Source organism: Microbacterium sp. SORGH_AS_0428, from assembly GCF_031453615.1.
GTDB lineage: Bacteria > Actinomycetota > Actinomycetes > Actinomycetales > Microbacteriaceae > Microbacterium.
Map to the genome: position 1 here is coordinate 1,602,767 of NZ_JAVIZT010000001.1, position 111,671 is coordinate 1,714,437.

The 111,671-nt window shown below is 70.3% G+C and carries 110 protein-coding genes (2 of these 110 running past the window's edge); 63 read left to right on the forward strand and 47 right to left on the reverse strand.

Annotation, left to right across the window (positions count from 1 at the left end; all coding sequences use genetic code 11):
* Positions 1 to 695 carry the 3' portion of an ABC transporter permease gene (locus QE374_RS07550; RefSeq protein WP_309733597.1) on the forward strand. It extends 130 nt beyond the left edge of the window, so the window shows 695 of its 825 coding nt (coding positions 131-825); its start codon lies off the left edge, out of view; its stop codon occupies positions 693 to 695.
* 1 nt (position 696) lies between these two features.
* Here QE374_RS07550 and QE374_RS07555 read toward each other — a convergent pair whose 3' ends face one another.
* Positions 697 to 3,522, reverse strand: a complete 2,826-nt coding sequence (locus tag QE374_RS07555) for a transcriptional regulator (RefSeq protein ID WP_309733599.1) — start codon at positions 3,520 to 3,522, stop codon at positions 697 to 699.
* Between the two features lie 236 nt (positions 3,523 to 3,758).
* A complete protein-coding gene (locus QE374_RS07560; protein ID WP_309733601.1) occupies positions 3,759 to 4,538 on the reverse strand; it encodes an alpha/beta fold hydrolase in 780 nt (259 codons plus the stop codon).
* A 60-nt stretch (positions 4,539 to 4,598) separates the two neighbouring features.
* On the opposite strand from QE374_RS07560, the gene QE374_RS07565 reads away from it, so the two are divergent.
* Positions 4,599 to 5,891: a condensation domain-containing protein gene (locus tag QE374_RS07565; RefSeq protein WP_309733603.1), complete on the forward strand. Its 1,293-nt coding sequence runs from the start codon at positions 4,599 to 4,601 to the stop codon at positions 5,889 to 5,891.
* Between the two features lie 7 nt (positions 5,892 to 5,898).
* Here the strand turns inward: QE374_RS07565 and QE374_RS07570 are convergent, their stop codons facing one another.
* On the reverse strand, positions 5,899 to 6,201 hold the full coding sequence (locus QE374_RS07570) for an antibiotic biosynthesis monooxygenase (RefSeq protein ID WP_309733605.1): 303 nt from the start codon (positions 6,199 to 6,201) through the stop codon (positions 5,899 to 5,901).
* Positions 6,202 to 6,327: 126 nt separating this feature from the next.
* Between QE374_RS07570 and QE374_RS07575 the strand changes: the two genes are divergently transcribed.
* A complete protein-coding gene (locus QE374_RS07575; RefSeq protein WP_309733607.1) occupies positions 6,328 to 7,785 on the forward strand; it encodes a peptide MFS transporter in 1,458 nt (485 codons plus the stop codon).
* 4 nt (positions 7,786 to 7,789) lie between these two features.
* Here QE374_RS07575 and QE374_RS07580 read toward each other — a convergent pair whose 3' ends face one another.
* Genes QE374_RS07580 through QE374_RS07595 form a run of 4 tightly spaced genes read right to left on the reverse strand, consistent with a single transcriptional unit; the run spans position 7,790 to position 11,172 of the window.
* Positions 7,790 to 8,560, reverse strand: coding sequence for an IclR family transcriptional regulator C-terminal domain-containing protein (locus QE374_RS07580; protein WP_309733609.1), 771 nt, complete (start codon positions 8,558 to 8,560; stop codon positions 7,790 to 7,792).
* 22 nt (positions 8,561 to 8,582) lie between these two features.
* The gene (locus QE374_RS07585) at positions 8,583 to 9,758 is read right to left on the reverse strand and encodes a thiolase family protein (protein ID WP_309733611.1); all 1,176 of its coding nucleotides are present in this window, start codon (positions 9,756 to 9,758) and stop codon (positions 8,583 to 8,585) included.
* Complete coding sequence (locus QE374_RS07590) at positions 9,755 to 10,432, reverse strand: 3-oxoacid CoA-transferase subunit B (RefSeq protein WP_309733613.1); 678 nt, start codon at positions 10,430 to 10,432, stop codon at positions 9,755 to 9,757. The genes QE374_RS07585 and QE374_RS07590 overlap by 4 nt, the downstream gene beginning before the upstream one ends.
* Positions 10,429 to 11,172, reverse strand: a complete 744-nt coding sequence (locus QE374_RS07595; RefSeq protein WP_309733615.1) for a 3-oxoacid CoA-transferase subunit A — start codon at positions 11,170 to 11,172, stop codon at positions 10,429 to 10,431. The genes QE374_RS07590 and QE374_RS07595 overlap by 4 nt, the downstream gene beginning before the upstream one ends.
* A 224-nt stretch (positions 11,173 to 11,396) precedes the next feature.
* On the opposite strand from QE374_RS07595, the gene QE374_RS07600 reads away from it, so the two are divergent.
* The 4 genes from QE374_RS07600 to QE374_RS07615 all read left to right on the forward strand — a co-directional run bounded on the left by QE374_RS07600 (position 11,397) and on the right by QE374_RS07615 (position 14,239).
* Complete coding sequence (locus QE374_RS07600; protein WP_309733617.1) at positions 11,397 to 12,230, forward strand: alpha/beta hydrolase; 834 nt, start codon at positions 11,397 to 11,399, stop codon at positions 12,228 to 12,230.
* Positions 12,223 to 12,792, forward strand: a complete 570-nt coding sequence (locus QE374_RS07605; RefSeq protein WP_309733619.1) for a TetR-like C-terminal domain-containing protein — start codon at positions 12,223 to 12,225, stop codon at positions 12,790 to 12,792. The genes QE374_RS07600 and QE374_RS07605 overlap by 8 nt, the downstream gene beginning before the upstream one ends.
* The gene (locus QE374_RS07610) at positions 12,789 to 13,193 is read left to right on the forward strand and encodes a DUF4260 family protein (protein ID WP_309733621.1); all 405 of its coding nucleotides are present in this window, start codon (positions 12,789 to 12,791) and stop codon (positions 13,191 to 13,193) included. The genes QE374_RS07605 and QE374_RS07610 overlap by 4 nt, the downstream gene beginning before the upstream one ends.
* Positions 13,194 to 13,306: 113 nt before the next feature.
* Positions 13,307 to 14,239 (forward strand): alpha/beta hydrolase, encoded by a 933-nt coding sequence (locus tag QE374_RS07615; protein ID WP_309733623.1) that lies wholly within the window; start codon positions 13,307 to 13,309, stop codon positions 14,237 to 14,239.
* A 58-nt stretch (positions 14,240 to 14,297) separates the two neighbouring features.
* Here the strand turns inward: QE374_RS07615 and QE374_RS07620 are convergent, their stop codons facing one another.
* A complete protein-coding gene (locus QE374_RS07620; RefSeq protein WP_309733625.1) occupies positions 14,298 to 16,196 on the reverse strand; it encodes an alpha/beta fold hydrolase in 1,899 nt (632 codons plus the stop codon).
* Positions 16,197 to 16,444: 248 nt separating this feature from the next.
* Here QE374_RS07620 and QE374_RS07625 point away from each other — a divergent pair, with 248 nt between their 5' ends.
* Together QE374_RS07625 and QE374_RS07630 are read left to right on the forward strand one after the other, a co-directional pair.
* Positions 16,445 to 17,101, forward strand: coding sequence for a CatA-like O-acetyltransferase (locus QE374_RS07625; protein WP_309733628.1), 657 nt, complete (start codon positions 16,445 to 16,447; stop codon positions 17,099 to 17,101).
* 32 nt (positions 17,102 to 17,133) lie between these two features.
* Positions 17,134 to 18,102 (forward strand): helix-turn-helix domain-containing protein, encoded by a 969-nt coding sequence (locus QE374_RS07630; RefSeq protein WP_309733630.1) that lies wholly within the window; start codon positions 17,134 to 17,136, stop codon positions 18,100 to 18,102.
* On the opposite strand, the gene pcaC is transcribed toward QE374_RS07630, so the two are convergent.
* The 6 genes from pcaC to QE374_RS07660 form a co-directional block, all read right to left on the reverse strand.
* A complete protein-coding gene (gene pcaC / locus QE374_RS07635; protein WP_309733632.1) occupies positions 18,103 to 18,501 on the reverse strand; it encodes a 4-carboxymuconolactone decarboxylase in 399 nt (132 codons plus the stop codon).
* Entirely contained in the window at positions 18,498 to 19,277 is a 780-nt protein-coding gene (locus QE374_RS07640) for an alpha/beta fold hydrolase (RefSeq protein WP_309733634.1), read from the reverse strand. Before QE374_RS07640 ends, pcaC begins: the two co-directional genes overlap by 4 nt.
* Complete coding sequence (locus QE374_RS07645) at positions 19,274 to 20,713, reverse strand: lyase family protein (protein ID WP_309733635.1); 1,440 nt, start codon at positions 20,711 to 20,713, stop codon at positions 19,274 to 19,276. The genes QE374_RS07640 and QE374_RS07645 overlap by 4 nt, the downstream gene beginning before the upstream one ends.
* Entirely contained in the window at positions 20,703 to 21,260 is a 558-nt protein-coding gene (gene pcaG, locus QE374_RS07650; protein WP_309733637.1) for a protocatechuate 3,4-dioxygenase subunit alpha, read from the reverse strand. Before pcaG ends, QE374_RS07645 begins: the two co-directional genes overlap by 11 nt.
* Position 21,261: 1 nt before the next feature.
* Positions 21,262 to 22,080, reverse strand: coding sequence for a protocatechuate 3,4-dioxygenase subunit beta (gene pcaH / locus QE374_RS07655; RefSeq protein WP_309733639.1), 819 nt, complete (start codon positions 22,078 to 22,080; stop codon positions 21,262 to 21,264).
* Positions 22,081 to 22,161: 81 nt separating this feature from the next.
* Positions 22,162 to 22,923 carry an IclR family transcriptional regulator gene (locus QE374_RS07660; RefSeq protein ID WP_309733641.1) on the reverse strand — a complete coding sequence of 254 codons (762 nt, stop codon included), beginning with the start codon at positions 22,921 to 22,923 and terminating at the stop codon, positions 22,162 to 22,164.
* 195 nt (positions 22,924 to 23,118) lie between these two features.
* Between QE374_RS07660 and QE374_RS07665 the strand changes: the two genes are divergently transcribed.
* The 4 genes from QE374_RS07665 (at position 23,119) to QE374_RS07680 (ending at position 27,091) form a co-directional block, all read left to right on the forward strand.
* Positions 23,119 to 23,871 carry an IclR family transcriptional regulator gene (locus QE374_RS07665; protein ID WP_309733642.1) on the forward strand — a complete coding sequence of 251 codons (753 nt, stop codon included), beginning with the start codon at positions 23,119 to 23,121 and terminating at the stop codon, positions 23,869 to 23,871.
* A 253-nt stretch (positions 23,872 to 24,124) separates the two neighbouring features.
* Entirely contained in the window at positions 24,125 to 25,309 is a 1,185-nt protein-coding gene (locus tag QE374_RS07670) for a 4-hydroxybenzoate 3-monooxygenase (RefSeq protein WP_309733644.1), read from the forward strand.
* A 186-nt stretch (positions 25,310 to 25,495) separates the two neighbouring features.
* Positions 25,496 to 26,719, forward strand: a complete 1,224-nt coding sequence (locus QE374_RS07675; RefSeq protein ID WP_309733645.1) for an MFS transporter — start codon at positions 25,496 to 25,498, stop codon at positions 26,717 to 26,719.
* A 33-nt stretch (positions 26,720 to 26,752) separates the two neighbouring features.
* Positions 26,753 to 27,091, forward strand: a complete 339-nt coding sequence (locus QE374_RS07680) for an SH3 domain-containing protein (protein WP_309733647.1) — start codon at positions 26,753 to 26,755, stop codon at positions 27,089 to 27,091.
* A gap of 141 nt (positions 27,092 to 27,232) precedes the next feature.
* Here QE374_RS07680 and QE374_RS07685 read toward each other — a convergent pair whose 3' ends face one another.
* Complete coding sequence (locus QE374_RS07685) at positions 27,233 to 27,691, reverse strand: MarR family winged helix-turn-helix transcriptional regulator (RefSeq protein WP_309733649.1); 459 nt, start codon at positions 27,689 to 27,691, stop codon at positions 27,233 to 27,235.
* Positions 27,692 to 27,780: 89 nt separating this feature from the next.
* Here QE374_RS07685 and QE374_RS07690 point away from each other — a divergent pair, with 89 nt between their 5' ends.
* The 8 genes from QE374_RS07690 to QE374_RS07725 all read left to right on the forward strand — a co-directional run bounded on the left by QE374_RS07690 (position 27,781) and on the right by QE374_RS07725 (position 36,079).
* Positions 27,781 to 28,707 carry an SDR family NAD(P)-dependent oxidoreductase gene (locus tag QE374_RS07690; RefSeq protein ID WP_309733651.1) on the forward strand — a complete coding sequence of 309 codons (927 nt, stop codon included), beginning with the start codon at positions 27,781 to 27,783 and terminating at the stop codon, positions 28,705 to 28,707.
* Between the two features lie 61 nt (positions 28,708 to 28,768).
* Positions 28,769 to 29,656: an amidohydrolase family protein gene (locus QE374_RS07695; protein ID WP_309733654.1), complete on the forward strand. Its 888-nt coding sequence runs from the start codon at positions 28,769 to 28,771 to the stop codon at positions 29,654 to 29,656.
* A 3-nt stretch (positions 29,657 to 29,659) separates the two neighbouring features.
* Entirely contained in the window at positions 29,660 to 30,853 is a 1,194-nt protein-coding gene (locus QE374_RS07700) for an acyl-CoA dehydrogenase family protein (protein ID WP_309733656.1), read from the forward strand.
* A gap of 23 nt (positions 30,854 to 30,876) precedes the next feature.
* Complete coding sequence (locus QE374_RS07705) at positions 30,877 to 31,329, forward strand: MaoC family dehydratase (protein WP_309733659.1); 453 nt, start codon at positions 30,877 to 30,879, stop codon at positions 31,327 to 31,329.
* A 50-nt stretch (positions 31,330 to 31,379) separates the two neighbouring features.
* Complete coding sequence (gene menE / locus QE374_RS07710; protein WP_309733661.1) at positions 31,380 to 32,912, forward strand: o-succinylbenzoate--CoA ligase; 1,533 nt, start codon at positions 31,380 to 31,382, stop codon at positions 32,910 to 32,912.
* 2 nt (positions 32,913 to 32,914) lie between these two features.
* A complete protein-coding gene (locus QE374_RS07715; protein WP_309733663.1) occupies positions 32,915 to 33,832 on the forward strand; it encodes an alpha/beta hydrolase in 918 nt (305 codons plus the stop codon).
* A gap of 36 nt (positions 33,833 to 33,868) precedes the next feature.
* Positions 33,869 to 34,921, forward strand: a complete 1,053-nt coding sequence (locus tag QE374_RS07720; protein WP_309733665.1) for a hypothetical protein — start codon at positions 33,869 to 33,871, stop codon at positions 34,919 to 34,921.
* Positions 34,922 to 34,960: 39 nt separating this feature from the next.
* Entirely contained in the window at positions 34,961 to 36,079 is a 1,119-nt protein-coding gene (locus QE374_RS07725) for a DUF4232 domain-containing protein (RefSeq protein WP_309733667.1), read from the forward strand.
* A 10-nt stretch (positions 36,080 to 36,089) separates the two neighbouring features.
* Here QE374_RS07725 and QE374_RS07730 read toward each other — a convergent pair whose 3' ends face one another.
* The 8 genes from QE374_RS07730 to QE374_RS07765 form a co-directional block, all read right to left on the reverse strand.
* A complete protein-coding gene (locus tag QE374_RS07730) occupies positions 36,090 to 36,455 on the reverse strand; it encodes a hypothetical protein (protein ID WP_309733669.1) in 366 nt (121 codons plus the stop codon).
* Between the two features lie 44 nt (positions 36,456 to 36,499).
* A complete protein-coding gene (locus QE374_RS07735; protein ID WP_309733670.1) occupies positions 36,500 to 36,883 on the reverse strand; it encodes a hypothetical protein in 384 nt (127 codons plus the stop codon).
* A 1,205-nt stretch (positions 36,884 to 38,088) separates the two neighbouring features.
* On the reverse strand, positions 38,089 to 38,925 hold the full coding sequence (locus tag QE374_RS07740; protein WP_309733672.1) for a PaaX family transcriptional regulator C-terminal domain-containing protein: 837 nt from the start codon (positions 38,923 to 38,925) through the stop codon (positions 38,089 to 38,091).
* Positions 38,926 to 38,932: 7 nt separating this feature from the next.
* Positions 38,933 to 39,733: an ABC transporter ATP-binding protein gene (locus tag QE374_RS07745; RefSeq protein ID WP_274287032.1), complete on the reverse strand. Its 801-nt coding sequence runs from the start codon at positions 39,731 to 39,733 to the stop codon at positions 38,933 to 38,935.
* Entirely contained in the window at positions 39,726 to 40,550 is an 825-nt protein-coding gene (locus QE374_RS07750) for an ABC transporter permease (protein ID WP_309733675.1), read from the reverse strand. The genes QE374_RS07745 and QE374_RS07750 overlap by 8 nt, the downstream gene beginning before the upstream one ends.
* On the reverse strand, positions 40,547 to 41,386 hold the full coding sequence (locus QE374_RS07755) for an ABC transporter permease (protein ID WP_309733677.1): 840 nt from the start codon (positions 41,384 to 41,386) through the stop codon (positions 40,547 to 40,549). The genes QE374_RS07750 and QE374_RS07755 overlap by 4 nt, the downstream gene beginning before the upstream one ends.
* 59 nt (positions 41,387 to 41,445) lie before the next feature.
* A complete protein-coding gene (locus QE374_RS07760; protein ID WP_309733678.1) occupies positions 41,446 to 42,432 on the reverse strand; it encodes an ABC transporter substrate-binding protein in 987 nt (328 codons plus the stop codon).
* Between the two features lie 207 nt (positions 42,433 to 42,639).
* Positions 42,640 to 43,548 carry an oxidoreductase gene (locus QE374_RS07765; protein ID WP_309733680.1) on the reverse strand — a complete coding sequence of 303 codons (909 nt, stop codon included), beginning with the start codon at positions 43,546 to 43,548 and terminating at the stop codon, positions 42,640 to 42,642.
* Between the two features lie 24 nt (positions 43,549 to 43,572).
* On the opposite strand from QE374_RS07765, the gene QE374_RS07770 reads away from it, so the two are divergent.
* From QE374_RS07770 to QE374_RS07850, 17 genes are all read left to right on the forward strand, one after another.
* Positions 43,573 to 44,457 (forward strand): MurR/RpiR family transcriptional regulator, encoded by an 885-nt coding sequence (locus QE374_RS07770; protein ID WP_309733682.1) that lies wholly within the window; start codon positions 43,573 to 43,575, stop codon positions 44,455 to 44,457.
* On the forward strand, positions 44,457 to 45,317 hold the full coding sequence (locus tag QE374_RS07775; protein WP_309733684.1) for an EamA family transporter: 861 nt from the start codon (positions 44,457 to 44,459) through the stop codon (positions 45,315 to 45,317). The genes QE374_RS07770 and QE374_RS07775 overlap by 1 nt, the downstream gene beginning before the upstream one ends.
* Before the next feature lie 61 nt (positions 45,318 to 45,378).
* Positions 45,379 to 47,625, forward strand: a complete 2,247-nt coding sequence (locus QE374_RS07780; RefSeq protein WP_309733686.1) for a LuxR C-terminal-related transcriptional regulator — start codon at positions 45,379 to 45,381, stop codon at positions 47,623 to 47,625.
* 108 nt (positions 47,626 to 47,733) lie between these two features.
* The gene (locus QE374_RS07785) at positions 47,734 to 48,441 is read left to right on the forward strand and encodes an alpha/beta hydrolase (RefSeq protein ID WP_309733688.1); all 708 of its coding nucleotides are present in this window, start codon (positions 47,734 to 47,736) and stop codon (positions 48,439 to 48,441) included.
* Between the two features lie 24 nt (positions 48,442 to 48,465).
* A complete protein-coding gene (locus QE374_RS07790; RefSeq protein ID WP_309733690.1) occupies positions 48,466 to 49,965 on the forward strand; it encodes an aldehyde dehydrogenase family protein in 1,500 nt (499 codons plus the stop codon).
* On the forward strand, positions 49,962 to 51,059 hold the full coding sequence (locus QE374_RS07795; protein WP_309733691.1) for an NAD(P)-dependent alcohol dehydrogenase: 1,098 nt from the start codon (positions 49,962 to 49,964) through the stop codon (positions 51,057 to 51,059). The genes QE374_RS07790 and QE374_RS07795 overlap by 4 nt, the downstream gene beginning before the upstream one ends.
* A 76-nt stretch (positions 51,060 to 51,135) precedes the next feature.
* Positions 51,136 to 51,909, forward strand: coding sequence for an IclR family transcriptional regulator (locus QE374_RS07800; RefSeq protein WP_309733693.1), 774 nt, complete (start codon positions 51,136 to 51,138; stop codon positions 51,907 to 51,909).
* Positions 51,910 to 52,042: 133 nt separating this feature from the next.
* Positions 52,043 to 53,065, forward strand: coding sequence for an amidohydrolase family protein (locus tag QE374_RS07805; RefSeq protein WP_137418727.1), 1,023 nt, complete (start codon positions 52,043 to 52,045; stop codon positions 53,063 to 53,065).
* Positions 53,066 to 53,114: 49 nt separating this feature from the next.
* Positions 53,115 to 54,134 carry an ABC transporter substrate-binding protein gene (locus QE374_RS07810; RefSeq protein ID WP_309733696.1) on the forward strand — a complete coding sequence of 340 codons (1,020 nt, stop codon included), beginning with the start codon at positions 53,115 to 53,117 and terminating at the stop codon, positions 54,132 to 54,134.
* A gap of 42 nt (positions 54,135 to 54,176) precedes the next feature.
* On the forward strand, positions 54,177 to 54,992 hold the full coding sequence (locus QE374_RS07815; RefSeq protein ID WP_309733698.1) for an ABC transporter permease: 816 nt from the start codon (positions 54,177 to 54,179) through the stop codon (positions 54,990 to 54,992).
* A complete protein-coding gene (locus QE374_RS07820) occupies positions 54,989 to 55,816 on the forward strand; it encodes an ABC transporter permease (RefSeq protein ID WP_309733700.1) in 828 nt (275 codons plus the stop codon). The genes QE374_RS07815 and QE374_RS07820 overlap by 4 nt, the downstream gene beginning before the upstream one ends.
* A gap of 9 nt (positions 55,817 to 55,825) precedes the next feature.
* A complete protein-coding gene (locus QE374_RS07825; protein ID WP_309733702.1) occupies positions 55,826 to 56,632 on the forward strand; it encodes an ABC transporter ATP-binding protein in 807 nt (268 codons plus the stop codon).
* Complete coding sequence (locus QE374_RS07830; RefSeq protein WP_309733704.1) at positions 56,629 to 58,140, forward strand: aldehyde dehydrogenase family protein; 1,512 nt, start codon at positions 56,629 to 56,631, stop codon at positions 58,138 to 58,140. The genes QE374_RS07825 and QE374_RS07830 overlap by 4 nt, the downstream gene beginning before the upstream one ends.
* The gene (locus QE374_RS07835; protein WP_309733705.1) at positions 58,137 to 59,891 is read left to right on the forward strand and encodes a thiamine pyrophosphate-requiring protein; all 1,755 of its coding nucleotides are present in this window, start codon (positions 58,137 to 58,139) and stop codon (positions 59,889 to 59,891) included. The genes QE374_RS07830 and QE374_RS07835 overlap by 4 nt, the downstream gene beginning before the upstream one ends.
* Positions 59,888 to 60,940 carry an amidohydrolase family protein gene (locus QE374_RS07840; RefSeq protein ID WP_309733707.1) on the forward strand — a complete coding sequence of 351 codons (1,053 nt, stop codon included), beginning with the start codon at positions 59,888 to 59,890 and terminating at the stop codon, positions 60,938 to 60,940. Before QE374_RS07835 ends, QE374_RS07840 begins: the two co-directional genes overlap by 4 nt.
* Positions 60,941 to 61,012: 72 nt before the next feature.
* The gene (locus QE374_RS07845; RefSeq protein WP_309733709.1) at positions 61,013 to 61,447 is read left to right on the forward strand and encodes an SRPBCC family protein; all 435 of its coding nucleotides are present in this window, start codon (positions 61,013 to 61,015) and stop codon (positions 61,445 to 61,447) included.
* The gene (locus QE374_RS07850; protein WP_309733711.1) at positions 61,440 to 61,787 is read left to right on the forward strand and encodes a VOC family protein; all 348 of its coding nucleotides are present in this window, start codon (positions 61,440 to 61,442) and stop codon (positions 61,785 to 61,787) included. Before QE374_RS07845 ends, QE374_RS07850 begins: the two co-directional genes overlap by 8 nt.
* 60 nt (positions 61,788 to 61,847) lie before the next feature.
* On the opposite strand, the gene QE374_RS07855 is transcribed toward QE374_RS07850, so the two are convergent.
* The 9 genes from QE374_RS07855 to QE374_RS07895 all read right to left on the reverse strand — a co-directional run bounded on the left by QE374_RS07855 (position 61,848) and on the right by QE374_RS07895 (position 71,677).
* Positions 61,848 to 63,335 (reverse strand): aldehyde dehydrogenase family protein, encoded by a 1,488-nt coding sequence (locus QE374_RS07855; RefSeq protein WP_309733713.1) that lies wholly within the window; start codon positions 63,333 to 63,335, stop codon positions 61,848 to 61,850.
* Between the two features lie 93 nt (positions 63,336 to 63,428).
* Positions 63,429 to 64,325, reverse strand: coding sequence for a sugar phosphate isomerase/epimerase family protein (locus tag QE374_RS07860; RefSeq protein WP_309733715.1), 897 nt, complete (start codon positions 64,323 to 64,325; stop codon positions 63,429 to 63,431).
* A gap of 8 nt (positions 64,326 to 64,333) precedes the next feature.
* Positions 64,334 to 65,116, reverse strand: coding sequence for an SDR family NAD(P)-dependent oxidoreductase (locus QE374_RS07865; RefSeq protein ID WP_309733717.1), 783 nt, complete (start codon positions 65,114 to 65,116; stop codon positions 64,334 to 64,336).
* Between the two features lie 61 nt (positions 65,117 to 65,177).
* Entirely contained in the window at positions 65,178 to 66,158 is a 981-nt protein-coding gene (locus QE374_RS07870) for a sugar ABC transporter substrate-binding protein (protein WP_309733720.1), read from the reverse strand.
* 79 nt (positions 66,159 to 66,237) lie between these two features.
* Positions 66,238 to 67,230 (reverse strand): ABC transporter permease, encoded by a 993-nt coding sequence (locus tag QE374_RS07875; protein ID WP_309733723.1) that lies wholly within the window; start codon positions 67,228 to 67,230, stop codon positions 66,238 to 66,240.
* Between the two features lies 1 nt (position 67,231).
* Positions 67,232 to 68,761, reverse strand: coding sequence for a sugar ABC transporter ATP-binding protein (locus QE374_RS07880; RefSeq protein ID WP_309733724.1), 1,530 nt, complete (start codon positions 68,759 to 68,761; stop codon positions 67,232 to 67,234).
* Positions 68,758 to 69,828, reverse strand: a complete 1,071-nt coding sequence (locus QE374_RS07885) for an alcohol dehydrogenase catalytic domain-containing protein (protein WP_309733727.1) — start codon at positions 69,826 to 69,828, stop codon at positions 68,758 to 68,760. The genes QE374_RS07880 and QE374_RS07885 overlap by 4 nt, the downstream gene beginning before the upstream one ends.
* Positions 69,829 to 69,836: 8 nt before the next feature.
* Entirely contained in the window at positions 69,837 to 70,802 is a 966-nt protein-coding gene (locus tag QE374_RS07890) for a transketolase C-terminal domain-containing protein (RefSeq protein WP_309733729.1), read from the reverse strand.
* On the reverse strand, positions 70,802 to 71,677 hold the full coding sequence (locus QE374_RS07895; RefSeq protein ID WP_309733731.1) for a transketolase: 876 nt from the start codon (positions 71,675 to 71,677) through the stop codon (positions 70,802 to 70,804). The genes QE374_RS07890 and QE374_RS07895 overlap by 1 nt, the downstream gene beginning before the upstream one ends.
* Before the next feature lie 215 nt (positions 71,678 to 71,892).
* Between QE374_RS07895 and QE374_RS07900 the strand changes: the two genes are divergently transcribed.
* The 8 genes from QE374_RS07900 to QE374_RS07935 all read left to right on the forward strand — a co-directional run bounded on the left by QE374_RS07900 (position 71,893) and on the right by QE374_RS07935 (position 79,361).
* Positions 71,893 to 73,395: an aldehyde dehydrogenase family protein gene (locus QE374_RS07900; protein ID WP_309733733.1), complete on the forward strand. Its 1,503-nt coding sequence runs from the start codon at positions 71,893 to 71,895 to the stop codon at positions 73,393 to 73,395.
* 121 nt (positions 73,396 to 73,516) lie between these two features.
* On the forward strand, positions 73,517 to 74,038 hold the full coding sequence (locus QE374_RS07905; RefSeq protein ID WP_309733735.1) for a MarR family winged helix-turn-helix transcriptional regulator: 522 nt from the start codon (positions 73,517 to 73,519) through the stop codon (positions 74,036 to 74,038).
* Positions 74,039 to 74,150: 112 nt separating this feature from the next.
* Positions 74,151 to 75,026, forward strand: a complete 876-nt coding sequence (locus QE374_RS07910) for a methylenetetrahydrofolate reductase (RefSeq protein WP_396653327.1) — start codon at positions 74,151 to 74,153, stop codon at positions 75,024 to 75,026.
* 12 nt (positions 75,027 to 75,038) lie between these two features.
* Entirely contained in the window at positions 75,039 to 75,914 is an 876-nt protein-coding gene (gene purU / locus QE374_RS07915; RefSeq protein ID WP_137418715.1) for a formyltetrahydrofolate deformylase, read from the forward strand.
* A 48-nt stretch (positions 75,915 to 75,962) separates the two neighbouring features.
* The gene (locus QE374_RS07920) at positions 75,963 to 77,366 is read left to right on the forward strand and encodes an aminomethyl transferase family protein (RefSeq protein ID WP_309733738.1); all 1,404 of its coding nucleotides are present in this window, start codon (positions 75,963 to 75,965) and stop codon (positions 77,364 to 77,366) included.
* A 92-nt stretch (positions 77,367 to 77,458) separates the two neighbouring features.
* Positions 77,459 to 78,055, forward strand: coding sequence for a PadR family transcriptional regulator (locus QE374_RS07925; protein WP_309733739.1), 597 nt, complete (start codon positions 77,459 to 77,461; stop codon positions 78,053 to 78,055).
* Positions 78,052 to 78,633: a GTP cyclohydrolase I FolE gene (gene folE / locus QE374_RS07930; protein ID WP_309733741.1), complete on the forward strand. Its 582-nt coding sequence runs from the start codon at positions 78,052 to 78,054 to the stop codon at positions 78,631 to 78,633. Before QE374_RS07925 ends, folE begins: the two co-directional genes overlap by 4 nt.
* Before the next feature lie 68 nt (positions 78,634 to 78,701).
* On the forward strand, positions 78,702 to 79,361 hold the full coding sequence (locus QE374_RS07935) for a GntR family transcriptional regulator (protein ID WP_309733743.1): 660 nt from the start codon (positions 78,702 to 78,704) through the stop codon (positions 79,359 to 79,361).
* 151 nt (positions 79,362 to 79,512) lie between these two features.
* Here QE374_RS07935 and QE374_RS07940 read toward each other — a convergent pair whose 3' ends face one another.
* The 5 genes from QE374_RS07940 to QE374_RS07960 are packed head-to-tail and all read right to left on the reverse strand — an operon-like array spanning position 79,513 to position 84,181.
* Entirely contained in the window at positions 79,513 to 80,769 is a 1,257-nt protein-coding gene (locus QE374_RS07940) for an ABC transporter substrate-binding protein (RefSeq protein ID WP_309733745.1), read from the reverse strand.
* Positions 80,766 to 81,818, reverse strand: coding sequence for a branched-chain amino acid ABC transporter permease (locus QE374_RS07945; RefSeq protein WP_309733747.1), 1,053 nt, complete (start codon positions 81,816 to 81,818; stop codon positions 80,766 to 80,768). Before QE374_RS07945 ends, QE374_RS07940 begins: the two co-directional genes overlap by 4 nt.
* Positions 81,818 to 82,699 (reverse strand): branched-chain amino acid ABC transporter permease, encoded by an 882-nt coding sequence (locus tag QE374_RS07950; protein WP_309733749.1) that lies wholly within the window; start codon positions 82,697 to 82,699, stop codon positions 81,818 to 81,820. The genes QE374_RS07945 and QE374_RS07950 overlap by 1 nt, the downstream gene beginning before the upstream one ends.
* Before the next feature lie 2 nt (positions 82,700 to 82,701).
* The gene (locus QE374_RS07955; RefSeq protein WP_309733751.1) at positions 82,702 to 83,412 is read right to left on the reverse strand and encodes an ABC transporter ATP-binding protein; all 711 of its coding nucleotides are present in this window, start codon (positions 83,410 to 83,412) and stop codon (positions 82,702 to 82,704) included.
* Positions 83,399 to 84,181 carry an ABC transporter ATP-binding protein gene (locus tag QE374_RS07960; protein WP_137418706.1) on the reverse strand — a complete coding sequence of 261 codons (783 nt, stop codon included), beginning with the start codon at positions 84,179 to 84,181 and terminating at the stop codon, positions 83,399 to 83,401. The genes QE374_RS07955 and QE374_RS07960 overlap by 14 nt, the downstream gene beginning before the upstream one ends.
* Before the next feature lie 234 nt (positions 84,182 to 84,415).
* Here QE374_RS07960 and QE374_RS07965 point away from each other — a divergent pair, with 234 nt between their 5' ends.
* The 7 genes from QE374_RS07965 (at position 84,416) to QE374_RS07995 (ending at position 90,001) form a co-directional block, all read left to right on the forward strand.
* Positions 84,416 to 85,780 (forward strand): aminomethyl transferase family protein, encoded by a 1,365-nt coding sequence (locus QE374_RS07965; protein ID WP_309733754.1) that lies wholly within the window; start codon positions 84,416 to 84,418, stop codon positions 85,778 to 85,780.
* 123 nt (positions 85,781 to 85,903) lie between these two features.
* Positions 85,904 to 86,785 (forward strand): IclR family transcriptional regulator, encoded by an 882-nt coding sequence (locus tag QE374_RS07970; RefSeq protein WP_309733756.1) that lies wholly within the window; start codon positions 85,904 to 85,906, stop codon positions 86,783 to 86,785.
* The gene (locus QE374_RS07975; protein ID WP_309733758.1) at positions 86,782 to 87,555 is read left to right on the forward strand and encodes a DUF1932 domain-containing protein; all 774 of its coding nucleotides are present in this window, start codon (positions 86,782 to 86,784) and stop codon (positions 87,553 to 87,555) included. Before QE374_RS07970 ends, QE374_RS07975 begins: the two co-directional genes overlap by 4 nt.
* A 58-nt stretch (positions 87,556 to 87,613) precedes the next feature.
* Positions 87,614 to 88,135 (forward strand): helix-turn-helix domain-containing protein, encoded by a 522-nt coding sequence (locus tag QE374_RS07980; protein ID WP_309733760.1) that lies wholly within the window; start codon positions 87,614 to 87,616, stop codon positions 88,133 to 88,135.
* The gene (locus QE374_RS07985) at positions 88,132 to 88,749 is read left to right on the forward strand and encodes an MFS transporter (RefSeq protein WP_309733762.1); all 618 of its coding nucleotides are present in this window, start codon (positions 88,132 to 88,134) and stop codon (positions 88,747 to 88,749) included. The genes QE374_RS07980 and QE374_RS07985 overlap by 4 nt, the downstream gene beginning before the upstream one ends.
* Before the next feature lie 73 nt (positions 88,750 to 88,822).
* Entirely contained in the window at positions 88,823 to 89,383 is a 561-nt protein-coding gene (locus QE374_RS07990; protein WP_309733765.1) for a hypothetical protein, read from the forward strand.
* 21 nt (positions 89,384 to 89,404) lie between these two features.
* Positions 89,405 to 90,001, forward strand: coding sequence for a YdcF family protein (locus QE374_RS07995; protein ID WP_309733767.1), 597 nt, complete (start codon positions 89,405 to 89,407; stop codon positions 89,999 to 90,001).
* Between the two features lie 140 nt (positions 90,002 to 90,141).
* Here QE374_RS07995 and QE374_RS08000 read toward each other — a convergent pair whose 3' ends face one another.
* The 5 genes from QE374_RS08000 to QE374_RS08020 are packed head-to-tail and all read right to left on the reverse strand — an operon-like array spanning position 90,142 to position 94,975.
* Positions 90,142 to 90,936, reverse strand: coding sequence for a MerR family transcriptional regulator (locus QE374_RS08000; RefSeq protein ID WP_309733769.1), 795 nt, complete (start codon positions 90,934 to 90,936; stop codon positions 90,142 to 90,144).
* Positions 90,929 to 91,456 (reverse strand): VOC family protein, encoded by a 528-nt coding sequence (locus QE374_RS08005; protein ID WP_309733772.1) that lies wholly within the window; start codon positions 91,454 to 91,456, stop codon positions 90,929 to 90,931. The genes QE374_RS08000 and QE374_RS08005 overlap by 8 nt, the downstream gene beginning before the upstream one ends.
* Positions 91,457 to 91,489: 33 nt before the next feature.
* Complete coding sequence (locus QE374_RS08010) at positions 91,490 to 92,803, reverse strand: MFS transporter (RefSeq protein ID WP_309733775.1); 1,314 nt, start codon at positions 92,801 to 92,803, stop codon at positions 91,490 to 91,492.
* Between the two features lie 38 nt (positions 92,804 to 92,841).
* Entirely contained in the window at positions 92,842 to 94,473 is a 1,632-nt protein-coding gene (locus QE374_RS08015; RefSeq protein ID WP_309733777.1) for an AMP-binding protein, read from the reverse strand.
* Positions 94,474 to 94,510: 37 nt separating this feature from the next.
* Positions 94,511 to 94,975, reverse strand: coding sequence for a MaoC family dehydratase (locus QE374_RS08020; RefSeq protein ID WP_309733778.1), 465 nt, complete (start codon positions 94,973 to 94,975; stop codon positions 94,511 to 94,513).
* A gap of 119 nt (positions 94,976 to 95,094) precedes the next feature.
* On the opposite strand from QE374_RS08020, the gene QE374_RS08025 reads away from it, so the two are divergent.
* The 5 genes from QE374_RS08025 (at position 95,095) to QE374_RS08045 (ending at position 99,249) form a co-directional block, all read left to right on the forward strand.
* Entirely contained in the window at positions 95,095 to 95,727 is a 633-nt protein-coding gene (locus QE374_RS08025) for a Type 1 glutamine amidotransferase-like domain-containing protein (RefSeq protein WP_309733780.1), read from the forward strand.
* Positions 95,728 to 95,793: 66 nt separating this feature from the next.
* Positions 95,794 to 96,237: a MarR family transcriptional regulator gene (locus QE374_RS08030; protein WP_309733781.1), complete on the forward strand. Its 444-nt coding sequence runs from the start codon at positions 95,794 to 95,796 to the stop codon at positions 96,235 to 96,237.
* A gap of 255 nt (positions 96,238 to 96,492) precedes the next feature.
* Positions 96,493 to 98,124: an FAD-dependent oxidoreductase gene (locus QE374_RS08035; protein WP_309733782.1), complete on the forward strand. Its 1,632-nt coding sequence runs from the start codon at positions 96,493 to 96,495 to the stop codon at positions 98,122 to 98,124.
* Between the two features lie 27 nt (positions 98,125 to 98,151).
* The gene (locus QE374_RS08040; protein ID WP_309733783.1) at positions 98,152 to 98,463 is read left to right on the forward strand and encodes a metal-sensitive transcriptional regulator; all 312 of its coding nucleotides are present in this window, start codon (positions 98,152 to 98,154) and stop codon (positions 98,461 to 98,463) included.
* Positions 98,464 to 98,982: 519 nt separating this feature from the next.
* Positions 98,983 to 99,249, forward strand: coding sequence for a hypothetical protein (locus QE374_RS08045; RefSeq protein ID WP_309733786.1), 267 nt, complete (start codon positions 98,983 to 98,985; stop codon positions 99,247 to 99,249).
* 2 nt (positions 99,250 to 99,251) lie between these two features.
* On the opposite strand, the gene QE374_RS08050 is transcribed toward QE374_RS08045, so the two are convergent.
* Positions 99,252 to 100,610, reverse strand: a complete 1,359-nt coding sequence (locus QE374_RS08050; protein WP_309733789.1) for an aminomethyl transferase family protein — start codon at positions 100,608 to 100,610, stop codon at positions 99,252 to 99,254.
* Between the two features lie 130 nt (positions 100,611 to 100,740).
* Here QE374_RS08050 and QE374_RS08055 point away from each other — a divergent pair, with 130 nt between their 5' ends.
* Positions 100,741 to 101,676 carry a LysR family transcriptional regulator gene (locus QE374_RS08055; protein ID WP_309733791.1) on the forward strand — a complete coding sequence of 312 codons (936 nt, stop codon included), beginning with the start codon at positions 100,741 to 100,743 and terminating at the stop codon, positions 101,674 to 101,676.
* Here QE374_RS08055 and QE374_RS08060 read toward each other — a convergent pair.
* Positions 101,667 to 102,671: a hypothetical protein gene (locus QE374_RS08060; RefSeq protein WP_309733793.1), complete on the reverse strand. Its 1,005-nt coding sequence runs from the start codon at positions 102,669 to 102,671 to the stop codon at positions 101,667 to 101,669. The genes QE374_RS08055 and QE374_RS08060 overlap by 10 nt on opposite strands.
* A gap of 121 nt (positions 102,672 to 102,792) precedes the next feature.
* Complete coding sequence (locus tag QE374_RS08065; RefSeq protein WP_307320793.1) at positions 102,793 to 104,196, reverse strand: aminomethyl transferase family protein; 1,404 nt, start codon at positions 104,194 to 104,196, stop codon at positions 102,793 to 102,795.
* Positions 104,197 to 104,406: 210 nt separating this feature from the next.
* Here QE374_RS08065 and QE374_RS08070 point away from each other — a divergent pair, with 210 nt between their 5' ends.
* Genes QE374_RS08070 through QE374_RS08085 form a run of 4 tightly spaced genes read left to right on the forward strand, consistent with a single transcriptional unit; the run spans position 104,407 to position 107,962 of the window.
* A complete protein-coding gene (locus QE374_RS08070; RefSeq protein WP_309733801.1) occupies positions 104,407 to 105,162 on the forward strand; it encodes a PIG-L deacetylase family protein in 756 nt (251 codons plus the stop codon).
* On the forward strand, positions 105,159 to 105,866 hold the full coding sequence (locus tag QE374_RS08075) for a 4-carboxy-4-hydroxy-2-oxoadipate aldolase/oxaloacetate decarboxylase (protein ID WP_309733803.1): 708 nt from the start codon (positions 105,159 to 105,161) through the stop codon (positions 105,864 to 105,866). Before QE374_RS08070 ends, QE374_RS08075 begins: the two co-directional genes overlap by 4 nt.
* Positions 105,853 to 106,926 carry a PrpF domain-containing protein gene (locus QE374_RS08080; protein WP_309733805.1) on the forward strand — a complete coding sequence of 358 codons (1,074 nt, stop codon included), beginning with the start codon at positions 105,853 to 105,855 and terminating at the stop codon, positions 106,924 to 106,926. Before QE374_RS08075 ends, QE374_RS08080 begins: the two co-directional genes overlap by 14 nt.
* Before the next feature lie 19 nt (positions 106,927 to 106,945).
* The gene (locus tag QE374_RS08085; protein WP_137418683.1) at positions 106,946 to 107,962 is read left to right on the forward strand and encodes a VOC family protein; all 1,017 of its coding nucleotides are present in this window, start codon (positions 106,946 to 106,948) and stop codon (positions 107,960 to 107,962) included.
* 6 nt (positions 107,963 to 107,968) lie between these two features.
* On the opposite strand, the gene QE374_RS08090 is transcribed toward QE374_RS08085, so the two are convergent.
* On the reverse strand, positions 107,969 to 109,081 hold the full coding sequence (locus QE374_RS08090; RefSeq protein WP_309733808.1) for a 5-methyltetrahydropteroyltriglutamate--homocysteine S-methyltransferase: 1,113 nt from the start codon (positions 109,079 to 109,081) through the stop codon (positions 107,969 to 107,971).
* A 52-nt stretch (positions 109,082 to 109,133) separates the two neighbouring features.
* Positions 109,134 to 111,671 carry the 3' portion of a DUF6351 family protein gene (locus tag QE374_RS08095; protein WP_309733810.1) on the reverse strand. The gene runs 297 nt beyond the window's last position, so 2,538 of the gene's 2,835 nt are visible here — the last part of the coding sequence; its start codon lies beyond the right edge, outside the window; the stop codon is at positions 109,134 to 109,136.

A 111,671-nucleotide genomic window follows, 5' to 3' on the forward strand; every position in this document is an offset into this window, starting at 1 on the left:
CACCGGAGCAGCTCGTCGATGTCACCCTGCAGCCGATCATCTTCACCCTGATGTTCGCGTACATCTTCGGCGGCGCGATCTCGGGCGATGTGCAGAACTACCTGCCGCTGCTGATCCCCGGCATCCTCGTGCAGACGGTCATCACCACCTCTGTCGTGACCGGCACGCAGCTGCGCGAAGACATGGACAAGGGCGTGTTCGATCGCTTCCGCTCCCTGCCCATCGCGCGGATCGCGCCCCTGTCGGGCGCGCTGCTGGCTGACACCCTGCGCTACACGATCGCCACCACCCTCACCTTCGGTATGGGCTTCGTCATGGGCTACCGGCCCGGCGGCGGCGTGCTCGCCGTGATCGGCGCGGGCCTGCTGGTGATCGTCTCGTCGTGGGCGATGAGCTGGATCTTCGCGTTCTTCGGCGTGATCGCCCGCACCGCGGCCAGCGTGCAGGGCATCTCGATGCTGGCGCTGTTCCCGCTGACGTTCCTCTCGAACGCGTTCGTCCCGGTCGACACGCTGCCCGACGTGCTGCGGTGGTTCGCGGAGATCAACCCGATCTCCCACCTCATCACCGCTGTGCGAGACCTCGCGAACTCCGGAGTCGTCGGCAGCGACCTGTTCGTCTCGCTCGCCGGCGCCGCCGTCATCGTGGCGATCTTCGCCCCGCTGACCGTGCGTGCCTACATGCGCAAGGCCTGATTCAGAGCAGCGCCGTCAGGCCTGCGAGATCGGCGGGGCCGGATGCGGATGCGTCCGGCCCCGCATCCGTTCCGATCCTCGCCCGCACGCGCTGCACCACCGGATCCGTCTCGTCCGCCCGGCCCCGAAGCACCGCCCCGATCGCCAGAGCCTGCCGCGCGTGGTCGGGGCGGTCGGTCGCGGCGAACAGTTCGGCGGCGGCGAGTGCCGCATCCGCCATGATCGGCTGGTCGCCCGACGCGACCGCGAGCTCGATCCCGACGCGCACCTCGTCGCGCGCGTGGTCGATCCGCCCCGCCAGCACGAGTGCCTGCGCATGACGCGCGTGCATCCACGCGTGGATCTGCGGCGGGATACCGGGCAGGGATCCGTCTCGCAGCGCGGGCGGCATCGTCTCGAGGATGGCCAGAGCCGCGGCCCCGTCGCCGACGATCACCTCGAAGGTCACCGCCGTGAGGGATGCCTGGAGCGCCGCGCGGTCGGACCCGTCGCGGCGTGCCGCGTCCTGCATACCGGCCAGGCGCTCCCTCGCCTCGCGGATGCGGCCGAGCCGCACCAGCAGCACGATCGCGAAGGCCTGCTGCTGCAGCTGATCGGAGACGGAGGTCAAGCCCTCGAGCGCGCTGCTGGCGGCATCCGTGATCTCCAGCGCCTCCTCGAGCCGGCCGTGCAGCATGAGCCATTCCGAGCGCATCTGACTCGCGAGCGCGATGCCCCACGTGTCGCCCACCTCGCGCAGCAGGCGCAGCGCCTCCTCGCTCTGGCGATCGAGCCGCTCGACGTCGCCGCCGTTCTGCGCGATCGCCGCCTCGATCGCGGCGACGACGCCGCGCGACCAGGTCGGTGCGCCCACGAGGTCGGCGGGGTCCAGACGGAAGTTCGGCAGCCAGGGCGTGCCGGGGCGTCCGTCGCCGATGGCTCGCGCCTGGGCTTTCAGCAGGACGGGCAGGATCAGCGACAGCTCGGACGGATGTGCTGCCGCGGCCTCGGCGATCCGGTCTGCGTCCTCGGCGGTGAAGCCTCCCGAGACCTGCGCGTCGGCGGAGGCGAAGATGAGTCGCACCCCCGTGATGACCACACCCGCCTCGGAGTCCAGCGTGGCGTCGGCGCCGACGAGTTCGAGGGCCGCACGCAGAGCTTCCAGACGCTCGCGCATGATCCACGCCCAGATCTGCGCACGCACGAGCTCGACGGCCGTCTCACCCATCTGCGTCCGTGCTCCGCTCCAGCGGGTGGCGGCGGCCAGGTTCTCCTCGTTGGCGTCGAACCATGCGATCGCGGAACGCACCGCCGGGGTACGCAGCTCGGCGTCTCGCTCGAGGGCCCGCCGCGCGAGCACCCGCGCCTGCGTATCGCGCGCGCGATCCTCGGAACCGCGGCGACGGAGCTGTTCGATGCCGTACTCGCGCACCGTCTCGAGCACCCGGAAGCGCCCGCGCGCCCGCTGCACGAGAGAGCGGTCCACGAGTTCGTCGAACACGCTCGCGGGCAGGGCGAAGGCCGCAGCGACCGCACCCGCATCCACCGCGTCGATGCCGTCCGGGAACACGGCCAGGGCGAGCAGCCCCTCGCGCTCCGGTTCGCCGAGCAGATCCCAGCTCCAGTCGATGACCGCGCGCAGGGTCTGATGGCGGGCCGCGGCCGAGCGGGGACCGCGGTCGAACAGCGCGAACCGGTCGGACAGGCCGGACTCCAGCTCGTCGATGCCGAGCGTGCGCGCCTTCGCGCCCGCCAGCTCCAGGGCGAGCGGGAGCCCGTCGAGGTGCCGCGCGATGCGGGCGACGGCGGGGAGTTCCTCGGGGCGGGGCGCGGTGCCGCGTGCCGCCAGGATGCGGGCGGCGAGGAGAGCGGCGGCGTCCGCATCCGGCAACGGGCCGAGTTCGACGAACGCCTCACCGGGCAGTCCCAGGGGTTCGCGGCTCGTCACCAGCACGGTGACCCCCGGCACCGCGAGCACGGTGGCCGCGACGTCGGCGGTCTCCTGCTGCACGTGCTCGGCGTTATCAAGCACCAGCAGCACGGACCGGCCCGCGAGGGCGGCGAGCACGCTGTCCGCCGCGGGGAGCTCACCCGCGGGGTTGTCCGTGAGCCGGATGCTGCGCCCGAGCGCGGTGACCACCGCACCCCAGACCTCGCCCGGCTGCGCGGGCGCGAGCTCCACGAAGACGGCCGGCGGCCGGTGCCGGGCGGTTTCGAGGGCGAGGGTGGTCTTCCCCGCGCCGCCCGGCCCCAGCAGGGTGACGAGTCGGAACGCCTGCAGCTGAGAGGAGAGGAGGGCGAGCTCTTCGGCACGACCCACGAGCGGGGTGAGAGCCGCCGGAATCGCGGGCACGGGCTCCGGCGCCTCCTGCGTCGGGCCTGCCGCACCCCGGGCGAGCCGCTCGGCGTACGCGCGGTCTTCGAGCAGGTCGCGCAGCACCCAGTCGAAGCCATCGGCCAGCCACGGCTCCCCCCGCCACAGAGCGAGCGCCTCGCGGGCGAGGGATGCAGGGGCTTCGCCGCCGCGAGCGGCCTGCACGAGGTCGGCGAAGCGCACGAGATCGACGTCGTCACGCGCGACGTCGAGCGCGTAGCCGCCGGGCTCCGCGCGAAGAGCGCCCTCGGGCAGCGTCCGCCGCATCCGCGACACGAGCGACTGCAGCGACGCGCGCGGGTCTTCCGGCGCGTCGTCGGGCCAGACGTCTTCGGCGAGGGCGCGGTAGCTGACCGTCGTTCCCGCATCCAGCGCGAGCCGCAGTAGCAGCGCACGCTGGCGCGATCCGCGCACCTCGATGGGCGAGCCCGCCGCATCCTCGGCCGCGAAACCGCCGAAGAACTGCAGCCGCATGCTCTCACTGTAGAACGCGCCCGCATCCCGCCCCGCCCAGCCGCCCGGGGCGCCGCACCCCAGCCCTGCGCCCGTCACCTCTCTCGGCCCGCGAGACTGCATCTCTTGCACGAGATCACGGGTGAACACAGTGATCTCGTGCAGGAAATGCAGTCTCGGGGGGAGGAGAAGGGGCGGGAACCCGAGGGGAGCCGTCGGGCCGGGACGGGGACGAGGGGGGAAGGCGCGGCGGAGGATCAGGCGCGGGTGGTCACGTGCTCGGCGAACAAGCCGGGCCAGGCCATCACGCCGTAGGGGCTGCGGGCGACGATCAGGCGACTGTCGTCGATGAGCTCGCGCAGCGTCCGCGCGGTCTTGAGCGGATGCGTGCGGTCGCCGGTCCAGGCGAGGATGAGGGTCGGCACCTCGATGCGGGCGATGCGCTTCTTCGGCGGCAGATCCGTGGCCGCCGCCCCCCGCAGCACGATGGGCAGCAGCTCGTCCGGCACGGTGGGACGCGTCTCGGGTGCGTCCGCGAGGGCCGGCGGAACGGGGGCCGTGTTGCCGATCTCGAGCAGGGCGGCGAGGCCACCGCGCTGGACGAGCTCGGCGTTCGCGCGGTACACGTCGCCCTGCGCCCGACGCCGCTTGTAGGCGGTGGGCGGCGTGACGAGGGTGAGCGTCGAGAACCGCCGCCGGTCGGCGGCGGCCGCGTGCAGCAGGGTGCCCGTCCCCATCGACGGACCGACGCCGTGCACCTTCTCGCCGGGTGCGACCGCATCCAGCAGCATGAGCAGGTCTTCGGCGAGCGCGTCCCAGCCGTAGTCCGATTCACGATCCGTGCCGCTCGATCGTCCGTGGCCGCGCGCGTCGTAGCGCAGGATGCGGTGCCCGCGCAGAGCCCGGCCGAGATCCAGGCCCAGCTGCGCATCTCGGCTGCGGCTCGAGGTGAGCCCGTGCAACTGCACGACGAGGGGCCCGTCGTCTCCGGTGACGTCGTAGTCGAGACTCGCTCCCCGCACACGTAGCGCCGGCATCCGCGTCTCCGTTCCCACCCGTCCACTGCCCGCAATCTGCGCCCCTTAGACTACGGCGCCATGCGCCTCACGAACGTCGCCCACCTCCGGCTCCCGGCCGGGCGACTGCACAGCTATGACGTCGTGATCGAAGCGACCGACGAGGAGCTGCCCGTCTCGTTCGACCAGGGCCGCCACGTCGGTGAGGGCGACCGTCCGGGATCGTGGATGGCGATCTCCTTCCGCCTCCCGGGCGCGGAGCGCTCCGCGCTGGGCCGGGCGTGGGATGCGGTCGTCGCCCGCCACGGAACGCTGCGCACCGTCTTCCGCGAGGGCGAGCGTGTGCGGCTGTTCGCGGGCGAGCAGATGCCCGGCGTGTGGCGCACGCACCCCACGGGCGCCGGCATGACGACCGCGCTGCGGCATGCGTTCGATGCCGGTTGCCGCCCGCACACGGCCGGCTCCTTCCTGCTGTGTCTCGTGGAGCCGGATGCGGGCGAGCCGGTCGTCGTCATCGGCAGCGACCACGCCCACGTCGACATGTGGTCGCTTCTGGTGCTGGGCCGCGACCTCGACCGGGCGCTGCGCCGCGTCCAGGCGGGCGAAGACGCGGATCTGGAGCCCGCGCATCCGTTCGCCGAGCACACCGCACTGCTGGAGGCGATGGGCGAGTCACCCGCCGACATCCGCGACGAGTGGGAGCGGCTGCTGGCCGCGGGCGGGCAGGCCATGCCGCGCTTCCCGCTTCCGCTGGGCGACGTGAGCCGCCCCCACGACGAGGTCGTGGAGGTGCGCGACGTGCTCGATCCCTCGCAGGTCGTCCAGCTGAGCCGGGTCGCGGACGAACGCGGCGTGCGCCCGACCGCGGTCGCCCTCGCGGCGGTCACGCGCGCGACCCGTCGCGTCGCCGACGCACCGCTTCGCGCCGTGTTCCCCGTGCACAGCCGCAACGATCCGCGGTGGACGGATGCGGTGGGCTGGTTCATCACGAACTCGGTGATCGAGTGCGAAGACGGCGACCCGGGCGCGTGCGCCGCGGATCTCCGCCGCGCACTGCAGCTCGGCTCGCATCCCCTGGCTCCGGTGTTCGCACCCCGCGGCGGGATGCCCCGCACGCCGGGCATGTTCGCGCTGTCGTGGCTGGACACGCGGCGCCTGCCCGTCGCGGTCGACGACCCGCAGGCGTCGTGGATCTCCGCGGTGACCCGCACGAACGGCGTGATGATCTGGTTCGTGATCAACGACACCGGCCTGCATCTGCGCTGCCGCTACCCCGACACCCCCGAGGCGCGCGACTCCCTCACCCTCTGGCTGGATGCGGTGGAGAGCGAGCTCAGGGCGGCGGCGACCGCATCCGTTCCGGTCGCCGGCTGAACGGCGCTCACTCGGCGACGTGCACCCGGAAGTGGCGCAGAGTCAACGCGGACTCCAGATAGTGCTCCTCGCCCGGGAAGGTGACGGGCTCGGTGCGCCACTGCGCGCCCGCGTAGGCGATCAGATCCGCGTCGTCGCGCCAGGCCGAGACGTACTGGATGCGGCGCGACTCCGCCTCATCGACCAGAACCTCGTGGCGCAGCAGACCCTGGTACCGATCGGGGAAGTCGGCGACGAGCTCGTGCAGCCGAGCCAGGAACTCCTGCTCGGCCCCGGCGCGGACGATGGCCTCGGATACGCGGAGGATCATGGCGGCAGGCTAGCGAGCCGCACGCCACGCGCGCCGCTCGATGCCTGCCAATCCGGCGCACCTGGCGGACGGATGGTGGCGACGGCCTCCCGCACCGAGTGGCACCGCCCGGCTACGGTGGCGGTTATGACTGCGCCCGAGAGCACCACGCGCGACGCCCGCTTCTTCGGACAGCCCTGGGCACTGGCCCACGTGTTCGGCGTGGAGATGTGGGAGCGCTTCAGCTTCTACGGCATGCAGGGGATCCTGCTGATCTACCTGTACTACTCCGCGACCGAGGGCGGGCTCGGCCTCGACAAGGCCGTCGCGACCGGCATCGTCGGCGCCTACGGCGGCGCCGTGTACCTCTCGACGATCCTCGGCGCCTGGATCGCCGACCGCCTGCTCGGCTCCGAGCGTGTCCTGTTCTTCAGCGCGATCGTGATCATGGCAGGGCACATCGCGCTCGCCGTGCTGCCCGGCTTCGTCGGCGTGGGCATCGGCCTCGCCCTCGTGGCGCTCGGCTCCGGTGGGCTGAAGGCCAACGCCACCTCCGTCGTCGGCACCCTGTACACGGACGACGACCCGCGTCGCGACGGCGGGTTCTCGCTGTTCTACCTGGGCATCAATCTCGGCGCCTTCTTCGGGGCGCTGCTGACCGGGCTGCTGCAATCGCTCGCCGGATTCCACTGGGGCTTCGGCCTCGCGGCGGTCGGCATGGCCGTCGGCCTCGTGCAGTACTCCTTCGGGCGTCGCCAGTTGCCCGCCGAGGCGCGCGCCGTGCCGAACCCGCTGCCGCGCGAGCGGCGCGCCCTGTGGATCGGGATCGCCGCGGCCGGCGTCGTCGCCATCGCGGCGAGCGTCGTGCTCGGCATCGTGCGCGCCGACAACCTGGCTCTCGTCGTCATCGTCGTCACGATCGTGGCCGCGATCGCCTACTTCGCCGTCATCCTGAGCTCGCGGCGGATCGAGGCGACCGAGCACTCACGGGTCTACGCGTTCATCCCGTTGTTCGTCGTCAGCGTCGGTTTCTGGTCGCTCTACCAGCAGCAGTTCACCGTGCTGACGATCTACTCGGACGAGCGGCTCAACCGCGACCTGTTCGGCTGGGAGATGCCCGTGTCGTGGGTGCAGTCGATCAACCCGGTGTTCATCATCCTGCTCTCCGGAGTCTTCGCGGCCCTGTGGACGAAGCTCGGCCGGCGACAGCCGTCGACGCCCGTGAAGTTCGCGATCGGTGCGATCGTCATGGGTGTCGCGTTCTGGCTGTTCCTCATCTGGGCGAACGGCGGACAGAACGCCACACCGCTGCTGGGTGTCATCGGCATCCTGTTCGTGTTCACCGTCGCGGAGCTGTTCATCTCGCCCATCGGTCTGTCGGTCTCGACGAAGCTCGGGCCGACGATCTTCCACACGCAGATGGTCGCGCTGTTCTTCCTGTCGGTGGCACTGGGCACGGCGATCGCCGGCGCGCTCGGCGAGTTCTACGACCCCGACAACGAGATCGGGTACTTCTCGATCCTCGGTGCGATCGCGATCGGACTCGGCGTCGTCCTGCTCCTGGCCGTGAAGCCGGTGCTGCGGCTCATGAAGGGCGTCCGCTGAGCGCTCAGACGCGGCGCAGCTCGTCGCTGACCCGACCGGCGGTGGCCACGAGCGCCGGCAGGTAGTGCTGCACCAGGTGCTCGACGCTGTCGCGGGTCGCCGACGACGAGACGTTGATCGCGGCCGCGACCTGGCCGCTGCCATCGCGCACGCCGACGGCGATCGAGCGGAGCCCCGCCTCGAGCTCGCCGTCCACCACGGCCCACCCCTGGGCCGCGACCCGGTCGAGCTCGGCGCCGAGGCGCGCCTCATCCGTCAGGGTCCGGTCGGTGAGCGGATGCAGGTGCGCCAGCGCGTCGGCGCGCGCGGATGCGGGAAGCGCCGCCAGCAGGACCCGCCCCATGCTCGTGGCGTATGCCGGGAACCTCGTGCCGATGGTGATGCGCACGCTCATGATGCGCCGGGCCGGCACACGGGCAATGTAGACGATGTCGGCGCCGTCGAGCACCGCCGCCGACACGCTCTCCCCCACCTCGCGCGAGAGCAGCTCGAGGTGCGGCTGGAGGACTTCAGGCAGCGACAGTGACGACAGGTAGCTGAAGCCGAGCTCGAGCACCCGCGGCGTGAGGGCGAACAGTCGTCCGTCGCTGCGCACGTAGCCGAGGCTCACGAGGGTGTGCAGAAAGCGGCGGGCTGCCGCGCGCGTGACCTCGGCACGGCGCGCGACGTCGCTCAGGGTGAGCTCTGCGTGATCGGCGTCGAACGCGCGGATGACAGCGAGGCCGCGGGCGAGGGACTGCACGAACTCGCCGGATGCATCGCCCTGCTCGCTCATCCGCTCACCATATCCGCGCCGGTCACCGCTCGAGAACGACCGCGAGGCCCTGTCCGACCCCGATGCAGATGGCAGCGACCGCGACGCCTCCGCCGCGACGGGCGAGCTCGTGTGCGGCATGGCCGATGATCCGGCCGCCGGACGCGCCGAGAGGGTGACCGATCGCCAGCGCGCCACCGTGGACGTTCAGCCGTTCCGGATCCAGGTCGGGCCAACCGGCGCGGCAGGCGAGGCTCTGCGAGGCGAACGCCTCGTTCAGCTCGACGACGTCGACGTCGTCCCACGTGAAGCCGGCGCGGGCGAGCGCCTTGTTCGCGGCTTCGATGGGCGCGATCGGGAACACATCGGGGTCGACGCCGTGGGCGGCACGAGCGGCGATGCGCGCCAGCGGCTCGCCCGGCAGGGCCCCCTCCGCCGCGACGAGCACGGCGGAGGCGCCGTCGTTGATGGGCGAAGAGTTGCCCGCGGTGACCGTGCCGTCTCCGTCCGACGCGAACAGCGCGCGCAGACCCGCGAGCTTCTCGACCGAGGTATCGGGCCGGATGCTCTCATCGCGGGCCAGTTCTGCCCCGGGGACCTGCACGATCTCGCCGTCGTACACGCCCGCGGCCCACGCCTCGGCAGCCAGACGGTGCGAGCGCGCGGCGAACGCATCCTGCGCCTCGCGGGAGATCCCCCACTTGCGCGCGATCTTCTCCGCCGACTCTCCGTTGCTGATCGTCCACGGCTTCGGCAGCGCGGGGTTGGTCATGCGCCAGCCGATCGCCGTGTTCCACAGCGTCTGGTTGCCCACGGCGGGCCACGGCTTCGCCGACTTCTCGACGACGAAGGGGGCGCGGCTCATCGACTCGACACCACCGGCCAGGATGATGTCGGCATCGCCGGACTCGATCGCACGGGACGCCTGGATGACGGCCTCCACGGATGAGGCGCACAGGCGATTGACGGTCGCACCGGTCACTGTGGTCGGGAATCCCGCCAGCAGCGCGCCGAAACGGGCGACGTTGCGGTTGTCCTCGCCCGCCTGGTTCGCGTCACCGAAGATCACATCGTCGATCCGCGCCGGGTCCAGCCCCGCGCGCTCGACGGCGGCGCGCATGACGAGCGCGGCGAGGTCGTCCGGCCGGGTGCCGGAGAGCGCGCCTCCGGCCCGCCCGAACGGTGTGCGCACGGCGTCGTAGATGAAACTGGCGGTCATTTCTCCTCCTCGGACGCGGATGCGGCCGCATCCGTCGCATCGATGAGCGCGAGCCCGGTGAGCTCGCGCAGCTGCTCGAGCGTGTTGTCGCCGAACGCCTCGGTGACGGCGAAGCCCGCCTCCGTGACCTCGAAGACCGCGTGGTCCGTGTACACGCGCGAGACGCAGCCCACGCCGGTGAGCGGGTACGTGCAGGCGGCGACGAGCTTCGGCTCGCCGGCGCGGGTGAGCAGATCGGTCATGACGTAGACCGATTTGGCGCCGATCGCGAGATCCATCGCACCGCCGACGGCGGGGATCGCACCGGGCTCCCCCGTCGACCAGTTCGCCAGATCGCCGTTCTGCGCGACCTGGAACGCCCCGAGCACGCACACGTCGAGGTGTCCGCCGCGCATCATGGCGAAGGAGTCGGCATGGTGGAAGTACGCGGCACCCGCGACGGCCGTGACCGCCTGTTTGCCGGCGTTGATGAGGTCCGGGTCGATACGGCCGGGCTCTGGCGCCGGTCCCATCCCCAGCAGACCGTTCTCGGTGTGAAGCACGATCTCGCGGTCGGCGGGCAGGTGGTCGGCGACGAGCGTCGGCGCGCCGATGCCGAGGTTCACGACCGCGCCGTCGGGGATGTCGGCGGCGATGCGGCGGGCGAGATCCGCGCGGGGGATGCGGGTGGTCATCGCTGCTCCTGGTTCTCGAGGGGTCGGCCTTCCAGGTCGGTGCCGCCGACGAACACGCCGTCCTTCAACCAGCGCCGCTCGCCGACCGCGACTACACGGTCGACGTAGAGCCCGGGCGTGACGACCTTCTCCGGATCGATCGAACCCAGCGGCACGATCTCGTCCACCTGGACGATCGTGGTCGTGGCGGCGGCCGCCATGATGGGTCCGAAGTTGCGGGCGGTCTCGCGGTAGACCAGGTTGCCCCATCGGTCAGCCGCGCGCGCCGAGACCAGCGCGTAGTCCGCGCGGATGGGGTGCTCGAGCACGTAGGTGCGCCCGTCGATCTCGCGGTGCTCCTTGCCCTCGGCGAGCGCCGTGCCGACGCCGGTCGGCGAGAAGAAGGCCCCGATGCCCGCGCCTGCGGCACGGATGCGTTCGGCGAGGTTGCCCTGCGGGACGAGTTCGAGCTCGATCCGGCCGGAACGATAGAGGTCGTCGAAGACCCAGGAGTCGGATTGGCGGGGGAAGGAGCAGACGATACGACGCACGCGTCCGGCTGCGAGCAGCGCCGCGAGGCCGGTGTCGCCGTTGCCCGCGTTGTTGTTGACGATCGTGAGGTCGCTCGCGCCGTGCGCGATGAGGGCGTCGATGAGCTCCACGGGCTGGCCGGCACGGCCGAACCCGCCGATCATCACGGTGGAGCCGTCTTCGATCCCGGCGACCGCCGATGCGATGTCGGCGACAGTCTTGTCGATCACACATCCCCCTTCGGAAGTGTTCGCTTTGCGAACGCGGGTGCGTCTAGCGAACATCATATGACGACCCCTCGCCGAGCACCACCCCCCATCCCCCTGTTCGAGGGACCCGAATCGCGCCTTCGGGGCCGAAAACGCCGCGTTTCGCGTCTCTCGAACATGCGAGGAAGCGAAGGGGATCGCATTGGCTATTGTGCATAGCTTGAAGGCTATGTATTGTTCACAGCATGACCTCTTCCTTCTCCTCAGCCCCCTCGACGCAGCACCTCCGCGTCGAGGGCGGCGAGATCGGCTTCGACGTCGCGGGCGAAGGCCCGCTCCTGCTGCTCGTCCCCGGAATGGGCGAGCTGCGCTCCTCGTACCGGCACCTCGCCCCCCTGCTCATCGCGCGGGGCTACCGCGTCGCCACCGCCGACCTCCGCGGCCACGGCGACAGCTCCGCAGGCTTCGACAGCTACGGCGACGTGCCCACCGCGGCCGACATCGCCGCACTCGTGCGGCACCTCGGCGCCCCCGCGACGATCGTCGGCAACTCGATGGCGGCCGGCGCAGCGGTGATCGTCGCCGCCGAGCACCCCGAGCTCGTGTCGGGGCTCGTGCTCGTCGGGCCGTTCGTGCGCACCCCGCCGAGCCAGAGCGCGGTCGCGGCCCTGATGTTCCGGATGCTGATGGCCCGCCCCTGGGCCGTCGCCGCATGGAACGCCTACCTCCCCACCCTGTACGCGGGCGCGAAGCCCGCCGACTTCGAGGCCTACCGCGCCGCGATGATCCGGGCGATGCGGCGTCCGGGCTACGCGCGGGCGTTCCGCCTCACCACGCGCACCGACCACGGTGACGCCGAACGGAGCCTTGTGCGCGTCACCGCGCCCGCGCTGGTCGTCATGGGCGGCGCCGACCCCGACTTCGCCGACCCCGCCGCCGAGGCGACGTGGATCGCGCAGACCCTGCACGGCGAGAGCGTCATGATCGAGGATGCCGGCCACTACCCGCAGTCACAGCAGCCCGAGCGCACGGCCGACGCCATCCTCGCGTTCCTGCACGAGGGGGACCACCATGCCTAGGGCCGGACTCACGCCCGCGATCGTCATCGAACGCGCCGCCGCCCTGCTCGACGCTCCGGATGCGGGGCCGTTGAGCTTCGCCGCGCTCGCCGACGACCTCGGCGTTCGCGCGCCGTCGCTCTACAAGCACGTCGACGGGCTCTCGGGACTGGAACGCGGCGTCATGCTGCGCGCCAAGACCGAGCTGGGGCACACGCTCGCCCGCGCGACGGTGGGCCGCTCCCGCGGCGACGCCATCCGCGCGATGGGACATGCCTACCGCGACTGGGCACTCGCCCACCCGGGCCAGTACCCGCTCACGATCACCGCACCGGTGGCGGGCGACGAGGAGGACGAGCGAGCCTCCGCATCCGTTCTCGAGGTGGTGACGGGCGTGCTCGTCGGCTACGGGCTCGAGGGCGACGACGCGATCGACGCGATCCGCTTCCTGCGCGCGAGTCTCCACGGCTTCCTCTCGCTGGAGACCTCGCACGCGTTCGAGCTCCCCGTCGATATCGAGCGCACCTTCGCGCGGACGATCGACACCGTCGCCGCGTCCTTCGAGACGTGGGGCAGGGCATGAGTACCGCCGCGCATCACCGGGCGACGGTGCCTTCGACGCCGGTGCCTCTGCTCCACCGCGTCGAGGGCGCGGCCATCGCCGTCGCCACGGTGGTCGTGTTCGTGACGGCGGGTTTCGCGTGGTGGTGGCTGGCCGCGCTCTTCCTGCTGTTCGATGTGTCGATGCTGGGCTACGCGTTCGGCATCCGGATCGGCGCGCTCGTCTACAACCTCGGCCACAACTACGCGGCGCCTCTGGCACTGCTGGGTCTCTACGCCGCATTGGCCGCCGCCGGCATCGCAACGCCCGCCCTCGCCGTCATCGCCGCCTGCTGGCTGTTCCACGTCGGTGCAGACCGCGCCCTCGGTTACGGGCCCCGCCCGAGGGCGTGGGCGGATGCGGGCGCCACCGCCGCCCGGTGACATTTGTCACCCCGGGCGATGACGCGTCGACACTGCCCCGGCGGCTGGCGGACTGATGTCCTGAAGGGGCGATGTCACCTGCGTCGCGCAGGAGACCCGCACCTCAGGACACCATGAAGAAACGCACCAGGATCACGCTCACCGTCGCCGCAGCCCTCGTCCTCGCACCGGCGGTCGCCGTGGGCGCGATGGCCGCCGTGAACGCCATCGCCACGGACTCCGAAGCCGCCCGGATCGAGTCCTACGGACAGCGCGTGAGCGTCGAGGGCCGCGCCATGAACGTCGTCATCAGCGGCGACCACGACCAGACCATCGTGCTGCTGCCCGGGCTCGGAACGGCAGCCCCCGGCCTCGACTTCGCTCCCCTCATCGACCAGCTCGACGACGACTACCGTGTCATCGCCGTCGAGCCGTTCGGCACCGGGCTCAGCGACGGCACCGACGTTCCCCGCACCTCCGAGAACATCTCCCGGGAGGTGCACGCGGCTCTCCAGCAGCTCGGCGTGCGGGAGTACGTGCTGATGGGCCACTCGATCGCCGGGATCTACGCACTCACCCACGCCGAGCTCTTCTCCGACGAGGTGACCGCCTTCGTGGGCATCGACAACAGCGTGCCGGATCAGCCGGGATCGGCGGAGCCCATCCCCACGGACGCACTGGTGCTGCTCAACGACCTCGGCGTCACGCGCGCGCTGCAGGCCGTCTCGCCGGATCCCTACGAAGGGCTCCCCTACGACGAGCGGGCCAAGCAGCAGATGCGCATGCTCTCCGCCCGCAACACGACGGCCCCGACCATAGTCGACGAGATGCAGCACGCGAGCCGGAACTTCGCGGACGCCAGCGGGGCGCGATTCGCCGCATCCCTCCCGGCGCTGCTGTTCGTGCGGGAGAACGACACGGATGTGGCCGACTGGGTGTCGCTGCACGAACGCCAGGCGGCATCGGTCGACCGCGGCGAGCTGGTGACCATGACCGGGGACCACTATCTGCACCACACGCTCGCGGCGCAGATCGCCGCCGAGACGAAGCGGTTCCTCGACGGCTGACGCGCCGCGGGCGGTGGGGAATCGCACTCCCCCACCGCCCGCGTCGACGCCGTCCGGGTCAGGCGTCGATCTCGCTCCTGTCGGCGGAGCGCCGACGCAGGCGCACGGCCACGACGACGAGAACGAGGGCCAGCAGCAGGGGCAGAACGACGCGGACCGTCATGGCCAGACCGCCCCACTCCTGCACGTCGCCTTGGACGGCCGTGCCGCCCACGACGTTCCACGTGACCAGCAGCGCCGAGACGAACGCGCCGACGTAGATGGTTCCGGTCTTGTGGAAGAAGTACGTCGACAGAGCGCCGACGACCGCCAGCACGACGATGAACGGATACCCGATGATCGTGAGGAGCGACTCGCCCGGGAGCGCCAGCTCACCGCCGACGAAGAGCGGGACGTAGTTGATGATCTCCAGCACGACGAAGCCCGCGGGCAGCACGATCGCGGAGGCGACCATCTCCGAGCGCATCGACGAGGAACGCCCGGTCCACCGCAGCGTCCGGTGGAGCGTGAAGGTGAGCATCAGGAAGAACGCCGTGAAGGGCAGCAGGTACAGGGTGAACAGCGCGAAGCGCGTCGCCGTCAACGGCTGCAGCTGCAGGACGTAGAAGCGGAAGTCGCTCTTGAACAGCCAGTCGGAGATCACCACGAGCAGGTAGGCCGCACCCACGCTCAGCAGTGAGAGCACCGCGGCCCGGCCGATCAGAGCGCCGCGGCGAAGCGCCGGCGCACCCTCCGCCTCGGGCGCGCGCACGGCTGCGAGCGGGTTGCGACGCCGCTGCACCCCCGCCGTGACCGCGTAGATCGCGAGGCCGATGAGCCCGTTCAGCAGCGCCCAGACGACGATGCCCGTCGAGTAGGACTGTCCGAACACGGGACCTGCCGGGATCCACGCCGCACCCCAGGTGTTGAACCAGAAGAAGGTGAACGCCGGGATGCCGGTCGTGAGGATCGCCGACACGATCCACGGCCATCCCCATCGGCTCCCCGCCGCCGCAGGCACGGGCCGACGGATCGCCGAGAAGAAGCCGGTCGCCAGCAGGAGCCCGCCCGTGGCGAAGATCACGAGCACGCCGCCGATCATCGCGACGAGGGTGCCGAGCTCCTTGATCCACCAGGTCTGACCGACCGCGTCGTGACCGCCCTCGAGGGTCTTGTCGAACCACGCCACGATCTCCTGGGTCACGGCGGGATCGTGCGTCACGCCCGGGTGGTTGTTGGCCGGGCGCAGGAGTTCGCGCGCGGTGCCGTCGTCGATCGAGCCGTACAGCTGGCCGGGGACGACGGGTTCATCGGTGCCGAAGAGGGTCATGAGCTTCGGGCTGGAGGTCAGATCCCGCGTGTTGGGCGAGGCCCACATGGACCCGGAGAACTCCTCCCACTCGGCGAAGACGACGAGGGTGTTGCGCGGGAAGTCGGGGGTCCCTTCGGGACCGAAGAAGCCGGTGGCGGAGTCCAGCAGGACCATGGACGCGTATCCCTCGGGGAACGCGGCCGCCGCGTTCATGATGGTCGAGCCGCCGAGCGAATGCCCCTCGAGGCCGATGTTGTCGGGGTCGACGATGTCGAGGGCCCGGAGGTACGCGAGGCCCGCGGGACCGTTGAAGCCGTTGCCGAACGCGGGAGCATCCGAACGACCGTGCCCTGCCTGGTCGAGGGCGAGCACGACGTAGCCACGACGGCTCAGCTCGACCGCGTTCGCGGTCTGCATCTCTCGGGAGTTGACGTAACCGTGCACCGCGAGCACCGCGGGCGCCGGAGTCTCGGGCGTGGCCGTGGCGGGGACGTACAGCAGCCCGGACACACTCGTGCCCGCGGTGCCGGTGAAGGTGACGTCGCGTACCTGGACGGAACCCGCCGATGTCTGCACGAGGGCGGCCGTGGCACCGCCGGCCAGAACGAGAGCCACCGCGATCGCGAACAGCGACCACAGCCTCACGAGGGATCGGGGAGAGGACATGGGAACCAACTTCCTTGTTGTGTGCGAAGGGCGGTCGGGGTCGTCTGCGCCCGGCCTGCCTCGGAGTGTAGGGATGCGACGGCACGGAGAACGGACGGCGACGCGCTTCTGCACCGATGTGCATGCGTGCACATCATTTTCACGTACATTCGGCTCATTTGCTGCACATCGGTTCTTCCCCGGCAACTCGGGTGCCACGTGGGCAACCGGCGACAGCGACGGCGTGCACGACCTGAGACGATCGATGCATGGACGCCCTGCATCCCGTCGACCTCGAGGCGTGGCCGCGACGCCAGCACTTCGAGCACTACCTCCGCACCGTGCCCTGCTCGTACGCGATCACCGTCGAGGTCGACGCGACGGAGTTCGCCGCCGCCGTCCCACGGACTGGACGACGCACCTACATCTCGCAGATCTGGGCGCTGGCCCGGCTCGTCAACCGCCACGACGAGTTCCGGATGACGCTGGACGGCTCAGGCGCACCGGCCGTGTGGGAGCAGACCCATCCCTCCTTCACGACCTTCAACGCCGAACGCGAGACCTTCGCGAGCGTCTGGACGCCCTTCGATCCGGACTACGCCGCTTTCCACGAGGCCGCCGCGGAGGTCGTCGCGGAGCACGCCGGATCCACCGAGTTCTTTCCGCAGGGCGCGCCGCCGCCGAACAGCTTCGACGTCTCGAGCCTGCCGTGGACGGCGTTCACCGGCTTCACCCTGAACATCGACGGCGGCTCGCAGCATCTCGCTCCGATCTTCACGCTCGGTCGCTACGTCGAACGGGAAGGGCGGCTGCTCCTGCCCCTCGCGATCCAGATCCACCACGCCGTCGCAGACGGGTTCCACACGGCGCGTCTGATCACCGAGTTCCGCGAGCTCCTCGCCGAGCCCGCCTGGGTGACCGACTGAGATCCGGGCGCGACCGGCAGAATGGGCACATCATGGTGCCGCGCGAGGAGTCGATGGGTCCGCAGGGGCCCGACCTCGTCTACGGGTGGCTGAATCCCGCATCCGCTGAGAAGGACGCGCGGGACAACGACGACGTCATCGTCGTATCGGGGATGACGGGCGAACCCCCGTCCGTGCGGGCGAGCTTCGCTCTCGGCGCGTTGGAGGTCGCTCTCGTCGCGGGCGGAGCGGTCGAGGTCGAGCCGTGGGAGACCTCGCGCCAGTGGCAGGGCGTCGTCGTGGGCTACCTCGTCTCGGGCTCGATGCGCGTCTCGCAGGAGGAGCGTACGGTCGATCTGGCACCCGGCGACGTCGTGCTCTACACCGGCGCCCACGGCTACCGCATCAGCGCGCCGGATGCGCACGAGTACCTGCTCGTGCGCATCCCGACCTCCGTCCTGGCGCTGCGCCACGGCGAGCTGACGACGCTGCTCGCCGCCGACCTCACCTCGCTGGGCGCCACACGCCTGCTCCGGGCGGTGATGTCGACCCTGGCCTCGCCGGATTCCCGACCGTCCGACGCCGCTGCCGGTCATGTCGCGGACGCGCTCGTCGCCGCCGTGCACGCGGTGCTCGCCGACGGCCGCGCGCCCGGCACCGCGACCGTGCTCTCGCTGTTCCACTCGCTCGTGCTGTGGATCGAGGAGCATCTCCAGGATGCGGAACTCGACGCCGTGCGCATCGCACGAGCGCACGAGCTGTCGCCCCGCACGGTGCGGCGAGTGTTCGCCGCCAACGGCGTGACGGTGTCGAGTCTCGTGCGCGAGCGCCGCCTCGAGCGCATCCGCGACGAACTCGTCGACCCCGGCCACGCCCGCGAGAGCATCGGCACGATCGCCGCGCGCTGGGGGTTCCCCGACCCCGCCACCCTCTCGAGCGCCTTCACACGACGGTACGGCGCCTCGCCGCGACGGTACCGCGCCGACCTGCAACGACAGGGACAGCCCGGCGCCGCCGACTGATCATTCCTCGGCGAAGACGTCCTTGACGATGCGGAACGCGGTGTTCGCCGCGGGCACGCCGCAGTAGATCGCCGACTGCAGCACGACCTCGACGATCTCGTCACGGCTCAGTCCGTTGCGCTGCGCGGCGCGCACGTGCATCGCGAACTCCTCGTGGTGGCCGAGGGCGATGAGCGCCGTCAGCACCGCGATCGAGCGGTCGCGCCGGGCCAGACCCGGCCGCGACCAGATGTCGCCCCACGCGTAGCGCGTGATGAGGTCCTGGAAGTCCGCTGTCTCGGGTGCCGTGCCGGCGACCGCGCGATCGACGTGCGCGTCGCCGAGCACCTCGCGGCGCACCCGCATCCCGTCGTCGTAACGCTGCTCGTCGGTGCGGCCCTCACCGTTCGGCCGGCTCATCGCGCGACCTCGCGGAAGAACTCGCGCAGCACGGCCGCGGTCTGCTCAGGCTGTTCGGCCGGCGGGAGGTGCGCGGCAGACTCGATCACCGCGACGCGCCCGTCGCGGACGCCCTCGGCGATCTCGACGCTCTTCGCCTCCGGCGCCACCTGGTCGTCGCGCCCGAACACCGCGAGCACGGGAGCCGCGATCTCGCCCAGCCGCGGGCGCACGTCGTACGCGGCGAGCGCTTCGCAGCACCGGGCGTACCCCTCGTCGTCCGCATCCTGCAGCGCGTGCAGCAGCCGGCCGCTCAGCTCCGGGCGGCGCTCGATCGAGCCCGGGGCGAACCAGCGCTGCGCCGAGCCGATGATCACCGACGAGGTGGACTGGGCGCGCACCTGGGCCGCCCGTTCGTGCCAGCTCGCCGCATCTCCCAGCTGAGCGCCGGAGGCGACGATCGCCGCGCCGCGCACGAGGCTCGCATGGCGCAGGAGCAGTTCGAGTCCGGTCGCGCCGCCGAGCGACACTCCCGCGTAGAGGATGCGGTCGCCGCCGATCGAGCGGACGGCATCGGCGACGGCATCGGCGATCTCGGCGACCGTGAACGGCGCGGTCGCCGCGGGCGCAGCTCCGTGGCCGGGAAGATCCCAACTCACGACGCGGTAGTCGTCCACGAGGAGAGGCACCACGTCCTCCCACAGGATCGTCGACGTGCCCAGCGACGGACCGAGCACGACCAGCGGCGCGTCGGCAGGGCCGGTCGGCTCGGTCAGGGCGATCACGGGTTGCGTCATGCAGGCTCCTCCGTCGGCGCTTCGATGCTCTCGCGGGCCGCATCCGCCGGCGCGTCGGCGACAGCCCGGTCGACGAGGGCACCCGCGAGTCCCGTGTAGGCGGCGGGATCCAGCAGGGCGTCGACGTCGTCGGCGGGATGCGGCGCGCCGGGCACCCGATCGAGCGCCGCCTCGAGCGCCTCGCGCACGAGCGCGCGGAGGTCGCCGCCGGCGGTCGCGGCCCCGACGATGCGGCGCACCTCGTCGGACCCGATCACGGGCGAGAGCACGAGGGACAGCCGTTCCGACACCAGTAGGCCGTCGGTCGCGGCGAGCGCACGGGCCACGGCGCCCTCGTCCACCTGCAGTCCGGTCACGAGCGCAAGGGTCGTCTCGGCGGCACCGAGCGCGAGGCGCAGCAGTTCCCGCAGCGTCGGCCACTCCGCGTGCCACGCCCCGTCGGGGCGCTCGTCCGCGGCGAGCGCGGCCGCGAGGTGCAGCGTTGCTCCCAGCTGCGGCGCACGCAACGCCGCCGAGCGTACGAGCACGGCACCGGTGGGGTTGCGCTTCTGGGGCATCGCACTCGACCCGCCCCCGACGCCCTCCGCGAGCTCGCCGATCTCGGTGCGCGAGCCGGTGGCGACATCCGTGGCGAGCTTGCCCACTGCGTCGATCGCCTGCACGAGTGCATCGCCGAGCTCGGTCACGGGCCATCGCGAGACGTGCCACGGCGCGTCCGGGGCGGCGAGCGCGAGCTCTGCGGCATACGCGGACGGAAGAGCGGCTGCCGCATCCGTTCCGCCGATCTCGACGAAGGATGCGAGGGTGCCGCCCGCGCCTGCCAGCTGCGCGGGAAGCTGCTCGACGGCGTCGCCGAGCCGGACGCGTGCGCGTGTGACACCGCGCAACCATCCCGCGGCGCGGGCGCCCACGGTGGTCGGCACGGCCTGCTGCGTCAGCGTGCGGGCGGCGGCGACCGTGTCGCGGTGGACGACGGCGAACCCGGAGAGCTGCGCCTCGACCTGCCGCAGCACCCCCAGCAGGTGCAGCCCCGCACGCCGGGAGACCAGCATGAGCGCCGAGTCGAGGATGTCCTGGCTCGTGGCGCCGCGGTGCAGCCACGGACGTACCTGGATCGACGCGCGATCGTCGAGCCGGGCGATGAGCGGGATGACCGGATTCCCGCCCGCGACGGCCGCGCTCGCCAGCCGGGCGGTGTCGAGCCAGTCGGCATCGACGAGCGTGCCGCCCCCGGACCACCCGAACTCCTCGGATGCGGCCGTGGCGACGGCATCCGGCGCGACACCGACGCCCGCCCAGGCCCGCACGAGGGCGACCTCGGCGGTCACGAGGGCGGCAGCCACGGCATCGTCGGCCACGAGAGCGTCGTGCGACACCGTCACCGGGGACAGCAGCCCGACATCCGTGAAGGGCGCCCCGGGTTCGTCAGAAGGCAAGGAAAACGGTCTCCTTCTCGCCCTGCAGGTGGATGTCGTGGGTGAGATCACCCTCGGGCGTGCGCGTCGCGATGAGCGTAGCGCGCTCATGGGGCTCCAGCGAGGCGAGCAGCGGATCCACTGCGAGCAGCTCCTCGTCGTCGGGCAGGTAGATGCGGGTGTGCAGCTTGTTCGGGAGCCCGCGTGCGAAGACGACGGCCGCGAAGAACGGCGCCTTGCCGTCGATCGGACCGGGGTTGCGCGTCCAGAAGTCGTACGCGCCCTCATCCGTCGTGAAGCTGCGGCCGAAGCCGGTGAAGGTGTGGTCGTCGCGGCGACGTGAACCGCGCGCACGGGAGATCGTGCCGTCGGTGTCGGCGCCCCAGATCTCGATCACGGCGTCGGGGATCGGAGCCCCGGCTCCGTCGTAGATCGTGCCCGACAGCACGATCGCGCCGCTGGAGTGCGGGAAGACCACCTCGTGCATCTTGGGGTACTCGAGGCCGAAGGCGAAGAAGGGGCCGACCGTCTGGCCGGAGGTCGCGGGAAGGCGCGTGGCTTCGGACATCTCAGTGCTCTCCCTCGGGCTCGAACCAGGTGGCATCCGGGCCGTCGACCACGATGTCCCACCGGTAGCCCATCGAGAACTCGGGCACCGTGAGGTCGTGGTCGTAGGCGGCGACGAGGCGGTCGCGATCGCGCTGATCGCGGATGGTGTTGTAGATCGGGTCGAGCGCGAACAGCGGGTCGCCGGGGAAGTACATCTGCGTGATCAGGCGCTGCGTGAAGCCGCCGCCGAAGAGCGAGAAGTGGATGTGGGCGGGCCGCCAGGCGTTGATGTGGTTCTTCCACGGGTACGGGCCGGGCTTGATGGTGGTGAACATGAAGCCGCCGTCGTCGCCCGTGATGGTGCGACCGGCGCCGGTGAAGTTCGGATCCAGCGGAGCGGGGTGCTGGTCGCGCTGATGGATGTAGCGGCCGGCCGCGTTGGCCTGCCAGATCTCGACGAGCTGGTTGGCCAACGGACGGCCCCAGCTGTCGAGCAGGCGCCCCGTCACGGTGATGCGCTCGCCCTGCGGCTCGCCGCGGTGCTGGAGGGTCAGGTCGGACTCGATCTGCGCGACGTCGCGCTGACCATAGGCGGGCGAGAACAGCTCGATGGTCTCGGGATCGACGAGCCGCGGGTTCTTGGTGGGGTGGCGCAGCAGGCTCGAGCGGTAGGGCGCGAAGTCGTAGAGCGTGGTGGGCACGTCCTCGCCGGCGGCCACGCGGCGTGCGGCGTCGGCGTGCGCGTCGGCGATCTCCTGGTTGATCTTCGACTGCGTCGGCATGTCGGCCGAGGCCAACAGCGACTCGGGAGCCGCAGCCTGGGGCGGAGGGGTGGACATGGAACCGTCTCCTTCGACGTCACACGGGTGGGGTGTCCAGCGTTGCATCGGCGGGCCGCATCCGACCGCCGTGATTCTCATTCAGTGAGAATCTGATCCGCGGAGAGCCTTCGTCAGGTCCTTCGCCGCCTGGACGACCAGAGGAGCGAGACGTCGCTCGTCGGCGCCGTCGAGGTGTGTGACGACGCCGAGCGCGGTGGCCGGGAGCCCGGAGATCGTGCCGAGAGCGGCGGCGACCGAGATGTTGCCGAGCGTCATCTCCTCGCGGGTCACGGCGTAGCCACGGCGGCGAGTGAGCCCGATGTCGGCGCGGAGCACGTCGGGGTCGGTGATCGAGTGCCGCGTCTCGGGCACGAGAGGGGCGGCGAGGTACGTGTCGAGCCAGCCCTCGTCGCACGTCGCGAGCAGCGCACGACCCACCCCCGTCGTGTGCAGCGGGTGCCGCCCGCCCGCGCGCCCGAGGGTCGGAACCGAGGCGCGCCCGGTGATCCGCCCCGCGAACAGCACGACCCCCTCCGGCGGGGTCGGAGCCTCGAGCACCGCGAGGTGGACGTTCTCCCCCGTCGCCTCGTACAGCCGCACGAGGTGGGGCAGCGACTGCTCCCGCAGCCGCAGTGCGAGAGGCGAGAGCTCGCCGAGCTCCCACATCCGCGCTCCGACGGCGTACGTGTGCGCCGAGGTGCGTTCGACGAGGCCCTCGCCGATGAGCTGCGCGAGGAGGCGATGCACCGTGGAAAGCGGCAGGCCCGCACGTTCGGCGAGCTCGGCGGCGGTGAGCTCGGGGGCGTCTTCATCGAATGCCCGCATGAGCGCCATCGCCCGACGCAGCACGCCATCCGCCATGCCCTCACCCTAGCCGCGGGGGTGCCGCGCGGGCGCATGTCCCACTTGCCGCAGCGCATGTCCCACTTGCCGCAGCGCATGTCCCACTTGCCGCAAGAATCGACCCCCAAACCTGCAGAAAGTGGGACATGCGCGACGGGGACCTGCAGAAAGTGGGACACGGGATGCGGGGAGGATGCGTGAGATGGTGGCGGCATGGCCAACTCACCGAGCGGCGACTCGATGACGGCACGCATCGTGCGCGTGCTCGAGACGTTCACCGCCGACCGCACGGTGCAGACAGCGGCGGAGATCGGCCGGCGCGCGCAGCTTCCCGCATCCACCGCGCACCGCATCGTCGACGACCTCGTCGCCGAGGGGCTGCTCGAGCGCGACGAGGAACGCCGCATCCGCATCGGCATGCACCTGTGGGAGCTCGCCCTGCGCAGTTCGACGGCGCTGCGGCTGCGGCAAGCGGCGCTTCCGGCGATGTCGGCCGTGCAGGACGTCGTCCGCGAGCACACGCAGCTGGCCGTGCTCGAGGCCGATGAGGCGCTGTTCGTCGAACGGCTCTCGCATCCGGATGCGGGTGCGAACATCACGCGCATCGCCGGCCGGCTTCCGCTGCACGCGTCGTCCGCGGGGCTCGTGCTTCTCGCCCACGCCCCCGCTGCCCTCCGCGAGCGGGTACTCGAGGCGCCCCTGCGACGCGTGGCCCGCGAGACCGTGACGGATGCCGCCGAGCTGCGCCGCATCCTCACCCGCATCCGGCGCGACGGGTACGTGATCGCGCCGGGTTCGATCGAGTCGGTGTCGACGGGGGTCGCCGTTCCGCTGCGAGAGGAGGGCGAGGTGATCGCGGCGCTGTCGGTCGTGCTGCCCCGCGACGCCGAGGCGGAGCGAGCCCTCCCGCCGCTGCGCACCGCCGCCGCCGAGATCGAGGCGGGACTGCGCGGCACCCGCGCCTGAGCGCACCCGGGCCCGGCGCCGCATCCCCGGGGCTGCGGTCCGCCCCGCATCCGCCACACTCTTCCGCATCCGCCACAGTTCGCGACTGCCGCATCTGCGCAAAGGTGTCGCAGCTGCGCAGATGCGACGCAACTCGGGCAGACCCCGGGACGACACCCACGAGTCCCATTCAACGGGAGAGTGCGGAATGGATGCGGGAGCGCGCGGCACACTGGTGCGCAGCATCAACAGGCCCGTCGTCGAAGGAGACGCCATGACCGTTACCCGCACCCGCGTCGCCATCGTCGGCGCCGGCCCCGCCGGACTCCTGCTCTCGCACCTGCTCGCCGATGCCGGCATCGAGTCGGTCATCGTCGACTCCCGCACGCGCGAGCAGATCGAGACCACCATCCGCGCCGGCATCCTCGAACAGGGGACCGTGGATCTGCTCGTTGCCAGCGGCGCCTCCACACGCGTGCTCACCGACGGCAACCGGCACGACGGCATCGAGCTGCGCTTCGCCGGCGAGGGCCACCGCATCGACTTCCCCTCCCTGACCGGCCGCAGCGTCTGGCTCTACCCGCAGCACGAAGTGCTCAAGGATCTCGTCGCCACGCGACTCGCCGCCGGTCAGGACCTGCGCTTCGAGGTGCGCGTCGACGCGGTGACGGACGCCGCATCCGATCGACCGCGCGTCATCGGCCAAGATGCCGACGGGCAGCGCGTGGAGATCGAGGCCGAGTTCGTCGTGGGCGCGGACGGCTCGCGCTCGGTCGTACGCCAGACGCTCGGCGGATCTGCGGCCGGGTCGTTCCGCGAGTACCCGTTCGCCTGGTTCGGCATCCTGTGCGAGGCGCCCCCGAGCTCCGAGGAGCTCATCTACAGCAATTCGGATGCGGGTTTCGCCCTCATCAGCCAGCGCAGCAGCACGGTGCAGCGCATGTACTTCCAGTGCGACCCCGAGGCCGACCCGGACGCACTGAGCGAGGCGCAGATCTGGGACGAGCTGCAGGCGCGCGTGCCCGGCACGACCCTCAACGAGGGACCCATCTTCCAGCGGGACGTGCTGCGCTTCCGCAGTTTCGTCGCCGGCGAGCTGCGCCGCGGCCGCGTCGCGCTGATCGGCGATGCCGCGCACACCGTCCCGCCGACGGGCGCGAAGGGCATGAACCTCGCCGTCGCCGACGTGGTGCTGCTCGACATCGCGCTGCGCGCGCTGCTGCTCTCCGGTGACGAACGACCGATCGACGCCTTCGCCGAGACGGCCTCGCGGCGGATCTGGAAGGCTCAGCACTTCTCGTGGTGGATGACCAGCATGCTCCACAACACCCCCGACGCATCCGACTTCGACCGTCGGCGGCAGCTCGGCGAGCTCCGCTCGATCATCGACTCGGATGCCGGCCGCACCTACCTCGCCGAGGCGTACACCGGCTGGCCCTTCGAGACGCGCCTCGGCTGACGCGCCGCGCCCGCCCCCACCGGGTACCGCGACATCCGCACGACCGCCCGCCCCCACTCTGCCCCAGCAGCCACACCGGGACCCATCCGCACCACGCGCCGTGCACACGTCGCACCGCCCCGGGCACATCCGCCGCGCGGAAGCGGGCGCTGCGGCCGCCGACAGGCAGGGTAGAGTCCGGTGCTCGTGAGCATCCAGACCCCCGGCGAGCGCCGAAGCCGACGCGGCCGGGCGTTCCTGCTGCTCATCGCCGTAGCGCTGGTCGCCGCGAACATGCGCGCGACCATCACGGGCGTCGGGCCGCTCCTCGAGGAGATCGCGGACGATCTCGGCACGACGACCGCAGCCCTCGGCTCCCTCGCCGCGGTGCCCCTGCTCGCCTGGGCGATCGTCTCGCCGCTGACCCACGGCCTGTCGCGCCGGTTCGGGATGTCGCGCGTGCTGCTGTGCGCCCTCATCGCGCTCGGGGCGGGAACGGCCTGGCGCTCGCTGCCGGGCACGGAGGTCAATCTGTGGCTCGGAACGGGCCTGATCGGCGCCTCCCTCGCCGTCGCCAACGTGATCATGCCCGCCGTGATCAAGCGCGATTTCCCGGGGCGGGTGCCGGTCATGATGGGCATGTACACGGCGCTCCTGGGCGGCGTGGGAGCGATCGCCTCGGCCGTCGTCGTGCCCATCTCGCACGCCGTCGGCGATCCGGATGCCGGTTGGCGCGTGGCGTTGGCCGCGACCGCCGCACTCCTGCCCCTCACGATCGCCCTGTGGGCGTGGGCCCAGCACGGCCGCAGCCCGCGGACCGCACCGGCGCCTTCCTCACCCGGCACCTCGCGCAGCACCGGGATCTGGCGCGACCGCCTGGCGTGGCAGATCGCCGCCTACATGGGAGCACAGTCGGCGTCGTTCTACATGCTCGTGACGTGGATGGCCCCGCTCGCCGCGTCGACCGGCAAGTCCCCCGTCGCCGCCGGCGTCGACGTCGCGCTCTACCAGATCCTCGGCGTCGTCGGCTCGTTCGCCGTCGCCTTCGCCCTGCAGGGGCGCCTGCGCCGGGCCGTGCCCGCCGCACTCCCCCTGCTCGCGATAGCCGCCGCGATCGGCATGATCCTCGCGCCGCAGCTCCTGACGGCGTGGGCCCTCGTCTCCGGCCTGTCGGCGGGTGCGTCGCTGAGCATGTCGCTGACGCTGATGGCGCAGCGCGCGAAGGACGCGGCCGCATCCTCCGCGCTTTCCGGGATGTCGCAGTCGGTCGGATATCTCCTCGCCGCGGCCGGCCCCATCTCCTTCGGAGCCCTCCATGCACTCGACGGCGGATGGACCGCGCCTCTGCTCCTCTACATCGCCGTGCTCGTCGGACAGTGCGTGGTCGGCGTCTCGGTCGGTCGCGACAGGTACGTGCTCGACGGCCGATGAGGGGATGTCGGCGGCACCTGCGACGCTCACATCATGCGTGCGCAGCTCACCGCCGACCATGAGATCCCCGAACGCGCCCCGCTGAACGTGCGCCCCGGCGAGCGGGTGACGGTCGGCGAGCGCGACACCGAGTGGCCTGCGTTCGTGTTCGTCACCGCGGCGAACGGATGCGGGTGGGTGCCGGCCCGGCACCTCGACATCGACGGGGCTACGGGCCTCGTCCGCACCGGTTACGACACGACGGAGCTCGCCGCACGGACGGGCGATGTCGTGCAGATCCTGGCCGACGACGTCGAGAGCGGCTGGTCGTGGTGCCGCGACGCGGCGGGCCGCGAAGGATGGGTTCCGAACCGCGTGCTCGCGCGGGAGTAGCCGCAGCCGAGACTCAGGAGAGATCCGTCCCGCCGGACGATGTGCGGCGAGACGTCCTGTGGGGCGGAGATCTCCTGACGAACGGATGCGGCCCGCTGCGCCATGGAGCGCGCCCCGTGCGCCCGCAGCGCGCACCCCCGCTCAGGGGAAGGCGATGCGGCGCAGGAGATCGGCCAGCTGCACACGCTCGGCGGCCGAGAGGTCTCCGTGCAGGTCACGCTCGGCGGCCTGCGCGGCGGCGAGCGCGCGTGCGTGGAGGGCAAGGCCGTCGGCGGTCGCGACCACGACGTTGGCCCGGCGGTCGGCGGGATCCGGTCGCCGTTCGATGAGTCCCCGGCGCTGCAGGTCGTCCACGAGGGCGACGACCTGGCTGGGGTCGAGGCGCAGGAACTCCGCGAGCTCCCGCTGCGATGGACCGGCCGCGGTGTCGCAGGCGAGTGCCAGCACCGAGTACGACCGGACCTTCAGCCCGAGAGCCGCCAGGGCCGCGTTGCCCGCGGCGAGCGACAGGGCGTTGGCGCGGGCGAGCAGGAAACTGACGTCGTCGGTGAGCCGGGCGCGCGCATCCGGCCGAGCTGCAGCTTCCTCGCTCTTCGCCATGGGCAGATCCTAACAAAAGGTGCGGGATACAATAATTGACAATTTCAACTAGTCCCGTTTCAATGAGAGCACGAACGAAGGAGTCCCCCATGTCCCTCGACGGCAAAGTCGCCATCGTCACCGGATCCGGCCGCGGCCTCGGCCTCGCCTACGCCCAGGAGCTCGCCCGCCAGGGTGCGCGCGTCGTCGTCAACGACGTGGATGCGGCCACCGCCGCCGAGGCGGTCGCATCGATCGAGCGCGAGGGGGGCCAGGCTGTCGCCGTCGTCGCCCCCGTGGGCTCCTCGGAGACGGCGAAGGAGCTCGTCCGCACGGCCGTCGACACCTACGGCCGGCTCGACATCCTCGTCACCAACGCCGGCGTCCTGCGCGACACGGTGCTCTGGAAGATGAGCGACGAGGCCTTCGACACCGTCATCGACGTGCACCTGCGGGGCACCTTCACGTGCGTCCGCGAGGCCGCCACCTACATGCGCGAGAACGAGATCGCGGGCCGCATCATCTGCATCGGCTCCCCGACCGGTCAGCGCGGCAACTTCGGCCAGACCAACTACGCCGCCGCGAAGGCCGGCATCGTCGGCATGGTGCGCACCTGGGCGCTCGAGCTCAAGAAGGCCGGGATCACGGCCAACGCGGTGATCCCGGTGGCCGCCACCGCCATGACCGCCACCCTGCCGTACTTCGCCGCGGCGGTCGAGGCGGAGGAGGCGGGCGAGCCCATGCCGGCGTTCTACCGTCACGACCTCGGCTTCGGAACCTCCGACGACGTCGCAGGTCTCGTCGCCTTCCTCGCCTCGGATGCGGCCGCGAACGTCTCCGGCCAGGCCATCGGCGTCGGCGGCGACCGCATCCAGCTCTGGTCGCACCCGGAGCCCGTGGTCACCACGTACCGCGAGGGCGGCTGGAGCGCTGAAGCCCTGGAGTCGGAGTTCGTCGACTTGGTCGGCGACAACCTGCAGTCGGTCGGCGAGCGCTTCCCCGCCCTGCCGGAAGAGCTGCAGCGCCCCCGCCCCTGAGACACGGGGGTCCGGGCCACCGGACCCCCGCACCACGCATCCCCGACGACGAGGAACGCCCATGACCACGCGCTACGAGCCCGCGATCGACCTGTCCGCCATCACGGCGATCGACGTGCATGTGCACATCGAGGTCGACGCGCACGGTCACTCCTCGCTTCCCGAGGATCTCGCCGAGGCCGCATCCGCGTACTTCAGCGCCGACGCCGGCCGCCCCGACCTGGACTCGGTCGCGGCGTACTACCGCGAGCGCTCCATGGCCGCCGTGGTGTTCACCGTCGACGCGCAGACGGAGCTGAAGCACGCGGCGCTGTCGAGCGAGGAGATCGCGGAGGGCGCGGCGCGCAACAACGACGTGCTCATCCCGTTCGGCTCCGTCGACCCGCGTCAGGGGCAGGCCGCGATCGATCGAGCGCGGCACCTGATCGAAGACCACGGAGTGCGCGGCTTCAAGTTCCACCCCACCGTGCAGGGCTTCGACCCGAGCGAGGAGCAGTATTTCCCGCTGTACGAGACGCTGCAGTCGGCCGGCGTCGTGGCGCTCTTCCACACGGGGCAGACGGGGATCGGCGCGGGCATGCGGGGCGGCCGCGGCTTCCGCCTCGCCCTGTCGAACCCGATGCTGCTCGACACGGTCGCAACGCGGTTCCCCGATCTGCAGATCATCATGGCCCACCCCTCGGTGCCGTGGCAGGACGAGGCGATCTCGGTCGCGACCCACAAGCACAACACCTGGATCGACCTGTCGGGCTGGAGCCCGAAGTACTTCCCGCCGCAGCTCGTCCGGGCGGCCAACTCGTTCCTGAAGAACCGCATCCTGTTCGGCTCGGACTTCCCGCTGCTCACCCCCGACCGATGGCTGCGCGACGTCGAGCAGATCGACATGAAGCCCGAGGTCATGCCCGGCATCCTCAAGGACAACGCCGCGCGTCTGCTCGGACTCGGATAGCCCATGAACCCGAGACTGCGCAGCGAGGCGCCTTTCGGTCACGATCCGCTCGGGTACGCCGAGGCGATGCTCAGCGAGGGCGCCCGCGCGGCCCTCGCACGCCTCGACGACACGCTGCGCACGCGGATCGCCCCCCTGCTGCCCGCCGCGTGGGAGAGCGCGACGCTGCCGGGCGCCGTCATCGACGCCCTCGCACCTCTCGATCTCATGCAGCCGGTCGGAGTCGAACCCGCCGAGGCCGCATCCTCCGTCTTCTCCGGCTACCGCGCGTTCGTGCTCGCGCGCACCGACGTGTCGGTCGCGACGGCGTACAACGCGCAGTCGGGGCTGTTCCGCACCGCCGTGCGCCGCGGGGGCTCGCCCGAACAGGTCGCCGCACTCGACGACGCCATCCGCAGCTTCGCCCTGCGGGGCGTCTTCGCCCTGACCGAACCCGATCACGGCTCCGACATCGCGGGCGGGCTCGCCACGACCGCGACCCGCGAGGGCGACGGCTGGGTCATCGACGGTGCGAAGCGATGGATCGGGGGCGCCGACGCCGCCGACGTGCTCGTCGTGTTCGCGCGCGCCGCCGACGACGGCGAGGTCAAGGCGTTCCTCGTGCCGCGGAGTGCGCCCGGCGTCACGCTCACCCGCATCGAGGGCAAAGTGTCGCTGCGCCCCATGCAGAACTTCGACATCCGCCTCGACGGCGTGCGCGTCGACGAGAGCGCACGGCTCCAGCGCGTCGACAGCTGGCGGGACGTGGCCGAGATCCTGCGGTCGCTGCGCTCGGATGTGGCCTGGATCGCGACCGGCCTGCAGGCGGGCGCCCTGGATGCGGCGGTCGCGTATGTGCGCGAGCGCGAGCAGTTCGGCTCGCCGCTGGGCGGCTTCCAGCTCGTGCAGGAGAAGCTCGCCCGCATCCTCGGCAACCTCACCTCATCCCTCGGCATCGTCACGCGCCTGTCCGCCCGACAGGATGCGGGCGTGCTCCGTGACGAGGACTCGGCACTGGCGAAGATGCAGACCGCCCGCCTCGCGCGTGAGAGCGTCGCGCTCGCCCGCGAAGTGCAGGGCGGCAACGGCATCCTCCTCGAACACGGGGCGGCACGGTTCTTCGCCGATGCGGAAGCCGTCTACTCCTACGAGGGGACGCACGAGATGACCGCCCTGATCGTCGGGCGGGGACTCACCGGCTCGTCCGCCTTCGTCTGAACATCCATCGAAAGGAACCCACCATGACCACGACCGCCGCATACGCCGACGCCGCATCCCTCGCGGGCACCGACCTCGGCTTCACCGACTGGCTCGAGGTGACGCAGGATCGGGTGAACCTCTTCGCCGACGCGACCGACGACCACCAGTGGATCCACGTCGACCCGGAACGCGCCAAGGAGGGCCCCTTCGGTGGCCCGATCGCGCACGGCTTCCTGTCGCTCTCGTTGACCGTGAAGTTCTGGTCCGACCTGTTCGATCTCGAGGGCGTCAGCACCAAGGTGAACTACGGCCTCGACAAGGTGCGCTTCGTCTCGCCCGTCGCCGTGGGTGCCCGCATCCGCGGCGGCGCCGTCATCGCCGAGGTCACGGAGGTACCCGGCGGGTACCAGTTCGCCGTCGACCAGACGATCGAGATCGAGGGCGCCACCAAGCCCGCCGTCGTCGCTCGCGGGCTGTACCGCTTCTACGCCTGACCCCTCCCCACGGGGCTCTGCCCCGAACCCACCACCACGAGGATGCAACGATGCATGATCACGGACTGGGATCCTGGATCACCAAGAGACGACTGAAGAGCCCCGGCAAACCCGCGATCATCGTCGACGGCGGCGAGACGCTGTCGTACGGCGAGTTCGCCGACGCCGTCGATCGCACGGCGGCCGTGCTGCGCGAGCGCGGCGTCGGCAAAGCGGATGCGGTGGCCTATCTCGGCGAGAACAGCCCGGCGTTCCTGCAGGTGCTCTTCGCCTGCGCCCGACTGGGGGCCGTGTTCGTGCCGGTCAACACGCGCCTGGCGGCACCCGAGATCCAGCACGTGCTGACGGACTCCGGCGCCCGGGTGCTCATTCATGACCCGGAGTTCGCGGAACGCATCATCCCGGGGATCGAGGCCGCATCCATCGGCGAGGTCATCCTGACCGGGGAGGGCATCTCGTACCACCCCGGTCTGTCCGCGCTGGTGCGCGACGCCGACGTCACCTCGGTCGGCACGACCGAGGTGACGCTGGAGGACCCGGCTGCGATCGTCTACACCTCGGGCACCACGGGTCGCGCGAAGGGCGCCGTGCTCACCCACGGCAATCTCACCTGGGTCGCGCTGAACTGCATCATCGACTACGACGTGGTCTCGACCGACATCGCGCTGATGATCTCGCCGCTGTTCCACGTGGCCTCCCTCGGCATGGGCGCGCTGCCGGTCATCCTCAAGGGCGCGACGCTCGTGCTGGAGAAGGGATTCGACGCGGGGCGTGCCCTCATGCTCATCGAACGCCACCGCATCACGATGCTCAGCGGCGTGCCGACGACGTACCAGCTCATGGCCGATCACCCCGGCTGGCCCACGACCGACCTGTCGAGCCTGCAGAAGCTGACGTGCGGCGGCTCCGCGGTGCCCACGCGCATCCTCAACGCCTTCGAGGCGCGGGGTCTGTCGTTCTCGCAGGGGTACGGCATGACCGAGACCTCCCCCGGCGCCACCTCCCTGGCACCGGCGATGACCCGCGCGAAGCAGGGCAGTGTGGGCGTGCCGCACTTCTTCACCGAGGTGCGCGTGACCGACGACACCGGCGCCGTCGTGCCTCCCGGCGTCGTGGGGGAGATCGAGATCGCAGGGCCCAATGTGTTCCCCGGGTACCACGGGCTCCCGGACGAGACCGCGGCGTCGTTCCGCGAGGACGGCTGGTTCCGCTCCGGCGACCTCGGGTATCTGGATGAGGACGGCTACCTCTTCATCTCCGACCGGCTGAAAGACATGATCATCTCCGGCGGGGAGAACATCTACCCCGCCGAGGTCGAGAACCTCATCAACGACATCCGCGGGATCTCCGGGGTCGCCGTGATCGGGGTGCCTGACGAGCGGTGGGGTGAAGTCCCGTGGGCCGTGGTGACCGTCAAGGAGGGGGCCGAGGTCACGACCGAGTCCGTGCGCACCCAGCTCGACGGCGTGCTCGCCCGGTACAAGCTCCCCAAGAACGTCGTCGTGGTCGAGGACCTGCCGCGCACCGCGTCCGGCAAGGTCCGCAAGGCCGCGCTGCGCGAGCTGTTCGGCCGGAAGCACTGATCGTGTCGCTGCTGTCGCGCCCCGCCGTCGCACGATTCGTCGCGCGACGGTTGCAGAAGGCCATGCCGCGCATGATGGCGGCGCAGACCGGCGGACTCGACCCGCGCGAGCGACTGCCGGAGTTCGCGGCCGACCGGCGCGAGCTGATCATCCCCGCCGACCCGCCGGCGCCCGCCGTGATCTATCGCGCGGCGGATGCGGCCGCCACCCCCGGCGTGCACGTGAACTTCCACGGGGGCGGCTACATCCTGGGCCAGCTGCACGGCGACGACGCGCTCTGCCGCGCGATCGCGAGCCGGGCGGGCGTCGTGGTGATCGACGTCGACTACGCGGTCGCGCCCCAGCATCCGTTCCCGACCGCGGTGCACCAGGCGATGCGGGTCGTGCAGTGGGCGATCGACAACGCCGACGCGCAGGGATGGGACGCCACACGGCTCACGGTCGGCGGGCAGAGCGCGGGCGGGGCGATCGCCGCCGCGGTCGCACGGCAGGCGCTGGATGCGGGCGGTCCCCGCATCCGTCTGCAGGTGCTGCACTACCCGCCGCTCGATCTCACCGTCCCCGCGGCCGAGAAGCACTCGCCCCTCGCGAAGCCGCTCCTGCGACCGTGGATGTCCGAGGTCTTCGACAGCTCCTACGTGCCCGAGCCGGCCGGCCGCGCCGATCCGCTGGTCTCTCCGGCGGGCGCGTCCGACACCGCCGATCTCACGCGAATCGCCCCGGCCGTCGTCATCGCCGCATCCGATGACATCCTGCGCGATGAGGACGAGCGCTACGCGCGGCGGCTCGAGCGCGTGGGCGCGTTGGCGGAGTTCTGGCAGGTCGAAGGCGCGGACCACGGCTACGACGGCGGCGACGACGCGCTCGCCAGGGAGAGCTACCTGCGCATCGCCGAGCACATCCGCGCCGCGCAGGGCTGAGCACTCCACCGCTGCGTGGGGCAAGCTGGCTTCATCATGGACGTGCACGAGGAGCTGCTGCGCGGGCCGCGGGGTCGGCGATGGTGCCTGAACTGCGTGAGCGACGTCGATGAGGCGGTGGCGAGCAGCCTGTTCTGGCTCGCTCGAGAGCGCGACCCGCATCCGGGGACGCTGCTGCGTTTCGGGAGCGGCGAGCCCGACACGCACGACGATCCGTCGTTCACCGACCTCGAGGTGGCCGATGCGATCGGGCGCGCCGACGTGGGCGCCGTGACGCCCGCGATCGCGCGGGCTGCCCTGGCCTCGTCGGTGGACATCGCGCGCTACTGGCAGGAACCCGACGGCACCGACATCGTCGCGGCGCTGCCCTCCGTACGTGCATCGCTGTCGACCGCGGCGAGGAGGCTGGTCGCACTGTCGCCGGAGCTGACCGCATCCGCCGCGGTCCACCAGTGGACGGCGCAGTGGTGCCCGGTGTCGGAGAGCGCGCCGATCGAACGGAGCGCCGCGCAGATCCTCGAACGATGGTCGGACGAGCAGCACGAGGACGAGCGACGATCACTGCGGGAGCGCCCCACCGATCCGCGCGCGAACTGGTCGGGGACATGGTGGTCGGTGCCGCAACAGCTGCTCACGAGCCGAGGGAGCCCGCTCGCCGCGCTCGACATGGTCGAGGACCCGATGGGATGGACGGTCGCCACCGTCATCCCCATCGCCGGCCGGGGCGAGGTCCTCGAGATCCGCTCTGCGAAGGACTGGGCGCAGCTGTGTCGCGGGTACCCGATGGAGGTCACCGCGTCGCGACGGCACGACTGGTTCCGCGTGACCGGACGCGACGGGCGATGGCTCATCCCCGACTGGGAGCGCGTCGCTCAGCGCTGGGATGCGGTGCACCTGACGACGCTGGGGTACCTGTCCGCGGCGACCGCCCTCATCCCGATCGATGAGGACTACGCCTCCGTGATCGCCGGCTGGGGCCCGGATTCCACGATCTGGCTCACCGACTCCGCCCGCGAGACGGACGGCCCGCGCGACCAGTGGGAGCGCGCCGTGATCAGTGCGGAGTGGACGCCGAGCTCGTCGGTCTAGGCTCCGTGAGGGGGTCGCGCCGCGACGGATGGGGGACGAATGCGGTCATCACACAGGATCTGGTGGGTGGGCGGCGCTGCCGGCGCCCTCTGGTTGCTCGTCGTCGGGCTGGCAGCGGCCGTGTCGCTCACGCCGTTGCAGCGAGTGCAGCAGGCGGCGCTGCCGACGCCGAGCCCGTACGTCTGGTCCTGGCCCGCCCCGTGGTCCCTGCTCTCCCCGCTCATCGCCGCCGTCGCCGTCGCCGCGTGCGTCGCGGCGATCCTGCATATCGTTCGCCACGGCTCGTTCGCCGCGACCTGGCTCGCCGTCGTCAGCGCCGGCGCCGTCACCGGAATGACGATCGACGCGCAGCTCGTCTTCGGCACCCTCTTCACCCACGGGTGGGCCCTGTGGGCCGTGGATCTCGGGAGCCGAGCCGCGATCGGTGCGTACTGGGGACTGCTCTACGGGTGGCTGCCGGCACTGCTCGCGTCCCACCTGTCGCGACGGGATGCCCTCGGCACGGCGGCGCACGGCCCGTCGCGCCCTCGCGCGGCGCTGGCCGTGGGAGCTGCGGTCGCGGCGCTCGCCCTCCTCGTCGCGACGCAGACGCTGGGCGGCGACGCCTCACAGGCCCAGGTGCGGGCCGACCAGGCCGCCGCCGAGCCCGCTCCGCCGGACGGTTCGATCCCGGCCGATCCCCAGGCGGAGGGCGAGCCGGTCCCGGAGCGCTCCGCCGGTGCCGGTGTGACGGGCGAGGACGGCTGCACTCCGGATCGCGCCATGATCCTGAAGGGCGAGCCCGATGCGGCGACCGGGCATCGGGGGCTCCGCCTCGAGCTCCTGAACTTCTCCGACGCGCCATGCACGATCGAGGGATATCCCGACATCGCGTTCGGCGACCAGAACGGTCATCTGCTCGACACCACGATCGAGCACGGCGGTTCCTTCATGGCGACCGATCCGGGACCCGCATCCGTCGTCGTTCCGGCGGGTTCTTCCGCGGTCGCCTACCTCGGCTGGGATGCCCAGTCCACCCACGGCGCCCTCATCGCGCGCACGCTGTGGGCGGCGGTCGTCGCGGGAGAGACGCGCGGCTCCTGGCCGGTCGAGCTCGATGTGGTCGCCGGCACCACCGTCGCTGTGACCGCATGGCAGGCACCAGACGCGACGCCCTGACCGCTCGGACTCAGCGCTGCCCTCGCTCGGGCTCCTGGTCGATCGCGTCTGCGAGCGGATCGACGGGTAGTGGGCCGCCGATCTGCGACGTGGGCTTCGTGTCGCGATGCGGGTGCGTCGGCGCGGTGCGACCCAAGTACGCGTCGCTGTAGGGGTCGGATGCGTACAGACCGTCGCTCTCGATCCTGTTCCTGCTCTTGCGCCGGGGCCGGGGCCGGAACGACAGGAGTGACACCGCGATCAGAGCAAGGGCGGCCCCCAGGATCACCGCCCACAGCGGGATTCGCCACGCGAAGGCGATGGAGGCCCAATACAGGCCGAAGCCGCCGAGGACGATCGCGGCGATGAGCGCCCGCCGCCAGCGATAGAGCGCCATGTTCCACGGTAACCCGGCATCGGCGAGGTGGCCAGGGGGTCAGCTCAGCCCTCGCGCCGATCGAGAAGCACGAACACGGCGGACGCTGCGGCCGGGTCGTCGACATAGACCTGTGCGATGTACTCTCCCGCATCCGGCAGCGGGATCTCGGCGAGCTCGCCCGAAAGGAAGCTTCCGAAACGTACCGACCTCGTCGGCACCGACAGGACATGCTCGAACACCTTCTCGCCCTGTGGTGCCACCTCGTCGACCAGTACACGCACTGTGACGTCTCCGGCGAGGTCCTCTCGAGTCGCCACCATGATCGCGGAGTCGGTTGCAACGGCCGGCTCCTCGCCGGTCACCCACTCGGGAAACTCCGCGCCCTCCGAAGCGAACAGCACGACCTGCGCGTTCAGTGGCGTCACCGAGATCTCGGACTCGCTCATCTCTCCTCCTCGAAGGGCCAGGCTACTGTCCTCGGGCGCGGCTCAGCCGCATCCGGACACCACGGACCTCCCCGCGCCCGAACTCCTGCAAAACGGGCAGCCGCCGCCCGGGTAGCCCACCGGCGGGCGGGTTCTGCAGGAGTTGGGGCACAGCTCAGCCGGAACCAGCCTCACCCACAGCACCCCGCACGGACCCGGTCGGTACCGGCTGAGACGTGCCGACCCCGCTGCGCCACCCCGCATCCGTGCCCGAACTCCTGCAGAAGCGACCACTGGCACCCCGAGCGGGAAGGCCACCCACGTTCTGCAGGAGTTCGGGCACAACTCCCGCATCGGACACCACTCGCAACACAGGGCACCGACCCGGCCGGTTCCGCCTGAGCTGTGCAGCAGACCCGCGGCCCAGCCGCCCCGAGCTCACGCGGCGGGCGGGGCATTCGTCTGATGCGCGCCGGATGCGGGCCCTCAAAACGGTGGGATCAGGAACAGATCATGAGAGCTGATGCGGTGCTTCCCGTCACGCATCTCCCGCGGTCCGAGCCACCTCAGCGGTGACCTGAACAACGGACGAAACAGGACCCTTTGAAGAAGGACGACGTTGTTGAAGGCCAACCACCCCAAGAATGCGCCCGGGCGGATCGGACGCCGGAATGTGAAGGGCACGACGACCAGCCACGCGACGAAGCCCACCGGGACCAGTACCCAGAGAGTGAGGCTGTGCACAAGGACAACGATCATCACGGCGATCTTCGAGTTCTCCGACCACACGAGAAGCCCCCTGGTTCGACAGCCGGGCGGATGCCGGTGTCGCAATGGTGTCACTTCTCCCGCATCCGACGGCGCACTCCGCGCCCCAACTCCTGCAAAACCGGCCACCAGCACCCGGGCAACCACCGGCGGGCGGGTTCTGCAGGAGTTCGGGCAAGACGCAGCCAGAACCAGCCTCACCGACAGCACCCCATCCCGACCCGACCGGTTCCGACTGAGTTGTGCCGCAGACCCGTTGTGCCACCGCACACCCGACCCAAACTCCTGCAGAACCGACCACCAGCACCCGGGCAACCACCGGCGGGCGGGTTCTGCAGGAGTTTGGCGCGCAGCTCAGCCAGAACCAGCCTCACCGACAGCCCCCCGCACCGACCCGACCGGTTCCGACTGAGCTGTGCTGCAGGCCCGCACCCCCGCGGCGCGCGCCGAAGCGGGGATCAGTCGCCGGGGATCGCAGCGGCCAGCGCCTCGGCGGCTGCAGCCGACCAGGCGGCCCGGCGGGCGCGGTAGATCTCCGTCGTGCGCTGGGCGGGCCAGTCCTCGCCGAGATAGTCGAACGGAAGGCGCGGGTCGCTGCGCAGCAGCTCCAGCCAGTCGGCGACGAGCATCGTCAGCGCCGCCAGCGGCGGGGCCTCGATCGCCTCGGCAGTGTTCCACTCCATGGCGAAGCGCTCGTGCGCGGAGCGGATGCGGGCGAGATCCCATGCGGTGCGGGCCGCGTCTGCCACCGGGAACGCGGCGAGGTCCCGAGCGCGAAACGCGATCACCGCGCCGGCCGGCAACTCCTCTTTGAGGCCGCCGAGGGCCGCGACAAGATCGACCTCTCCCGGCGCGATCCACAGTCCGTCGCGCACTGCGGCGAACCCCTCCCACGCGAGCGCCGCGCGCAGGCGGTGACGAAGCGTGCGCTGGTCCTCCGGCACCGTGAAGGTCACGAGCGTCCATCCGCTGCCGACCGGATCGAACGGATGCGGTGAGTGCACGCGCTCGGAGGCCTCCTCCAGCACCGCGCGCCCGTGATCCGTGAGGGCGAACTCGACGCCCCGACCGACCCGCGCGCGCGAGAGCAGCCCGGTGACGGCCATCCGGTCCAGGGCGGCCCGCGTGGTCGGAGCGGCGACCCCCGCACTCTCGAGCACGTCGAGATAGAAGCTCGCTCGCACGGGTCGGGAGATCCCCCGTTCGAGGAGTTCGCCCAGCAGGGCGAGCAGCAGGCGCTGCGGCGCACGCTGGGTCGCTTCGACCTCTCGCGAGAGGGATTGCACCGATGTCACCGACATATCATGCGGCCGGACGGACGGCCTCGCCGCGCTTGGCGCGCTGGATCTGCTCGTACACGTGCGTGCGCAGCTCGGTGAAGCGGGGCAAGGCGCGCGTCGTGATCTGGTCGCGCTCGGGCGCGAGGTCGATCACGAGATCCTCTTGCACCCACGTCGGCGACTTGGACAGCACGACGACGCGCTCGCCGAGGTAGACCGACTCGTCGATGTCGTGCGTCACGAACAGGATCGACATGCCGCGCTCCAGGTGCAGGCGCCGCACGAGGTCTTCCAGGTCGGCGCGCGTCTGCGCATCGACCGCCGCGAAGGGCTCGTCCATGATGAGCACCTCGGGCTGGTAGGCGACGGCGCGGGCGATCGCGACGCGCTGCTGCATGCCGCCGGAGAGCTGCCACGGGTAGCTGTCGGCGGCGTGGTCGAGACCGACCGCGAGCAGCGCGTCGTCGATGAGCGAATTGCGCTCGCTCTTCGAGAGCTTCTTGTGCTTCAGCGGCAGCTCTACGTTGCCGCGTACCGTCAGCCACGGATACAGGCTGCGTCCGTACTCCTGGAACACGAGCGCCATGTTCGGCGGCGGCGCGGTGACCTGCTTGCCGTCGAGCACCACGCTTCCCGCGGTGGGGCGCAGTAGCCCCGAGATGCACTTGAGCAGCGTCGTCTTGCCGCATCCGGACGGACCGACGATGCACACCAGCTCACCGCGGCGCATCGAGAAATCGATGTCGCCGATCGCTTCCACGACGCCCGTCGAGGACTCGTAGACCTTCTTCAGGTGTTCGACCTGCAGGAGCGTCTCAGGCACGCTCGACCTCCTTGATTCCGTGGTACCAGCGCAGGACCCTGCGCTCGACGATGGTGAAGATGACCGACAGGACGATGCCGACCAAGCCGAGCAGCACGATGCCGCTCCACATCTCTGCGATGAGGTAGTTGCGCTGGAAGTAGGCGATCTGGAATCCGAGGCCCGACGAGGAGAAGAACATCTCGGAGATCACCATCATGATCAGCGCGACCGACAGCGTCTGACGCACGCCGGCCATGATGCGCGGGCTCGCCGCCGGGAGCACGAGCGAGAACAGACGCTGCGCGGGAGTCAGGGAGAACGACTTGGCCGTCTCCGTCATGACCGAGTCGGTGCCACGCACGCCGTCGACGGTGTTCAGCAGGACGGGCCACAACGATCCGAAGACGATGACGACGATCTTCATGTTGTCGGTGACGCCCAGCAGGGCCACGAAGACGGGGATCAGCACGGGCGGCGGGATCGCGCGGAAGAACTCCAGCAGCGGCTCGGCCAGTTCGCGCAGCCAGCGCGTGAGGCCGATGAGGGTTCCGACGGCGACGCCGATCACGATCGCCAGCACGATGGCGAGTGCCAGGCGCGTCAGGCTCGGCACGACGTCGGTGAGGAACGCCGGACCGACCCAGGTCTTGACGAAGGCCTCGGCGATCCGCCCGGGCGCGGGGAAGAACTTGCCCGGCGCCAGCGTGCCCCACACGCCCCAGATGATCAGCAGCACGATCGGCAGGGCGAGCGCGTAGGCGGTGCTCGCGGCAAGGCGCGCCCAGACCCGCGGCGCGCGCGGCGGCGTGCGGACGGTGCTCGTGTACAGGGTCACAGCACTTCCTCCCCTCGTATCGACTGGTGCCAGGCGAGCGCGCGGCGCTCGAGCACGCGGAAGACGAGGTTGATGATGAGGCCGAGCAGACCCGTCACGATCACGACGGCGTAGACCGTGGCGATGTTGCCGTTGCTGGCCGCGAGGATGATCACCTTGCCGAGACCGGGGTTGCCGATCGTCATCTCCGCGGTGATGGCCAGGATGAGGGCGACGGATGCGGCGAGACGCAGCCCGGTGAAGATGTAGGGGAGCGCGGTCGGCAGCACGAGCGAGCGCAGCTGCGCGGCGCGCGTGAGGCCGTAGCTGCGCGCGGTGTCGCGGGCGACCGTGTCGATGTCGGCGACGCCGTACAGCACCTGCACGAACACCTGCCAGAAGCAGGCGTACACGATGATCACGAGCGCAGCCGGGATCTGGATGCCGTACGTCAGGATCGCCAGCGGGATGAGGGCGACCGACGGGATGGGGCGCAGGAACTCCACCATGGTGTTGGTTCCCCGCCGCAGCACCGGGACGAGGCCGATGAGCCCGCCGAGGAGGATGCCGAGCACCGAGGCGATCGCGAGACCGATCGCCCACGCGGTCAGGGTGCGCCCGACGTTGCGCCAGAACTCGAGGTCGCCCGCCATCGTGCCGAGGCGCGTGAACGTGTCGACCGCCGAGGGCAGCCGCGAGGGGTTGATGAGTCCGGCAGCGGAGATGAGCTGCCAGATGCCGAGGAACACGACGACACCGAGCAGGCCGAGCAGCGGGGCTCGGAACGATCGTCGGCGTCGACGACGCGGCACGACGACCGTCGACGTGTGCACCGGCGCAGGCGGAGCGAGGGTCATGGGGGGCCTTCCGGAGGGGATGCGGGGGATGCGGCGCGTGCCGCATCCCCCGCTCGGGATCACTGCGGCTGGATCAGCTTCGTGAAGTCGGGCTCGGCGTCGATGTACTTGTACTGCACGGCGAGGGCTGCGAGCTTCTCGATGCCGGCGTCGCCGAGGTCGGAGGTGAAGTTCGGCAGGGTGATGCCGGCCGCTGCGGCCTCCGGGATCTCGAGGTTCTTCACGATCGCGGCGCGCACGGCGTCCTCGTTGTCGGTCGCGTACTGCTGGGCCTCGGCCATCGCCGCCGCGTAGTCGGCGACGAGCTGCGGGTCGGCGTCGATCTTCTCCTGCGTGGTGAAGTTGGTGAGCACCGTCAGGCCGGGGATGGTGGCCTGGTAGGGCGAGACGACGTCGACGCCACCGCCGGAGACGATGAGCCCGCGGAAGGGGTCGGGCACCCAGCCGGCGTCGATGTTGCCGGCTTCGAGCTGGGCCTTCACGTCCGGGAAGGCGACCTCGACGAACTGGATGGTGGAAGAGTCGCCGCCGGCGTCGTCGACGGCCTTGCGGATGGTGAGGTCACCGGCGGCGCCGATGCTGTTCACCGAGACGCGCTTGCCGGCGAGATCGGCAGGGCTCGTGATGCCCGAGTCGCCGAGGGCGACGACGGAGTTGACGTCTTCGCCGTCGGCGTGGCTGGAGGCGTAGTTGCTGAAGATCACGACGCCGAGATCCTGCAGAGCTGCGCGGATCGGTCCCATGGGCTGCCCGATCGCGAAGTCGATGTCGCCGCTGAGCAGCGCGGGGATGGCCTGCGCACCGCCCTGGGCGGGGACCACCTCTACGTCGAGGCCGTGGTCTTCGAAGATGCCCGCGTCGATGGCCGCCCACAGGGCGCCCGTCTCGGCGATGGGCAGAGCGGCGACGCGCACCTTGCGCACCTCGCCGCCTCCCGCGGTGGAGTCGCCCGAGGGGGACGTGGCGGGCGCGGCGGAATCGGTGCAACCGGACAGGGTCAGAGCGGCCACGGCTGCAAGAGCGATGGCGGCAAGGGTCTTCTTCATCGAAGTGCCTCTCAGTGACGGGTAAGCAGGACGCCAACGCGAAGCATCCGTCACGCGGAGTCACCACCTCGAGCCCCCGACGCGTCGGCACCGCAGCGTGCTGACCCCCTCATGGTGCGGGGTTCAACGGGTGAAAGTCAAGAGATTCGTGACGCCCGTTTGCTTTTCGTTGAATCCGTGTCGGGCGTCAGGCCATGTTTCCTCTCCTCACCCCGGACCGTCGCTCGCCGCGGCCAGAAGCGGCACCACGACGTCGCTGATCGGAGTCAGCAGCCCGTGGCGGCGCGCGAGACGCGAGATGACCTCATTGCGGACCTCCCACTCCAGCGGCCGGCCGGCCTCGCGATCCACCAGGATCGACGTGCCCATGTCCGCCGGCGCGTCCCGGAACCCGGCCAGGATCTCCTCCAGGATGCGGTCCTCGACGAGCGCTCCCTCGGCGCGCGCGACGCGCGCGCATTCACGCAGATACGCCAGGGCAAGCTGCGCGATATCCGGCCGGGCGAACATCCCCGACCGCCGACCGGCGAGCACCATCAGGCCCGCCGTCGCGTTCTGCAGAAGCTTGCGCCACGCGGTCGTGACGTAGTCATCCTCGAGTCCCACGGCGCAGCGCGTGCCGCCAAGCGTCGCCGCGACGCGAAGGGCGGCGGGGGTGCGAGGCAGGCTGATGCGCGCGTCGCCGCGCAGCAGAACCGCGCCGTCAGACTGTCTCTGCGCGGGAAACCATACGACCGCCGGCACGATCTCGGTACCGCTCGGGACCAGTGGGGCGACGAGCTCGACCTGCTCGATACCGTTCTGCAGGACGCAGACCACGCTTCCCCGCCCGCAGAGGGCTGGCAGCCAATGCGCGGCAGCCTCGAGCTGCGTCGCCTTCACCGCCAGGAACACGATGTCTGCGACGGTCACAGACCGTCCGGGCTCGGTGCGCACCGGGCCTGGCACCTGGATGCGATGCTCACCCTCCCGGAACTCCAGGTGCGCCTGTCCGGTGCGGCCGTAGAGTCGGGGCGTCCGTCCGGCGTCGTGGAGCGCGGCGGCGATGGTCGTGCCGATGGCTCCCGGCCCCACGACGGCGACGGTCGGCGAATTCAGATCCTCGCGAGATGACATGGATTGAACGTTACGCTGTTACACATGTCTTCCCATAAGAGTAACCGCGTTACTGAGCCTGCCGAGCCATTGCAACAGTGGCTCGGCGCGGTACGCGCTCGCAGCGGTGACCTCGCGACCAGCGAGGCGAAGGTGATCGCGCTGCTGATCGCCGACCCGCTCTTCGTGGGGACGAGCACCACTGCTCAGGTCGCGGCCCGAGCCGGCGTCTCGGCTCCGAGCGTGGTGCGCGCGGCTCGGGCCATCGGGTTCGAGGGGTTCGCGGATCTGAAGCTGGAGATCGCGCGGGCTCGCGGCAGTGCGGACTTCTTCGCCCCGCCGCCTTCTCTTCATGCGGACAGCGATGCCGCGAGCGTCATGGACAACGCCGTCCGATCCGGAATCGACGCACTGTCCGCACTGAGAGGCGCCCTGATCGCTGACGACGTGCGCGCGGCGGTCAAGGCGATCCGCGATTGCGGTCAGCTGCTCTCCTATGGCGCGGGGCCTTCGGCCACGGTCGCCGCCGATGCCGTCTTCCGGATGCGCGCGCTGGGGGTGCGCACGGCGGGCGTCGTCGACCACGAGTCGGCGATGATCGCTGCCCGCCTCATGAGCCCGGGCGATGTCTCGGTCATCGTCAGTTCGACGGGCCGCACGCAGACGACGCTGGCCGTCGCCGACGCCGCGGCATCGTCGGGCGCCACCGTCATCGCGATCACCGACCGCCGCGCCACCCCTCTGACGGAGCTCGCCCGCATCACGCTCCTCACGGGAGCGGCTCCCCTCTCGACGCAGCTGGCGGCATCGGCGAGCCGTCTCGCACAGCTGACGGTCGTCGATGTGCTCGTTGCGACGCTCGCGCTCAGTGATCCGGGGCGAGTCCGACGGGCGGAGCGCGCCGGCATGGACCTCCCCGACATGCCCTGATGCCCATCGGAACGTTCGCGATCGTTCTGCTCGCAGCGTTCGCGCACGCCGGCTGGAACCTCGCATCGAAGTACAAGCGCGGCGACACCATCCTCTTCGTCGGCGCGTACACCGTCGGCTCGGCGATCCTGTGCGCACCGCTGGCCGTGTGGTTCGCTGCAGCCGGTATCCAACCGATCACACCGGCCTTGATCGGAGCGAGCGCCGTCTCGGCCGCGTTGCATGCGGGGTACTCCCTCGCCCTGCAGGCCGGCTACGATCGCGCCGCCTTCGGTGTGGTCTACCCCGTCGCCCGGGGCAGCGGCCCCCTGCTCTCGATGGGGGTCGCGGTGGCGGTGCTGGGTGAGTGGATCGGTTGGACGTCCGCAGTCGGCGGTCTGCTCGTGGTCGGCGGGATCCTCGTCGTCGCGGGTGATCCTCGGAAGATGCGCGGGGGCGACGCGCGACGCGGTGTGCTGTGGGGCGTAATGACGGGGATCGCGATCGCGGCCTACACACTCTGGGACGCCCACGCGGTCGGCCGACTCGGCCTCGCACCGGAGAGCTACTACGCGGGGACCCTCCTCTTCCAGTGCGCCCTGCTCACCCCCGGCATCCTGCGGCGTCGCGCGGGCGTGCGCACGACGCTGCGCGCGGACTGGCGGCCCCTCATCCTCATAGCCGTGCTCTCTCCGCTCGCCTACATCCTCGTGCTCACGGCGATGCAGGAGTCGCCCGTCGCCCTCGTTGCGCCGCTCCGGGAGTCGTCCATCGTCATCGGATCGCTCGTCGCCTGGCGTCTGTTCGATGAACACGACCTCGGCCGCGGCGTCCTCGGCGCGGTGGTCGTCGTGGCCGGCATCGTCGTCATCGGTCTGTGAGCGCGCGCCGATCCCGCTCCATTCACCGGGATGCATAATCGGTGCAGACGAAGGGGTCTGGATGATCGCCGAACCGCGCAGCGAGTTCGTGGGCCGCAGGGCCGAGCTCGACACGATCGGCACGCTGCTGCGCACCAGCCGCCTGGTCACTCTGACCGGCGTGGGCGGGGTCGGGAAGACGCGTCTGGCCGCGCGGGCCGCCAACGAGTTCGTGGCCGCTGCGGGGGTGACCGCCTGGTTCGTCGGACTCGACACTCTCCAGGATGCGCGCCGCGTGCCCCTGGCCGTCGCGCGTGCCCTGCCGGTCGGTGAACACTCGGCCCGAGATCCACTCGATTTCCTCGCCGATGTCCTCGCCGAGACACCGTCTCTGGTCGTGCTCGACAACTGCGAGCACCTCATCGACGCGGTGGCGGTGTTCGCCGACGAACTCCTGGATGCGGTCCCGCAGCTGACCATCCTTGCCACGAGCCGACGCCGGCTCGACGTCGACGGCGAGCAGGTCTTCGCCGTTCCCCCACTGTCGCTCACCGACGACGCCTCCCGCCCCTCCGACGCCCTCGCCCTGCTGATGGCGCGCGCCCGTGCCGCCGACGCGTCCTTCACGCTGTCGGAGCAGGAGCGGTCCGTCGCAGAGGAGTTGTGCCGCTCACTGGACGGCCTCCCGCTCGCGATCGAGCTGGCGGCGACGAGGCTGCGATCGCTGCCGCTGTCCGAGCTCAACGGTCGTCTGTCGTCGCGCTTCACGCTGCTGCGGGCCGCATCCCGCTCGGCCGTCGCCCGCCAGCGAACCCTCGGCGCGGTCGTCGACTGGAGCTATGAACTGTGCAGCCCCGAGCAGCGCCGGGCGTGGGAGGCCCTGAGCGTCTTCCGTGGACCCTTCGACCTCGCGGCCGCCGCATCGGTGGCGGAGCTCGAGGAGTCGGAGGTCGTGGATGTGGTCGACGATCTCGTCGCGCAATCGGTCATCGAGGCCGACCGCGAGAGCGGGCGCTTCCGCATGCTCGAGACCATCCGCGCCTACGGACGCCAGCGCGCGGAGGAGAACGGCGTGTGGCCGCTGCTGCTGCACCGCCATCTCGCCCACTACCGACGCCTCGCCGACGTCGCCGACGCACAGTGGTACGGCCCCGACCAATCGCGGATCATCGCGACCCAGCGCGCCGACCGGGCCGAGCTGCACGCGGCGCTCAGCACCGCGACGAAGGTGGGGGCGGACACGGCGCTCGCGCTGTTCGCCGCGCTGCGCTACCACTGGGGCGTCGGAGGGTTCCTGCCCGAGGGACGCGCGTGGGCGACGCGTGTGCTGGCACTGCCCGGCGCGGGCGCGGTGCCACGGATGCGGGGTTGGATCACGGCGGCGTGGCTGTGTCTGCTGCAGGGCGATCTGGACGAGGCGGACCTCCACCTCCGCGACGCAGAGGCGCTGCTCGCATCCGTTCCCCCACCGGAGCGTGTCGTGTTCACCGTGGAGCTCCAGCGGTGGCGCGGAACGCACGCGCTGTTCTCGGGCGATCCGGCGGCGGCGGTGGTCGACTTCGAACGGTCCATCGGCAGCGCCCTCGGCGCAGGCCTGGCGGACGAGGCGCTGCTCGCGCAGTTCCAGCTCACGACGGCACGAAGCCACCTCGGCGAGCGGGGAGCGGGGACGTCGGCCGAAGCGGCCGCGCGACACAGCGAAGCGATCGGCGAGATGTGGATGCGCTCGCTCGCGCTGTGGTCGCTCGCTCTGTCGGCGTTCTGCGACGGTGAGCTCGATCTCGCGGAGACGCAGGCGCGCCAGTCGCTGCGGGCCGAGGACGGCATCGATGATCCGGTCGGGGACTGCCTCGTGCTCGAGCTGCTGAGCTGGATCGACGCGGCACGCTCACCCACCGAGCGCTCGGCCGTGCTGCTCGGGGCGGCCCGCAGCCGCTGGCGCCGCGTCGGCTCCGACATCGCGGTGCACGGCCCGCAGATGGCGGCCCACCACGAACGGTGCGTGGCCCGGGTGCGGGCCCGCCTCGGCGACCGCGCGTTCGAGCGCGCCGCCGCGGTCGGCGAGCGCCTGACCCCCGCCGAGGCGGTGTCGTTCGCCGCATCCGCTCGCAGCGTTGCAGGCGGACTCAGCGACCGGGAGCGGGAGGTCGCCGCCGGCGTCCACGAGGGGCTGAGCAATCGCGAGATCGCCGAGCGGCTCGTGCTGTCGGTGCGCACCGTCGACACGCATGTGCAGCGCATCCTCGGCAAGCTCGGGTTCGGCTCCCGCGCGCAGATCGCGGCGTGGTTCGAGTCCAGCCGCGCTGCGGTCACGGGTGAGGTTACGTAGTCCTACGGATACCGCGGCTGCGGGCACCGGTCGACACTGAGCGTCAGACATCGTCGTCACGGAGCCGCCACCCGACGCCGGCTCCCCGGATCAAGGAAGACCGGAATCATGAGCCAGAGCCCGCATGTGCTCTTCGTCCACGGCGCGTGGGTCGGAGGGTGGGAGTTCGCCCCCGTCATCCCCCTGCTGCAGGCGCTCGGCTGGACGGTCGAGACCCTCGAACTGCCCGCCACGGGATCGACCGGGTCCCTCGCCGCCGACGCCGCGGCGCTGCGCGACCGCCTGGATCTCGCAGAGGATCCCGTCCTGCTGGTCGGCCACTCGTACGGCGGGGTGCCGGTGACCGAGGCCGGCGACCATCCCGCGGTCGCCGGGCTCGTCTACATCGCCGCGTTCGCACTGGATGCGGGAGAGAGCGTCCGGGGATCCGTCGGCGGCGAGTTCCCACCCGGGTGGCACGTCACGGGCGGCCAGGTCACCCTCGGCGCCACCCGCGAGGAGCGCGTCGCGATAGTCTCCGCCGACTTCCCGCCGGGCACTCCGGCGGAGGCGGGCGAGCAGCTCGCCGACATGTTCCGTCCGCAGTCACTCGCTTCTCTGACCGACCCCGTGACCGCGGTCGCCTGGCGCACGAAGCCGAGCTGGTACCTGCTCACCGAGAAGGACGTGCTCGTGCCGCCCGCGTTCCAGCAGGCGCTCGCCGAGCGCGCCGGATCCGAGATCGTTCGCCTCGCCAACGGACACGCACCGTTCCAGGAAGACCCGCAGGGCTTCGTCGATGCGCTGGCGCGCGTCGCCGCGAGCGCACTGGTCTGACCCCACCCACCGAAGGAGCACCTCATGACCCTCACCGACCCCGCATCCACCGCGACGGATGCGCACCCGCGCTCACGCGGGCAGCTGTTCATCGGCGGCGTCTGGCGCGACGCCTCCGACGGCGCCGTCATGGACGTCGTATCCCCCGCCACCGGCCGCAAGGTGGGCGAGGTCGCACGAGCGACCACCGCCGACGTCGACGACGCCGTCGCCGCCGCGCGGGCCGCTTTCGACTCCGGCGTCTGGTCCCGCCTGTCGAGTCGGGAACGCGCCCGCATCCTGCAGCGCGCCTACGCGCTCATGCGCGAGCGAACGGAAGAGCTCGCGCAGGCGGAGAGCCTGGATGTCGGCAAGCCCATCACGTTCGCGCGGATCATCGACGTGAACAACGCCGCGGAGCTCTACGAGTTCTACGCGAGCCTCGGCCACCATCTGGACGGCGACGTACGCGAGACGACCGGCAACACCCACGCCTATGTGAAGCGGGAGCCGATCGGCGTGGTCGCGGCCATCACGCCGTTCAACTTCCCCCTCATCCTCTCCAGCTCCAAGATCGCTCCCGCCCTGATCGCCGGCAACACGATCGTCCACAAGCCCGCGAGCGACACCCCCCTCTCGGCCCTCATCATCGCCGACATCCTGCAGGAGGCGGGCGTGCCGGACGGCGTCTTCAACGTCGTCACGGGCCCCGGCGCGGCACTCGGCGACCACTTGGTCGGCCACCCGGGTGTCGACAAGATCGCCTTCACCGGATCGACCGAGATCGGCGCACACGCGGCGGCGATCGCCGGGCGCACGCTGAAGCCGTTCACGGCCGAGCTCGGCGGCAACGCGGCCAACATCCTGTTCGCCGATGCGGACCTGAGCGCCGCGATCAACACGGTGATCTCGGCATTCGTGTTCAACTCCGGCCAGTTCTGCATGGCGGGCCCGAGGCTCCTCGTTCAGCGCCCGCTCTACGACACGGCGCTGGGCATCCTCGCCGATGCTCTTCCCCATGTGCCGTTCGGCGACCCGACGGATGAGGCGACCGTCATCGGTCCGCTCGCGAGCGCCACCCAGCTCGAGAAGGTGGCGGCGATGGTGGATCGTGCCCGCGCGGCGGGTGCGCGCATCGTCACGGGTGGCGAGCGCGCCGATCTCGGGGGCGGCTTCTACTACCGCCCGACCGTGATCGCCGACGTGCCGAACGACGCGGAGGTCGTGGCCGAGGAGGTCTTCGGCCCCGTCCTGACCGTGCAGCCCTTCGACACCGAGGAGGAAGCGATCGTCCTCGCCAACTCGACGCCGTACGGCCTGGCCTCCGGTATCCAGACCGCCGACCTCGCCAAGGCGCACCGCGTGGCCGCGCGCCTGGATGCGGGCATCACGTGGGTCAACGGCTGGGCACTGCTCGATCCCTCCGTCCCGTTCGGCGGCGTCAAGGCCTCCGGCTGGGGGCGCGAGAACGGACCCGAGGCGATGGCCTCGTACCAGCGCACCCATTCGATCGTCTTCAACCTCGAGACGGGAGCGTCGGCGTGACCGCCGGCCGCGCGGCTGTTCTCCAAGACGGCGCGCTGCGCGTCGAGGATGTGGAGTACGGGGCGCCGGGCCACGGCGAGGTGCTCGTGCGGCTCGTCGCGACGGGGCTGTGCCATACGGATCTCGGCGTGATCGCCGGCGGCATCCCGTTCCCCTCGCCCGGCGTCATCGGGCACGAGGGCGCGGGCGTCGTCGAACAGGTCGGGGCGGGTGTGAGCTCCGTGGCACCCGGCGACAAGGTGCTGCTGAGCTTCACCTCGTGCGGAGCGTGCAGCGGATGCGCGGGCGGGCATCCCGCCTACTGCGAGACCTGGCAGGCGCGGAACCTCTTCGGCATGATGCGCCCCGACGACTCGGGCACCATCACCCACGAGGGCGTCCCGGTGGCCGGGCACTTCTTCGGGCAGTCCTCGTTCGGGACCTACGCGATCGCCGACGAACGCTCCCTCGTCGCGGTGGACGCGACCGCCGATCTCACCGTGCTCGCACCGCTCGGTTGCGGCATCCTGACCGGCTTCGGATCGATGTGGAACGTGCTGGATCCGACCCCCGCCGACACGGTCGCCGTCTACGGCTCCGGCGCGGTCGGACTGTCGGCGATCATGGCGGCGGCGCACCGCGACCCCGCCGCGCTCGTCGCGATCGATCTCGTCGACGAGCGACTCGCGCTCGCCCGGCGGCTCGGTGCGACCCACACGATCAACGCGGGCATCGAGGACGTCGCGGCCCGGCTCGCTGAGATCACCGGCGGACACGGTGTCGACCTGAGCTTCGACACGACCGCGAGCCCGCGCGTGGCTCGGAGCGCGCTGGATGCCGCCGCCATCCGCGGCACGGTCCTCGTGTGCGGCGCACCCCCTCCCGGCACGGAGATCCCGGTGGACATCCAGGGGATCCTGACCGGGAAGGTGCTGCGCGGTGTCACGATGGGCGACACGCTGCCGCAGCAGCTCATCCCCGAACTCGCCCGTCTGCACGGCGAGGGCAGATTGCCGCTGGAGCTGTTGGAGAAGACGTACACGCTCGATGAGATCGAGCAGGCGGTCGCCGATATGCACCACGGCGTGACGGTCAAGCCGGTCATCGTCTACTGACCCGTCGCCGAACGGATGCGGGCGGCCGCCGACAAGGCCCGTCCGCATCCGTTCGGCGCGCGCATACGATGTCACGATGTCGATGACGACATCGGAACCCCCTCCCCCACCCGCCCTCGCCTCAGTGGACCATGCGCTGCGCCTGCTGCTGCTGCTCGGCGATCGACCCGAACTTCGCGTGACCGAGGCCGCCGCTCGCCTCGGCGTGGCCCCATCGACCGCGCACCGCCTGCTGACGACTCTCGCCGCCCGTGGATTCGTCACCCAGGACCGGATCTCGAAGGTCTATCGCGTAGGACCGGCGCTGATCGAGATCGGGGTGCACAGCACCAGCTCCATCGACCTGCGCGCTGCGGGTGAGCCGCACCTGAAGGTGCTCAGCCAACGGATCTCCGAGACGGTCAATCTCCTCGTCCGGCAGGGGGACTCCGTACGCTTCGTCGCGGGTTTCGAGGCGGACCAGCAGGTGCGCACGCAGGTGCTGACCGGCGCACTGCTGCCCGCCTACGCCACCTCGGGAGGCAAGGTGCTGCTGGCGGAGCTGTCCCGCGAGGAGCTGCGCGCCCTGTACCCGCGCGGCCTCCGGCGCCTGACACAGCGCACCCGGACCTTCACCCAGCTCATGGCGGAGCTTCCGCTCGTGATGATGCGCGGCTTCGCCGTCAACGACCAGGAGAGCCGCGACGGACTGTCGGCGATCGCCGTCCCGTTGCGCGCCCGGGACGGACGCGCGATCGCCGCGGTGGCGATGTCCGCCCCCAGTGCACGCCTGGGCGCCGAGCGGATGCGGGAGCTGGTCGTCGAGCTGCGCGCGTGCGCGTCGGCGATCCGCGGCGACCTGGCCCGGTGAGCCCCGCGCACCCGCCCGGATTCCGCAGGGCGGAATCCGCCCCCGCGCGCCCTTGCCCGCTCCGGGCGACGGGGATTGGCTTGCTCGCGTTCCGGCCACGACGAGGTGAGCCGGCGAGAGAGGATCCGAGCCGATGAAGATCGACGCCTTCTGCCACCTGTTGCCGGCCGAGTACGCCAAGCGACTCTTCGCCATCGACGACAGCCCCGTGGCCCGCAACATCCAGAAGCGGGTGAGCGGTGTTCCTGCCCTCGTGGACATGGACGAGCGGTTCCGGATCATGGACGAGTTCGGCCCCGACTACCGGCAGATCGTGAACTCGGCAGCACCGCCGCTGGAGGATCTCGGACCCACGGCGCGGACGGTGGAGCTCGCGCGGATCGCGAACGACGGGATGGCGGAGCTCACCCGGGACAACCCCGACCGCTTCGCCGGGTTCTGCGCCGCGGTGTCGCTCAGCGACGTCGACGCCGCGATCGCGGAGGCGGAGCGCGCCTTCGACGAGCTGGGCGCGGTGGGCGTCCAGATCTACACGCACGTCAACGGCGGCCCGATGGACCAGGAGCGGTTCTTCCCGTTCTACGAGGCGGTCGCCGCACGCGGCGACAAGATGATCCAGGTCCACCCCTGCCGCGACTCCAGCTGGTCGGACTACAAGACCGAGGCGCGCTCGAAGTTCGAGATCTGGTGGACGTTGGGCTGGGAGTACGACCTGTCGGCCTTCATGTCCCGGCTCGTGTTCTCCGGAGTGTTCGAGCGGCTGCCCGACATCAAGATCCTGATCCACCACGGCGGCGCGATGATCCCCCACTTCGCGGGCCGGATCGGACCGGGCTGGGACCAGCTCGGCTCGCGCACCCCCGCCGATCAGGCGGAGGACATCGAGGGCTATCCCCTCACCGAGCGCCCCATCGACGCGTTCCGCCGCTTCTACGTCGACACCGCGTACTTCGGAGCGGGCGACGCGATGCGCACCGCCATCAAGTTCTTCGGCGTCGATCACACGCTCTTCGCCAGCGACACGCCCTTCGATCCCGAGAAGGGCCCCGGATACATCCGCTCCACGATCGCCAACCTCGAGGAGATGGACATCATCGACGACGCCGACCGAGCCGAGATCTACCACGGCAACGTGTCGCGTCTGCTGGGGCTGTGACACCCGCACCACCCGACCGAGCTCCCGCTCACACAGAAAGAGGCAGACAATGACGTTCCTGACCCTCCGCCGGACCGTGGCCCTGACCGCGGCCGCACTGATGACCCTCTCCCTCGCGGCCTGCGCGGGAGCCGCCGAGCCCGCTGGCGGTGATGAGACGGGCGCTCCGGAGAAGGCGAATCTGACCATCGCCATCAACCCGTCCTCGCAGTTCGCACCGCTGTACTACGGCATCGAGGAGGGCATCTTCGAGAAGCACGGGCTCACGCTCGAGATCACCCCGCAGACGGACGTCGCATCCATCGTCTCCGGTGTCGCCAGCGGAACCTACGACTTCGGCTTCGCCACCGTCGTGCACGTGCTCACCGCGAATGCGAACGGCATCCCGCTGCGCGCCGTGTCCACGATCGAAGGGCAGATCCAGCCCGACGACGAGGGGACGATCACGATCGCCTCGCCCACCTCCGGGATCACCGACTACGGGGATCTCAAGGGCAAGCGCGTAGCCACCGTGGGACTGTCCTCTCACAACACGCTGACGCTGTGGGAGCTGGCGAGCCGCGACGGCGTGGACGCGAGCTCGATCGAGCTCGTGCAGATGCCCTTCGGCCAGATGGCGGCGGCCCTCGCCAACGGCGATGTCGACGCGGCGGTCATGCAGTGGCCGTTCGCGGCCGACGCGCTCTCGGCGGGCGGTGTGACGCTCGGGTACAACAACCGCGAGATCTTCAACGGCGCGGCGACGACGCTCTTCAACACGTCGCAGTCCTTCATCGATCAGAACCCGAAGACCGTGCGAGCGTTCTCGGACGCGATGATCGAGTCGATCGAAGGGGCATCGGCGAACGAGGATGCGGCGCGCTCCGCTCTGGAGAAGGGGATGGGAGTGACGGCCGAGCAGGCCGCGGCCGCGCGCTGGAACATCGGCGGCGATCCCCGCCTGACCGTCACCGGATTCGAGACGGCGCGCGACCTGCTCGTCAAGTTCGGCACCGACCAGTCCCTGACCGACGCCCTGAAGAACCTTGACGTCGACTCGGTCGTGTGGCCCGGCGCCCTGGAGAACTGACATGACGTCGCACTCCTTCCCCGCCCGTGAGAAGGCCGGCGGATGAGGGGCGCAGCGCGTGAGCGCGGCCTCGCCGTGGTGCTGCCCCTGCTGGCCGTGGCGATCGTCCTCGTCGCCTGGCAGCTGGCGACATCGACGGCGCTGGTGAGCCCGACGCAGTTCCCCTCCATGACAGACTCCCTCGCGGCCCTCCTCCAGGAACTCACGACGCCGCGACTGTGGTCCGCCGTGGGGGCGACGCTCATCGGCTGGTTCTTCGGCATGGTCATCACGATCACGCTGGGCCTGGTCGTGGGCACGGCGCTGGCACACAGCGACATCGCCCGCCAGAGCGCAGCACCCGTGATCGAGACCTTCAAGGCGATCCCCGCGATCGCCGTACTGCCGCTGGTGATCCTCGTCGCCGGCTCCACGCTGCCGATGAAGATCTTCCTCATCTGCTTCGCCGCGTTCTGGCCGTTCGTCATCCAGGTGATCTACGGCGTGCGCTCGATGGATCCCGTCGTGGCGGACACCGCCAAGGCGCTCGGAGTGCGCGGCATCCGGCGTTTCCTCGTGGTCAGCATCCCGAGCGCGTCGCCGTACCTCGTCACCGGGATGCGGATCGCCTCGGCGCAGGCGCTCATCCTGGCGGTGGTGGCGGAGATCGTGGGCGGCGCCGCGGGCGTCGGGCGCAACATCCTGCTCGCCGAGAACGCCGGGGTGAGCGCCTACCCCACGATGTACGCGTACATCATCGTCGCGGGACTGCTGGGCATCGCCCTCACCGGAGCGTTCTTCCTCATCGAGAAGCGGTTGATGCACTGGCACGAGTCGCAGCGCAACATGCGGCTCGAGGCGAAGGGGGCGCGCGCATGAGCCGGCTCACCACCAGCACCGTTCCCGTGCCGCGCCGCCGCTCGGGTCCGTTCGCCTCCCGCCTCGTCGGTGTGCTGCTCGCGCTGTGGCTGCCCGTCGTCCTGATCGCGGTGTGGTGGTTCGTCTCGGCCGGCAGCACGTCGCCGTTCTTTCCTCCGCTGTCGCGAATCGTGCAGGAGACCTGGAACCAGTGGGTCGTCTACGGGGCGTGGACGAACCTCATCGCGAGCGTCCGGAACCTCGTCCTGGGCTACCTCGCGGGCGTCGTCATCGGCCTGGTCGGCGGCACCGTGCTGTGGCGGTGGCGACGGGTGCGCCAGGCGGCGAACCCGCTCATCTACTTCCTCTACGTCCTGCCCGCACCGGCTCTGCTTCCGGCGATGATCGCGATCTTCGGGATCGGCGAGATGCGGCAGATCGCGCTCATCGCGCTGGGGTCCATCTGGCCCACGCTGCTGAACACGCTGGACGGGATGCGGGGGATCTCGGGCACGGCGTTCGACACCGCACGCGTGCTGCGCCTGGGCGGGATCCGTACCTTCTTCCGCGTGGTGCTGCCCGCCGCTGCGCCGCAGATCGCGGCGGGGATGCGGGCGAGCCTGACCATCGCCATCGTGCTGATGGTCGTGAGCGAGATGGTCGCTGCCCGCTCGGGCATCGGCTACTTCATCCTGCAGGCGCAGGCGGAGTTCGCGATCGTGAAGATGTGGACCGGCATCCTCGTCCTCGCACTGCTCGGCACTGTCCTGAACTACCTCTTCGTCGTCGTCGAGCGCCGCGCCCTGCGCTGGTACTACCGCTCGCGGGCCGCGAACGGATCCTAAGGAGGATCGATGTCCCACCCCACATCCACCGTCCCCGTCCTCGAGGTCGAAGGACTGCGAAAGACCTACAACGAGGGCACCGATCAGGCCAACACCGCCGTCGCGGACGTCAGCTTCGAGGTCGCGAAGGGCGAGCTGGTCTGCATCGTCGGCCCCAGCGGCGCGGGCAAGACGACGCTGCTGCGCTGCATCTCCGGGCTCGCCTCTCCCAGTGGCGGCGAGGTGCGCTTCGAGGGCGACCGCCTCACCGACGTTCCCGCCGAGCTCGGCCTCGTCTTCCAGGACTACAGCCGCTCGCTGTATCCCTGGATGACGAACGCGAAGAACGTCGCCATCCCTCTCGCCGCGCGCGGCGTGGGGCGGCGAGAGCGTGAGCGACGCGCCGAGGAGGTGCTGGAGAGCGTGGGCCTCGCGCACGTGGGCAAGAAGTACCCGTGGGAGCTGTCGGGAGGCATGCAGCAGCGGGTCGCCATCGCGCGCGCCCTGTCGTACCGCCCCGAGCTCCTCCTCATGGACGAGCCCTTCGCGTCGGTCGACGCGCAGACCCGGTTCGACCTCGAGGATCTCGTCCTGCGGGTGCGCAACGAACTCGGGATCACGGTCGTCGTCGTCACCCACGACATCGACGAGGCCATCTACCTGAGCGACCGCATCGTGGTGCTCTCGAAGAACCCGAGCGTGGTTCGCGAGGTGGTTCCCGTGCCCCTCGGACGCACCCGCGACCAGGTGCGCACCCGCGCCAGTCAAGAGTTCCTGGATCTTCGCGCGCATCTCCTCTCGCTCGTCATGCCTGCATCCACGGCGGCTCTCTCGTGAGTGGCCCCGGCATCGTCGCGGCGTTCCCCGTCGTCGACGCGCACAGCCCGGTCGAGCTCGGGCACCTCATCGACGCGGAGGAGCGCGCGGGCGGCGCGCGCATCGACGTGCGCAACCCCGCCCGCGTCAGCGAGATCGTCGGCGTCGTGTTCGACGGCGGCGCGGCCGAGGTGACCGCGGCGGTGGATGCGGCGGCGCGCGCAGCCGCATCCTGGTCCCGCTCGGACATCGCGGATCGCGAACGCCTGCTGCGCCGCGCAGCGGACGTGATCGACGAGCACGCCGATCGTCTGGCGGTCTTGACGGCGAGGGAGAACGGATCGCCGCTCGCGACCGTCCGCGCCGAGACCGGCGCCGCTGCGACCGTGTTCCGTGCGATCGCCGACGCCGTCGCCGAGCGTCTCGAACCCGAGCTGCATCGCCGCGGCGCCGACGACGCCTACGTGCGGGTCGAGCGCCGAGGGTTCGGGGTGGTCGGCTGCATCGTGCCGTGGAACGCCCCGCTCGTGCTCACCGCCAACAAGATCGCGCCCGCGATCGCGGCCGGCAACGCGGTCGTGGTCAAGCCCTCGCCCACGTCCCCGCTGGGGGTGACGGTGCTCGCGCGCCTGGTCGGCGCCGTCTTCCCCCCGGGTGTCGTCTCGGTGGTGAACGGCACGGCCGCCGCCGTCGAGGCGCTGATCGACGACCCACGGGTGGGCAAGGTGTCGTTCACGGGGGGCGGGCAGACCGCGCGCCACGTGCTGGCGCGGGCCGCGACGGCGCTGAAGCCCGTCCATCTGGAGCTGGGGGGCAACGATCCCGCGATCGTGCTGGCGGACGCGGACCTGGCCCACGCTGCGGAGGGGATCGTCGCCTCCGCGTACCGCCGCGCCGGTCAGGTGTGCTTCGCCGTCAAGCGCGTCTACGTTCCGCGCGGGCAGCACGCGGAGCTCTCCGCGCTTCTCGCGGAGCGGATCGACGGGATGCGCGTGGGCGAGTCGCTGCATCCGCAGGCGACGATGGGCCCGCTCAACAACGCCGCCCAGCTGGAACGCGTGCGCGGGATCGTCGAACGTACCCGCGCTGCGGGCCGCGAGGTGCGTGAGCTGGGGCGTCCGGTGTCCACGACCGACTGGGACGGCGGGCACTTCCTGCTCCCCCACCTCGTGACGGATGCGCGTCAGGAGGACGAGCTCGTGCGGGACGAGCAGTTCGGCCCCGTGCTGCCGGTGGTCGCCTACGACGACGTCGCCCAGGCCGTCGCCTGGGCCAACGACACCCCCTTCGGCCTGGCCTCGTCCGTGTGGTCGCGCGATCCGGTCGCGAGCGCTGCCGTGGCCCGCGAGATCGAGGCCGGGGTCACCTTCGTGAACAGCCACCTGTTCTCGCCCGAAGGCTCGCGCTGGATCCCGTTCGGCGGCTGGAAGCAGAGCGGCATGGGCTGGGAAGGCTCGCCCCATGGGATCGACGAATACCTCCGCTTCCACAGCGTCGACGGTCACGTCCTCGCCGGGGGCCGCTCATGACGACGACCGCCGCCGCCATGCTGGTCGACACCCTCCGCGCGGCCGGCGTCGAGCACGTGTTCGCCAATCTCGGCAGCGACCATCCGGCGCTCATCGAGGCGCTCGCCGCGGATCGTGCACGCGGCGAGCGCGTCCCCCGGGTCATCGTGTGCCCGCACGAGTACACGGCGCTGAGCGCGGCGCACGGTTACGCCCTCGCCACGGGGCGCCCCCAGGCGGTGTTCGTCCACACGGATGTGGGGACCGCCAACCTCGGCGGCTCCGTACACAACGCGGCACGCGCGCGCGTGCCGGTCCTGATCTTCGCGGGGCTCACGCCCTACACGCTCGAGGGCGAGGAGCAGGGGGGCCGTGACACCCACGTGACCTTCCTCCAGGACGTGCCCGACCAGCACGCGCTCGTGCGGCCATATGCGAAATGGTCGTACGACCTGCGCACCGCGGCGAACGTTCCGCAGGTCGTCCTCCGCGCCCTGCAGCTGACACGCAGCAGCCCCGCAGGCCCGGTGTATCTCACCGCCGCGCGCGAAGTGCTCGCCCAGAGCGCCCCGGCCCCCGAGACGGCGATCGAGCGCTGGCCGCGCATCGCCCCCGCCGCGGCCGGCGCCGATGTCGTGCGTTCGATCGTGGACGCGCTCGCCGGCGCCTCCCGCGCGACGATCGTGACGACCTCCGTCGGGCGGGACCGGGATGCGGTCGCCCGCCTCGTGACGCTCGCGGAGAGATGGGGCATCGGCGTCGTCGAGCACAACGCGGAGGTGCTGAGCTTCCCGCACGATCACCCACTGCACCTGGGCGACGCCCCGGCCGCGGCGGTGGAGACATCCGATGTCCTGATCGTGCTGGACGCCGACGTGCCGTGGATCCCCGCCGCCGTGCAGCCCGCCCCCGACGCACGCATCTTCGTGGTGAGCGACGACCCGCTCCAGGAGCGCATCCCCCTCTGGTACCTGCCGGCCGAGGCGCTCATCCGCGCCGATGCGCTCACCTTCCTCGACCAGCTGCTGGAACATGCCCCCGATGCCGCTCAGGCCGAGGCCGCGGCTGCGCGCCGCGAGAGCGTGGCGGCCGACGCCCACCGCGCCCGGGCCGAGCGGGCCGAGCGCATCGCGGCGGACGTCGCAGAGCGACGCCTGTCTGCGGGCAGCGTCGGCGCCACCCTGTCGCGGCTGATCGACACCGAGACGATCATCGTCAATGAGGCCATCACGGCGGCACCGGACATCTGGCGATCCCTGCCGCGCACCTTGCCGGGCACGGTGTTCGGCAACCGCGGAACATCTCTGGGCTGGTCGGGCGGCGGAGCCCTCGGCATCAAGCTCGCCGAGCCGAACCGGCGCGTCGTCAGCATCGTCGGCGACGGCACGTTCTACTTCAGTGCACCTTCCTCCGCCGCATCCGTCGCCGCGCGCTACGGTCTCGCCACGCTCACCGTCATCCTCGACAACGGCGGCTGGAACGCGACCAGGCGCAACGCGGTGCGTCAGTATCCGGACGGCGTCGCCCAGCGCGATGAACGGTTCTGGGTCGGGCTCGGCCGTGAGGCCGACCTGCCCGGAATCGCTCGCGCCGCGGGCGGCGGCTGGGCGGCCACCGTCACGGACTTCGACGACCTGGAGGACACCCTGCGCACGGCGCTCGGCCATGTCGACGGCGGCGTGCCCGCGACGGTCGCCGTGCGCCTGCCGGACATCTCCACGCACGACATCGACGAGCCGGCTGCCGCCGCAGAAAGGATCCACGTTCCATGAACGCCGACGCACACCGCCCGCCGTATCTGCGCATCGCGACGGAGGAGGCCTGGGCGCCGCCCGAGGCGATCGCGCTGTACCGCGACCATCTCGCGCGCCGCGACCTGGACGACGTCGGCTTCAACAGCCTGATGGGCTACTTCCTGAACTCCCCTCACCCGCAGCCGCGTGCGGTCGTGGAGCGCCTGCAGGACGCGGCCGAGCGACGCATCGCCGACATGGATGCGACCGGCATCGACCACCAGGTGCTCGCCCTCACCTCGCCGGGAACCCAGGTGCTGCCCGCCGATGAGGCCGTGGCGCTGGCCGAGACCGCCAACGCACGGCTCGGTGAGATCTGCCAGGCGCGGCCGGAGCGCTTCTCCGGGCTGGGGACGGTGTCGTTCACGGATGCCGCGACGGATGTCGCGGCACTGCGCCGCGCGGTCGGGGAACACGGGCTGAAGGGCCTGATGCTGAACGATCACGTGCGCGGCGATCACCTGGACCATCCGCGTTTCGCGCCGCTGCTGCGTGAGCTGGAGGATCTCGACGTGCCGCTGTATCTGCATCCAGGCACACCCCCGAACGCCATGATCGCCCCCTATCGCGAAGCCGGGCTCGACGGGGCGATCCTCGGTTTCGGTGCCAGCGCGGGGCTCCATCTGCTCCGGATCATCACGTCGGGCGTCTTCGATCGCCATCCGCGTCTGCGGCTCGTGGTCGGGCACCTGGGCGAGGCGCTTCCGTTCTGGCTGCACCGCATCGATCACATGCATGCCAAGCAGGTCGCCTCCGGACGCTACGAGGCGATCAAGCCGCTCGCGCAGCGGCCCTCGGAGTACTTCCGCTCCCACATCTGGCTCACGACCTCGGGGATGCCCTGGGAGCCGGCGATCCTGTTCACCCGCGAGGTGACGGGTCCGGACCGCGTGATGTACGCGATGGACTATCCGTATCAGTTCGAGGCCGATGAGGTCGCGGCGCAGGACGCCCTGCCGATCTCGGATGCGGAGAAGGCCGACTTCTTCGAGAACACCGCGCGGCGGGTCTTCAACCTGACGTTCTGAATCTGCGGGACGCGCGGACTTGTCACGGCGATCGTCCGGGCCTCCGGCGGCCCGTCGGCCTACGGTGGCGGTATGCGCGCCGTCGGGACGATCCGGGTCGAACGTGAGCCCCGGGAGGTCTTCGACTTCCTCGAGCTCGTGGAGCATGAGACGTCCTGGCGGCAGTCCGTGACGGGCTCGCGATACGTCGACGCCACGCGTCCCGCAGTCGGCACCGTCGGCGAGACCATCGCCTCGATGGGATCGCGCAGCGTACGGATGGGGTGGACGGTGATCGCGCTCGAGCCGGGCCGTCGTGTGGCGTGGGAACTCGACGGCGATCCCTGGCTCGGTGGCGGGAGTTACACCGTCGCGGCCTCGGGCGGCGGCTCGACGGTGACGGCGGAGCTCACCATCAGGCTCCACGGGGTCATGCGAGCCGCGGAGCCCCTTCTGTGGCTGCCGTTCCGGAAAGGGCTCCGCGATGATCTGCGTCGCTTGAAGCAGAGGATGGAGCAGCATGCCTGAGCCGCGCGGGATCGACAACGTCTTCGTCGAGGTCGGCGATCTAGACGAAGCGGTGGGCTGGTACGAACGGGTGGTCGGACTGACGCTCAAGGTGCGCACGCCCGATATGGCGGTACTCGACGTCGGAGGAGACGTGGCCGGGATCGTCCTCAGCAGTGCTGACCAGGTCTCGCCGACGAAGGTCTGGTTCGAGGTGGCGGACGCCCGCGACGCGGCCACGGAACTCGGCGTGCAGACCTTCCCGATTCCGACCGGGCTGACGGCAGAGGTCGTCGACCCCTGGGGCAACCGCATCGGCTTCACCGACTACACGGCACGTCCGGATCTCGCCCGCTCATGATGCCCCGGTGACCGACGGATGCGGGCGGCCCCGCGAGAGGACCGCCCGCATCCGTCGGTATCAGAGCGGGTACTGTCCCGGCTCGCGGCGCATCGTGATCCAGCGGGTCTCGGTGAAGGCGTCGATGTTCGCCTGCGCACCGCCGTGGCGGGATCCGGTACCGGAGGCGCCGACGCCGCCGAAGGGCGAGTTCGCCTCGTCGTTGACCGTCTGATCGTTGATGTGCACGATGCCGGTCGGGATGCGCTTCGCGAGGTCGTAGGCCTTCATCGCGTCACGGCTGACGATCCCCAACGAAAGCCCGTAGTCGGTCGCGGCGGCCAGCTCGACGGCCTCGTCGTCGGTCGCGAAGGAGACCACCGAGGCGACGGGACCGAAGACCTCGTCGCAGTACGCGGCCGCATCCTTCGGGGGATTCGCCAGCACCGTCGGGCGGTAGAACAGCTGCTCGTAGGTACCACCGGCCGCGAGGCGGGCGCCTTGGGCCACGGCGTCCTGCACGAGCGTGTGCACGCGGTCCCGCTGCGTCTCGTCGATGAGGGGTCCGAGGTGCACCTGCCCTGCCGCCGGGTCGCCGACGACCATCGAGTCGGCCTTCGCCGCGAGCTTCGCGACGTACTCGTCGAACAGCGACTCGTGCACGATGTGCCGGCCCACGGTCATGCAGATCTGCCCCTGGTGCAGGAAGGCGCCCCACGTGGCGAGGTTGACCGCCTGGTCGACGTCGGCATCCTCGCGCACGAGGAAGGCGGAGTTGCCGCCGAGCTCGAGGTGGGCACGAGTCAGGTGACGGCCGGCGAGCTCGCCGACGGCGCGCCCCGCCCGGGTCGACCCCGTGAAGGCGACCACGCGCACGCGGGGGTCGGCGACCATGGCTTCGCCGACCTCGGCGCCGCCGGGCACGAGCTGCAGGATGCCCTTGGGCAGGCCCGCCTCCTCGAAGATGCGCACCATCGAGACGCCGCCGGTCACGACCGTGCGGGGGTCGGGCTTGAGCAGCACGGCGTTGCCGAGCGCGAGGGCCGGCGCGACCGCACGGATACCGAGGATGAGCGGAACGTTGAAAGGCGAGATGACGCCCACGACGCCCACGGGAACCTGCTGCGCGAGCGAGAGGCGGGGCTCCTCGCTGGAGAGGATCGTGCCCAGCGGCGCCGAGGGCAGAGACGACGCCTCGTAGCACTCGGCCGCGGTGACGTGCAGGGCGAAACCGGCGAGCGGCGGGATGGCACCGACCTCGCGGATGTTCCACCCCATGATCTCCTCCGCGTGCTGCTCCCACAGCTGCGCGGCCTTGCGCAGCACGGCCGCACGGGCCGGATGCGGCGTGGCCGCCCACTCCTGCTGCGCCCGCGCGGCGGATGCGGCGGCGCGGGCGACGTCCGCGGCATCCGCCATCCCGACGTGCACGAGGGTCTCACCGGTGGCGGGCTCGATGGAGGGGATGGAGCCTCCCCCGCCTTCGACCCATTCGCCGTCGATGTAGATGCGGCCCTCGAAGACGTGGGGATCGATCAGGGTGGCGGTGTCCTGCGTTGCGGTCGACATCGGTGTCACCTTTCCGGGCTTCCCTGCCCTATACGTATGAATACATCCTCAGCGACGCGGGGTCCGCGCGCAATGGGAGGGGGTGCTCCCGGGTCAGCCCGTCGCGCGGGCCAGGCGGTGGGACCTGCGGCCCGGGATGCTCTCCGCCCATCCCCGGCGGATGACGCCGATCGCGTCCCGGGCGAGAGCGAGGCCGTCGGCGTAGGGCGTGCGCCAGATCGAGAGCACGTCCGCCGCACCTCCGGCCAGCGGCCGCGAGAAGGCCTCCACACCCCATCGGCCGCGGTAGCCCGCGTCCAGCGCCTCCCGCACGAGCGCGGGCACATCCACCGCGCCGCTCTCCAGCGGACCGCGACCGGACTGGCCGAGCTCGAGATAGCGCAGGCGCGGCATCGCGGTGCGGATCGCCTGCACGGCGTCCGCCTCCTCGATCGCCATGTGGAAGCTGTCGAGGTGGACGCCGAGGTGGGCGGAGCCGCTCGCGGCGACGTAGTCCATGGCCTGAGCGGCCGTGTTGAGCGCGGCCTCCTCGTAACGGTTCAGCACCTCGAAGGTCATCTGGATGCCGCGTTGCGCCGCCTCATCGGCGACCGCTCCCACTGCCCGCGCGCTCTCGACGAGAAGCACCGGGTCGATCGGTTCGGACGCGGGTCCGAAGAGCCCGTACGGCACCCCGTTCAGCTGATCGGCGCCGAGCCGCTCGGCGAAGCGCACGCTCTCGCGCAGCAGCTCGACCCCCGCCCGACGCACGTCGGCGTCGGGCGAGGAGACGTCCGCGTCCGGCGTCTGCCCGCACATGGCGATCGGCAGCATCCCGGTGCGCAGGAACGCATCCGCGAGGGCGTCCGCGTCGGTCGAAGCCGCGTCCAGCGGGGGCAGCACGGCACGTCGGTAACCCATCTCCCGCAGATCGTGCAGAACCGGCACCAGCTGCGCCGGCGCGAGCTCGGGCGTGATCGCCGAGAGGTGGCACGCGAGGTCGAGGTCCATGACGCGCCTCAGAACACCGGCAGATCGAGCCGCTGCTTGAACACCGAGTAGCCGTCATCGACACTCACGACAGTGCCGTTGATCGCGTTCGCCTCGTCCGAGGCCAGGAAGGCGACCACGTCCGCGATCTCCTCCGGGGCCGTCAGGGTGTTGCGCATCTGCTCGGCGGCGAACGTCGCCCGCAGCTCCTCGCTGAACTGGTTGATGATCGGGGTCCCGACCCGCCCCGGCGTGATGGCCACGGCGCGGACGCCGTACTGCGCGAGCTCGTAGGCCGCGGAGCGGGTGAAGGAGATGACGGCGGCCTTGGCGGCGCTGTACGAGAACGAGAGCTCCGCCGCCTGCTGGCCGTAGATCGACGACGTGCTGATGATGACGCCGCCCGTCCCCTGCTTCCGGAACTGCCGTCCGGCGGCGAGGATGCCGTAGTACACGCCGTCCTGATCGATGCGGATCATCGGCTCGTAGTCGACCGCGGGGTCGTGCTCGAGCAGGGGCTTGCCACCGGCGATGCCCGCGTTGTTGAAGATGACGTCGAGCGAGCCGAACACCTCGACGGTCCGCGCGACGGCGGCCTCCACGTCCTCATAACGGGAGACGTCGGTGCGCACGGCCGCGACGGAGCCCGTGAAGCCGAGGCCCTCGAGCTCCGTGACGACCTGGTCGGAGCGCGCCAGGTCGACATCGGCGATCATGACCTTCGCGCCCTCGCGGAGGAACTTCTCGACGGTCGCGCGACCGATTCCGCTGCTGCCACCCGTGATGAGGGCGGTCTTCGATTCCAGTCGCATGTGCGACCTCCATCCATGTCTGGGGTGGGGCGGGGTGCTCTCGGCACCCCGCCCCGAGGGGTCAGCCGAGCTTGTCGGAGGGGGTGATGCTGTCCGCGTTGTCGACGGTCACGAGGGTCGTGGCGACCGCGTCGAAGCGGGAGGAGGGCAGCGTGCCGTCCTTGCGGTAGGCCTCGATGTCACCCACGACCGTGTCGAGGATGCTGGGCCAGGGCTGCTCGATGGTGGCGAGGAAGGGTCCGCCGGCCTTGATCGCGGCGATCGCCTCGCTGGTCGCGTCGACGCCGGTGACCTTCGCCTTCGAGCCCGCCTCGCTGACCGCCTGGGCGGCGCCGAGCGCCGCGTCGTCCCAACCGACCCAGACGCCGTCGAGGCCGCCGGGGTTCGCCGACAGGTAGTCCGCGACGAGCGACAGCGCCTCGGTGCGTCCCGTCGCGGGAGAGGCGACCTTCTGGATGTCGCCGCCGGCGATGTTCGCGCCCGCCGCGGTCAGCGCCTTCTCGGCGAGGCTGGCCCGCAGCCGGATGCCCGGGTGCGGGTCGTGCCCGATCACCATGATGTTCTTGCCCTTCAGGCCGCCCAGCGCGTCATCCAACGCACCGACGGTCTGATCGACGATGCCCTGCTGATCGGCGGTGACGTTGATCGCGAACGCGTCGTTCTCCTCGGTCGCGGAGTCGATCGCGAAGATCGGGATGTTCGCGTCCTTGGCGGCCGTGACGATCGAGCCGATCGAGGCGACGTCGGTGTAGCCGTCGAAGATCGCGTCGGCGCCCTGCCCGATGGCGCTCTCGACCGCGGGGTTCATCTTCTGGAAGTCGAAGTCGCCCTGGATGACGGTGAGGTCCCAGCCGAGTTCGTCGGCCTTGTCCTGCACGGCCTTGACCCACCAGGCACCCACCGGCGTCTGGTTGCCGGAGGTGAAGGCGATCACCTTGAACTTGTCGTCACCGCCGCCCCCCGAGCCGCCCGACGAGCATCCGGTCAGGACGAGGGCCGCTGCGGCGGCCACGGCCGCGAGGGCCTTGAATGATGTGCGCACGTGTTACTCCTTTGTGTTCGTGGCGTTGTGATGGTGCACGGTCGTGGGGCGACCGCTTCGGGAAAGTGGATGCGGAGCGTCAGCGCTCGCGATGCCGCAGCGACGACAGCGTCACCGCGGCGATGATGATGAGGCCTGTCACGACCTGCTGGACGTAGGCGTTGACGCCCAGGATGTTCAGACCGTTGCTCATGACGCCGATGATCGCGACGCCGACCATGGTGCCGCCGAGATTCGCGGCGCCCGAGCGGACCACCGTCATGCCGAGGAAGACGGCGGCGACGGAGAACATCATGTTGTCGCTGCCCTGCACGGCGCTCGCGCTGCCGAGACGTGCCGCCAGGAGCACGCCGCCGAGCGCCGAGATCGCGCCGGCCGCCGTGAATGCGATGAGCCGGGCCCGACGCACGTTGATGCCGGACAGGCGCGAGACCTCGACGTTGCCGCCGGTCGCGTACCAGCGCCGACCCATCGTGGTGAAGCGCAGGACGAACCACAGCAGCAGCGAGATGACGATCGCGATGTAGACCGGGATCGGGATCTCGAACAGCTTCCCCTGCCCCATGGAGTTGAACTCCGGCGGCAGGTTGAACAGTGTCGTCCCCGCGGTCACGAGGTAGGCGAGACCCACCACGGAGGTCATCGTGGCGAGCGTCGCGACGAAGGCGGAGAGATTCACGTAGGCGATCAGCAAGCCGTTGACGAGCCCGACGAGCAGGCCCACCAGGATTGCGACCGCGACCGCGACGGTCACGGGGACGCCGTTGATCATCATGGATGCGGCGACCGCGCCCGCGAGCGCCGATGTGGCGCCCACCGACAGATCGAAGTCGCCGACGACCATGACGATGGTCTGCGCCCCGGCGATGATCGCGAGGATCGAGACCTGGTACAGGATGTTCTTCACGTTCGTGAAGGTCAGGAACACGTCCGGTCGCATCGCGAAGAAGAAGATGACGAGCACGATGAGGGCGACGACCGTGCCGCCGTGGAGGAAGATGCGCCCGAACGACTCGGCACGCGCGGTCACGATGCTGCGCGTGGTGAGCGTGGGGTCCGTGGTGGTGGCCATGTCACTCTGACTTTCCGTAGCAGTAGGAGAGGAGCAGCTCGTCGTCGGCGTCTGCCGCGGCGACCTGTCCGGAGATGCGCCCCTCGTGCATGATGACGACGCGGTCACTCATGCCGATGAGCTCGGGGAGTTCGGAGCTGACGGCGATCACGGCGGTGCCGGTCGCCGCCAGGCGACGGATGAGGCGGTAGATCTCGGCCTTGGTGCCGACGTCGATCCCGCGCGTGGGCTCGTCCATGAGCAGGACAGCCGGTTGACGCTCGAGCATCTTGGCCAGGACGACCTTCTGCTGGTTGCCGCCCGAGAGCTCCCCCACGCTCTGGCGCGGGCTGCGGGCCTTGATCTGCAGGTCCGACATGCCACGGCGGGCGATGTCGGCGATGCGTGCCTGGGAGACGACACCGGCCGAACTCACCGAGGAGAGGTTCGCGATCGTGATGTTGTCCTGGATCGAGGCCCCCAGGATCACACCCTGGCTGCGGCGCTCCTCGGGAACGAGCGCGATGCCGGCCGCGAGCGCACGACCCACCCCGGGCGAGCGCGGCAGCGTCTTCTCCCCCACCGTGATCGTGCCGGCCTGGTGCTTCTGCGCTCCGGCCAGGATGCGCAGCAGCTCGCTGCGTCCGGCGCCGGCGAGCCCGCCGATGCCGAGGACCTCCCCGGCACGCACCTCGAACGACACGTCCTGCACGCGACGACCGGTCAGGCCGTCGACCCGCAGCACGACGTCTCCGCCGCCTGAGCCGCGTTCGGGATAGAGCTGACCCGCTTCGCGGCCGACCATGAGGGAGATGACCTCGTCGATGTGCGAGTCGGCCACATCCTTCGTGATGATGGTCTCGCCGTTGCGCATGATCGTCAGCCGGTCGCACAGCTCGAAGACCTCCTCGAGGCGGTGCGAGACGTAGACGATGGCGACGCCCCGCTCGCGCAGGGAGCGCAGCACCGCGAACAGGTCGGTGATCTCGGTGTCCGTGAGCGACGCGGTCGGCTCGTCGAGGATGAGCACCCGCGCGTCGGTGGCGAGGGCTCGGGCGAACGCCACCATGGTCTGCTGCACGGGCGACAGGTCGCCGGCGAGCTTGCCCAGCGGGATGCGCTGATTGATGCTGTCCAGCTGCTCCTTCGCCCGCCGGCGGAGCTCCCGCCAGTTGACGACTCCCCCGCGGCGCGGCGTCTGCTCACCCAGCAGGATGTTCTCCGCCACCGTCAGCGACGGGATGATGGACAGCTCCTGGTAGAGCGCGACGATCCCCTCGCCGCGCGCGGTGCGCACGCTCTGGAACTCGACCTCCTGGCCTGAGCGCAGGATGGTCCCGCCGTCGGGGGCGTACAGCCCCGTGACGACCTTGATCAGCGTGGACTTGCCCGCACCGTTCTCGCCGAGCAGGGCATGGATCTCGCCGGGGAGCACCGACAGCCGGGCGCCCTTCAAGGCGTGGACCCCGTCGAAGCGCTTGACGATGTCGCGGGCTTCGAGCGCGGGGGCGGTCTCCACCGGCGCCGCCTCCCGTTCCAATGCGGTGGTCATGACAGTTCTCCGAGCCGGGCCTCGTCGTTGCAGGCGATGATGACCTTCGGATAGCGCCCGGTGAGGTGCGCCTCGAAGGCCTCCGCGGCCTGCTCGAGGGGGAAGACGGCCTGCGTGAACTCAGCCAGGTCGAGGTGAGGCAGCAGGTTCAGCGCACGCGGGAACGCGTACGGCGACACGAAGAGGCCCGTGAGCGTGAGCTCCTTCAGATAGAGGTAGTCCGAGATGTTCAGCGGCAGCTCGTAGTCGCTCGGGTACATCGCCGCGTAGATGACCGTGCCGCCCTTGGCCGCCAGATCGAGAAGTCCGCGGGTGGCCCGCGTCGATCCCGAGGCGTCGATGACGATGTCGTAGCCGCGGCCCTCGGTGAGCTCGTCCGCGACGGCGGCCTGGTTCTCGGTCGTGGGGTCGATCGTGTACTGCGCGCCGTGGCGCCTGGCCATCCCTCGCCGGTCGGCGATCGGCTCGATCATCGTGAGCGCGGTCGCACCGTAGCGGGCCATGACCTGCACCGCGAGCTGCCCGATCGGCCCGCCGCCGCAGACGACGACGCGGTCGCCGACGCGGATGCGGGTCTTGTCGGCGATGCGCACGGCGACAGAGGTGGGCTCCAGCAGGCATCCTTCGAGCAGGCTCACGCTTTCGGGCAGGCGGTACACCTGCGACTCGTGCCAGGTGACGGTCTCGGCCATGCCCGGACGGTTGTAGTCCTGGATGTGCTCGCAGAACTGCTGACGTCCGTCCTGACAGGGTCGGCACGAGCCGCAGAAGCGGAGGAAGTTGCCGGCGACCCGGTCGCCGACGCGGAGACCGCCCCGTCCGGCGCGCTCCCCCAACGCCTCGATGACGCCGGACACCTCGTGGCCGAGTCCGATCGGGACGTCGGTGCCGAAGAAGCCTTCGGCCAGGTGCGGGTCGGAGCCGCAGATGGCGGCGTAGGCGACGCGGATGCGGACATCCTCCGGACCCAGCTCGGGCTGCGGCATGTCGACGACGCCGATGCGGCCGCGGGTGGCCTCGTCGGGATCGCGCAGGTTGCCGATGCGCGTGACGGCGACGGTGCGCATGGTGGCGCTCACCCCTCGGCCGCGATCACGCGACGCAGCGCCGCGGTCGTCGCCGACAGTCCGTAGCCGTACTTGTCGCGCAGCTGCTCGTCCTCGCCGAAGCCGGCGTAGACCTGCGGGATCCCGAGTCGCTCGAACGCCGTCAGACGGATGCCGCGATCGGCCACGACATCGGCGATGCGGGTGGCGAGGCCGCCGTAGGCGAGGTGATCCTCGAGCACGACGAAGCGCCCGCCCGTCTCGGCTGCGGAGCGCACGATGAGCTCCTCGTCGATCGGCTTCAGCGTGAACATGTCGACCACGCGCACCGAGCGGCCGTCCGCGGCGAGCTCGTCCGCAGCGTCCAGCGCCTGAGCGACGGTCGTGCCGTGCGTGAAGATCGTCGCATCGGTGCCCTCGCGCGCCACGATGCCCTTGCCGATGCGCACCTCGTGCTGACCGGGCTCGTAGAGCACCTTGTCCTTCTTGCCGACGGCCAGGCGGATGTAGATGGGGCCCTGCATCGTCATGGACTGCCGGATGATCTCGCCGACCATGAGCGGGTCGCCGATCGAGGTCACGGTCATGTTGGTCAGGGCGCACATGAGCGCGAGGTCCTCGACCGCGTAGTGCGTCGATCCGCCGTTGCCGACGAGCCCGCCGTGCGTGCCGATGATCTTGACCGGGAGGTTGGGGTAGCAGACGTCGGTGCGCACCTGCTCGAGCGCGCGCATGCTGAGGAACGGGAGCATGCCGGAGACGACGGGGATGTTGCCGTCGTAGGCCAGGCCGGCGGCGATCCCGACGCACGCCTGCTCGGCGAGACCGACATCGATGAACCGGTCGGGGAAGGTGTCGCGGAACTCGACGAGGGTCGCCCCGATGTCGGGGGTGAGCACCCACAGGTTCTCGTACTCGGCGCCGAGCTCTGCGAGCGTCGAGCCGATGACCGATCGCGCTCCGAGGAACTCTCCGAAAGTGAAGGTCACAGGCATCAGACGGACTCCTTCTCACGCGAGGCGGTGAGCGCCGCGAGGGCGCGTTCGAGGTCGGCGGCGCCGAGAGATCCGGCGTGCCAGGCGAGGTTGCGCTCCATGAAGTCGACGCCCTTGCCCTTGATGGTCTCGGCGATGATGACGGTGGGCGTCTCGCTGTCGGGCTCGGGCAGGGCATCGAGCGCCTCCACCAGCTGAGCCATGTCGTGGCCGTCGATGTGCACGACGTTCCAGCCGAAGGCGCGCCACTTGTCCGGGTAGGGCTCGAACGCGACGCGCTCCTCCGCGAAGCTCGTCATGAGCTGGCGGTTGCGGTCGACGAAGGCGACGAGGTTGCCGAGACGGTTGCTGCGAGCGGCCATGACCGCCTCCCAGACCGACCCTTCGCCCGTCTCGCCGTCACCGAGGAGGGTGAAGACGCGGTGGGCGTCGCCGCGGTGGCGGGCACTGAGCGCCATGCCCACGGCGAGGGGAAGGCCGTGTCCGAGCGAGCCCGTCGACGCCTCCACGCCGGGCAGCTGCACCTTGCACGGGTGCATGCCGTACGCGCTGTCGAGCTGGCCGTAGGTGTCGACGATGCCGTCGTAGGAGAAGAAGCCGCGCATCGCCATAGCGATGTACATGCAGACGGCGGCGTGACCCTTGCTGAGCACGAAACGATCGCGCGCGGGGTTGGCGATGTCGGTCGGATCGACGTTCAGGCCGTAGTGGAAGAGAGCGGTGAAGATGTCCGCCGAGGACAGGTCTCCGCCGATGTGGACGGCGCCCTCGTAGGTGCCGCACAGCTGCAGGAGCTTGCGCCGCAGCTCGAACGCCAGATCCTCCAGTTCGGCCACGTTCGGACGCTGGTCCGTCTGCAGGGGGGAACTGCTCATCATGCCTCCTCGTCGATGGCAGGGAGACGTCGAATGTGCGCAGAATCGCGTCTTCATCGACGTCGTTTCGGGTGTCGCCATCCGACTCTGGAGGGCGACCCGGTGAACGTAGCACGATCTCATTTACATGTAAACAGGAATGGACGTAAACTCGTGCCGCGGGGGTGGCGACGGTCGCGATCCCGCACATATCCGAGACACAGAGAGGTGCAGGGATGTCGAGTTCGATCGCCCAAACGTCCGCCGGAGTGCGGACAGGGCTCTACATCGGAGGCGCGGAGCGCTTCACCGATGACGTTCTACAGATCGCCGATCCGGGAAAGCCCGGAGTCGTCGTCGGCGAGGCCGCGGCGGCCTCGCCCGCAGATGTCGCGGATGCGGTCGCCGCCGCATCCGCTGCCTTCGGGTCGTGGAGCGCACTGTCGGCGGCGGAGCGCGCGGATGCGATGGCGGCAGCCATCGCCGGCATCGCCGATGAGCGCGACACCGACGCCGCCGTCTTGTCGCAGGAGAACGGCAAGATCCGCTTCGAGGGGTGGGTGGATGCCCTCGTCTTCGAGATCCGGTGGAACCTCGCCCTCATGCTGAAGGACGAGGTCGAGAAGGGGCACACGCTCCCCGTGGTCCCCGGCGCGATCCCGGTGACGACGGAGGTGGCGTACCAGCCCCTCGGTGTCGTGACGATCATCGTGCCCTTCAACTGGCCGATCGCCATCCTCGGCGCGGCGCTTCCCCACGCGCTGCTCGCGGGCAACACCGCGATCGTGAAGCCGCCGCCCTCCGCGCCGCTCGCGACGACCCGCGTGGTGCAGCGCATCGCCGAGAAGCTGCCCCCCGGCGTGCTCAACGTGGTCACGGGCCGCGACGAGAACATGTCGGAGCTCATCCAGAGCCCCGACGTCGCGAAGGTGTGTTTCACGGGCAGCGTGAACGGCGGGAAGCGCATCATGCAGATGGCGGCGCAGACCCTCACGCGTGTGACGCTCGAGCTCGGTGGCAACGACGCGGCGGTGTTCCTCGAGGACGCGATCCTCGACGACGCGCACCTCGACCGCCTCTACGCCGCGATCTACGACACCACCGGCCAGATCTGCATGAACGCCAAGCGCGTGTTCGTGCACCGCTCGCGTCTGGACGAGCTGGTCGCGGGGCTCGAAGCGCGCCTCGAGAAGGTCGTGATCGGGTACGGGCTCGACGAGGGCACGACCATGGGCCCGCTGCACCAGCCGGCCCAGAAGGCGTTCGTCGAGGAGATCATCCAGGAGGCGAAGGACGCCGGCGCCGACGTGCGCGAGTACGGCACTCTGCCCGGAGGCGAGCTCGCAGGCGGCAACTTCCTGCGCCCGGCGATCGTCGTCGACCCCGACCCGTCGCTGCGGGTCGTGACCCAGGAGCAGTTCGGCCCGGTCATCCCGATCATCCCGTTCGACTCCGAGGAAGAGGCGATCAGCCTCGCCAACGACACGTGGGGCGGGCTGTGCGGCTCGGTGTGGACCGCATCGCCCGAGTCCGCGCAGCGCGTGGGGTCGCAGCTGGTCTGCGGCTACGTGTGGGTCAACGATCACGGCGCGACCCGCCTCGACCTGCGCGCGCCCTTCGGCGGCATGAAGCAGTCCGGCTTCGGACGCGAGCAGGGCATCGAGGGCGTGCGCGCCTTCCAGGACACCCGGTCGATCGCCACGATCGACCCCGAGGCCCTGGCGGCGATGGCGCACTGACGACCGCGATGCGGGCCGGGATCACGCGTCCCGGCCCGCATCCGTCGCCAACGGCACGGACCGCATCCGACGTCCGGAGAGGAACCCCATGGTCACAGATCGCACTCGACACGCACACGGCGTGAAGCCACCCGCCGAGGCGGTCGTCGAGCCGCTGGCGGACCACATCGACCCCGACGCGTTCACACCGCGACTACTCGCCCTGCTCTCCAACGCGCTGGTGTGGCGCGAATCCCACGAGCTCCGGCGCCAGTTCGATCTGGGCACCAACGAATGGCGCGTCATCTCCGCACTCGCCATGAACCCGGGTTTCTCCGCATCGGAGATCTCGGAGTTCCTGGTGGTCAACAAGGCGATCGTCTCCAAGAGCGTGACGACCCTGGTGGAGCGGGGCCTCGTCGTGCTCGCGGAGGGTGCCCGCGGATCGCGGCCGATGTACCTGACGGCAGCCGGTGCGGCCATGCACGACGACATGCTGCCGATCTCCCTTCGCGGGCAGGAGATCATCCTGGCCCACATGACGCCGGCCGAGGTCACCCGGCTGAATGCGCTGCTGCGCAAGATGCTCGACGAGATGCGGGTGCTGCAGAGCCTCGACAACGAGTCCTGGCTCGCGGATGCGGGTGCCACCCGTAAGAGCTGAGCCGCTCCTGCATTCTGCACCCCGAAATACCTCTTGCCATTACCTATCGACATAGGTACTCTCGCTGACGAGGCGCAACGAAGCCCTCCCGAAAGCGGAAGGACCACGACTCGTGGCACGTAACACCCCCGCACCCGACCCGGCCGCATCCCTCGCACTGCTCGACGGCTTCTCGCTGGAGATGACCGGCAAGGACATCCCCGGCCTCGAAGAAGCCCGCGACGTCATCCCCGCCGGCACGAAGATCAACGTCACCTTCCTCGGCAACGAAGACCTCGACATGCGCGTGGCGGCCGCCAAGGCCGTGAAGGATGCCGGATTCGTACCGGTCCCCCACGTCTCCGCGCGGCGACTCGCCTCGGCCGCCCAGCTCGAGGAGTTCCTCGACCGGCTGCAGCAGGTGGGCGCCACCGAGCACGTCTTCGCCGTCGGCGGCGACCCCGCCGAGCCCGAAGGCCCGTACCCGGACTCGCTGAGCGTCATCCGCTCCGGCATCCTGCAGAAGTACGGCGTGCGCGAGGTCTCGATCGCGGGATACCCCGAGGGACACCCCGACATCCCGACCGATGTGCTGTGGCGCCACCTCGAGGACAAGTCGGCGGCGCTGACCGATGCGGGCCTCGGCCAGGTCATCCTCACGCAGTTCGCGTTCGACACCGACCCGGTCATCGACTGGATCGACGGGGTGCGCAGTCGCGGGATCACCGCGGAGATCCGCATCGGCACCCCGGGCCCGGCCGGCATCAAGCGCCTGATCACCTTCGCCCGACGCTTCGGCGTCGGCGCGAACGCGATGATCGTGAAGAAGTACGGGTTCTCGCTGACCAACCTGATGGGAACGGCGGGCCCCGACCGGTTCATCGGCGACCTCGGCGCGCTCGTCGCGCAGAAGGACTCGCGCGGACCTGTCAAAATTCACTTCTACACGTTCGGCGGTCTGCGGGCGACATCCGATTGGGCCCGCGACTACATCGCCGCGCAGTCCTGAGGAGATCCCCGCATGTCCCTGCACAAAGACGCCCTGCGTGACCACGCCTGCCTGATCGTCCACGGCCCCGACCAGCCCGGGCTCGTGGCCGCCGTCACCGCACTCATCACGCGCAACAAGGCGAACATCGTCACCCTCGACCAGTACTCGGACAACCCCGAGGGCGGCGCGTTCTTCCAGCGCGTCGTCTTCCACCGCCCCGACCTCGCAGCGGCGATCGGCGACATCGAAGCCGACCTCGCCCAGACGCTGGAGCCCTACGGGATGCAGTGGCGCCTGACCGACCAGTCGGTGCCGAAGCGCATGGCGATCCTCGCTTCCACGAGCGATCACTGCCTGCTCGAGCTGCTGTGGCGTCACCGCCGGGGCGAGCTCAACGTCACGATCCCCATGGTGATCTCCAACCACACGAACACCGCAGAGGACGTGCGCTCGTTCGGCATCCCGTTCTTCCACGTTCCCTCCCAGGGGCCGGACAAGTCGGAGGCCGAGCGCGAGATCGTCAAGCTGCTCGCGGGCAACGTCGACTTCGTCGTGCTGGCGCGCTACATGCAGATCCTCACCGACGACTTCCTCGAGGGCGTCGGCGTGCCGGTCATCAACATCCACCACTCCTTCCTTCCCGCCTTCATCGGCGCCGGCCCCTACAAGAAGGCCAAGGAACGCGGCGTCAAACTCATCGGCGCCACCAGCCACTACGTCACCAAGGACCTCGACGAAGGCCCGATCATCGAGCAGGACGTCGCCCGCGTCGACCACTCGATGACCGCCGCCGACCTCCAGGCCCGCGGTGCCTACGTCGAGCGGGCCGTACTCTCGCGCGCCGTGCAGTGGCATGCCGAAGACCGTGTCATCCGGCACGGCAACCACACCATCGTCTTCACCTGACTCCGACGCCTCACCCGAGGCGCCGGCCCCCGAACAGAGAGGTTCATCGTGGCCAGCAACCTGCAGGAACTCATCGACCAGAACAACCCGGTCGAGATGCTGCGCAACTCGCAGATCGGCTCCTACATCTACCCGGTCGTCCCCGCCGACTTCCAGAACTGGATCAAGGAGCAGCAGGCCTGGCGCAACACCGCCGTGCTCTACGACCAGTCCCACCACATGGACAACGTGTTCCTGAAGGGCTCCGACGCGATCAAGCTCATCAGCGACACCGCGATCAACTCGGTGGCGAACTTCGCGGTCAACAAGGCCAAGCAGTACGTGCCCACCACCGCGAGCGGCCACGTCATCGGCGACGGCATCCTCTTCCGCGAGGCCGAGGACGAGTACGTCTACGTCGGACGCGCGCCCGCATCCAACTGGCTGATGTATCACGGTGAGACCGGCGGCTACCAGAACCTCGACGTGCAGGTCGACCGCCGTTCGCCCTCGCGCCCGTACGGCCACGCCGTCACGCGCCGCTACTACCGTTTCCAGATCCAGGGCCCGAAGGCGTGGGACGTCATCGAGAAGCTCAACGGCGGCCCGTTGGAGAAGCTCGGCTTCTTCAACATGTCGACCATGACGATCGCCGGCAAGACCGTGCGCACCCTCCGTCACGGCATGGCCGGCGCTCCGGGCCTCGAGATCTGGGGCCCCTACGAGGACCACGACGCCATCCGCGACGCGATCGTCGAGGCGGGCGTCGAGTTCGGTCTCGTGCCGGTCGGATCCCGCGCCTACCCCTCCAACACGCTCGAGTCCGGCTGGATCCCCTCACCGCTTCCCGCGATCTACTCGGGCGAGGCGGAGCGCGGCTACCGCGAGTGGCTCGGCGTCGACAGCTACGAAGCCACCGGAACCCTCGCGGGGTCCTTCGTCTCCGACAACATCGAGGACTACTACCTCACGCCGTGGGAGCTGGGCTACGGCTCCTTCGTGAAGTTCGACCACGACTTCATCGGTCGCGACGCGCTCGAGAAGATCGACCCCTCGAGCCAGCGCAAGAAGGTCACCCTCGCCTGGAACGCCGAAGACCTCGCGAAGGTCTGGGGCTCGCTGCTGAACGTCGACGGACCCAACTACAAGTTCTTCGACCTGCCGCTGGCCAACTACGGCTCCGCGAACTACGACTCGGTCGTGGATGCGGACGGCACGGTCGTCGGCTTCTCGATGTTCACCGGCTACAGCGCCAACGAGCGTCGCGGCCTCTCGCTCGGCACGGTCGACCCCGACGTGCCCGAGGGCACCGAGCTGAAGGTCGTCTGGGGCGAGCCGAACGGCGGCACCTCCAAGGCCTCCGTCGAGCCGCACGAGCAGACCGAGGTGCGCGTGGTCGTCAGCCCCGTGCCCTACTCCACCGTCGCCCGCCAGACCTACCAGGGCGGTTGGCGCACCGGCTACAAGGGCTGAGCCTTCGACGCGACGCGGGGTCCGGTCCGCCCGGGCCCCGCGTCGGCGTTTATGGATAGCCTCAGAGCCACACCTCGGAAGGAGAACGGCGGATGAGCCTGCGCTACGCGCTCCTCGCTCTCGTGCGGGTGGGACCCCAGTCCGGCTACGACCTGCAGAAGCAGTTCGCCGTCTCGGTCGGGCACGTCTGGCATGCCCCGGACTCCCAGATCTATCCCGAGCTGCGCAAGATGGAGGCCGAGGGCCTCGTGCGCGGCGAGGAGCAGGCGCGCGGCGAGCGCGGCACCCGCCGGATGTACCACATCACCCCCGAGGGCGACGCGGCCTTCCTCGCGTGGATGGCGGCCCCCCTCGACTACCAGCGCGTGCGCGACCCCGCTCATCTGCGAGCGGCCTACCTCGAGGCGGGCACGCCCGCCGATTCCCGCGCGTTCCTGCGGGCGCACATCGCCCAGTGGGAGAGCGAGCTCGAGCAGTGGGAAGGCGAGCTGGCACGCATCGACGCCGTCGACAACCCCATGCTGCTGCGCCGGCTCGCGGTCACCGCCGAGGAAGACCGGGAACGCACGATCGCCTACAAGCGCTTCGCCTACGAGGGCCTCGTGGAGCGGGCGCGGGGTGAGATCTCGTGGGCGCAGCGCGGCCTCGCCCTCGTCGAGCGCCTCGAAGGCGCAGAAGGAGCATCATGACCATCGACACGGCAGCGCGCACCGACCGCGCTCGGGCGGTCGCGGCCGTTCGCGAGCTCCTCGAGGCCGTCGGCGAGGATGCCGACCGCCTCGGGCTCACCCGTACCCCCGAGCGGGTGGCGGACCTCTTCCTCGATCTGTTCTCCGGGCTCGGGGTCGACCCGGCTTCCGCGCTCGGCGCGCCCGTCGCCCTGACCGACAACGAGCACCCCGGCGAGCTGGTCGGCATGACCGCCATCCCGTTCCGCTCGGTGTGCGAGCATCACCTGCTGCCCTTCGAGGGCACGGTCGACGTGTTCTACGCGCCGGTGCGTCACATCGCCGGCCTCAGTCGCATCGCGACGCTCGTCGAGCTCGCCTCCCGCAGGCCGCAGCTGCAGGAGCGCCTCGGGCATCAGATCGCCGAGGCGCTCATGACGGTTCTGCGCCCGCACGGGGTTGCCGTGCGGGTGGAGGCCCGTCACGGTTGCGTGGCCCATCTGGAGCCGAGCGCCGCATCCGCTCGCGTGGTCACGGTGGCCACGCTCGGCGACATCCCCGACGCGACCTGGCGCCTCGCCGCACCATCCACCCCGTGACGGTCACGGATCGGACACAATAGTGTTGACGATCCGGTGCGGCGTTTCCGCCCGAGAAGGGGATGACGATGACGTTTCCCTCCGTGACGGACGAGGCCGACCAGGCGGCGCGCCCTGAGCTCGCCGCGCAGATCCGCGACGCGATCCTGGGGGGCGAGTTCGCCCCCCACCAGCGGCTCATCGAAGCCGATCTCAGCGAGCGGTTCGCGTCGCCGCGTGCGGCCGTGCGCACCGCCTTGCTGACCCTCGCGGGCGAGGGACTCGTGGAGCGACTGCCCAACCGCGGCGCGCGGGTACGCGCCATCACCGTCGACGAGGCGGTCGAGATCGTCGAGGTGCGCATGGGGCTCGAGTCGCTCTGCGCCCGCAAGGCGGCCGAGCGGGTCGACGACGACGACATCGCAGGACTCCGCGCGCTCCGTTCCGACATCGAGCAGGCGATCGCCGTGGGCGACCTGGTGGGATACTCCCGGCTGAATCAGGAACTCGATCGGCGCCTGCGCGAGCTCAGCGGGCACGCGACCGCATCCCAGCTCCTGGAGCGCCTGCGTGCGCAGTCCGCGCGGCACCAGTTCCGTCTCGCCTTCCACCCCGGCCGCGCCGCGCAGTCCGCGCCAGAGCACATCGCGATCATCGACGCCGTCGTCGCCCGCGATCCGGATGCGGCGGAGGCCGCCACCCGGCAGCACCTCACCGGCATCGTCGACATCCTCCGCTCGCTCGACTGACCGCATCCGGGGCGCCGACCGCATCCGCGCCCGCCTCTCGCGCAAAGCCCGCGAGACTGCACTTTCGCCACGAGATCACGGGTATTCACCGTGATCTCGTGCGAAAGATGCAGTCTCGCGGGATCTAGAGGGGAAAACGGGCGGATGCGGGTCAGCCGAAGTTCTCGACCGTGGTGTACCCCTGTCCGTTGTACTTCTGCACGACCACCGACGACACGGCCGGCTGACCGTCCACGGTGGTGTCGACGGCGGTTCCGTCGAGCATGAGCGGCGCCTGGAAGTCACTGATCGAGCGCAGGGCTTCCATGAAGTTCTCGCGCGTCGGCTCGGTCATCTTCTCGAAGGCCTGCTCGAGGGTCGCCCCCACCATGAAGCTCCACATGCAGTGCGGGAAGGCGGGCATGTCCTGGTAGTCCGCGTACTGCTTCAGGTCGGTCAGGAACGTCTGCACATCCTCGTCGTCGGCGAACGCGGGGCTCGCGGGCGCCTTCGAGAACGACACCGAATAGACGCCGGGGAAGGCGCCGGCGTTGCCGGGCTGCAGGATGGCGGTCGGGCTCGACGTGTTCGACGGCAGGAACCAGCTGGGGCTCCATCCGAGCTGCTGCGCCTTCTGCAGCGACGAGATCACGAGCGGGGTGATCGACATCGCGTTGAAGAAGACGTCAGCACCCGAGCTCGCAAGCTCCGTCAGCTGTGCATCGACCGTCGTGTCGGTCGCCTCGTAGGTGAGCTCCTTGACGATCTCGATGTTGCTCGCACCCTCGACCGCGTTCTTGAAGCCCTCGAGGTAGCCCTCGCCGTAGTCGTCGTTCTGGTAGAGCACGGCGACCTTGTGGTCCTCGCCGGATGCGGCCAGGAGCTTGCCGAAGGCCTCTCCCTCGTTCTGGTAGATCGGCACGAAGCCGAGCTGCCACGGGCTCTCGTTCGTCTCACTGAAGATCGGGTCGCCCGTCATGACGAGCACCTGGGGCACCTCGTCGGCGATCGCCGCCTCGCGGTAGGCGCGGTTGGTCGGCGTGCCGAGCCCCGCCGTCATCGCGAAGACGCTGTCCTTCAGCTGGTCGTAGTTGGCCTTGGCCTTCTGCGGGTCGTAGGCGTCGTCGAGCGCCTTGATGTCGACCTTGCGGGTCTTGCCGTCGCCGAACTTCACGCCGCCCTCGGCGTTCTTGGCGCCGAAGTACGCGGTCACGCCGGCGACCGTGCAGGTTCCGGGACCGGCCGTCCCGCCGCTGAGCGGTGTGGTGATGCCCAGGCTGATCGACGTGTCGGTGATGCCGGGGCTCGCGGCCGCGGCGCCGCCGGAAGCGTCCGAGCCTCCCCCGCCGCGCGAACATCCGACGACGGTCAGTGCGAGAGCGGACGTCAGGGCGACGATGCCCAGCACGCTCCTCTTCCTCAGATTCATGGGTGATTCTGCCTCTCTGTGGTGGTTCCCTCGGTGCTCGGCGACGCGGGAAGGCCGCCGGACGATGGGTGGCTCGGTCCGCTGTCGGGGCGCCGCCGCATCCGCCTCAGTCGGGCGGGGAGGGATGCGAGTCCTCCCGGCAGGACGAAGAGCACGAGAAGCAGCAGCGCACCCTGGAGCACGGCCGTGAGGTTCGGGTCGACGAGGTTCGTCAGCTGCGGTGCGAGCACGTAGTACGCACCGCCCAGCAGCGATCCGATGATGCTGCCGGCACCGCCGATGACCATCGCCGCGAGCAGCTGGATGGAGTGCCCGAAGCTCATGGTCTCGGGCGAGGTGTACTGCACGACGACCATGTAGAGGAAGCCGCTCACACCGCCGATGAGGGAGGCGACGGTGAAGGCGAGCACCTTGTACCGGTAGGGCGAGACGCCCATCGCCGCGGCGACCGCCTCGTTGTCCTTCACGATCGCGAAGGCGCGGCCGTACTTGCCCCGCACCAGGTTCCGGGTGAGCAGGAAGGCGATGCCGCCGATGATGATCACGAGGTACAGCTGCCATTGGTCGTCGTACAGCCCGGTCCACTCCGGCGCATCCGTGAAGCGCGCCGACACGCCCTGCGAGCCGCCAGTCAGATCCGACAGCCGCTTGGCCAGCGGGACGCCGACGATCGGCAGCGCGATCGTCACCATCGCGATGGCGAGCCCGCCCAGCCGCGCCGCTGCGAGCGCGATGACCAGCCCCACGACACCGGGGATGAGGATGCTGAGCACGAAGACGAGGGCGATGTTCCAGTCGTTCTGCACGCCGTACGCGGTGACATAGGCGCCCAGCCCGACGAAGAAGATCTGCCCGAGCGAGACCTGCCCGGTGTAGCCCATGACGACGTTCAGTCCCAGCACCGCGACGGCGAAGACGCCGATGCGCGCGATGGTCTGGTTGGCGAACTCGGGCAGCATGAGCGGGAGGAGCAAAAGCAGCGCGACGACCGCGAGGACGAGGACGACGCGTACCCACCGACGCGAGAAGACGGATGCGGCGGAAGCCATCAGACACGCACCACCGTTCTGCGGCCGAACAGGCCCTGTGGTCGCACGAGCAGCACGACGAAGATGAGCACGAACGGCACCGCGACCTTGAGGTCGTATCCGATGAAGGGCACGTAGACGGCGGCGAGGTTCTCCAGGACGCCGATGATCCATGCCGCCGCGACCACGCCGACGGGGCTGGAGAGTCCGCCGAGGATGACGGCCGCCAGCGCGTAGACGAGGGCGTTGTCCATCATCCCGGGAGTGAGTGTGAGCTGCGGGGCGACGAGCGCGCCGGCCACCGCGCCGAGCGCCGCGGCCAGCCCCCATCCGACCATGAGCAGGCGACTCACGGGCAGGCCGGAGAAGGCCGCGGACTGCGGATTCACCGCGACCGCACGCAGCGCCAGGCCCAGCTTGGTTCCGGCGAACAGCGCCTGCAGCAGGATCATGATGGCGAGGATGACGACGGTCGTCCCGATCGATCGCACGCTCACCGACGCGCCCAGCACGGAGATCGTGTCGAGGGGGAAGAGCGAGGGGAACTGCTGGTTGTTGTACGTGAAGAGCCAGCCGCAGACACCGGTGATGAGGGTCAGCAGGCCGATCGTCACCACGACGGCGGTGTCGGGATCGCCACCCTCGAAGCGACGCATCAGGTATCGCTCGACGACGGCGCCGAACAGGAACGAGACGCCCACCGAGAGCAGGATCGCGAGGATCAGCGGGACCCCCATCCCCGTGAACCACCAGGCGAGGTAGGCGGAGAGCACCGCCATCCCGCCCTGGGCGAAGTTGATCAGCCCGGTCGCCTGGTTGACGAGCACGATCGCCAGCGCGAGGGCCGCGTAGACCGATCCGACGGACAGTCCGTCGATGACGAGTTGGATGAAGGTTCCCACTCTCAACCTCCCAGGTAGGCGCGGCGGATCTCGTCCATGCCCTTGAGCTCGGCCGACGTGCCGGTGAGCACGTTCCGGCCGGTCTCGAGCACGGTGGCGGTGTCGACGAGCCGGAAGGCGAGCGTCGCGTTCTGCTCGACCACGAGCATCGCGATGCCCGACTCCCGGCGGAGCCTCGCGATGGCGTCGTAGACCGTGCGCGCGGTGCTCGGGGCGAGGCCGAGAGACGCCTCATCGAGCAGGAGCAGGCGCGGACGCGCCATGAAGGCGCGGGCGACGGCGAGCATCTGCTGCTCGCCGCCGGACAGCGCCGAGGCGTGCGAACGGTAGCGCTCCTTGAGGTTGGGGAACAGTTCGAGGCAGTAGTCGATGTCGCCCTGGATCGCCTTGTGGTCGCGCCGCTGGTACGCACCGACCCGCAGGTTCTCGCGCACCGTCAGGGCTCCGAGGGTGCCGCGCCCCTCGGGCACGTGCGCGATGCCGATCGACGCGACCTTCTCGGGCCGCATCCCGCGGATGTCGCGCCCGTCGAAGCGGATGGTGCCGGTCGTGCGCACCATCCCGCTGATCGCGCGGAGCGTGGTCGTCTTGCCCGCACCGTTCGCCCCGAGGATGCCGACGGCCCCCTCCTCGGGCACGCTCAGCGACACTCCGTCGAGCACCTGCACCGGACCGTACGACGCGGTCACGTCGACGAGTTCAAGCAGCGTCATCGGCGGCCTCCTTGCCGATGTAGGCCTCGATCACCCGAGGATCGCTCTGCGCCTCGGCGGCCGAGCCTTCCATCAGCTTTCGGCCGTGATCGAGCACGACCACGCGGTCGGTCAGGGCCGCGATGAGCCCCATGTGGTGCTCGACGATCACGACGGTGATGTCGTCCTCGTCGCGGATGGCACGGACGGTCGCGATGAGTTGCTCGACCTCGGAGTGCGGCAGCCCGGCCGCCGGCTCGTCCAGCAGGAGCAGCTTCGGGTGCGACATGAGCGCGCGGCACAGCTCGATCGCCTTGTGGAGTCCGTGCGAGAGCTCGTCGGCGTGGCGGTTCGCCGCCCACCCGAGCCCGGAGCGCTCCAGCAGCCGCAGCGCCTCGGTGCGCATCTCCCGCTCCGAGCGCCACGTGCGCGGCGTGCGGATGGCCCATTCGCCGGGACCTCCCGGAAGGCGCGTGTGCGCGCCCAACATGACGTTCTCGAGAACGGATGCGTGCAGTTGCAGCGCCGGATGCTGGAAGGTGCGGGCGAGCCCGCGCCGCGCGAGATGCGCCGGGGTCTGCCCGGATGCCTCGTCGCCGTCGATCGTGATGGAGCCCGAACTCGGTCGGTAGTGCCCGCTGATGCAGTTGAACAGCGAGGTCTTCCCGGCACCGTTGGGCCCGACGAGGCCGAAGATCTGCCCGGGCTCCACATCGAAGCCGACGTCGTGCAGCACCGTGATCCCGCCGAACCGCAGGTTCACATCCTTGAGGGTGAGTCGAGCCGCCATGGCCGCCTTTCCGTGTCGTCGCGTCATTGCGAGACCGGGGGTTCGCCCCGTTCCTGGGACGGTACGGAGTCCCCCCAAGATTGTCAACGATTTTGGCGTCGATTCCGGGGCACGTTCTGATCACACTCTCTCCCGGACGGCGAGCGGCGCCGCACAGAATTCACATGAACGGAAATTCTTCCCACCACCGATCGCGCCCGACGCATGCTCGCCTCGACGAAAGGAAGGTCGACGATGACATCCGAATCCCTCGCCGCGGCGATCGAACGCACCGGAAGCCCGCTCGAGCTGCTGCGCAACCAGAACTGGCCGGCGTTCACGTTCCCGGTCGCCCCCGAGTTCACGAACTGGCGCGATGAGCAGCGCGCCTGGAACACCACGGTCGCGCTCATGGACCAGTCGCATCACATGACGCAGCTGTTCCTCGGCGGCAGCGACCTCATCGAGGTGCTCTCCTCCATCTCACCCAACACCTTCGCCACGTTCCGCCCGGGCGTGGCCAAACAGCTCATCAGCGTGAACGAGTCCGGCTACCTCGTCGGAGACGGCATCCTGTTCTACAACGAAGACGCACCCGAGGGGCTCGTGCTCATCGGCCACCACATCCTCATCGACTGGGTGCGCTTCACCCTCGAGAAGGCCGCGGCCGAGGGCAAGGATGTGCATCAGCGTCTGGAGCCGAACTCGCACATGCGGCAGGGCCCGCCCACCTTCTACCGCTACGAGCTACAGGGGCCCGAGGCCGACCGCGTCATGGAGAAGCTGTTCGGCGGCCCGGCACCCGACATCAAGTTCTTCCACATCGGCGACGTCACCATCGGCGGCCGCGCGGTGAAGGCGCTGCGTCACGGCATGGCCGGACAGCCTGGCTTCGAGTTCTTCGGCCCGTGGGCGGACAACGAGCACGTGCTACAGACGATTCTGGAGGCCGGCGAGGAGTTCGGCATCCGCCGCGTCGGCGCGAAGGCCTACTCGGCCACACCGCTCGAGTCCGGCTGGGTGCCCACGCCCTTCCCCGCCGTCTTCGACGACGACATGGCCGAATACCGGTCGTGGCTGCCCGCCGAGCGGATCGGCTCGGTGGCGGGCTCGCTCACCTCCGACGACGTGCGCGACTTCTATCTCACGCCGTACGACATCGGACTCGGCCGCTCGGTGCGCTTCGACCACGACTTCCACGGCCGTGCGGCGCTGGAGCGGCACGCGGAGAACCCGCGCCGGCGCAAGGTCACCCTGCTCTGGAACGCGGACGATGTCGCCGCCGTCGTGCGCTCGCAGCTCGAGCCCGGCACGCCCGCGAAGTTCCTCGACTTCCCCAAGGCGCGCTACGGGCTGTACCAGATGGACGAGGTGCGCCGCGCCGGCGAGCGCGTCGGCATCTCGACGGATGCGGGCTACATCGCCTACGACCAGCTGTACATGTCGCTCGCGACCCTCGACGCCGACATCCCCGACGGCGACGAGGTCGAGATCGTGTGGGGTGAGGATCCGATCTCCGCGAAGGACTCGGTCGATCAGAACCACCGCCAGGTGATCGTGCGAGCGACGGTCGCTCCGGCTCCGTACCACGAGTGGGCGCGCACGGTCTATCGCGCCTGAGCGCGCGGCGTCACTCTGCCCCGTTTGGGGCAGAGATCGTGCCCCAAACCCACCCGGCACCCGCTGTACCCCGCGTCGAGGCGCTCGGCGCGGGGTAGGGTCCCGGTAGCGGGAGGAGTCGCGATGGCGCGGGGATCGGCCGGCGAATCGGCACTGCATCGGCATCTGAGAGTGCTCGACGCCTTCGACGCCCTGCATCCGTTCCTCACCCTGGGCGAGATCGCCGCAACCGCCCGCATCCCGGTGTCCACGGCGCACCGGCTGGTCGCGGAGCTGACACAGGAGGGTCTGCTCGAGCGGCTGCCGGATCGCACCTACCGCCTCGGCGTTCGGCTGTGGGAGTACGCCTCACGCACCCCCGGTGCGCTCGGGCTCCGCGAGGTCGCGCGTCCGTGGCTCGCCGCGGCGCACGCCCGCATCCGTCAGCACGTGCAGCTGGGAGTGCGCGCCGAGCTCGACGTGCTGTTCATCGAGCGGATGTCGGCGCCGGATGCGGTCGTCAACGCGACGCTCATCGGCGGCCGCATCCCGCTGCATGCCTCCTCGAACGGCCTCGTGCTGCTCGCGCACGCGCCCGCCGGCGTCGTGGACGAGGTGCTGCGCAGCCCGATGCGCGCGTACACACCGTTCACGATCACGGACCCGCGGGCGCTCCGCGCCGAGCTCGCCCGCGTCCGCTCCGAAGGTTTCGCCGTGGCGTCCGGCCACATCCATCTCGAGTCGCGGGGCATGGCCGTGCCGGTGCGCGGGCCCGAAGGCGAGGTGTACGCCGCTCTCGGAGCCGTCGTGCCGAACGACGGCTCGTCGGCCGCGGCCGTTCTCGAGACCCTGCGCGTGGCGTCGGCCGGGATCACCCGTGCGCTGCGCGCCCTGTACGGTTCCGGCCTCGACGACGCGGCCGTCGTCCACGGTCCGCGTCCGGATGCGGGTGTCTCGGCGAAGTCCTGGGCGTACATCGCCGACCTCGCCGGGCGCGCGGACGCGGCCCCGAAGGTCCGCACGTGACGCGCATCGCCGTCATCGGGCTCGGTGAGGCGGGGCGCCGCTATGCCGTGGACCTCTCCCGGGCGGGCGCGGAGGTACGCGGCTACGATCCGGACCCGCGCGCGGACGATCCCACCGTTCCCCGCGTCGGCACCCTGGCCGAAGCGGTGACCGCCGCCGAGGCGACCATCAGTCTTGTCGGAGCGCACGCCGCCGTATCCGTAGCCGAGCAGGTCGTGCCGCTGCTGGACGCGGGCGCCCTGTACGCCGACTTCAACACGGCGGCGCCGGGGGTGAAGTCCGCGGTCGGGGAGATCGCGACGCGCGCCGGCGTGCACGTCGCGGATGTGGCCGTGCTCGCGCCGGTCACACGCGCCGGCGCCGGCACTCCGCTGCTCGCGAGCGGTCCGGGCGCGGACCTCCTCGCCGGGCTGCTGCGACCGCTCGGCGTTCCGGTCGACACGATCGATGCCCCCGTGGGAGCTGCCGCGCGGCTGAAGATCGTGCGGAGCGTCTTCATGAAGGGCCTCGCGACCCTCCTGATCGAGACGCTCACGGCCGCTGAGGCGGCGGATGCGGCGGACTGGATGCGCGGTCAGCTCACCGCTGAGCTGGGGCCCGACGCCCCCGATCTCGTCGAGCGTCTGATCACGGGCACCCACACACATCGAACCCGCCGCGAGCAGGAGGTGCGCGATGCGCTGGACCTGCTGGGCGAGCTGGGCGCCCCCGACGACATGACCCGAGGGACGCTCGCCTGGTTCGAGCGACTCGGACGCGAGTCCGCCTGATCGACGACCCCCAAAGAGGCATTTGACGGTAGGGCGGCCGCTGGCGACGATTGTCGTCGTGTCCGACCTCGATTCGCTGCGCGCGACAGCGCACCCCATCCGTCTCCGGCTGCTGTCGCTGACCACGGGCGCCGCGATGAGCGCCGCCGAGGCCGCGCGAGATCTGGGTGTCTCGCAGGCGAGCGCCAGTTACCACTTCCGCGTTCTCGAGCGCGCGGGTCTGGTGCGGGTCGTCGAGGTGATCAAGGTGCGCGGCGGCGAGGCCAAGCGCTACCGCCATGAGTCATCCGCGCAGCCGTTCGACGTCGACGCACCTCACGAGCGGCTCCCCTTGGAGGACCGACAGCTGTACGTCGAGGCTCTGGTCGACGAGCTGCGCAGGCGCAGCTCCCTGCGCATCGACGGCCCCGCGCTGTCGACGGATGCCGAGCTCTGGATCGCGCCGGAGCTCTGGCGGCGGGTGGTGCACCACATCGGCCAGGCGACCACGGTCCTCCACGCGGGCGCCCAGAGACCCCGCACTCCCGGAACGGTTCCGGTCTCGATGACGCTGTCCATGTTCCCCCTGCGCAAACCGTGACCACCGGCACGGTCAGCGCACGCGGCGTCCTCCGGCACGCCGCGTTCCGGTGGCTGCTCGCCGGACGCACGGTGGGCATCGTCGGCAACGCGGTCGCGCCCATCGCGCTCGCCTTCGCCGTGCTCGATCTCACGGGCTCTCCCGCCGACCTCGGCCTCGTCGTGGCCTCCCGCTCGGTGGCGAACGTCGCCGTGCTGCTGTTCGGCGGCATCCTCGCCGACCGTCTGCCGCGCAGCGTTGTGCTCGTCTCGACGGCGCTCGCGGCGGCCGCGACACAAGCGACGATCGCCGCGCTCGTGCTGACCGGATCGGCGACCGTCGCCCTGCTGGTGATCCTGAGCGTGGTCAACGGCGCCGTCGCGGCGGTCAGCCTGCCGACGACAGCCGCGATGGTTCCCGACACCGTTCCGGCCGCGGCGCTACGCCCCGCGAACGCCGTGATCCGGCTCAGCCTGAACGGGGGCACGATCGTCGGCGCCTCCGCGGGCGCAGCGGTCATCGCCGTGGTGGGAGCGGGGTGGGGCCTGGTGATCGATGCGGCGGCGTTCGCACTGGCGGCCGCCTGCTTCGCGCGGATCTCGCTTCCCCGCGCGACGACCCCGGGCCGCGGATGAGCGGTTCTCGGTCCTGACGGACCTCCGCCAGGGATGGGTCGAGTTCTCGAGCCGGCGCTGGGTCTGGACGATCGTGGCGCAGTTCGCCGTTCTCAACGCCGCCTTCGTGGGCGCCACGACCGTACTCGGGCCGGTGATCGCGGACGCATCGTTCGGACGCGCAGCCTGGGGTCTCGTCATCGCCGCGCAGACGGCGGGACTGGCGATCGGCGCCGTCGTAGCCCTGCGCTGGCGCCCGCGCCACGCGGTGGGGATCGGCGTGGGGCTCATGGCCGTGACGGCGATTCCCGTCGCGGCATTGGGAGTACTGCCCGCGCTTCCCGTGCTCATCGCGGGTTTCCTGCTGGGCGGCGTCGCGATCGAGCTGTTCGCGATCGCATGGGATCACGCGCTGCAGACGCACATCCCCCGAGCCGCACTGTCGCGCGTGTACTCGTGGGACATGCTCGGATCCTTCATCGCCATCCCGTTGGGCGAGATCCTCGTGGGCCCGCTCGCCGACCGCTTCGGCACGACCCCGGTCCTGCTCGGTTGCGCCGCGGTCATCCTCATGGCCACCGGCGCGGCCGTCGCCACGAGGAGCGTCCGCACCGTGCAGACGGGCGACCTCCCGCACGAGGACGCGACGGCGTGATCCGGCTCCTATCCTGAACACGTGCGTCCGCTCCGCTTCGCCCTGGCCGCCGCGACGGTCGCAGCGGTGACGGTGCTCGCCTTCGGCGAGGTGACCCACTGGCGTGCGAGCCGGCGACGCCTCGGCTCGCCATCCGCGCGGGGCACGGAAGCCATCGTGGTTCTGGGCTACGGCAACCGCGGACCGCGGGCCAACCGTGAGAACCGCTACCGCGTGCGGGCGGGGATCCGCTCAATCGACCCGACGATGACCCGCAGCATCCTGGTGTTCTGCGGCGGAACGGTGGAAGGCCCCATCCCCGAGGCGGAGATCATGGATGCGTACGCCCGCGACGAGCTCGGCTACCGCGGCCCCTCCGTGCTGGAGCCGACCAGCAGGTCGACGTGGCAGAACGTCGAGAACGCGATCCCCCTGATCGAGTCCGCCGACGTCATCAAGATCGTGTCGAACTCGATCCACGCGGAGCTTGCCCGCGGATACCTGTGGATGCAGCGACCCGACCTCGCCGCACGACTCGCCCGCGGGGCGGACTACCGCTTCGGCGAGATCGTCTTCGTGAAGCCGGTCGCCGCCGTGCTCGGCCACAAGAAGCTCCGCCGCCTCCGCCTGCTCGACTGAGCCCCCTCAGCTCCCGCGAGAATGCATTTCCCTCACGAGATCACGGGTAAACACAGTGATCTCGTCGCGAAAATGCAGTCTCGCGGGAGGCGAGCAGGGAGGCGCGGATGTAGGGAGTGAGCGGCGCATCACGGCGCGGGTCACTCCCAGGTGGCGGTGTCGGGGTCGAGACCCTCGCCGCGGGCACGGGCATCGATCGCACGGCGCAGCCACGTGGCGAGGCCCGGTCGCACAGCGTCGTAGTGCGCGGTGAAGGCGGGATCCGCTTCATACATGCGGCCCAGGCAGACCTGCATGCTGCGCGTGAGCGGGAAGTACTGCGAGAAGACCTCGCGGTGACGGTCGACGAGCGCGTTCGCACGCTCGCTGCCCGGCTCGGCGTCTGCATCCATCGCGGCCGCCAGCTCCGCGTCCAGCGCGCTGACGGTCTGCGCGATGCGCGTCCAGTCCGCCGCATCCCGCTTCGCCGAGCGTTCCGCGTACTGCTGCCACTGGCCGGTGTCGCCGTACCGCTCGCGCGCCTGCAGCGGCCACCGCGGATCCCACTCGGGGCCGAACGCCTCCACCTGCTCGCGCACCGTGAGCGTGAGGCCGTTCTCGTATGCGTCGATCATCCGCTCGACATCCTCGCCGCGACGCCGCAGCTCCTCGATGCGCTCACCCAGCCGGGCCCGTTGCGTGCGGAGCACGTCGGCCGCCTCGAGCGCCGAGCCGTCGAGGATGATGCGGATGTGGTCGAGTCCGATCCCGAGCTCGCGGTAGACGACGATGCGGTGCAGCCGCTCCATGTCGGCGCCCGCGTACCGGCGATAACCGCTGTCCTCGCGGACGGAAGGCCTGGCGAGCTCGATCTCGTCCCAGTGATGCAGGGTGCGCACCGTGACACCGAGCCGGCGAGCCGCCTGCCCGACGCTGAGGTCGCTCCCGTCAGACATGCTCACCATTGTCGTCTTCCTCGACGCCGATACCGGCGGCGCGCAGAGCGGCCGTCGCTTCGCTCGACGGATCGAACGGCTTGGCCGCGGTGAACACGACCCGAGCGTTCTCGGGCGTCAGCACCTCGACGTCGCGGGTGTTCCATGCGGTGTCGCGCGGGCCGGTCATCGCTTCCGCATCCACGGCGCGCACCGCATCCGCGATGTCGTCGATCTGGCCCAGCACACAGGCGAAGCTGACGCTCATCGCCGGCGGCGCCTGCGCCGCGGATGCCGCCGGCACCAGCAGCACGTCCTGGAACGCCCACCGGCGCAGGTGCACGAGCTGCCCCGGGATCGCGAAGAGCTCGAAGAAGCCCAGCCCGCGGGTCCAGAAGTCGACGGATGCGGCGAGATCCGCCGAGGGGATCGTGACGAACATGGGCATGCCGTAGATGCCGCGGAACAGTTCCGGGGCGACGGCGTCCGGCCCGGGCGGGGGCACGGGACTGATGTCGAAGGCGTGGGAGAAGTCGCTCATGGGACCACCATGCGCCCTCACGCCGCGTGAGGGTCAAGCAGCGTCGTCCACGGGCGGGCGGAACCTCCCCCACGCGATCGTGCAGACGGCCATCAGCAGGGAGGCGCCCACGACGTACAGGGCGACGGGTGTCGTCGAGCCCGTCGCCGCCAGAAGCGAGGTCGCGATGAGCGGCGCGATGCCGCCGCCGACGATCGCGCCGAACTGATACGCCATGCTCACGCCCGAGTAACGGAGTCGGCTCGGGAAGGTGCGCGTGAGGATCGGCGGCACGACCGCCCAGGCGAACGACGTCGACGCGTGCGCGAGGATCGTGCCGACTGCGGCGAGCCAGATCTCTCCGGTGTTGAACAGGAGGAAGAAGACGATCGCCGTCGCGGCCATGAGGATGCCGCCCAGCACTCCCATCGGCACGAGTCCCCGACGATCGGCGATCCGCGCGAGCAGGGGGATCATGACGATCTGCAGCACGCAGCACGCGATCCCGATCCACAGCAGCGCGCTCTGGCCGTAGCCCAACTGGGCGGTGCCATAGCTCAGCGCCCACGTGAGCACGAGGTAGGAGAGGATCGAGGGCACTCCCGCGATCACGATCGTCACGATCAGCTGCGGGGTGAACCGGGCGAAGACCTCCATGAAGGGCACGCGGGCGGGCGCGTTCTTCACGGCCGACTCGAAGAGGGGGCTCTCGCCGAGCCGGCGCCTGGTCCACAGACCGACGACGACGAGCACGACGCTGATGACGAAGCCGATCCGCCATCCCCACGCCTGGAAAGCCGGCCCCGTGAGCGCGAGCAGCACGATCAGCATGAGGTTCGCGAGCATGAGTCCCGCCGGTAGGCCGATCATCGGGGCCGCCCCGTACAGCGCCCGCCGCTGCGGCGGCGCGTACTCGATCGCCATGGTCACGGCGCCTCCCCATTCGGCGCCGACACCGAGCCCCTGAGCGAGACGCAGCACGACGAGGAGGATGGGGGCGGCGATGCCGATTGCCTCGAAGTTGGGCACGAGGCCGATCAGGACCGTGGCCCCGCCCATCACGAAGAGGGAGAGCACCAGCATCCGCTTACGTCCGATGCGATCCCCGAAGTGTCCGGCGAGGATCCCGCCCAGCGGTCGGGCGACGAAGCCGAAGGCGAAGGTCACGAAGGCGCCGAGCTGGCTCGCGGCAGGATCGTCCGACGGGAAGAACTGCGGACCGAACACCAGTGCGGCACAGGCGGCGTAGAGGAAGAAGTCGTACCACTCGATGGTGGTGCCGAGGAAGGTCGCGCCGATCACCCGCCGCGACTCACGGGCCATTCCCGGGTCGACGGCGGCCGGGGCGGCCGAGTCGTTCTGTGTCATGAGCGGTCCTCCTTGACCGTCGCGGATGGATAGGGACGTCAGTGCACGATGCGCATGGTGCCGGTCGGAGCATCGACGCCGCCGACCAGCGCCTGCAGCCCGGCCTTGAGCCGCGGCAGGTCGACCTTGCCGTGGGGGCTGCGCTCGAGGGTGTCGCGGATCACGAGGTGCCGCGGCTTCTTGTACCCGGCGAGGCGGGCGTCCAGATGCGTGCGCAGGGCGTCGCCGTCGATCACCGCCCCGTCGGCGGGAACGACGACGGCAGTCACCACTTCGCCGTAGCGCGGGTCCGGCATCCCGAACACGACGGCGTCGCCGATGGCGGGGAAGGCGAGCAGGGCCTCCTCCACCTCCGCGGGGTAGACCTTCTCGCCGCCGGTGTTCACGACGGAGCTTCCCCGGCCGAGCAGTTCGACGGTCCCGTCACCGTGTGCGAGAGCCCAGTCGCCGGGCATGACGTGGCGCACACCGTCGATGACCGGGAAGGTCGCTCGCGTCTTCTCCTCGTCGCGGAAGTAACCCTTCGGCAGCGTGCCGCGGAACGCCAGGATGCCGCGTCCACCGTCGAGGTGCTGCACCTGCTGCAGGTCCTCATCGAGCACGACCGCGCCGGGCAGCAGGCGCAGCTCGCCCGGAAGGTCGTCGGCGGATGCGGTGACGTTGACGGCGTAAGGGCCGCCCTCCGTCGAGGCGAGCAGATCGGTGATGACGATGTCGCCACTCTCGTGGAACCGGCGTTTCACCTGGGTGCTGAAGCGCATTCCGGAGCTGATGATGGAACGGACCTCGCCGAAGCCCGAGACGCCCGCACGTTCGAGCGCGTCGACGAGCGGCAGCCCGATGGCGTCGCCGGCGATGATGAGGCGCGTAGCCCGTTCGTCGAGGGCGAAGCGCACCGCGGCGTCGGCGTCGAACCGCGCCGACGGCAGGATGAGCACCGTGCCGCCGAGCACGAGGGTGTTCATCGATGTGAACAGCGCTGTGCCGTGCAGGAACGGCGCGAGCGGAAGCGTGCGGGTGACCGGCGGGTCGGCGGCGACGGCGACGACCTCGGCCATGGAAGCCGGCACCTCGAGCCCCGCCGTGCCGTAGATGGAGTAGAGCTGCACCGAGAGGATGTCCTCGGCGGCCCAGACCACGGCCTTGGGCTTGCCCGTCGTGCCGCCGGTGTACAGGCGGAGCTCCGCCCCATCCGGCGGTGTCGGGAGAAGCTCGTGCGGCGCGGCGACCGCATCCGTCCACGTCGTGCCGGCCGCGGGCACGGGACTCGGTCCGTCGTCGATCACGATGAGCTGCGGCGCATGCTCCCACCCCTCGAGCGCATCGTGCACGACATCCGCGAGCGACGTGGGGTACACGAGCACCCTCGCGCCGGAGTCCTCGAGCAGCGCGCGCACCTCGACCGCGCGATACCGGTAGTTCAAGGGGACGGGCGCGATCGCGCTGGCGAAGCAGGCGAAGAGGGTCACGAGGTACTCGGGACGGTTGTAGAGGAGGATCGCGACCGAGTCGCCCGGACGGAGCCCGGCCTGCGCGAGGTGGCCCGAGAGCGCGCCGGCGTCGCGCGCGAATCGCTCGTAGGTCATCGTCCCGGTAGGCGTGACGATCGCTGGCCGGTCGCCGAATGCGCGCGCGACCTCTTGCCACACGTCGCTGTAGTGGCCTCTCATCCGAACCCCTTCGTCCGATGTCTCCCGCAGCGGCGCGTCAGCGGTAGTAGCGCAGCACCAGCTCCGCCACGCATGCGGGCTTCGCCGCATCCTCGACCTCGAAGGTCACGGGCACCTCGATCTGCACGCCGCCGGCGACCTCGCTCGCGGTGCGCACCTCACCCGAGACGCGGATGCGGCTGCCGACCGGCACGGGAGCGGGAAAGCGCACGCGGTTGAGCCCGTAGTTGATGCCCATGCCCGCATCTTCGACCTCGAAGACCTCTGCCATGAGCGGCACGACGAGGCTCAGCGTGAGCAGGCCGTGCGCGATGCGCGTGCCGAACGGGGTCGCCGCAGCGACCTCGGCGTCGAGATGGATGGGGTTGTCGTCGCCGGTCACGCGCGCGAAGAGGTCGACCTCATCCTGCGTGATCTGCCGCCATGACGACGGCCCGAACGTCCGTCCGGCGGAACCGGCGAGATCGGCCATGGTGAGCGAGAGTCGGGTGGATTCGGCCACGGTGTCCTCCTTGCGCATCGTCGCGCGTATTTCAGGATGCCTGAAACAGTAGAGGGTGCGTGGATATCCGTCAACACGCGAGCGCCGTGGGCGTCGGAGGCGCCGCGTAGCGTCGAGGCATGAGACTTCTCCTGTTGTCCTGGCAATCCGGGGCTCTCGCCCCCTTCCTGGCCGACGCGAGCGGAGATCCGGGTCGCAGGCTCACGATCGGTTACGTAGCGGATGCGCAAGCAGGCTTGGCGGGCGCACCCTTCGTGGCGGCGGAGCGCGCGCGAGTCTCGACCCTGGGCCATGAGCTGCGGGAGATCATCGCGCGCGATACGGAGCCGGATCAGCTGCATGCGGCACTCGGCGCGCTCGATGCGCTGTACGTCGCCAGCGGGAGCACGTTCGCTCTGCTCGAGGCACTCAAGACGACGGGCAACGACGCCGTGATCGTCGACCACGTGCGGGCCGGTCTCCCGTACATCGGGACGAGTGCCGGGTCGATCATCGCGGGTCCCGATGTCGCTCCCGCGTCACTCATGGACGACCCGGCCGACGGCCCGCTGCTGCGCGATACGCGGGGCCTCGCGCTCATCGACACGACCGTCGTTCCCCATGCCGACGGGCTGCTCCCGCCGTACCCGCCGGAACTGATCGACCGCATCCTCCACACCTATGGCGGCGACTACCGCCTGCAAGCGTTGCGCGACGACCAGGCGCTCCTCGTCGATGCGCTGGGCACGCGCATCGTCGCGTCGGGCGAGTGAGCGGGACGCGGGCTGCGAGAATCCCGCCTCGGGTGCGCTAGCGTGATCGCCGCGGAGGAGGCCCGGATGTCGGCACAGCGAGGCAGTCTCGTCTACACGGTCAAGCAGCTTGAGCTCGCGCTGCGTCCCCGGTTCCTCGCCGCGTGTGCGGCGGCCGGCATGACGGGCGCGCAGTACACGGCGCTCACCGTGCTGCGTCGCCGCCCCGGCATCAGCAGTTCCGAGCTCGCCCGCCGGTCCTTCGTGCGCGCGCAGACGATGGCCGGCATCATCGACCCGCTCGTCGCCGAGGGTTTCGTGCGCCGAGAGAGCGACCCGGCGCACGGCAGGCGCATCCTCCTGCATCTCACGGATGCGGGCGCCGCCGCCCTCGCCTCCCTCGATCCGCAGATCGCGGTGGTCGAGGAACTCATGCTCGCCGACTTCGACGACACCGAGCGCGAGACGCTGGCCGAGCTCCTGCGGCGCGCCCGCCGATCGCTCGACGAACAGGGCCACCGCCCCGCGTGAGTTCGTGCTCCCTAGCGGCGGAAGAGGCGCCCGAAGAGCCCGCCCTCGGAGGGCTGCGTCTGATGTCCCTCGCAGCGGTCACGCTTGGGCACTCCCCGCATCACCTCGTCGATGTGCTGTCCGCATCCCGCCCACGTCGCCTTGCCGCACGTGCGGCACGCCACCTGTCGACACATCTGTCCTGCTCCGTTTCCTCTCGGCACCGCTTGTGCGGTCGCTTGCTTGCACAATACCCCCGGGGGTATATTTGCACACATGACGACGATCATCATCGGCGGCGTCGCCGCGGGCATGAGTGCGGCGACGAGACTCCGTCGGCTCGACGAGGCGCGGCAGATCACCGTGTACGAACGCGGTGCGCATGTGTCGTTCGCGAACTGCGGGCTGCCGTATCACGTCGGCGGCGTGATCCCGGATCGCGCGTCGCTGTTGCTGCAGACGCCCCAGTCGCTGGCGAGCAGGTTCGCCCTCGACGTGCACGTGCGCCACGAGGTGGTCGACATCGACACGGCGGCCCAGACGGTGACGGTGCGTGACCTCGAATCGGATGCGGAGCGCGTCGAGCATTACGACGAGCTCGTCATCGCGACCGGGGCCACGGCCGCCCCGGGGCCGTCCGCCGAGCAGGTGCCTACGCACACGCTGCGCAGCGTCGAAGACGTGGACCGGGTTCTCGAGGTGCTCGACGCCGCCGGAGCGTCGCCGCGCGTCGTGGTCGTGGGCGCCGGGTTCATCGGTCTCGAAGCGGTCGAGAACCTCCTCGCCCGCGGCGCGCAGGTGACGCTCGTGACCCGGGGCACGCAGGTGCTCTCGCCGCTCGACGTCGAGATGGCCGCGCCCATCCTGGCTCTCCTTCGGGACGCGGGTGTCGATGTGCGGCTCGGAGTGACCGTCACGGGGGCGGAGCCGGGGCGCGTTCACCTGAGCGACGGCAGCGCGGTCGAGGCGGTCCTGGTGATCGAGGCGAGCGGCGTGCGCCCCGACCGACGCCTCGCGGATGCTGCCGGCATCCGCCTCGGGCCGACCGGCGGGATCGCGGTCGACGCGCGCCACCGCACCTCGGCACCCAAGGTGTGGGCAGTGGGCGACGGCGTTGAGAAGCGCGGCGGCCTGGACGGCGCACCCACGCTCGTGACGATGGCGGGCCTCGCCAACCGGCACGGCCGGGCCGCAGCCGACGACATCGCCGGGACCGAACCGGACGATGCAGCACCCGCCCTCGGCACCGCGATCCTCGGGCTGCTGGGCACCACGGTCGCCCTCGTCGGCTGGAACGAACGGCGGCTTCGGGATGCGGGGCGCCCGCACCGCGTCGTCCACACGCATCCGGCGTCGCACGCGACGTACTACCCGGGTGCGCAGCCGATGGCGATGAAACTGCTCGTCGACCCGGTGACCGACCACATCCTCGGGGCGCAGATCGTCGGCGGCGAGGGCGTCGACAAGCGCATCGACATCATCGCGGTCGCGATGGCAGCGGGCCTGAGCGCGACCGCCCTATCGCAGCTGGAACTCGCCTATGCGCCGCAGTACGGTTCCGCGAAGGATCCGATCAACATGCTCGGCTACGTCGCGGAGAACACTGCTTCCGGCGCCACGCGCACGCTGCAGTGGCACGAACTCGACACCGCGCTCGACCACGGCGCGATGCTGGTCGACGTGCGCACACCGACCGAGCACGCCGCGGGCGCGATCCCCGGCGCGATCAACCTGCCGCTCGACGAGATCCGCGCCAGGCACCGTGAGCTCGGCGACCGTCCGATCGTCGTGCACTGCCAGGTGGGCCAGCGCGGACATACCGCCGCGCGACTGCTCACGCAGCTCGGCCACGACGTCCGCAACCTCGACGGTGGGTATCGCACCTGGGCCGCCGGGACCGCTGCCTGACCCACCATCCGTCACCGAGGAGACACCATGGACACCTCCAACCGCTCCCTGCACGACGCCGAGGCCGTCAAGAAGGCGGCGAACAGACTCAAGCGCGCGCAGGGCCAGCTGGCCGCGGTTATCGCCGCCGTCGAGAACGGTGGCGACTGCCGCGACGTCATCACCCAGCTCGCTGCGGTCAGCAGCGCGATCGACCGCGCCGGGTTCGCGATCATCTCGACCGCCATGCGCGAGTGCCTCACCGACGCCCCGGCCGACCGGGACGCGGCGGATGGGGATGCCGCCGACAACCGGCTCACGGTGGAGGAGCTCGAGAAGCTGTTCCTCACCCTCGCCTAGGGTGCCTCAGCCGCCCGGGCACTCGCACGGGCTGCCGCTGTAGCAGCGGCGAGGCCTTCCGTGTCTCAGTTGTTCACGCATAGCGGGCGGTTCACGAGCACATGTGAGACACGCAGGCGGGGCGAACAGGCGAAAGCGGCACACCGCGCGGGCCGCTCCCCTCCCCCCGACATGCGACGCAGGAGCCCCCGCTATGTTTGGCCCATGCGGCTTCGCTCACTCTCGGCTCCCGGCGTGATTCTCTTGGCCTGCGTCGCGTTGGCGGGGTGCGCATCTAGCGCGGACGCCGCAGACCCAGGCGCGGATCCGGCTCCCATCGCAACGAGCGAGTCCCCGACGCCCTCGGCAGGCGAGGCGGCAGCTCTCGCGCAAGCCCAAGCATGGCTGGACGCCACCAACCTTCCCGCGGGAGCCGTCACTCTTGAGGGCACGCCCCCGCGGTTTGGCTCATACACGAGCTGGCCCTGCGGACCATACGCAGAGGCGAAGGGCTATTGGCTGGTCCCCGCCACGACGGTCGTGGATGCCGGCAACTGGCTGCTCGAGAATCCACCGGCCGGCCTCATCACCACCCACTTCTGGCCTCTGGCCGAGGATGGCCCCGGCTCCGATTCGGCGATCATCGGCTACATCCCCACCGAGGGCGCGCAGGAGGGCGTCGTCTACACGCTGACGAAGGTGGACGCGGACGTTGCCATCCGCGCAGAGGTCGCCGCCCAGACAGACACCGCCACCTGCCCACCCCTGCCCGACGGCGGCATGTACGGCGCACCCGGACAGGGCTAGCCTCAGCCGGCCCGGTAGTTCTCCCGGGCGAAGCGGGAGTACGGCGCGGGGGCGACCGTTGCGCGGATCTCCACCTGCCGGTGCCGCTCGACGGCGGGTTTCGCCGAGTTGGGATCCTCGCCCCAGGTCAGCACCACCTCGGTCCCGGGTTCGGCGTGCGAGGCGGCGATGCTCGCGAGCGACACGAAGGCCTGCTCGTTCGTGATGTAGCCGCAGTCGTGCGAGATGCCCACATCCACGCCGTCGGCGCGCACTCGATCGACCTGATACAGGCCGTACCGCGCCTTCGGGAAGTCGATGTACTTCGCCGGCAGCCCGTCCTCGACCAGGGAGCGTTGCGCGGCGGCGAGGTCGTCGGGGTTCCAGACCAGGGTCACCTTCACGCGCTGCTCGGCCGCCGCGTGCGCTTCGAGCGCCGCGCGGCCGATGAAGTCATGGTCGAACGCGACGCTGCGGCCGTAGCCGAGGTCGTACGGGGTGAGGTAGTAGTCCTCGATGCGCTCGGACACGAAGCTCCCGGCAAGGGAGCCGAGGCGCACGGCGGGCAGCCACGCGAGGTAGTCGTCCATCTGCTCCCCCGAGAAGATCGCGGGCAGCGGCGAGGGGACCCACGCCGACTCGAGGTTCGCGGACGAGTAGGCCTTCGCCCCCACGAGCACGAGGTCGAACTCCTCCCCCGCGGCAATGATCGCTTCGCGGATGCGGGCGCCGTCCGACCACGGCCCGAACAGCTCGAACCCGGGCTGACCGGCCATGCCGTGCCGCAGCGAGCGGACCGTGACCCCGGCGATCTCGAACGTGGCCATGCCGAAGAACTTCGTGGGCGGCACGGGAGCACCGGTCAGCTTCTCCATGAGGGCGAGGGCATGCGGACCCTGCAGCTCGTAGCGGTAGAGCACGGGGTCGACGCCCGGCTCGCGCATGAGCGTGTTCGCGTCGCGCTCGAAGGTGACGTCGTAGTCGCCGCTCTCACCGATGAACTGCACCCAGTCCAGCACCATGTACCAGCCCACGAGATCGAACACCTGCTCCTCGAGGTGGAACAGGATCGCGTCGCCGATGAGATACCCCTCGTGGTTGACCGCGATGAACTGCTTCGCCGCATCCACCGGGAACCGGGCGAACGAGTTGACGCCGGTATCGCTCAGCAGCCGCAGCGCATCCGGGCCGGAGATGAACAGGTCGGTCATGTGGTGCGACTGATCCAGCAGCGCCACGCTCTCGCGCCACGACCGCTGCTCACTGCGCCAGTTGCTGAACTCCGGCGTCACCGGGAAGATCGTCGGCTTGCTCTGCGCGTTGCGCAGCAGATCCACCGGGCTCCCCGCGTGGGCGATGGCGTCGAAAGCGGATGCGGACATGTGAACTCCCTCGTTCGGACGGGCGGCCCTGCCCGCATCCACAGGTTAAGAAACCTGTAGGCATCGACGGGAGGTATCTCGATTACCCATACTTATGCGAAGGCAAGGATGCCTCAGTCGGGAGCAGCCGGTGGACCTGAATCTCATCCGCGTGTTCGTGGCGATCGCCGAGACGCGGAGTCTCACGAGCGCCGCGCGTCGCCTCTACGTCACCCAGCCGGCGGTGAGCCAGGCCCTCGGGCGCCTGCGGCGCGAGCTCGACGACCCGCTGTTCCGACGCGTCGGCCGCGTGATGGAGCCCACCCCGCTGGCCGACAGCGTCTACCCGGGGTTCCGCGATGCCCTCGCCGCCGTCGACCGCACCCTCGACGGCGTGCACCGGTTCGCACCCAGCGAGTCCGACCGCACCTTCCGCATCGCGCTGTCCGAGCTCGGCGAGATCGGGTGGCTCCCCGCGATCGTGCGGGCAGTGCGCGCCGAGGCGCCCCGGATGCGGATCGAGGTCGTGCCGATGGATGTGGCCGCCCTCCCCGACTGGCTGGGGCGCGGCGTCGTCGATCTCGCCGTGACGCCCTCCCTCGTGCCGGGCCCCTTCGGCCGGACGGTCCTCAAGTCGCAGCGCTACGGCGTGGCGATGTCGGCCGCGCATCCACTGGCCGACGAGCCGCTCACGCTCGACGCGTACGCCGCCGCATCCCACGTCGCCGTCGCCAGCGACTCCGGCGCACCCGCCCTCGAGCGCGCACGCCGCGCGCACGGGATCGAGGTCGACGCCCGCATCGCCGTGAACCACCTGGCGTCGCTTCCGCCGCTTCTCGCGCGCAGTCGTGATCTCATCGCGACGCTGCCGGACACGATCGCGCTCGGGTGGACGCAGACGTGGCCCCTCGTGGTGCGGTCGCTGCCGTTCGAGATGCCACCCGTGGAGATCGCACTCTATCGACGGTCGAGCTCTCAGCACCCCGCCGCGCTCGACTGGCTCTTCGAGACCGTCGCCCGCGCGATCCGCGGCTCATCCGGTCGGTTCGAGGCCATCCACGGCGAGGCGGCCGGCGCTCAGGGATAGGTGATGCTCAACGAGTCGCCGTCGATCGTGAACTGCCCGCTGAGACCGAGAGGCACTCTCTCGACCACGGGCGCGGACGCACCCTCAGGCGTGTACGTGGCGGTCGCCTCGCCGCCCTCCGCGAAGAAGTACCCGGCATCGGCGTCGATCTCGGCGTCTGCGTACTTCTCGATCGTCCACACGACAGGCACGCCTAGCGCGTCGAGGCCGGCCGAAACGGGGCAACTCTCCGGCCGCCAGGTGTTCTGCGTCGCGCACGCGTCGAGCAACACCTTGATCTGCCGATCCAGTTCCCGCTCGAAATGCTCGTTCGGCTCGAGGGCGACGGTCTGCTCCCCAGTCAGGAGCGTCGGAGAGACGAGAGTGTCCGTGTCGGTCTGGAAGAAGGTCGACTCCGCCGCCTCGATCGGATACACCGCGGGAAAGAGCGGGAGCGGGACGTACGCCTGACCGGCCACCGTCGGCAGCTCGACACCGCTGACCCGGTACGCGGGGCTCGATGAGGTGACGATGATCGTGTCCGTCACCGGGACCGTGACCATCCAGCGTTCCGGGCTCAGCCACGCTCCCTGCTCCCGCTCCAGGGTCAGCCCGGCGGAGTAGCGTTCACCACCCAACTTGTAGTGAACGTCGAAGGTCGCATACGTGTCCCCCAGAATCCCGTCGCGGACTTCGACATCGTTGATGCGCTCGACGGCGCCGCCGAGCACATCATCGGTCAACAGAAGCGGATCAGGCTGTCCCCTGGACTCCGGCGGTATGGGCGCGTGCAACTCCACGGCAGCGGACGCTTCGCCGGCGGCGATGTAAGCGAAGTACTGCTCGGCCGTCTCACGCGCCGACGGGGTTCGGCCCGCAGAGAGCATGAGCACAGCAGAGATCACGGCGGTCAGCACGACGCTGAGAAAGGCGCCGGCCAGCATCCACAGCAGCACTTTCGACGGGCCGGGACCCGACGCCGCCGGCGGCGGATGCGGCACGGTCCGATCCGTCATGACTCCCCCTGACATGCGCGACGCCCCCAACTCTAGAGAGTTGCGGGGCGTCACGTCGGCGCCGAGGCACCTGGGTTTCCGGAGCGACCCGCGCGACCCCTTCGTCGCGCGGGGCGCTCGTTCAGAGGCTTCCGGTGGTGCGCCACCCGCCCTGGTACTCGGCGCGCGCGGTGACCGCGTACGGAACCGGGCTGACGACGGCGCGCACGGCGATCTGGTCGTGCGGCTCGACCGTGGTCTTCTTCGAGCCGCCGTCGGGCTCGCCCCAGACGACCCGCACCTCGGCGCCGACCGGCACGTCGCGGTCGACGGTCGCGAGCGACAGTCCGCGCTTCTCGTTCGCCGTCACGCCGGTGAACAGCGAGAGCCCGACGTTGTTGCCGTCGGCGTCGATGACCGCGTCGTAGTTCGACGAGCCGTAGTTGGCGTTCGGGAGGTCGAAGAACTGGTAGCCGACGCCTTCGCGGTCGATGACGCTCGTGAGGATCTTGGCCAGGTCCTCGTCGTTCCAGGCGAGCGTGACCTTCTTGCGCTGCGTTTCCGGGTCGATCTTCTCGAGCGCGTCGCGGCCGATGAAGTCGTGGTCGAACTTCACGAACGAGCCGTAACCCAGCTCCCAGGGGTTCAGGTAGTAGTCCTCGATGTTCTCCGAGACGAACGAGCCGGCGAGCGCGTTGATCGCCTCGTAGCTGTTGGCGGGCAGCCACTCGCGGTACGCGCGCTCGGCCTCGCCGGTGTAGATCGCCGGAAGCGGCGACGGGATCCACCCGGACTCGAGCGTGTTCGAGGAGTAGGCGCGCGAGCCGCAGGGCTCGATGCCGAACTCGCGACCCGCCTCGAGCACGGCGTCGCGGATCTTCTGGTGCTGCGCGTACGGCCCCCAGATCTCCAGTCCCGGTGCACCCGCCATCCCGTGGCGGAGGGTGCGCACCTTCTCACCGGCGATCGTCATCTCACCCATGTGGAAGAAGCGCACCTTCTCGAGCGGTCCGCCATTGAGCTTCTCGATGATGTCCCAGGCGTTCGGGCCCTGGATCTGGAAGCGGTAGTAGTCGCGGTGGACGGCGGCACCGTAGGGGCGCGAGGGCGAACGGTCGTCGTAGCGGAACTCGACGTCGTATCCGCCCGTCTCGGCGTGGAACTGGAGCCAGTTGGCGCCGGGCGCCCGGCCGACGTAGACGTACTCGTTCTCGGCCTCGTGGAAGAGGATGCCGTCGCCGATCACGCCACCGTTGGATGCGGTCGGCACGAACTGCTTCGCGGTGTTCAGCGGGAAGTTCGCGAAGGAGTTGATACCGGTGTCGCTCAGCAGCTTGAGCGCGTCGGGCCCCGACACGAAGAAGTTGACCATGTGGTGCGTCTGGTCGTAGAGCACGGCCGTCTCGCGCCAGGCCTTCTGCTCCCGGCGCCAGTTGGAGAACTCGGCCGGCACGACCGGGTAGATATAGGTGCCGAGCTGCGAATCGCGCAGCATCTCGACGGTGTTCCCTCGCTCGTCCAGCAGCTCCTGCAGCGTCCGCGCCATGATTGCCTCGACTTCCTCGTCTGTGGGCCTGCCGCGATGATAGGCGGCTTTTACCTCTGCCCATAGTGGTTTCGCCGTCTCAGATTGTCAACAAAATCTTGACCATTTCGCGGACCGTGTGATTCGCTGAGCCCACGAATCGGCACCGGCGTCGACTCCGGATGCCTGCCGCCACGTGTCGACTCGACGTCGCCGAACCAAGGAGCGGATATGCCTGCAGTCACCCCGGCGCTACTCGTGGTCAGCGCCCACGCGGGCGACTTCGTCTGGCGTGCCGGCGGCGCGATCGCCGCCGCCACCATGCGCGGCGAGCGCGCCACGGTAGTCTGCCTCAGCTTCGGCGAGCGCGGCGAGTCGGCGAGCCAGTGGCTGGCGGGAAAGTCGCTGGAGGAGATCAAGGAGATCCGCCGGGCAGAGGCGGAGGCGGCCGCATCCGCGCTCGGCGCCGACATCGAGTTCCTCGATCTCGGCGACTACCCGCTGCGCGAGTCCCCCGAGGCCGTTGCACGGCTCGTCGACGTGTACCGCCGCGTGCAGCCGACCGTCGTGCTGACGCATCCGCTGCATGATCCGTACAACGGCGACCACCCGGCCGCCGCGCGCATGGCGCTGGAGGCGCGGGTGCTCGCCCAGGCGATCGGCGTCGCGAACTCGGACGGCTCGTTCCCGACGAAGGAGACGATCATCGGCGCCCCGCCGGTGTTCTTCTTCGAACCGCACCAGCCCGAGCAGTGCGGTTTCGTGCCCGACGTGCTCCTGGACATCACCGCGGCCTTCCCTCAGAAGCGCGCCGCGATGGAGTGCCTGCCCGCCCAGAAGCACATGTGGTCGTACTACAGCGATCTGGCGGTGCGCCGCGGCGTGCAGGTCAAGCGCAACGCCGGCCCGAACCTCGGTCTCGCCCACGACACGATGGGCGAGGCGTACATGCGCTACTTCCCGCAGGTCACGGGAGTGCTCGAGTGAGCCCCCACATCGTCGTCACCGACATCGCGCGCGAGGAAGCGGCCCTCGTCGACGCCTTCGCCGCGCTGGGCTCCGCGACCGTGCACGAGGCGCTCGGCCGCACGGGGTACGCAGGAAGCGCGATCCGTCCGATCCAGCAGGGATCGGCGATCGCCGGCAGTGCCGTCACCGTGCTCACCGCACCGGGTGACAACCTCATGGTGCATGTGGCGATCGAGCAGGCCCGCGCCGGCGATGTGATCGTCGTGGTCGCCACCGGCCCCTCCCCCTTCGGACACATCGGCGAGCTCATGGCCACGCAGATGCAGGTCAAGGGCGTCCGCGGGTACGTCACCTCCGCCGGGGTGCGCGACACCGCCGAACTTCGCGCGATGGGCTTCCCCGCGTGGAGCCGTTACGTCTCGGCGCAGGGATGCCTGCGCGACAGCCCGGGCTCGGTGAACGTACCGGTCGTCCTCGACGGCGTCGTCGTCGAGCCGGGCGACATCGTGGTCGCCGACGACGACGGCGTGACGGTCGTTCCGCGGATGCGGGCGGCAGCCGTCCTCGACGCGGCGCGTTCCCGTGCGGCACGCGAGGCGACCAACCGCGCGAGGTACGAGGCCGGGGCCAGCTCGATGGACATCAACGGCCTGCGACCGATCATCGCCGAGCTCGGCATCGCGCACGTGTCCCAAGCGGAGCGCCGCGATGCCGGCTCCTGACCCCGTGCGCGACGGCATCCGCTGCCTGCTCATGCGCGGCGGCACCTCCAAGGGCGCCTTCTTCCTCGCGACGGACCTGCCCGCCGATCCGTCCGAGCGCGACGACCTGCTGCTGCGGATCATGGGCAGCCCTGACCCGGCACAGATCGACGGATTGGGCGGCGCGCATCCGCTGACGTCGAAGGTCGCCGTCGTCGAGCGCTCGAGCGATCCCGCTTGCGACATCGACTACCTCTTCCTCCAGGTGGGCGTGGACGAGGCCGTCGTCGCCGATGCGCAGACGTGCGGCAACCTGCTGGCCGCGATCGGCCCGTTTGCGATCGAGCGTGGACTGATCGCGGCGGATGCGGGCGAAACCGTCGTACGCATCCGCCTGCTGAACACGGGCGACATCGCCGAAGCGCGATTCTCGACCCCTGACGGACGGGTCGACTACGACGGCGACGAGGCGATCGCGGGGGTGCCCGGCACGGCAGGCCGGATCGCGCTGACCACCCGCGGCCGGAAGCCGCTGCTTCCCACCGGCTCGCCGACCGACGAGATCGCAGGCCACCGCGTCACCCTCGTCGACAACGGGATGCCGGTCGTCCTGATGGATGCCGCCGATTTCGATGTCGCGGGCGACGAGAGCCCGGAAGAACTGGAGTCCCGCACCGAACTCCGCGAGCGCATCGAAAGGGTCCGCCGGGCCGCGGGCCCGCGCTTCGGACTGGGCGACGTCTCGGCGCAGACCGTGCCCAAGATGTTCCTGCTCTCGCCCCCTCGCCACGATGGAGCGGTCGGCACCCGAGCATTCATCCCCACACGGGTGCATCCCACGATCGGGGTGCTGATGGCCGCATCCGTCGCCGCCGGCATCCGCATCCCGGGCGCCGTCGGCTCTGCCTTCGCCGTGCTCGGCGACGGGGAGCAGACGCTTCTCGAACACCCCGGCGGCACCTTCGCCGCCACCGTCGCCGTCACCGGCGACGCCGCTTCCGGCTGGCGCGCGAGTTCGTCGTCGGTCCGCACCGCACGAAAGATCTTCGACGGGCTCGTCTTTCCCCGACCCCGCCGCTGACTGTCAGAGAGGACACACCATGGCCACGCGCGACAACTTCGACCTCGCACACCTGGGCGGCGTCGAGCTGTTCACCCCGGTCTTCGAGGAGAGCCTGCACTTCTTCCGCGACCTGCTCGCGATGCGGGAGGTCGCCCGCATCGGCGACTCCGCCTACCTCCGCTGCTGGGACGAGTACCAGCTGTACACGCTCAAGCTCACCGCATCCGACACCAACGGCGTGGGCCGTACGCTCTTCCGCGTCACGAGCCCCGAGGCCCTGGAGCGCCGCGTCGCGGCCATCGAGGCAGCGGGTCTCGGCCACGGCTGGCGTGAGCCCGAGGTCGGCGTCGGCCGCTCGTACGAGTTCGAGGATCCCGACGGCCACCTCATGGGCATCTACTACGAGACCGAGCACTACGTGCCCGACGACGAGGACCGCCCGGCACTGAAGAACCAGGCATCCGCGTTCCCCGGGCGAGGCGTGAACGCCCGCCGGATGGACCACATCAACTACCTCGCCAGCGACGTGACGAAGGCGGGTGAGTTCTGGCGCGACGTCATGGGCGCCCGTGAGTCCGAGCGGGTACGGCTGGACGGCGGCGGGTACGCGGCCTGGTGGTTCCGGTTCCAGCAGAAGTCGTACGACGTGGTCTACAGCGAGGACTGGACCGGCGAGCACGGTCGGTTCCACCACTTCGCGCTCGCTCCCGACACCCGCGAGGACATCCTCAAGGCCGCCGACATCTTCCTGGAGAACGGCGTGCACATCGAGTTCGGCCCGTACAAGCACGCCATCAACCAGACGTTCTTCATCTACGTGTGGGAGCCGGGCGGCAACCGCATCGAGCTGGCCAACGCCGGCGCACGCCTCATCCTCGATCCGGACTGGCCGGTCGTGGAGTGGTCGCAGGCCGAGCGGGCCAAGGGCCAGGCGTGGGGCGCGAAGACCGTTCCCACCTTCCACACCCACGGCACGCCGTTCCTGGCGAACCAGGCCGAGATCGACGAGGCGGCGATGAAGGGCGAACCGATCCCGGCGCCGCAGAAGCGCTGAGCGGGCTCAGCCCCAGACGGATGCGGCGATGTCGACGACGGCCCGCACCTTCGCCCACTGCTGATCCTCGGTGAGCTCGTTACCCTCCTCCGTGGAGGCGAACCCGCACTGCGGGCTCAGAGCGAGCTGCTCGAGCGGGGCGAAGGCTGCGGCCTCGTCGATGCGGCGACGGATGTCGTCGGTGCTCTCGAGCTCTCCGGTCTTGGTGGTCACCAGGCCCAGCACGACGCGCTTGTCGCCCTCCGGCAGGAACCGCAGCGGCTCGAAGCCGCCGGCGCGCTCGGAGTCGTACTCGAGGAAGTACCCGTCGTACGCCGTGTTGCCCAGCAGCTGCTCGGCGACCGGCTCGTACCCGCCCGACGAGATCCAGGTCGAGCGGAAGTTGCCGCGACAGACGTGGGTGGTGACGGTGAGGTCGGCGGGCTTGCCGTCCAGGATGCGGTTGAGCAGGTCGGCGTAGCGCTCGGCGATGCCGTCGGTGTCGATCCCGCGGGCGCGGGCCTTCTCGAGCTCGGCCTCCGAGCACAGGTACGCCCACGCGGTGTCGTCGAACTGCAGGTAGCGCGCGCCCGCCGCATAGAACGCATCGAGCGCGTCGCGGTAGGCCGCGATCAGATCGTCCACGATCGCCTCACGACCGTCGTAGACGGCACCGTCGATGTGGCCCGGTTCCACCCGGAAATCGAGCACGGTCGGGGCGGGGATCGTGAACTTCGGCAGCAGGCCGGTGCCCTCGGTGATCGCGGCCAGCGAGCGGTAATGCGAGAGGAAGGGGTGCGACTCGTCGAACCGGATGGGCCCCGTGATCTCGATGCCCCGCGGCTTGGTCTGCACCCCCTGGAACTGGATGCCGTGATCGAGCTCCACGATGTCGACGCCGCCGAGCATCCCGAAGAAGTCGAAGTGCCACCAGGAGCGACGGAACTCCCCGTCGCTCGCGACCTCGAGGCCCGCGGCGCGCTGACGGGCGACGAGGTCGGCGATCTCCGCGTCCTCGACGGCAGCCAGCTCCGCATCCGTCAGCTCACCCGACGCGTGACGCCTGCGGGCGGCGGCGAGGCCCGGCGGGCGGAGGAAGCTTCCGACGATGTCGGCACGGAACGGCGCTGAAGTGCTCACGTCGCGATGCTACCGACCCGGCCGCGCGTGCGGGCGACCGGCCCGGCCTGAGTTAACCCCCGTGACGTCCATCTCGGCGCAGCGGATGCGGGGAGGTGGCGAGCACCTCCCCGCACCCGATCAGGAGCGCGCCTGGCCGCGACGTCGCGCGATCACGACGGGCGCCTGCGCCGAGCACCAGGACCCCTGCGCCGAGAGCGAGGAGCTCCCACGGGACGCTTCCGCCGGTCGAGGCCAGGGTTCCCGCGGGAACGATCGTGATCGGCACGCGCAGGGGTTCGAGGTCGCCGGAGGCGATCACGAGCGTGTGCCCACCCGCGGGGATGCTCGCCGGGATCGTCGAACGGATCGTGATCCGCCCCTCCGCATCCGCCGCGGGGATCCCGGCCAGCGCATACGGATCGCTGCGGATCTCGGCCGCGATGCGCTGACCCGGGGCGAGCCCCGAGACCCGCGCGACGAGGGTGCCGCCCTGTTCGAATCGGCCATCGCCGACGTCGACCGTCGCCCACGCCGATGTGCTCGGCGACGGCGAGGGCGAGGGCGGGTTCGAGGGTGACGACGCCGCAGCAACCGGTGCGGTGGCTGCGGAGACACGGGATGCCGGGCGGTAGCCTTCGGCGACGACCGACACGCGCGCCGTGAGCGCCGCGCCCTCGTGCGCCGCCTCGGGCGTGAACGACGCCGACACGGCGCCCTCGATCGCGACACCGTCGGCGAACCACTGGTAGCCGAGCGTCGCGCCCGGCGTCGTGCTCGCCGCCGACACCGAGAGTTCCGTGCCCACGCGCGCCTCCCCCGCGACCACGGGCGCCTCGAGAACCGCATCCGGCTGCGTCTCGAAACTCTGCCAGACGCCGGCGTAGTCCACCCGCCCCTGGCTGGGCTTCGACCAGTCGCAGACACCCGTGGGGAACGCGGCGGTCAGTCGCTCCCACTGCCCGTCGGTCATGACGGGGTAGTCCGCACGCAGCGGTGTCGTCAGCTGGCACTTCAGCACGTCGCGCGAGAGGGATTCTCCCGCGACATAGCGGGGCTCGGAGTGGTACGGGAACAACTGGTTGCAGGTGCTCTGCGAGTTCTCGTAGTCGAGCTGCTCCGAGACGAATCCGTCATCGGTGTAGCACCCGTCACCGAGACCGGCGGGGCGCGCGGCGACCGTTCGTGCCCGGTCGCCGAAGCCACCCATCGCGACGATGTTGTCCAGCCACTCCTCCAGCTTGTCCAGACCCGCGGTGTACATCGCGCTCGCGTATCCCGCGTCCTTGCTCGTCCAGCTGACGTGGGTGTCGGCGTTGCCGTAGGCGTCGAGCATGCGCTCTCGGATGATCGCCGAGCGGTACCGCTCGTGGAAGTCGCCGGTCGGGTCGGTGTAGCGACGCATCTCTATCACCGGCGTGTAGGCGAGCCCACCGGTCATGAGGTTGATCCGGCCCGTGCGATACGCCTGCTCGATGGCCTCGATGCTCGCCTCAGAGCGGGCGGAGGTGCGTGTGCCGTCGACGTCCATCCCGCCGGCGTTCTCGTTCAGAGCGACGAACTGCTCGGGTGAGATCGCGCCCGACTGGAGAGCGGCCAGACCGTACTGCACCCCGACGTTGTCCGGGAGGACGCGCAGCCCGCGACCCTGGTCGTCGACGCCGTAGACGTTCTGCACCATGTCGGCGATCGTGCACCGCAGCCCGTCGGGGTTGGCCTCCGACCAGCGGTCGCCGACCGGAACGGCCGCGTTGCAACCGGCGCGCGGGTTGTCGACACCGGTGAACCAGGTGAAGCCCGTGCAGGTGAACAGCTGAGCATGCCCGGTCACGGCGAGCTTCTGCGCATCCGTCCATCCGGACCCTGCGGGCGAGCCCCAGAATCCGAGCAGGTTGGTGCAGTCGTGTCCGGCGACGGTCGTCGTACGCTCGTCGGGGTAACCGATGTCGCCCATCACGCCGTCGATGATGCCGGGGTAGTTGTTGGCCAGCAGCAGCTGCTGCATGGTGCCGGCCGAGCCGCCCGAACCGATCGTGTACGTGACGGGCCCGACCTGCTCGATCACGTGCTCCTTGACCATCATGGCGGTCTCCGCGCTCGTGACGTCGTTGCAGTTCTGCGCGAACACGTTGAAGGTCGCCGAGGCGACGATGTAGCCGCGCGAGAGCAGCATGTCGTTCTCGACGCCGCCCGTGCTCGAACCCTGCCAGTAACCCACGCCGCATGCCCCGCCGAAGGTGTAGGCCAGCTTCCCGTTCCAGCCCGCCGCACGCGCGGCATACGTGGGCGCGGGGTCGGCGGGACCGGCGAGCATCGCCGTCTCGTATACCGCGCGGTTGATGGTGCCACGCTCGAGCCGGACGACATAGGGCACGGTGCGCCCCTCGACGGTCGCGGTGGCGACGTCGCCGGGCGTCGAGCCATCGGTGGGATAGTCGGCCCAGGCGCCGCCCGTCGTGCGGTAGCGGAAGCTGACACGGGCCTCGGCGACGTGACAGTTCTCATCCGTGGGACCGAGGTTCCACGGCGCCCCGGATGCGGTGCAGTACATCGGATGCTGGGGGCCGGAGAAGACCGGGCCGGAGCCGGGATGGTTCTGGATCTCGAGAGT

What these genes read in the sequence shown, in the direction of transcription:
- QE374_RS08030 (WP_309733781.1), top strand. Translation starts at nt 95,794, where the DNA reads ATGTCGGCACAGCGAGGCAGTCTCGTCTACACGGTCAAGCAGCTTGAG.
- QE374_RS07690 (WP_309733651.1), top strand. Translation starts at nt 27,781, where the DNA reads ATGTCCCTCGACGGCAAAGTCGCCATCGTCACCGGATCCGGCCGCGGC.
- QE374_RS07935 (WP_309733743.1), top strand. Translation starts at nt 78,702, where the DNA reads ATGACGTTTCCCTCCGTGACGGACGAGGCCGACCAGGCGGCGCGCCCT.
- QE374_RS07585 (WP_309733611.1), bottom strand. Translation starts at nt 9,758, where the DNA reads ATGACCGCCAGTTTCATCTACGACGCCGTGCGCACACCGTTCGGGCGG.
- QE374_RS07875 (WP_309733723.1), bottom strand. Translation starts at nt 67,230, where the DNA reads ATGGCCACCACCACGGACCCCACGCTCACCACGCGCAGCATCGTGACC.
- pcaG (WP_309733637.1), bottom strand. Translation starts at nt 21,260, where the DNA reads ATGTCCGAAGCCACGCGCCTTCCCGCGACCTCCGGCCAGACGGTCGGC.
- QE374_RS07865 (WP_309733717.1), bottom strand. Translation starts at nt 65,116, where the DNA reads ATGCGACTGGAATCGAAGACCGCCCTCATCACGGGTGGCAGCAGCGGA.
- folE (WP_309733741.1), top strand. Translation starts at nt 78,052, where the DNA reads ATGACCATCGACACGGCAGCGCGCACCGACCGCGCTCGGGCGGTCGCG.
- QE374_RS07610 (WP_309733621.1), top strand. Translation starts at nt 12,789, where the DNA reads ATGAGTACCGCCGCGCATCACCGGGCGACGGTGCCTTCGACGCCGGTG.
- QE374_RS07555 (WP_309733599.1), bottom strand. Translation starts at nt 3,522, where the DNA reads ATGCGGCTGCAGTTCTTCGGCGGTTTCGCGGCCGAGGATGCGGCGGGC.
- QE374_RS07620 (WP_309733625.1), bottom strand. Translation starts at nt 16,196, where the DNA reads ATGTCCTCTCCCCGATCCCTCGTGAGGCTGTGGTCGCTGTTCGCGATC.
- QE374_RS07630 (WP_309733630.1), top strand. Translation starts at nt 17,134, where the DNA reads ATGGTGCCGCGCGAGGAGTCGATGGGTCCGCAGGGGCCCGACCTCGTC.
- QE374_RS07825 (WP_309733702.1), top strand. Translation starts at nt 55,826, where the DNA reads ATGTCCCACCCCACATCCACCGTCCCCGTCCTCGAGGTCGAAGGACTG.
- QE374_RS08080 (WP_309733805.1), top strand. Translation starts at nt 105,853, where the DNA reads ATGCCGGCTCCTGACCCCGTGCGCGACGGCATCCGCTGCCTGCTCATG.
- QE374_RS07775 (WP_309733684.1), top strand. Translation starts at nt 44,457, where the DNA reads ATGCCCATCGGAACGTTCGCGATCGTTCTGCTCGCAGCGTTCGCGCAC.
- QE374_RS08070 (WP_309733801.1), top strand. Translation starts at nt 104,407, where the DNA reads ATGCCTGCAGTCACCCCGGCGCTACTCGTGGTCAGCGCCCACGCGGGC.
- QE374_RS07590 (WP_309733613.1), bottom strand. Translation starts at nt 10,432, where the DNA reads ATGACCACCCGCATCCCCCGCGCGGATCTCGCCCGCCGCATCGCCGCC.
- QE374_RS07580 (WP_309733609.1), bottom strand. Translation starts at nt 8,560, where the DNA reads ATGAGCGAGCAGGGCGATGCATCCGGCGAGTTCGTGCAGTCCCTCGCC.
- QE374_RS07800 (WP_309733693.1), top strand. Translation starts at nt 51,136, where the DNA reads ATGTCGATGACGACATCGGAACCCCCTCCCCCACCCGCCCTCGCCTCA.
- QE374_RS07840 (WP_309733707.1), top strand. Translation starts at nt 59,888, where the DNA reads ATGAACGCCGACGCACACCGCCCGCCGTATCTGCGCATCGCGACGGAG.
- QE374_RS07810 (WP_309733696.1), top strand. Translation starts at nt 53,115, where the DNA reads ATGACGTTCCTGACCCTCCGCCGGACCGTGGCCCTGACCGCGGCCGCA.
- QE374_RS07605 (WP_309733619.1), top strand. Translation starts at nt 12,223, where the DNA reads ATGCCTAGGGCCGGACTCACGCCCGCGATCGTCATCGAACGCGCCGCC.
- QE374_RS07615 (WP_309733623.1), top strand. Translation starts at nt 13,307, where the DNA reads ATGAAGAAACGCACCAGGATCACGCTCACCGTCGCCGCAGCCCTCGTC.
- QE374_RS07680 (WP_309733647.1), top strand. Translation starts at nt 26,753, where the DNA reads ATGCGTGCGCAGCTCACCGCCGACCATGAGATCCCCGAACGCGCCCCG.
- QE374_RS07820 (WP_309733700.1), top strand. Translation starts at nt 54,989, where the DNA reads ATGAGCCGGCTCACCACCAGCACCGTTCCCGTGCCGCGCCGCCGCTCG.
- QE374_RS07860 (WP_309733715.1), bottom strand. Translation starts at nt 64,325, where the DNA reads ATGGACCTCGACCTCGCGTGCCACCTCTCGGCGATCACGCCCGAGCTC.
- QE374_RS08025 (WP_309733780.1), top strand. Translation starts at nt 95,095, where the DNA reads ATGAGACTTCTCCTGTTGTCCTGGCAATCCGGGGCTCTCGCCCCCTTC.
- QE374_RS08005 (WP_309733772.1), bottom strand. Translation starts at nt 91,456, where the DNA reads ATGAGCGACTTCTCCCACGCCTTCGACATCAGTCCCGTGCCCCCGCCC.
- QE374_RS07565 (WP_309733603.1), top strand. Translation starts at nt 4,599, where the DNA reads ATGCGCCTCACGAACGTCGCCCACCTCCGGCTCCCGGCCGGGCGACTG.
- QE374_RS07570 (WP_309733605.1), bottom strand. Translation starts at nt 6,201, where the DNA reads ATGATCCTCCGCGTATCCGAGGCCATCGTCCGCGCCGGGGCCGAGCAG.
- QE374_RS07640 (WP_309733634.1), bottom strand. Translation starts at nt 19,277, where the DNA reads ATGACGCAACCCGTGATCGCCCTGACCGAGCCGACCGGCCCTGCCGAC.
- QE374_RS07955 (WP_309733751.1), bottom strand. Translation starts at nt 83,412, where the DNA reads ATGACGCTGCTTGAACTCGTCGACGTGACCGCGTCGTACGGTCCGGTG.
- purU (WP_137418715.1), top strand. Translation starts at nt 75,039, where the DNA reads ATGTCCCTGCACAAAGACGCCCTGCGTGACCACGCCTGCCTGATCGTC.
- QE374_RS07945 (WP_309733747.1), bottom strand. Translation starts at nt 81,818, where the DNA reads ATGGCTTCCGCCGCATCCGTCTTCTCGCGTCGGTGGGTACGCGTCGTC.
- QE374_RS08035 (WP_309733782.1), top strand. Translation starts at nt 96,493, where the DNA reads ATGACGACGATCATCATCGGCGGCGTCGCCGCGGGCATGAGTGCGGCG.
- QE374_RS07700 (WP_309733656.1), top strand. Translation starts at nt 29,660, where the DNA reads ATGAACCCGAGACTGCGCAGCGAGGCGCCTTTCGGTCACGATCCGCTC.
- QE374_RS07735 (WP_309733670.1), bottom strand. Translation starts at nt 36,883, where the DNA reads ATGAGCGAGTCCGAGATCTCGGTGACGCCACTGAACGCGCAGGTCGTG.
- QE374_RS07925 (WP_309733739.1), top strand. Translation starts at nt 77,459, where the DNA reads ATGAGCCTGCGCTACGCGCTCCTCGCTCTCGTGCGGGTGGGACCCCAG.
- QE374_RS07765 (WP_309733680.1), bottom strand. Translation starts at nt 43,548, where the DNA reads ATGTCATCTCGCGAGGATCTGAATTCGCCGACCGTCGCCGTCGTGGGG.
- QE374_RS07900 (WP_309733733.1), top strand. Translation starts at nt 71,893, where the DNA reads ATGTCGAGTTCGATCGCCCAAACGTCCGCCGGAGTGCGGACAGGGCTC.
- QE374_RS07845 (WP_309733709.1), top strand. Translation starts at nt 61,013, where the DNA reads ATGCGCGCCGTCGGGACGATCCGGGTCGAACGTGAGCCCCGGGAGGTC.
- QE374_RS07600 (WP_309733617.1), top strand. Translation starts at nt 11,397, where the DNA reads ATGACCTCTTCCTTCTCCTCAGCCCCCTCGACGCAGCACCTCCGCGTC.
- QE374_RS08060 (WP_309733793.1), bottom strand. Translation starts at nt 102,671, where the DNA reads ATGACGGATCGGACCGTGCCGCATCCGCCGCCGGCGGCGTCGGGTCCC.
- QE374_RS07965 (WP_309733754.1), top strand. Translation starts at nt 84,416, where the DNA reads ATGACATCCGAATCCCTCGCCGCGGCGATCGAACGCACCGGAAGCCCG.
- QE374_RS07960 (WP_137418706.1), bottom strand. Translation starts at nt 84,181, where the DNA reads ATGGCGGCTCGACTCACCCTCAAGGATGTGAACCTGCGGTTCGGCGGG.
- menE (WP_309733661.1), top strand. Translation starts at nt 31,380, where the DNA reads ATGCATGATCACGGACTGGGATCCTGGATCACCAAGAGACGACTGAAG.
- QE374_RS07760 (WP_309733678.1), bottom strand. Translation starts at nt 42,432, where the DNA reads ATGAAGAAGACCCTTGCCGCCATCGCTCTTGCAGCCGTGGCCGCTCTG.
- QE374_RS08000 (WP_309733769.1), bottom strand. Translation starts at nt 90,936, where the DNA reads ATGTCTGACGGGAGCGACCTCAGCGTCGGGCAGGCGGCTCGCCGGCTC.
- QE374_RS07575 (WP_309733607.1), top strand. Translation starts at nt 6,328, where the DNA reads ATGACTGCGCCCGAGAGCACCACGCGCGACGCCCGCTTCTTCGGACAG.
- QE374_RS07855 (WP_309733713.1), bottom strand. Translation starts at nt 63,335, where the DNA reads ATGTCGACCGCAACGCAGGACACCGCCACCCTGATCGATCCCCACGTC.
- QE374_RS08085 (WP_137418683.1), top strand. Translation starts at nt 106,946, where the DNA reads ATGGCCACGCGCGACAACTTCGACCTCGCACACCTGGGCGGCGTCGAG.
- QE374_RS07890 (WP_309733729.1), bottom strand. Translation starts at nt 70,802, where the DNA reads ATGCCTGTGACCTTCACTTTCGGAGAGTTCCTCGGAGCGCGATCGGTC.
- pcaH (WP_309733639.1), bottom strand. Translation starts at nt 22,080, where the DNA reads ATGTCCACCCCTCCGCCCCAGGCTGCGGCTCCCGAGTCGCTGTTGGCC.
- QE374_RS07730 (WP_309733669.1), bottom strand. Translation starts at nt 36,455, where the DNA reads ATGGCGCTCTATCGCTGGCGGCGGGCGCTCATCGCCGCGATCGTCCTC.
- QE374_RS08015 (WP_309733777.1), bottom strand. Translation starts at nt 94,473, where the DNA reads ATGAGAGGCCACTACAGCGACGTGTGGCAAGAGGTCGCGCGCGCATTC.
- QE374_RS07695 (WP_309733654.1), top strand. Translation starts at nt 28,769, where the DNA reads ATGACCACGCGCTACGAGCCCGCGATCGACCTGTCCGCCATCACGGCG.
- QE374_RS07705 (WP_309733659.1), top strand. Translation starts at nt 30,877, where the DNA reads ATGACCACGACCGCCGCATACGCCGACGCCGCATCCCTCGCGGGCACC.
- QE374_RS07665 (WP_309733642.1), top strand. Translation starts at nt 23,119, where the DNA reads ATGGCCAACTCACCGAGCGGCGACTCGATGACGGCACGCATCGTGCGC.
- QE374_RS07790 (WP_309733690.1), top strand. Translation starts at nt 48,466, where the DNA reads ATGACCCTCACCGACCCCGCATCCACCGCGACGGATGCGCACCCGCGC.
- QE374_RS08040 (WP_309733783.1), top strand. Translation starts at nt 98,152, where the DNA reads ATGGACACCTCCAACCGCTCCCTGCACGACGCCGAGGCCGTCAAGAAG.
- QE374_RS07560 (WP_309733601.1), bottom strand. Translation starts at nt 4,538, where the DNA reads ATGCCGGCGCTACGTGTGCGGGGAGCGAGTCTCGACTACGACGTCACC.
- QE374_RS08050 (WP_309733789.1), bottom strand. Translation starts at nt 100,610, where the DNA reads ATGTCCGCATCCGCTTTCGACGCCATCGCCCACGCGGGGAGCCCGGTG.
- QE374_RS07625 (WP_309733628.1), top strand. Translation starts at nt 16,445, where the DNA reads ATGGACGCCCTGCATCCCGTCGACCTCGAGGCGTGGCCGCGACGCCAG.
- QE374_RS07720 (WP_309733665.1), top strand. Translation starts at nt 33,869, where the DNA reads ATGGACGTGCACGAGGAGCTGCTGCGCGGGCCGCGGGGTCGGCGATGG.
- QE374_RS07940 (WP_309733745.1), bottom strand. Translation starts at nt 80,769, where the DNA reads ATGAATCTGAGGAAGAGGAGCGTGCTGGGCATCGTCGCCCTGACGTCC.
- QE374_RS07770 (WP_309733682.1), top strand. Translation starts at nt 43,573, where the DNA reads ATGTCTTCCCATAAGAGTAACCGCGTTACTGAGCCTGCCGAGCCATTG.
- QE374_RS07895 (WP_309733731.1), bottom strand. Translation starts at nt 71,677, where the DNA reads ATGAGCAGTTCCCCCCTGCAGACGGACCAGCGTCCGAACGTGGCCGAA.
- QE374_RS07780 (WP_309733686.1), top strand. Translation starts at nt 45,379, where the DNA reads ATGATCGCCGAACCGCGCAGCGAGTTCGTGGGCCGCAGGGCCGAGCTC.
- QE374_RS07850 (WP_309733711.1), top strand. Translation starts at nt 61,440, where the DNA reads ATGCCTGAGCCGCGCGGGATCGACAACGTCTTCGTCGAGGTCGGCGAT.
- QE374_RS07880 (WP_309733724.1), bottom strand. Translation starts at nt 68,761, where the DNA reads ATGACCACCGCATTGGAACGGGAGGCGGCGCCGGTGGAGACCGCCCCC.
- QE374_RS07670 (WP_309733644.1), top strand. Translation starts at nt 24,125, where the DNA reads ATGACCGTTACCCGCACCCGCGTCGCCATCGTCGGCGCCGGCCCCGCC.
- pcaC (WP_309733632.1), bottom strand. Translation starts at nt 18,501, where the DNA reads ATGAGCCGGCCGAACGGTGAGGGCCGCACCGACGAGCAGCGTTACGAC.
- QE374_RS08010 (WP_309733775.1), bottom strand. Translation starts at nt 92,803, where the DNA reads ATGACACAGAACGACTCGGCCGCCCCGGCCGCCGTCGACCCGGGAATG.
- QE374_RS07725 (WP_309733667.1), top strand. Translation starts at nt 34,961, where the DNA reads ATGCGGTCATCACACAGGATCTGGTGGGTGGGCGGCGCTGCCGGCGCC.
- QE374_RS07885 (WP_309733727.1), bottom strand. Translation starts at nt 69,828, where the DNA reads ATGCGCACCGTCGCCGTCACGCGCATCGGCAACCTGCGCGATCCCGAC.
- QE374_RS07685 (WP_309733649.1), bottom strand. Translation starts at nt 27,691, where the DNA reads ATGGCGAAGAGCGAGGAAGCTGCAGCTCGGCCGGATGCGCGCGCCCGG.
- QE374_RS07815 (WP_309733698.1), top strand. Translation starts at nt 54,177, where the DNA reads ATGAGGGGCGCAGCGCGTGAGCGCGGCCTCGCCGTGGTGCTGCCCCTG.
- QE374_RS07835 (WP_309733705.1), top strand. Translation starts at nt 58,137, where the DNA reads ATGACGACGACCGCCGCCGCCATGCTGGTCGACACCCTCCGCGCGGCC.
- QE374_RS07970 (WP_309733756.1), top strand. Translation starts at nt 85,904, where the DNA reads ATGGCGCGGGGATCGGCCGGCGAATCGGCACTGCATCGGCATCTGAGA.
- QE374_RS08065 (WP_307320793.1), bottom strand. Translation starts at nt 104,196, where the DNA reads ATGGCGCGGACGCTGCAGGAGCTGCTGGACGAGCGAGGGAACACCGTC.
- QE374_RS07755 (WP_309733677.1), bottom strand. Translation starts at nt 41,386, where the DNA reads ATGACCCTCGCTCCGCCTGCGCCGGTGCACACGTCGACGGTCGTCGTG.
- QE374_RS07785 (WP_309733688.1), top strand. Translation starts at nt 47,734, where the DNA reads ATGAGCCAGAGCCCGCATGTGCTCTTCGTCCACGGCGCGTGGGTCGGA.
- QE374_RS07805 (WP_137418727.1), top strand. Translation starts at nt 52,043, where the DNA reads ATGAAGATCGACGCCTTCTGCCACCTGTTGCCGGCCGAGTACGCCAAG.
- QE374_RS07660 (WP_309733641.1), bottom strand. Translation starts at nt 22,923, where the DNA reads ATGGCGGATGGCGTGCTGCGTCGGGCGATGGCGCTCATGCGGGCATTC.